At 69.0% G+C, this 113085-nt stretch carries 99 protein-coding genes, 1 tRNA gene and 1 pseudogene (2 of these 101 cut by a window edge); 58 read left to right on the top strand and 43 right to left on the bottom strand.

All coding sequences use genetic code 11. The features are described 5' to 3' along the window. The 4 genes in view from lpxA to KAK07_RS03725 are tightly spaced (at most 18 nt apart) and all read left to right on the top strand, a layout consistent with a single transcriptional unit that may run on beyond the window. On the top strand, positions 1 to 164 hold the 3' portion of the coding sequence (gene lpxA / locus KAK07_RS03740) for an acyl-ACP--UDP-N-acetylglucosamine O-acyltransferase (RefSeq protein ID WP_210859137.1). It extends 613 nt beyond the left edge of the window; only the last 164 of its 777 coding nucleotides appear in the window; the start codon falls outside the window, past its left edge; the stop codon is at positions 162 to 164. 18 nt (positions 165 to 182) lie between these two features. After that, positions 183 to 1334, top strand: coding sequence for a lipid-A-disaccharide synthase (lpxB, locus tag KAK07_RS03735; protein ID WP_210859136.1), 1152 nt, complete (start codon positions 183 to 185; stop codon positions 1332 to 1334). Then, on the top strand, positions 1303 to 1938 hold the full coding sequence (rnhB, locus tag KAK07_RS03730) for a ribonuclease HII (RefSeq protein WP_210859135.1): 636 nt from the start codon (positions 1303 to 1305) through the stop codon (positions 1936 to 1938). Before lpxB ends, rnhB begins: the two co-directional genes overlap by 32 nt. Further along, on the top strand, positions 1935 to 2708 hold the full coding sequence (locus KAK07_RS03725) for a TrmH family RNA methyltransferase (protein WP_210859134.1): 774 nt from the start codon (positions 1935 to 1937) through the stop codon (positions 2706 to 2708). Before rnhB ends, KAK07_RS03725 begins: the two co-directional genes overlap by 4 nt. 39 nt (positions 2709 to 2747) lie before the next feature. On the opposite strand, the gene ppsR is transcribed toward KAK07_RS03725, so the two are convergent. Next, positions 2748 to 3572: a posphoenolpyruvate synthetase regulatory kinase/phosphorylase PpsR gene (ppsR, locus tag KAK07_RS03720; protein WP_210859133.1), complete on the bottom strand. Its 825-nt coding sequence runs from the start codon at positions 3570 to 3572 to the stop codon at positions 2748 to 2750. A 218-nt stretch (positions 3573 to 3790) separates the two neighbouring features. Here ppsR and ppsA point away from each other — a divergent pair, with 218 nt between their 5' ends. From ppsA to KAK07_RS03685, 7 genes are all read left to right on the top strand, one after another. Beyond that, positions 3791 to 6190, top strand: a complete 2400-nt coding sequence (ppsA, locus tag KAK07_RS03715) for a phosphoenolpyruvate synthase (protein ID WP_210859131.1) — start codon at positions 3791 to 3793, stop codon at positions 6188 to 6190. 145 nt (positions 6191 to 6335) lie between these two features. Next, positions 6336 to 6698, top strand: a complete 363-nt coding sequence (gene rpsF, locus KAK07_RS03710) for a 30S ribosomal protein S6 (RefSeq protein ID WP_210853891.1) — start codon at positions 6336 to 6338, stop codon at positions 6696 to 6698. Between the two features lie 34 nt (positions 6699 to 6732). After that, positions 6733 to 7023 (top strand): primosomal replication protein N, encoded by a 291-nt coding sequence (gene priB, locus KAK07_RS03705; RefSeq protein ID WP_210859129.1) that lies wholly within the window; start codon positions 6733 to 6735, stop codon positions 7021 to 7023. Positions 7024 to 7062: 39 nt separating this feature from the next. After that, positions 7063 to 7347, top strand: coding sequence for a 30S ribosomal protein S18 (rpsR, locus tag KAK07_RS03700; protein ID WP_210802163.1), 285 nt, complete (start codon positions 7063 to 7065; stop codon positions 7345 to 7347). 12 nt (positions 7348 to 7359) lie between these two features. Then, positions 7360 to 7812, top strand: a complete 453-nt coding sequence (rplI, locus tag KAK07_RS03695) for a 50S ribosomal protein L9 (RefSeq protein WP_210853893.1) — start codon at positions 7360 to 7362, stop codon at positions 7810 to 7812. 185 nt (positions 7813 to 7997) lie between these two features. Next, positions 7998 to 9416, top strand: coding sequence for a replicative DNA helicase (gene dnaB, locus KAK07_RS03690; RefSeq protein ID WP_210859127.1), 1419 nt, complete (start codon positions 7998 to 8000; stop codon positions 9414 to 9416). A 59-nt stretch (positions 9417 to 9475) separates the two neighbouring features. Beyond that, positions 9476 to 10639: a PA0069 family radical SAM protein gene (locus KAK07_RS03685; RefSeq protein WP_210859120.1), complete on the top strand. Its 1164-nt coding sequence runs from the start codon at positions 9476 to 9478 to the stop codon at positions 10637 to 10639. Between the two features lie 15 nt (positions 10640 to 10654). On the opposite strand, the gene KAK07_RS03680 is transcribed toward KAK07_RS03685, so the two are convergent. The 8 genes and pseudogenes from KAK07_RS03680 to KAK07_RS03645 form a co-directional block, all read right to left on the bottom strand. Then, entirely contained in the window at positions 10655 to 11287 is a 633-nt protein-coding gene (locus KAK07_RS03680) for a sensor histidine kinase (RefSeq protein ID WP_210859118.1), read from the bottom strand. A 5-nt stretch (positions 11288 to 11292) separates the two neighbouring features. Beyond that, complete coding sequence (locus tag KAK07_RS03675) at positions 11293 to 12939, bottom strand: tetratricopeptide repeat-containing response regulator (protein ID WP_210859116.1); 1647 nt, start codon at positions 12937 to 12939, stop codon at positions 11293 to 11295. A 189-nt stretch (positions 12940 to 13128) separates the two neighbouring features. Then, positions 13129 to 14277, bottom strand: a complete 1149-nt coding sequence (gene dnaJ / locus KAK07_RS03670) for a molecular chaperone DnaJ (RefSeq protein ID WP_210853897.1) — start codon at positions 14275 to 14277, stop codon at positions 13129 to 13131. A 127-nt stretch (positions 14278 to 14404) separates the two neighbouring features. Next, positions 14405 to 16348 (bottom strand): annotated as a pseudogene (dnaK, locus tag KAK07_RS03665) (molecular chaperone DnaK); the annotation flags it as partial. Between the two features lie 102 nt (positions 16349 to 16450). After that, positions 16451 to 16987 carry a nucleotide exchange factor GrpE gene (gene grpE / locus KAK07_RS03660; protein ID WP_210853899.1) on the bottom strand — a complete coding sequence of 179 codons (537 nt, stop codon included), beginning with the start codon at positions 16985 to 16987 and terminating at the stop codon, positions 16451 to 16453. A gap of 101 nt (positions 16988 to 17088) precedes the next feature. Next, a complete protein-coding gene (locus KAK07_RS03655; RefSeq protein ID WP_310740695.1) occupies positions 17089 to 17508 on the bottom strand; it encodes an Hsp15 family ribosome-associated heat shock protein in 420 nt (139 codons plus the stop codon). Beyond that, entirely contained in the window at positions 17505 to 18935 is a 1431-nt protein-coding gene (locus tag KAK07_RS03650) for a sensor histidine kinase (RefSeq protein WP_210853900.1), read from the bottom strand. Before KAK07_RS03650 ends, KAK07_RS03655 begins: the two co-directional genes overlap by 4 nt. Beyond that, positions 18935 to 19633, bottom strand: coding sequence for a response regulator transcription factor (locus KAK07_RS03645; RefSeq protein ID WP_210859114.1), 699 nt, complete (start codon positions 19631 to 19633; stop codon positions 18935 to 18937). Before KAK07_RS03645 ends, KAK07_RS03650 begins: the two co-directional genes overlap by 1 nt. A gap of 102 nt (positions 19634 to 19735) precedes the next feature. Between KAK07_RS03645 and KAK07_RS03640 the strand changes: the two genes are divergently transcribed. The 3 genes from KAK07_RS03640 (at position 19736) to KAK07_RS03630 (ending at position 22868) form a co-directional block, all read left to right on the top strand. Beyond that, entirely contained in the window at positions 19736 to 20707 is a 972-nt protein-coding gene (locus KAK07_RS03640; RefSeq protein WP_210859112.1) for a Bug family tripartite tricarboxylate transporter substrate binding protein, read from the top strand. A 111-nt stretch (positions 20708 to 20818) separates the two neighbouring features. Continuing rightward, positions 20819 to 21370, top strand: coding sequence for a tripartite tricarboxylate transporter TctB family protein (locus tag KAK07_RS03635; RefSeq protein ID WP_210853903.1), 552 nt, complete (start codon positions 20819 to 20821; stop codon positions 21368 to 21370). Between the two features lie 13 nt (positions 21371 to 21383). Next, positions 21384 to 22868: a tripartite tricarboxylate transporter permease gene (locus KAK07_RS03630; protein WP_210859111.1), complete on the top strand. Its 1485-nt coding sequence runs from the start codon at positions 21384 to 21386 to the stop codon at positions 22866 to 22868. 53 nt (positions 22869 to 22921) lie between these two features. Here the strand turns inward: KAK07_RS03630 and hemH are convergent, their stop codons facing one another. The 7 genes from hemH to argA form a co-directional block, all read right to left on the bottom strand. Beyond that, positions 22922 to 23926 (bottom strand): ferrochelatase, encoded by a 1005-nt coding sequence (hemH, locus tag KAK07_RS03625; protein ID WP_210859110.1) that lies wholly within the window; start codon positions 23924 to 23926, stop codon positions 22922 to 22924. Positions 23927 to 23951: 25 nt separating this feature from the next. Next, a complete protein-coding gene (locus tag KAK07_RS03620; RefSeq protein WP_210853906.1) occupies positions 23952 to 24884 on the bottom strand; it encodes an adenylate/guanylate cyclase domain-containing protein in 933 nt (310 codons plus the stop codon). A gap of 37 nt (positions 24885 to 24921) precedes the next feature. Beyond that, positions 24922 to 27177 carry an RNA polymerase sigma factor RpoD gene (gene rpoD / locus KAK07_RS03615; RefSeq protein WP_210853907.1) on the bottom strand — a complete coding sequence of 752 codons (2256 nt, stop codon included), beginning with the start codon at positions 27175 to 27177 and terminating at the stop codon, positions 24922 to 24924. Positions 27178 to 27461: 284 nt separating this feature from the next. Next, positions 27462 to 29348 carry a DNA primase gene (gene dnaG / locus KAK07_RS03610; protein ID WP_210859109.1) on the bottom strand — a complete coding sequence of 629 codons (1887 nt, stop codon included), beginning with the start codon at positions 29346 to 29348 and terminating at the stop codon, positions 27462 to 27464. Positions 29349 to 29436: 88 nt separating this feature from the next. Continuing rightward, on the bottom strand, positions 29437 to 29748 hold the full coding sequence (locus KAK07_RS03605; RefSeq protein ID WP_210802145.1) for an H-NS histone family protein: 312 nt from the start codon (positions 29746 to 29748) through the stop codon (positions 29437 to 29439). 108 nt (positions 29749 to 29856) lie between these two features. Next, positions 29857 to 30129, bottom strand: coding sequence for an oxidative damage protection protein (locus KAK07_RS03600; protein WP_210853910.1), 273 nt, complete (start codon positions 30127 to 30129; stop codon positions 29857 to 29859). 18 nt (positions 30130 to 30147) lie between these two features. Beyond that, complete coding sequence (gene argA / locus KAK07_RS03595; RefSeq protein WP_210854030.1) at positions 30148 to 31488, bottom strand: amino-acid N-acetyltransferase; 1341 nt, start codon at positions 31486 to 31488, stop codon at positions 30148 to 30150. A 166-nt stretch (positions 31489 to 31654) separates the two neighbouring features. Between argA and hrpA the strand changes: the two genes are divergently transcribed. Then, positions 31655 to 35506 (top strand): ATP-dependent RNA helicase HrpA, encoded by a 3852-nt coding sequence (hrpA, locus tag KAK07_RS03590; RefSeq protein ID WP_310740694.1) that lies wholly within the window; start codon positions 31655 to 31657, stop codon positions 35504 to 35506. A 45-nt stretch (positions 35507 to 35551) separates the two neighbouring features. Here hrpA and KAK07_RS03585 read toward each other — a convergent pair whose 3' ends face one another. The 3 genes from KAK07_RS03585 to KAK07_RS03575 form a co-directional block, all read right to left on the bottom strand. Next, positions 35552 to 36655, bottom strand: coding sequence for a hypothetical protein (locus KAK07_RS03585; protein ID WP_210859107.1), 1104 nt, complete (start codon positions 36653 to 36655; stop codon positions 35552 to 35554). A gap of 71 nt (positions 36656 to 36726) precedes the next feature. Next, the gene (gene serB, locus KAK07_RS03580; RefSeq protein WP_210853913.1) at positions 36727 to 37431 is read right to left on the bottom strand and encodes a phosphoserine phosphatase SerB; all 705 of its coding nucleotides are present in this window, start codon (positions 37429 to 37431) and stop codon (positions 36727 to 36729) included. A 70-nt stretch (positions 37432 to 37501) separates the two neighbouring features. Continuing rightward, complete coding sequence (locus tag KAK07_RS03575) at positions 37502 to 38605, bottom strand: methyl-accepting chemotaxis protein (RefSeq protein ID WP_210853914.1); 1104 nt, start codon at positions 38603 to 38605, stop codon at positions 37502 to 37504. A gap of 232 nt (positions 38606 to 38837) precedes the next feature. Between KAK07_RS03575 and KAK07_RS03570 the strand changes: the two genes are divergently transcribed. Then, the gene (locus tag KAK07_RS03570; RefSeq protein WP_210853915.1) at positions 38838 to 40226 is read left to right on the top strand and encodes a hypothetical protein; all 1389 of its coding nucleotides are present in this window, start codon (positions 38838 to 38840) and stop codon (positions 40224 to 40226) included. 29 nt (positions 40227 to 40255) lie between these two features. Here the strand turns inward: KAK07_RS03570 and mfd are convergent, their stop codons facing one another. Continuing rightward, the gene (gene mfd, locus KAK07_RS03565; RefSeq protein ID WP_210853916.1) at positions 40256 to 43699 is read right to left on the bottom strand and encodes a transcription-repair coupling factor; all 3444 of its coding nucleotides are present in this window, start codon (positions 43697 to 43699) and stop codon (positions 40256 to 40258) included. Positions 43700 to 43779: 80 nt separating this feature from the next. Between mfd and ispD the strand changes: the two genes are divergently transcribed. Next, positions 43780 to 44853 (top strand): 2-C-methyl-D-erythritol 4-phosphate cytidylyltransferase, encoded by a 1074-nt coding sequence (ispD, locus tag KAK07_RS03560; protein WP_210853917.1) that lies wholly within the window; start codon positions 43780 to 43782, stop codon positions 44851 to 44853. Beyond that, a complete protein-coding gene (gene ispF, locus KAK07_RS03555; protein WP_210853918.1) occupies positions 44850 to 45344 on the top strand; it encodes a 2-C-methyl-D-erythritol 2,4-cyclodiphosphate synthase in 495 nt (164 codons plus the stop codon). Before ispD ends, ispF begins: the two co-directional genes overlap by 4 nt. Before the next feature lie 36 nt (positions 45345 to 45380). Here ispF and KAK07_RS03550 read toward each other — a convergent pair whose 3' ends face one another. Both KAK07_RS03550 and ompR read right to left on the bottom strand, forming a co-directional pair. Next, positions 45381 to 46706 (bottom strand): sensor histidine kinase family protein, encoded by a 1326-nt coding sequence (locus KAK07_RS03550; protein ID WP_247661079.1) that lies wholly within the window; start codon positions 46704 to 46706, stop codon positions 45381 to 45383. Further along, positions 46703 to 47440, bottom strand: coding sequence for an osmolarity response regulator transcription factor OmpR (gene ompR, locus KAK07_RS03545; RefSeq protein WP_210802136.1), 738 nt, complete (start codon positions 47438 to 47440; stop codon positions 46703 to 46705). The genes KAK07_RS03550 and ompR overlap by 4 nt, the downstream gene beginning before the upstream one ends. A 137-nt stretch (positions 47441 to 47577) precedes the next feature. On the opposite strand from ompR, the gene KAK07_RS03540 reads away from it, so the two are divergent. Then, positions 47578 to 48318 carry an SIMPL domain-containing protein gene (locus tag KAK07_RS03540; protein ID WP_210853919.1) on the top strand — a complete coding sequence of 247 codons (741 nt, stop codon included), beginning with the start codon at positions 47578 to 47580 and terminating at the stop codon, positions 48316 to 48318. Between the two features lie 19 nt (positions 48319 to 48337). On the opposite strand, the gene KAK07_RS03535 is transcribed toward KAK07_RS03540, so the two are convergent. Next, a complete protein-coding gene (locus KAK07_RS03535; protein WP_210853920.1) occupies positions 48338 to 49117 on the bottom strand; it encodes a 3-hydroxybutyrate dehydrogenase in 780 nt (259 codons plus the stop codon). Between the two features lie 70 nt (positions 49118 to 49187). Here KAK07_RS03535 and KAK07_RS03530 point away from each other — a divergent pair, with 70 nt between their 5' ends. The 4 genes from KAK07_RS03530 to KAK07_RS03515 all read left to right on the top strand — a co-directional run bounded on the left by KAK07_RS03530 (position 49188) and on the right by KAK07_RS03515 (position 53414). Further along, positions 49188 to 50060 carry an alpha/beta fold hydrolase gene (locus KAK07_RS03530; protein ID WP_210853921.1) on the top strand — a complete coding sequence of 291 codons (873 nt, stop codon included), beginning with the start codon at positions 49188 to 49190 and terminating at the stop codon, positions 50058 to 50060. Next, positions 50057 to 52306: a RelA/SpoT family protein gene (locus KAK07_RS03525; protein ID WP_210853922.1), complete on the top strand. Its 2250-nt coding sequence runs from the start codon at positions 50057 to 50059 to the stop codon at positions 52304 to 52306. Before KAK07_RS03530 ends, KAK07_RS03525 begins: the two co-directional genes overlap by 4 nt. 51 nt (positions 52307 to 52357) lie before the next feature. Continuing rightward, positions 52358 to 52434: transfer RNA gene (locus KAK07_RS03520), tRNA-Val, on the top strand. A gap of 338 nt (positions 52435 to 52772) precedes the next feature. Further along, a complete protein-coding gene (locus tag KAK07_RS03515) occupies positions 52773 to 53414 on the top strand; it encodes a hypothetical protein (protein ID WP_210853923.1) in 642 nt (213 codons plus the stop codon). On the opposite strand, the gene KAK07_RS03510 is transcribed toward KAK07_RS03515, so the two are convergent. Genes KAK07_RS03510 through KAK07_RS03500 form a run of 3 tightly spaced genes read right to left on the bottom strand, consistent with a single transcriptional unit; the run spans position 53401 to position 59125 of the window. Next, complete coding sequence (locus KAK07_RS03510) at positions 53401 to 57330, bottom strand: response regulator (protein WP_210853924.1); 3930 nt, start codon at positions 57328 to 57330, stop codon at positions 53401 to 53403. The genes KAK07_RS03515 and KAK07_RS03510 overlap by 14 nt on opposite strands. Next, the gene (locus KAK07_RS03505; RefSeq protein ID WP_210853925.1) at positions 57327 to 57947 is read right to left on the bottom strand and encodes a histidine phosphatase family protein; all 621 of its coding nucleotides are present in this window, start codon (positions 57945 to 57947) and stop codon (positions 57327 to 57329) included. Before KAK07_RS03505 ends, KAK07_RS03510 begins: the two co-directional genes overlap by 4 nt. A gap of 8 nt (positions 57948 to 57955) precedes the next feature. Continuing rightward, entirely contained in the window at positions 57956 to 59125 is a 1170-nt protein-coding gene (locus KAK07_RS03500; protein WP_210853926.1) for an HD-GYP domain-containing protein, read from the bottom strand. 211 nt (positions 59126 to 59336) lie between these two features. On the opposite strand from KAK07_RS03500, the gene phaR reads away from it, so the two are divergent. Genes phaR through KAK07_RS03485 form a run of 3 tightly spaced genes read left to right on the top strand, consistent with a single transcriptional unit; the run spans position 59337 to position 62550 of the window. Next, a complete protein-coding gene (gene phaR / locus KAK07_RS03495) occupies positions 59337 to 59924 on the top strand; it encodes a polyhydroxyalkanoate synthesis repressor PhaR (RefSeq protein ID WP_210853927.1) in 588 nt (195 codons plus the stop codon). Positions 59925 to 59970: 46 nt separating this feature from the next. Next, on the top strand, positions 59971 to 61353 hold the full coding sequence (gene rimO / locus KAK07_RS03490; RefSeq protein WP_210853928.1) for a 30S ribosomal protein S12 methylthiotransferase RimO: 1383 nt from the start codon (positions 59971 to 59973) through the stop codon (positions 61351 to 61353). Between the two features lie 9 nt (positions 61354 to 61362). Beyond that, complete coding sequence (locus KAK07_RS03485; protein WP_210853929.1) at positions 61363 to 62550, top strand: PLP-dependent transferase; 1188 nt, start codon at positions 61363 to 61365, stop codon at positions 62548 to 62550. On the opposite strand, the gene pip is transcribed toward KAK07_RS03485, so the two are convergent. Together pip and smpB are read right to left on the bottom strand one after the other, a co-directional pair. Further along, complete coding sequence (gene pip / locus KAK07_RS03480; protein WP_210853930.1) at positions 62551 to 63513, bottom strand: prolyl aminopeptidase; 963 nt, start codon at positions 63511 to 63513, stop codon at positions 62551 to 62553. 76 nt (positions 63514 to 63589) lie between these two features. Then, positions 63590 to 64060, bottom strand: coding sequence for an SsrA-binding protein SmpB (gene smpB, locus KAK07_RS03475; protein ID WP_210853931.1), 471 nt, complete (start codon positions 64058 to 64060; stop codon positions 63590 to 63592). A gap of 48 nt (positions 64061 to 64108) precedes the next feature. Here smpB and KAK07_RS03470 point away from each other — a divergent pair, with 48 nt between their 5' ends. Both KAK07_RS03470 and KAK07_RS03465 read left to right on the top strand, forming a co-directional pair. Further along, entirely contained in the window at positions 64109 to 64555 is a 447-nt protein-coding gene (locus tag KAK07_RS03470) for a type II toxin-antitoxin system RatA family toxin (RefSeq protein ID WP_210853932.1), read from the top strand. Continuing rightward, the gene (locus KAK07_RS03465) at positions 64542 to 64838 is read left to right on the top strand and encodes an RnfH family protein (protein WP_210853933.1); all 297 of its coding nucleotides are present in this window, start codon (positions 64542 to 64544) and stop codon (positions 64836 to 64838) included. Before KAK07_RS03470 ends, KAK07_RS03465 begins: the two co-directional genes overlap by 14 nt. A gap of 50 nt (positions 64839 to 64888) precedes the next feature. Here the strand turns inward: KAK07_RS03465 and KAK07_RS03460 are convergent, their stop codons facing one another. Continuing rightward, positions 64889 to 65386 carry a DUF4124 domain-containing protein gene (locus tag KAK07_RS03460; protein WP_210853934.1) on the bottom strand — a complete coding sequence of 166 codons (498 nt, stop codon included), beginning with the start codon at positions 65384 to 65386 and terminating at the stop codon, positions 64889 to 64891. Positions 65387 to 65488: 102 nt separating this feature from the next. On the opposite strand from KAK07_RS03460, the gene guaB reads away from it, so the two are divergent. The 14 genes from guaB to KAK07_RS03390 all read left to right on the top strand — a co-directional run bounded on the left by guaB (position 65489) and on the right by KAK07_RS03390 (position 87168). After that, entirely contained in the window at positions 65489 to 66961 is a 1473-nt protein-coding gene (gene guaB / locus KAK07_RS03455) for an IMP dehydrogenase (protein ID WP_210853935.1), read from the top strand. Positions 66962 to 67022: 61 nt separating this feature from the next. Continuing rightward, the gene (locus KAK07_RS03450) at positions 67023 to 68318 is read left to right on the top strand and encodes an MFS transporter (RefSeq protein WP_210853936.1); all 1296 of its coding nucleotides are present in this window, start codon (positions 67023 to 67025) and stop codon (positions 68316 to 68318) included. Positions 68319 to 68340: 22 nt separating this feature from the next. Next, a complete protein-coding gene (gene guaA / locus KAK07_RS03445) occupies positions 68341 to 69945 on the top strand; it encodes a glutamine-hydrolyzing GMP synthase (RefSeq protein ID WP_210853937.1) in 1605 nt (534 codons plus the stop codon). 264 nt (positions 69946 to 70209) lie between these two features. After that, positions 70210 to 70785, top strand: a complete 576-nt coding sequence (gene tadA, locus KAK07_RS03440) for a tRNA adenosine(34) deaminase TadA (protein ID WP_210853938.1) — start codon at positions 70210 to 70212, stop codon at positions 70783 to 70785. Further along, positions 70782 to 71672, top strand: a complete 891-nt coding sequence (locus KAK07_RS03435; protein WP_210853939.1) for an LD-carboxypeptidase — start codon at positions 70782 to 70784, stop codon at positions 71670 to 71672. Before tadA ends, KAK07_RS03435 begins: the two co-directional genes overlap by 4 nt. Positions 71673 to 71981: 309 nt before the next feature. Beyond that, on the top strand, positions 71982 to 74168 hold the full coding sequence (locus KAK07_RS03430; RefSeq protein ID WP_375140977.1) for an ABC transporter substrate-binding protein: 2187 nt from the start codon (positions 71982 to 71984) through the stop codon (positions 74166 to 74168). Between the two features lie 16 nt (positions 74169 to 74184). Next, positions 74185 to 75168, top strand: a complete 984-nt coding sequence (locus tag KAK07_RS03425; protein ID WP_210853941.1) for an ABC transporter permease — start codon at positions 74185 to 74187, stop codon at positions 75166 to 75168. 25 nt (positions 75169 to 75193) lie between these two features. Further along, positions 75194 to 76639, top strand: coding sequence for an ABC transporter permease (locus tag KAK07_RS03420; RefSeq protein WP_210853942.1), 1446 nt, complete (start codon positions 75194 to 75196; stop codon positions 76637 to 76639). A gap of 12 nt (positions 76640 to 76651) precedes the next feature. Then, on the top strand, positions 76652 to 78493 hold the full coding sequence (locus KAK07_RS03415) for an ABC transporter ATP-binding protein (protein WP_210853943.1): 1842 nt from the start codon (positions 76652 to 76654) through the stop codon (positions 78491 to 78493). 289 nt (positions 78494 to 78782) lie between these two features. After that, on the top strand, positions 78783 to 81596 hold the full coding sequence (locus KAK07_RS03410) for a TonB-dependent receptor domain-containing protein (RefSeq protein WP_210853944.1): 2814 nt from the start codon (positions 78783 to 78785) through the stop codon (positions 81594 to 81596). Positions 81597 to 81715: 119 nt separating this feature from the next. Further along, positions 81716 to 83533: a tetratricopeptide repeat-containing sulfotransferase family protein gene (locus KAK07_RS03405; protein ID WP_210853945.1), complete on the top strand. Its 1818-nt coding sequence runs from the start codon at positions 81716 to 81718 to the stop codon at positions 83531 to 83533. A 51-nt stretch (positions 83534 to 83584) separates the two neighbouring features. Beyond that, a complete protein-coding gene (locus KAK07_RS03400) occupies positions 83585 to 84883 on the top strand; it encodes an aspartyl/asparaginyl beta-hydroxylase domain-containing protein (RefSeq protein WP_210853946.1) in 1299 nt (432 codons plus the stop codon). Continuing rightward, positions 84883 to 86772 carry a sulfotransferase gene (locus tag KAK07_RS03395; RefSeq protein WP_210859106.1) on the top strand — a complete coding sequence of 630 codons (1890 nt, stop codon included), beginning with the start codon at positions 84883 to 84885 and terminating at the stop codon, positions 86770 to 86772. The genes KAK07_RS03400 and KAK07_RS03395 overlap by 1 nt, the downstream gene beginning before the upstream one ends. Before the next feature lie 135 nt (positions 86773 to 86907). Continuing rightward, positions 86908 to 87168 (top strand): hypothetical protein, encoded by a 261-nt coding sequence (locus KAK07_RS03390; protein WP_210859105.1) that lies wholly within the window; start codon positions 86908 to 86910, stop codon positions 87166 to 87168. A 72-nt stretch (positions 87169 to 87240) separates the two neighbouring features. Here KAK07_RS03390 and KAK07_RS03385 read toward each other — a convergent pair whose 3' ends face one another. From KAK07_RS03385 to KAK07_RS03355, 7 genes are all read right to left on the bottom strand, one after another. Continuing rightward, positions 87241 to 87999, bottom strand: coding sequence for a 3-hydroxyacyl-CoA dehydrogenase (locus tag KAK07_RS03385; protein ID WP_210859103.1), 759 nt, complete (start codon positions 87997 to 87999; stop codon positions 87241 to 87243). Positions 88000 to 88137: 138 nt separating this feature from the next. Further along, positions 88138 to 88791 carry an adenylate kinase gene (gene adk, locus KAK07_RS03380; protein ID WP_210853950.1) on the bottom strand — a complete coding sequence of 218 codons (654 nt, stop codon included), beginning with the start codon at positions 88789 to 88791 and terminating at the stop codon, positions 88138 to 88140. Positions 88792 to 88951: 160 nt separating this feature from the next. Beyond that, on the bottom strand, positions 88952 to 89707 hold the full coding sequence (kdsB, locus tag KAK07_RS03375; RefSeq protein ID WP_210859102.1) for a 3-deoxy-manno-octulosonate cytidylyltransferase: 756 nt from the start codon (positions 89705 to 89707) through the stop codon (positions 88952 to 88954). Next, positions 89704 to 89901, bottom strand: coding sequence for a Trm112 family protein (locus KAK07_RS03370; protein ID WP_210853952.1), 198 nt, complete (start codon positions 89899 to 89901; stop codon positions 89704 to 89706). Before KAK07_RS03370 ends, kdsB begins: the two co-directional genes overlap by 4 nt. Then, positions 89898 to 90935: a tetraacyldisaccharide 4'-kinase gene (gene lpxK, locus KAK07_RS03365; RefSeq protein ID WP_310740693.1), complete on the bottom strand. Its 1038-nt coding sequence runs from the start codon at positions 90933 to 90935 to the stop codon at positions 89898 to 89900. The genes KAK07_RS03370 and lpxK overlap by 4 nt, the downstream gene beginning before the upstream one ends. Then, complete coding sequence (locus tag KAK07_RS03360) at positions 90932 to 91360, bottom strand: ExbD/TolR family protein (protein ID WP_210853953.1); 429 nt, start codon at positions 91358 to 91360, stop codon at positions 90932 to 90934. The genes lpxK and KAK07_RS03360 overlap by 4 nt, the downstream gene beginning before the upstream one ends. 8 nt (positions 91361 to 91368) lie before the next feature. Then, on the bottom strand, positions 91369 to 91995 hold the full coding sequence (locus KAK07_RS03355) for a MotA/TolQ/ExbB proton channel family protein (RefSeq protein ID WP_210853954.1): 627 nt from the start codon (positions 91993 to 91995) through the stop codon (positions 91369 to 91371). 75 nt (positions 91996 to 92070) lie between these two features. Between KAK07_RS03355 and xseA the strand changes: the two genes are divergently transcribed. Next, the gene (xseA, locus tag KAK07_RS03350; protein WP_210859101.1) at positions 92071 to 93360 is read left to right on the top strand and encodes an exodeoxyribonuclease VII large subunit; all 1290 of its coding nucleotides are present in this window, start codon (positions 92071 to 92073) and stop codon (positions 93358 to 93360) included. A 116-nt stretch (positions 93361 to 93476) separates the two neighbouring features. Then, the gene (locus tag KAK07_RS03345; protein ID WP_210859100.1) at positions 93477 to 94061 is read left to right on the top strand and encodes a superoxide dismutase; all 585 of its coding nucleotides are present in this window, start codon (positions 93477 to 93479) and stop codon (positions 94059 to 94061) included. 64 nt (positions 94062 to 94125) lie between these two features. Here KAK07_RS03345 and KAK07_RS03340 read toward each other — a convergent pair whose 3' ends face one another. Further along, positions 94126 to 94593, bottom strand: a complete 468-nt coding sequence (locus KAK07_RS03340; RefSeq protein ID WP_210859099.1) for a DUF192 domain-containing protein — start codon at positions 94591 to 94593, stop codon at positions 94126 to 94128. Positions 94594 to 94689: 96 nt separating this feature from the next. Here KAK07_RS03340 and KAK07_RS03335 point away from each other — a divergent pair, with 96 nt between their 5' ends. From KAK07_RS03335 to KAK07_RS03300, 8 genes are read left to right on the top strand one after another with little or no spacing between them, the layout of a single operon-like run. Further along, positions 94690 to 96960 carry a heavy metal translocating P-type ATPase gene (locus tag KAK07_RS03335; RefSeq protein ID WP_310740692.1) on the top strand — a complete coding sequence of 757 codons (2271 nt, stop codon included), beginning with the start codon at positions 94690 to 94692 and terminating at the stop codon, positions 96958 to 96960. Positions 96961 to 96971: 11 nt separating this feature from the next. Continuing rightward, positions 96972 to 97163, top strand: a complete 192-nt coding sequence (gene ccoS, locus KAK07_RS03330; RefSeq protein WP_210802097.1) for a cbb3-type cytochrome oxidase assembly protein CcoS — start codon at positions 96972 to 96974, stop codon at positions 97161 to 97163. 50 nt (positions 97164 to 97213) lie between these two features. Then, a complete protein-coding gene (gene ccoN, locus KAK07_RS03325) occupies positions 97214 to 98653 on the top strand; it encodes a cytochrome-c oxidase, cbb3-type subunit I (RefSeq protein WP_210853958.1) in 1440 nt (479 codons plus the stop codon). Between the two features lie 22 nt (positions 98654 to 98675). After that, entirely contained in the window at positions 98676 to 99293 is a 618-nt protein-coding gene (ccoO, locus tag KAK07_RS03320; protein ID WP_210853959.1) for a cytochrome-c oxidase, cbb3-type subunit II, read from the top strand. A gap of 15 nt (positions 99294 to 99308) precedes the next feature. Then, a complete protein-coding gene (locus KAK07_RS03315; RefSeq protein ID WP_210853960.1) occupies positions 99309 to 99482 on the top strand; it encodes a cbb3-type cytochrome oxidase subunit 3 in 174 nt (57 codons plus the stop codon). A 45-nt stretch (positions 99483 to 99527) separates the two neighbouring features. Continuing rightward, a complete protein-coding gene (gene ccoP / locus KAK07_RS03310) occupies positions 99528 to 100445 on the top strand; it encodes a cytochrome-c oxidase, cbb3-type subunit III (RefSeq protein WP_210853961.1) in 918 nt (305 codons plus the stop codon). Between the two features lie 14 nt (positions 100446 to 100459). Next, positions 100460 to 101935 (top strand): cytochrome c oxidase accessory protein CcoG, encoded by a 1476-nt coding sequence (ccoG, locus tag KAK07_RS03305; RefSeq protein WP_210853962.1) that lies wholly within the window; start codon positions 100460 to 100462, stop codon positions 101933 to 101935. Between the two features lie 11 nt (positions 101936 to 101946). After that, positions 101947 to 102210 (top strand): nitrogen fixation protein FixH, encoded by a 264-nt coding sequence (locus KAK07_RS03300; protein WP_210853963.1) that lies wholly within the window; start codon positions 101947 to 101949, stop codon positions 102208 to 102210. Between the two features lie 67 nt (positions 102211 to 102277). Here the strand turns inward: KAK07_RS03300 and fnr are convergent, their stop codons facing one another. Next, on the bottom strand, positions 102278 to 103015 hold the full coding sequence (fnr, locus tag KAK07_RS03295; protein WP_210853964.1) for a fumarate/nitrate reduction transcriptional regulator Fnr: 738 nt from the start codon (positions 103013 to 103015) through the stop codon (positions 102278 to 102280). Between the two features lie 170 nt (positions 103016 to 103185). On the opposite strand from fnr, the gene hemN reads away from it, so the two are divergent. Both hemN and KAK07_RS03285 read left to right on the top strand, forming a co-directional pair. Continuing rightward, positions 103186 to 104595: an oxygen-independent coproporphyrinogen III oxidase gene (hemN, locus tag KAK07_RS03290; RefSeq protein WP_210853965.1), complete on the top strand. Its 1410-nt coding sequence runs from the start codon at positions 103186 to 103188 to the stop codon at positions 104593 to 104595. A 2-nt stretch (positions 104596 to 104597) separates the two neighbouring features. Then, positions 104598 to 105305 (top strand): sulfite exporter TauE/SafE family protein, encoded by a 708-nt coding sequence (locus tag KAK07_RS03285; RefSeq protein ID WP_210853966.1) that lies wholly within the window; start codon positions 104598 to 104600, stop codon positions 105303 to 105305. 16 nt (positions 105306 to 105321) lie between these two features. Here KAK07_RS03285 and KAK07_RS03280 read toward each other — a convergent pair whose 3' ends face one another. Further along, positions 105322 to 105591, bottom strand: coding sequence for a cold-shock protein (locus KAK07_RS03280; RefSeq protein ID WP_210853967.1), 270 nt, complete (start codon positions 105589 to 105591; stop codon positions 105322 to 105324). 214 nt (positions 105592 to 105805) lie between these two features. Here KAK07_RS03280 and clpS point away from each other — a divergent pair, with 214 nt between their 5' ends. Both clpS and clpA read left to right on the top strand, forming a co-directional pair. Then, positions 105806 to 106159 carry an ATP-dependent Clp protease adapter ClpS gene (gene clpS / locus KAK07_RS03275; RefSeq protein ID WP_210853968.1) on the top strand — a complete coding sequence of 118 codons (354 nt, stop codon included), beginning with the start codon at positions 105806 to 105808 and terminating at the stop codon, positions 106157 to 106159. Then, a complete protein-coding gene (gene clpA / locus KAK07_RS03270) occupies positions 106156 to 108477 on the top strand; it encodes an ATP-dependent Clp protease ATP-binding subunit ClpA (RefSeq protein WP_210853969.1) in 2322 nt (773 codons plus the stop codon). The genes clpS and clpA overlap by 4 nt, the downstream gene beginning before the upstream one ends. Before the next feature lie 52 nt (positions 108478 to 108529). Here clpA and KAK07_RS03265 read toward each other — a convergent pair whose 3' ends face one another. From KAK07_RS03265 to KAK07_RS03250, 4 genes are read right to left on the bottom strand one after another with little or no spacing between them, the layout of a single operon-like run. After that, positions 108530 to 109303 carry a M90 family metallopeptidase gene (locus tag KAK07_RS03265; protein ID WP_210859098.1) on the bottom strand — a complete coding sequence of 258 codons (774 nt, stop codon included), beginning with the start codon at positions 109301 to 109303 and terminating at the stop codon, positions 108530 to 108532. Continuing rightward, positions 109291 to 110076 carry a UDP-2,3-diacylglucosamine diphosphatase gene (locus KAK07_RS03260; protein ID WP_210859097.1) on the bottom strand — a complete coding sequence of 262 codons (786 nt, stop codon included), beginning with the start codon at positions 110074 to 110076 and terminating at the stop codon, positions 109291 to 109293. Before KAK07_RS03260 ends, KAK07_RS03265 begins: the two co-directional genes overlap by 13 nt. After that, positions 110069 to 110572 carry a peptidylprolyl isomerase gene (locus KAK07_RS03255; RefSeq protein WP_210853972.1) on the bottom strand — a complete coding sequence of 168 codons (504 nt, stop codon included), beginning with the start codon at positions 110570 to 110572 and terminating at the stop codon, positions 110069 to 110071. The genes KAK07_RS03260 and KAK07_RS03255 overlap by 8 nt, the downstream gene beginning before the upstream one ends. A gap of 6 nt (positions 110573 to 110578) precedes the next feature. Then, positions 110579 to 111094: a peptidylprolyl isomerase gene (locus KAK07_RS03250; protein WP_375141214.1), complete on the bottom strand. Its 516-nt coding sequence runs from the start codon at positions 111092 to 111094 to the stop codon at positions 110579 to 110581. 158 nt (positions 111095 to 111252) lie between these two features. On the opposite strand from KAK07_RS03250, the gene cysS reads away from it, so the two are divergent. Both cysS and KAK07_RS03240 read left to right on the top strand, forming a co-directional pair. After that, positions 111253 to 112629 (top strand): cysteine--tRNA ligase, encoded by a 1377-nt coding sequence (cysS, locus tag KAK07_RS03245; protein WP_210859093.1) that lies wholly within the window; start codon positions 111253 to 111255, stop codon positions 112627 to 112629. Next, a protein-coding gene (locus KAK07_RS03240; protein WP_375141211.1) for a DNA-3-methyladenine glycosylase family protein crosses the window boundary here: on the top strand, positions 112526 to 113085 show its 5' portion. 205 nt of this gene lie beyond the right edge of the window; the window shows 560 of its 765 coding nt (coding positions 1-560); the start codon lies at positions 112526 to 112528; its stop codon lies off the right edge, out of view. Before cysS ends, KAK07_RS03240 begins: the two co-directional genes overlap by 104 nt.

Here is a 113085-nt window from a genome sequence, read left to right as displayed (position 1 = left end):
ATGATCGCCAGCGCCAGATCCGCCAGATGCACAAGCTGCTGTTCCGCGGCAGCCTGACGCTGGAGCAGGCCCGCAGCGAGATCGAGGCGCTGGGCACCGACGACCCCGACGTGCGCACCATGCTCGACTTCCTGGCCGCGTCCACGCGCGGTCTGGTGCGCTGACCACCCACCGACGCAAGCATGGACACATCGACGGCCCCTCGCCTGGCGATGGTGGCCGGCGAGGCCTCCGGCGACCTTCTGGCCAGCCTGCTGCTGCAAGGCCTGCGCTCGCGCTGGCCCGGGCTGTCGGCCGGTGGCATCGGCGGCCCGAAGATGCAGGCCCAGGGTTTCGACGCCTGGTGGCCCAGCCACAAGCTGTCGGTCTTCGGCTACGTGGACGCACTGCGCCATCTGCCTGAACTGCTGGCCATCCGCCGCGCGCTGCGCCAGCGCGTGCTGGCCGAGCGCCCGGCGGTCTTCGTCGGCATCGACGCACCCGACTTCAATTTCGCGCTGGAGCGCGCGCTGCGCGCGCAAGGCGTGAAGACGGTGCATTTCGTCTGCCCGTCGATCTGGGCCTGGCGTGGTGAGCGCGTGAAGACGCTGGCTGCCGCCGCCGACCATGTGCTGTGCCTGTTCCCTTTCGAGCCGGCGCTGCTGGCCGAACACGGCGTGCCGGCCAGCTTCGTCGGCCATCCGCTGGCCGACCTGATCCCGCTGCAGCCGCCCCGCGCTGCGGCCCGGGCGGCGCTGGGTCTGGACGACGAGGCCACGGTGGTGGCGCTGCTGCCCGGCAGCCGGCGCAGCGAGATCACCCACATCGCGCCGCCGCTGCTGCAGGCCGCCCAGAGCCTGCTGCGTGAGCGTCCCGGGCTGCGCCTGGTGCTGCCGGTGGCGCCGGGCCTGCGGCCGCTGATCGACGAGGCCATCGCCCGCCACGCGCCCGGTCTGCCGGTGCAGTTGCTGGACGGCCGCTCGCACGAGGCCCTGGCCGCCTGCGACCTGACCCTGATCGCCAGCGGCACCGCCACGCTGGAGGCGGCACTCTTCAAGCGGCCGATGGTGGTGGTCTACCGGCTCAACGCCTTCAACCACTGGCTGATGAAGGACAAGGCCTACCTGCCGTGGTTCAGCCTGCCCAACATCCTGCTGCGCGACTTCGCCGTGCCCGAGCTGATCCAGGACGCCGCCACGCCGCAGGCGATCGCCGACGCCGGCCGGGCCTGGCTGGACGACCCGGCCCGGCGCGACGCGCTGCACGCCCGCTTCACCGAACTCCACCTCTCGCTGCGCCAGGACACCGCGCAGTGCGCCAGTCATGCCATCGCGCAAGTTCTCGGCCAAGCCTGAGCAGATCACCCTGAGCTTCGACACACCGGGCCTGTTGGCCGGCGTCGACGAGGCCGGCCGCGGCCCACTGGCCGGGCCGGTGGTGGCGGCGGCCGTCATCCTGGACGACCTGCACCCGATCGAGGGCCTGGCCGACTCCAAGGTGCTGAGCGCCAAGCGCCGCGAGCGCCTGTTCGACGAGATCCGCGCCAAGGCCCTGTGCTTCAAGATCGCCGAAGCCAGCGTCGAGGAGATCGACAGCCTGAACATCCTGCACGCCACGATGCTGGCGATGAAGCGCGCGGTCGAGGGACTGCGCCTGCTGCCCCACCGCGTGCTGGTCGACGGCAACCGCCTGCCGGCGATCCGCGTGCCGGCCGAGGCCATCGTCAAGGGCGATGCCAAGGTCCCGGCGATCTCGGCCGCCTCGATCCTGGCCAAGGTGCACCGCGACCACCTCTGCGCCGAGATGCACCGCGCCTACCCCGCCTATGGCTTCGCCGGCCACAAGGGCTACCCCACGCCTGAACACCTGGCCGCGCTACGCGCCCACGGCGCCACGCCGCTGCACCGCCAGAGCTTCGGTCCGGTGCGCGAGGCCCTGGCCACCGGAGGCCATCTGTGACCGAACCGCTGATCCTCACCGCCCGCGACAACCCGCTGCTGCAGCGCATCCGCAAGCTGGGCCAGGACCCGGGCGCCTACCGCAAGCTGGGCCAGGTCTGGCTGGAGGGCGACCACCTGGTCGGGGCGGCGCTGCAGCGTGGCCGCCCGCTGGAAGAACTGGTGTTCACCGAATCCGCCTGGCATGAGCGCGCCGACTGGCGCGGCTGGGTGGACCGGGCGCGGCGCGTGGTGGTGGTGCCCGACGCGCTGATGAAGACGCTCAGCACGCTGGAGTCACCGCCGCGCATCGGCGCCTTGCTGGCCGTGCCGGCCGACACCGCGCTGGCGCCGCGGGCCTTCAGCGTGGTGCTCGACCGCCTGCAGGACGCGGGCAACGTGGGCAGCATCCTGCGCAGCGCAGCCGCCTTTGGCGTGCGCCAGGTGCTGGCGATCAAGGGCACGGCGGCGCTGTGGTCACCCAAGGTGCTGCGCGCCGGCATGGGGGCGCATTTCGCGCTGCAGCTGGTCGAAGGTCTGGCGCCAGAGGATCTGGCCGGTCTGGCCGTGCCGCTGCTGGCCACCAGCTCGCACGCCGGGCTGGTGCTGGGCCAGGCCGAGCTGCCGCACCCCTGCGCCTGGGTGCTGGGCCACGAGGGCCGGGGCGTGGACGAGGCCCTGATGGCGCGTTGCGCCCACACCGTCAGCATCCCGCAGCCGGGCGGCGAGGAATCGCTGAACGTGGCGGCGGCGGCGGCGATCTGCCTGTTCGCCAGTCGCCCGCCGGGCTGATGCAGGCTGGCGCCCCCTGCACGGGGTGCGCTGCGGGCGTCAGTAGATGAGCCGGTCCGGGCGGATGTCGCGCAGGATGGTGGTGGCGATCTCCTCGATCGACTTGTGGGTCGACGACAGCCAGGAGATGCCGGCGCGCTTCATCATCGTCTCGGCCTCGCGCACCTCGGCGCGGCAGTTCTCGATCGCGGCGTACTTGCTGCCGGGGCGGCGCTCGTTGCGGATCTGGCTCAGGCGGTCCGGGTCGATCGTCAGGCCGAAGCACTTGCGCTTGTGCGGGGCCAGCGAGGCGGGCAGGGCGCCGCGATCGAAATCTTCCGGAATGAGCGGGTAATTGGCGGCCTTGATGCCGTGCTGCATCGCCAGGTAGAGCGAGGTGGGTGTCTTGCCGCTGCGGCTCACGCCCACCAGGATCACATCGGCCGCTTCCAGGTTCTTGGCCGACTGGCCGTCGTCGTGGGCCAGCGAGAAGTTGATCGCCTCGATGCGGTCGTTGTATTCCTGGCTCTTGGCGGCGTCGGAGAAGCGGCCGATGCGGTGGTTGGACTTCAGTCCGAACTCGGCCTCCAGCGGTTCGACGAAGGCCTTGAACATGTCCATCACGAAGCCCTTGCAGCGCGGGCTGGTCAGCACCTGGTGGGCGTCGTCCAGGGCCAGGGTGATGAAGACAATGGGCCGCACGCCCTCGGCCTCGAAGGTGGCGTTGATCTCGGACACCACCTTCTCGGCCTTGTCGATCGAGTCGATGAAGGGCCGGCGGATGTGGCGCGGCTTGATCGCGAACTGGGCCAGGATCGAGTTGCCGAATGTTTCGGCGGTGATCCCGGTGCCATCCGAGACAAAGAACACGGATCGATTGGGCATGAAAAGTTCTCAAGCGCGGGGAAACACACCCCATGATAGGCAGTCCCTCCTTAGAATCCCAGCATTCGCGTCTGACGCCCGCCACGCCACCCCCGACTCCGCGCCCTGATGAGCCCCCGCAGCCTCCAACTCGAATCCCAACGCGCTGCGGCGTGGGCCCTGGTGCGCGCCGGCGCAGGGAAGACGCCCCCGGTTTTTCACCATCAAGGAGTTTTCCCATGTCTTCCACCGCACTGGCGACCGCCCTGGTTGTCCCGTTCGAACACCTGAGAATGACCGACGTCGAGGTGGTTGGCGGCAAGAACGCCAGCCTCGGCGAAATGATCAGCCAGCTCGCCGAGACTGGCGTACGGGTGCCGGGCGGCTTTGCCACCACGGCCCACGCCTTTCGCGAGTTCCTGGCCTTCGGCGGTCTGACCGAGAAGATCAACGCCCGCCTGGCGGCGCTGGACACCGACGACGTGCGTGCGCTGGCCGAGGCCGGCGCCGAGATCCGCGGCTGGGTGGAAAACGCCCCGTTCCCGCCCGACTTCGAGGCGGCGGTGCGCGCCGAGTACGCCCGCGTTGCTGGCGATTCTCCTGACGCCAGCTGGGCCGTGCGCTCCTCGGCCACCGCCGAAGACCTGCCCGACGCCTCGTTTGCCGGCCAGCAGGAGACCTTCCTGAACGTGCACGGCATCGACGAGGTGCTGCACAAGATGAAGGAGGTCTTCGCCTCCCTCTACAACGACCGGGCGATCAGCTACCGCGTCCACAAGGGCTTCAGCCACTCGGAAGTCGCCCTGTCGGCCGGCGTGCAGCGCATGGTGCGCTCGGATGTGGGCGCCGCCGGCGTGATGTTCACCATCGACACCGAGTCGGGCTTCAAGGACGTGGTCTTCATCACCTCCAGCTACGGTCTGGGCGAGACCGTGGTGCAGGGCGCGGTCAACCCCGACGAGTTCTACGTCCACAAGCCGGCGCTTCAGGCTGGCAAGTTCCCGGTGATCCGCCGCTCGCTGGGCTCCAAGCTGATCCGCATGGAGTTCGCCACGCCCGACGAGAAGAAGGCCAGCGGCAAGCTGGTCAAGACGGTGGACAACCCGCCCGAGCAGCGCAACCGCTACTCGCTGGCCGATGCCGATGTAGTCGAGCTGGCGAAGTACGCGCTGATCATCGAGAAGCACTACGGCCGCCCGATGGACATCGAGTGGGGCAAGGACGGTGTGGATGGCCGCATCTACATCCTGCAGGCCCGCCCCGAGACCGTGCGCAGCCAGGCCGAGGGCCAGGTCGAGCACCGCTACAAGCTCAAGGGCCACTCCACCGTGCTGGCCGAGGGCCGCGCGATCGGCCAGAAGATCGGCACCGGCCCGGTGCGCCTGGTCAGCAGCATTGCCGAGATGGAGCGCGTGCAGCCCGGCGACGTGCTGGTCACCGACATGACCGACCCGAACTGGGAGCCGGTGATGAAGCGCGCCAGCGCCATCGTCACCAACCGCGGCGGCCGCACCTGCCACGCGGCCATCATCGCCCGCGAACTGGGCATCCCGGCGGTGGTGGGTTGCGGCGACGCCACCGAGAAGCTGTCGGACGGCGCCCTGGTCACCGTGGTCTGCTCCGAGGGCGACACCGGCTACGTCTACGACGGCCTGCTCGAGACCGAGGTCTCCGAGGTGCAGCGCGGCGAACTGCCGTACTGCCCGGTGAAGATCATGATGAACGTCGGCAACCCGCAGCTGGCCTTCAACTTCGCCCAGATCCCCAACTCCGGTGTCGGCCTGGCGCGGCTGGAGTTCATCATCAACAACAACATCGGCGTCCATCCGAAGGCGATCATGGACTACCCGAACGTCGACCCCGACCTGAAGAAGGCGGTCGAGTCGGTGGCCCGGGGCCATGCCTCGCCGCGCGCCTTCTACGTCGACAAGCTGACCGAGGGCGTGGCCACGATCGCCGCCGCCTTCTGGCCCAAGCCGGTGATCGTGCGCCTGTCGGACTTCAAGTCCAACGAGTACAAGAAGCTGATCGGCGGCAGCCGCTACGAGCCCGACGAAGAGAACCCGATGCTGGGCTTCCGCGGCGCCTCGCGCTACATCAGCGAGGAGTTCGCCGACGCCTTCGGCATGGAGTGCGAGGCCCTGAAGCGGGTGCGCAACGACATGGGCCTGACCAACGTCGAGATCATGGTGCCCTTCGTGCGCACCGTGCGCCAGGCCGAGCGCGTGGTGGGCCTGCTGGCCGACCGCGGCCTCAAGCGCGGCGAGGGCGGGCTGCGCATCATCATGATGTGCGAGATCCCCTCCAACGCCATCCTGGCTGACCAGTTCCTGCAGCACTTCGACGGCATGTCGATCGGCTCCAACGACCTGACCCAGCTGACCCTGGGCCTGGACCGGGATTCCGGCCTGGAGCTGCTGGCCGCTGATTTCGACGAGCGCGACCCGGCGGTGCGCTCGCTGATTTCCCGCGCGATCAACGCCTGCCGCGCCACCGGCAAGTACATCGGCATCTGCGGCCAGGGCCCCAGCGACCACGCCGACTTTGCCCAGTGGCTGGCGGACGAGGGCATCGTGTCGATCTCGCTGAACCCCGACACCGTGGTCCAGACCTGGACCCAGCTGGCCCAGCGCCGCTGACGGCCCCGCGCCGCGAGGCGCCATCGCTGTCCCCAGCGCCCGCGATTCCTGCTAGAATCGCGGGCTTTCCCTTGCCGCACCTGCATTTGACGCGCAGGGCGGCTCTCCCGCCGGCCGGGCCGGTGGATATCCACAAGGAGTGTTCATGCGTCACTATGAGATCGTTCTGCTGATCCACCCGGATCAAAGCGAACAGGTTCCGGCCATGCTGGAGCGCTACAAGGGCCTGGTCACCGCGGGCGGTGGCAAGGTGCACCGTGTCGAGGACTGGGGTCGTCGCCAGCTGGCGTACATGATCCAGAAGCTCGCCAAGGCGCACTACCTGTGCCTGAACATCGAGTGCTCGAAGGACGTGCTGGCCGAGCTGGAAACGGGCTTCCGCTTCAACGACGCCGTGCTGCGTCACCTGACCGTCAAGCTGGAGAAGGCTGAGACGGCCGCTTCGGTGATGATGCGTTCGGTCGAGAAGGAAGAGGCCCGCAAGGCCGCCCAGGAGACCACCGCCTGAGAACCGCCGGTGTCGCCCGACCGGGCCTGAGCCGATGAACCGCCTGGTTCTGACTGCTCAACTGGTCGAACGCGGCGCGACGCGCTACACCCCCGCCGGACTCCCGGCCCTGGACCTGAAGCTTGCGCACCAGTCCACGGTCACGGAAGACGGCCAAGCCCGCCAGGTCTCGTTCGAGATGAAGGCGGTGGCGATCGGGGCGATCACGCGACGCATCGCGGCGCTGGGGCTGGGAGAGCCGGTGACTGTCGCCGGGTTCCTCACCGCCACGCGCCAAGGCAAGGGCCTGATCTTCCACATCACCGAAGTCGAGCCCGGCACCTGACAACGCTTTGATCCAGATTCAGTTTCGAAAGAGGTCATCATGCCCCCGCCCAAGAGCCGTTTTTCCAAGGACCGCCGTCCGAAGCGCAACCAGCAATCGCTGCTGTTCCGCCGCAAGAAGTTCTGCCGTTTCACCGTCGCCGGCGTCGAGTCGATCGACTACAAGGACGTCGACCTGCTGCGTGACTTCATCGGCGAGAACGGCAAGATCACGCCGGCCCGCCTGACCGGCACCCGCGCCTTCTTCCAGCGTCAGCTGACCACCGCCATCAAGCGCGCGCGCTTCCTGGCGATGCTGCCGTACAGCGACCAGCACCGCGTCTAAGGAGCCCACACCATGCAAATCATTCTGCTGGACAAGGTCGCCAACCTGGGCAACCTGGGCGACATCGTCAAGGTCAAGGACGGCTACGCCCGCAACTACCTGATCCCGACCAAGCGCGCCCGCCGCGCCACCGAGGCCGCGATCAAGGAATTCGAAGCCCGCCGCGCCGAACTCGAGAAGGTCGCCGCCGAGAAGCTGGCCGCCGCACAAGCCCTGGGCGAGAAGCTCGGCGGCCTGGTGGTCGCCATCACCCAGAAGGCCGGCGTTGACGGCCGCCTGTTCGGTTCGGTCACCAACCACGACATCGCCGAAGCCCTGGTCAAGCAAGGCTTCCAGGTCGCCAAGGCCCAGGTGCGCATGCCCAATGGCCCGCTGAAGGCCGTGGGCGAGTTCCCGGTGCAGGTGGCTCCGCACACCGACGTGGTGGTCGAGATCACCGTCAAGGTCGTCGGCGAGACCGACTGATCTTCGCGGCGGGCCCTGCGCCCGCCTGCAGCCAAAGGGCCGGACTTGTTCCGGCCCTTTTTCCTCTGGGTCGGACCTGTTCCGGCCCTTTTTAGTTTCCGCTCGGCACTGTCCACCGCGCACCCACGCGCTGTCCCCAGCCTTGTCCACAGGCGCCGGGGTCTGGCGCCCGTATGATCCCTGCGATGTCCACGATCTTCGACGCCCACGACCCCCGCACCCCGCCGCGCGACGAGGAGGTGGCCCGCCTGCGGGTGCCGCCGCACTCGATCGAGGCCGAGCAGAGCGTGCTGGGCGGCCTGCTGCTGGACAACGGCGCCTGGGACCGCGCCGGCGACGTGCTGCAGGACGACGACTTCTACCGCCACGAGCACAAGCTGATCTTCGGCGCCATTGGTGCGCTGATCAGCCAGTCCAAGCCGGCGGACGTGATCACCGTGTTCGAACAGCTGCAGAACCTGGGCAAGGCCGAGGACGTGGGCGGCCTGAAGTACCTGAACGCGCTGGCGCAGAGCGTGCCCAGCGCGGCCAACATGCGCCGCTACGCCGAGATCGTGCGCGAGCGCGCGATCCTGCGCAAGCTGATCGCCGCCAGCGACGAGATCGCCACCCAGGCCTTCAACCCGCAGGGGCGGCAGGTCTCGCAGATCCTGGACGAGGCCGAGGGCAAGATCTTCAAGATCGGCGAGGAGGGCCAGCGCAGCAAGGCCGGCTTCCAGAGCATGGACCAGCTGGTGATGCAGCTGATCGACCGCGTCACCGAGCTGGCCGAGAACGGCGCCGAGGATGTCACCGGCGTGCGCACCGGCTTCTACGAGCTCGACAAGATGACTGCCGGCCTGCAGGGCGGCGACCTGATCATCCTGGCCGCACGGCCGTCGATGGGCAAGACGGCGTTCGCGCTGAACATCGCCGAGAACGTGGCGGTGCAGGAAGGCCTGCCGGTGGTGGTCTTCTCGATGGAAATGGGCGCCTCGCAGCTGGCGCTGCGGATGGTGGGCTCGCTGGGCCGCATCGACCAGTCGGGCCTGCGCACCGGCCGGCTGCGCGACGACGACTGGGGCCGCCTGACCGAGGCGGTCGACAAGCTGGCCAAGGCCTCGATCTTCATCGACGAGACCCCGGGCCTGAACCCGGCCGAGCTGCGCGCCCGGGCGCGGCGCCAGGCGCGCCAGTGCGGCAAGCTGGGCCTGATCGTCATCGACTACCTGCAGCTGATGGTGGGCACCAATTCCAGCAGCGGCGAGAACCGCGCCACCGAGCTGTCCGAGATCTCGCGCAGCCTGAAGGCCCTGGCCAAGGAACTGCACTGCCCGGTGATCGCGCTGTCGCAGCTCAACCGCTCGGTCGAGACCCGCACCGACAAGCGGCCGATGATGTCCGACCTGCGTGAATCGGGCGCCATCGAGCAGGACGCGGACGTGATCATGTTCATCTACCGCGACGACTACTACACCAAGGAAGAGTCCAAGGTGCCGGGCACGGCCGAGATCATCATCGGCAAGCAGCGTAACGGCCCGGTGGGCTCGCTGCACCTGGCCTTCCTGAAGCCGCTGACCAAGTTCGACAACCTGGCACCGGGCACCGAGTTCGGCGAGTACTGACGTCCAGTACTGAACACCCCGGGCTTGCGCCCGTCGACAATACTGTATAGATTTACAGTATGTCGTCCGCCGTACCTGCCTGCGCCCCCACCGCGCACCTCGCCGCCCAGCCCATCCAGTGGCTGCGCTCGCCCCGCCAAGCACCCATCAAGGGGCGCGGCACCGAGTGGGCGCTGCCGCACCGCTTCAGCAGCGAGCAGCGCGAGCTCGTCGACGACGGCTGGGGCACGCTGGACGATCTGGCACAGGCGCCGCCCGCCGCGGTCACCCAGGTCACGCTGCAGACGGTGCGCTCCATCCTCACCGGCAACAACTCGCCCGACATCGGCTTTGACGTCTCGATCAACCCCTACCGCGGCTGCGAGCACGGCTGCATCTACTGCTACGCCCGGCCCACCCACAGCTACCTGAACCTGTCGCCGGGGCTGGACTTTGAAACCCGCATCATCGCCAAGAGCAACGCTGCCGAACGCCTGCGCGACACCCTGGCCAGCCGCAGCTACACGCCGCTGGACCTGTGCATCGGCGCCGCCACCGACGCCTACCAGCCCGCCGAGCGTGAGCTGCGCATCACCCGCTCGGTGATCGAGGTCCTCTCGGACTGCCACCACCCGTTCGCGCTGATCACCAAGTCCGCCGGCGTGCTGCGTGACCTGGACCTGATCGGGCCGATGGGCCGCCAGGGCCTGGCGGCGGTCTATGTGTCGGTGACCAGCCTGGACCCGGCGCTCTCACGCGTGATGGAGCCGCGTGCCGCCTCGCCCCAACGTCGCCTGCAGGTGATCCGGCAGCTGGCCGAGGCCGGTGTGCCGGTGGGCGTCAGCGTGTCGCCGGTGATCCCTTTCCTCAACGAGCCCGAACTGGAATCCATCCTGGCGGCCGCGGCCGAGGCCGGCGCCACGCGGGCCTTCTCCATCCCGCTGCGCCTGCCCTGGGAGGTGTCGCCCCTGTTCCAGCACTGGCTGCAGCAGCATTTTCCCGAGCGCGCGGCGCGCGTCATGGCCCGGGTGCGCGATCAGCGAGGCGGCAAGGACAACGACGCCCGCTTCGGCACTCGCATGCAGGGCGAAGGCCTGTGGGCCGAGTTGCGTCGCCAGCGCTTCCACAAGGCCTGCGCCCGCCTGGGCCTGAACCGCGAACGGGTCGCGCTGGACCGCAGCCAGTTCCGCCGCCCGGTGCCCCCGGCGCGGCCCGGCGAGATGGTGCAGTCCTCGCTGTTCTGACCGGCGGCCAGGCGCTCAGGCCGGCAGGCAGAGCTCGAAGCGCGCACCGCCGCCCGGCCGGGGCGCCAGGCTGACCTGCGCGCCCGGGCCGCCATGGGCGCGGGCCACGGCCTCGCACAGCGCGGTGCCCAGGCCGGTGGCGTGGGCGGCGCCCGGGTCGGGGGCGCCCGGGCCGGGGCCATCGTCTTCGATCCGGAACACCAGGGTCGCGCCGCGCCGGAACGCCTGCAGGCCGATCCAGCCCCGGGCAAAGCGCACCGCGTTGTGCAGCGCGGCCTCCAGCGCCAGACGCACCAGCCGCACGTCGTAGAACGCAAAGGGTGGGGCGGCGTGGGGCAGAAGCACCTCGGTCTGCAGGCCCGGGTGCCGGCGGGCGGTGGAACGCGCCAGATGATCCAGCAGCTCGGCCGGGTCCTCGTCGCTGGGGTGGGCCCGCAGTCCCTGGTCGTGGCCATAGACCAGCAGGTACTGCACGAAGCGCTCGCGCAGCGCGCGGCAGTCGTCGCGGGCCTGGGCAGCGCCAGGGTCGTCCAGGCGCTCGGCCAGGGCTTGCAGGCGAGCCTCGAGCGCGCCCAGTTCGTTCTTCAGGTCGTGCACCACCAGCGCCGCCAGGCGCGCGGGGGGGGCGGGCGCGGTCTGCGCGCTCATCACGGTCAGGCGGCCAGCTTCTGCGGCGCCATCAGCTGCTCCAGCGTCTCGCGGAAGTAGCGCTGCATCTGGGTCACCCGGTCGTTGCCCGGCAGCAGCTTGTCGAGCCGGGCCAGGTACTGCTGCACACGCTCCAGCACCACCGGGTCGAGCAGCTTCTGCAGGCGCAGCGACAGGCAGTTCATCTGCGCGGCCTGCAGCAGCACCGCGGTGTTCTCGGGGTAGTCGTGGACGGCGGCCTCGATCTCGGCCAGCGCCTCGGTGAGGCGGCTATCGCGGAACAGGGCCTTGGCGGCCTTGACGCGGCCGTCCAGCCCGGCGGCCGCTGCCTCGATCACCTGGGCCAGCTTGTCCTCGTGACCGGTGTCGGCCAGGGCCTTGCCGATCAGCTGCTTGACGCGCGGGTTCTCGTGGTCGGCGCTGACAGCCTGCTGCAGCAGCGCCAGGCCGGCCTGCTCGTCGCCCGTGACCAGCTCGGCCCGTGCCAGCGCCACCGTGGCCAGGTCGGCCTTGGGCTTGCGCAAGGACTGGCGAGCCAGCTGCAGCGCGGCGGCCGCGCCGCTGGCGTCGCCCTTGCGCGCCAGCGCCTGGGCGCGGATGGCCTGCGAGGCCGGGCCGAAGACGGCACAGTGCGTGGCCGCGCCGGGCGTGTCGGCCAGCACGCCCAGCGCCTCGGCCACCTCGCCGCGGTCGACCAGGGTCTGGGCCAGCATCAGCACGTCCGAGGACTGCGCCACCACCGAATTGCGGGTGGCCTTGGCCACCTGGCCGAGGCTGGCCTTGGCGGTGTCCAGGTCGCCATTGCGGTAGGCGCTCTCGCCCAGCAGGCGGTGCCGCTTGCTGGAGGGCACCACCCGGGCGGCATCCTTCAGCACCCACATCGCGCCCTGGGCATCGCCCAGCGCTTCGAGCGATTCGGCCAGCACGTCGTAGGCGGCCATGTGCTTCTCGCCATGGTGGCTGCCGACGATGTCCTGGGCAATCATGCGGGCCTGCTCGAACTGGCCGGCGGCCTTGTGGGCGCGCGCCAGCCCCAACTGGGCCCAGACCAGGTCGGCGCGCAGGTCCAGGGCCTGGCGGTAGACGGTCTTGGCGTCCTCGGGTCGGCCCATCTGCAGCAGGGTCTGGCCCTTGAGCTGCAGGGCCTGCACGAACCAGCGGTTCTTCTGGGCCAGCACCTCGTCGCAGGCCTGCACCGCGCCTCCCAGATCTTGCTTGCGCAGGCACTGGCTGATCGGCAGCAGGGCGTGGCGGCGGTCGAGCAGCGCGCGCAGGCGGTCACCGATGTCGGCGGCGGTGATCGGCTTGAGCAGGTAGGCGTCGGGCTTGTGCTCGGTGGCCGAGGCCACCGAGGCATAGCCGCCCTCGGCGGTGATCATGAAGAACAGGCAGTCCGGCGGCAACAGGTCCTGCTCGCGCAGGTGCTCGAAGAGCTGCTGGCCATCGGTGCGGCTGTTCAGGTTGTAGTCGCACAGGATCAGGTGGAAGTGCTTGGCACGCACCTGCCGCAGCGCGTCCTCCGCGTTGCCAGCCACGTCGACCTTGCCGATGCCCAGCGACGCCAGCTGGCCGCGCAGCGTGGTCTGCTGCACCGCCATGTCGTCGATGATCAGCGCGTGAAGCTGGCTGTAGGGGGTCAGGGATGTGGCCATGCAAGGTCTCCGCCGGAGCCGTCTCCGCAGGCGTACCCACGCGGCGGCGCTGCCAGCGCCGGCCGATGCAGCCGGTGCTGGGTCCTGTTCGGCTGTTTCGGCCGCCAGACAAGGAACTTGAGTCCCACCTGGATGAAAGAAGGCCCGCGGGCAGGGCGCCGGCGGGCCTGGAGGCGGGAGGGCGGGGCCTTACTTGAACAGGTCCTTGACCCGGTCGGTCCAGCTCTTGGTGTTGGGCGAATGCTTGTCGCCGCCCTTCTTGAAGGACTCGTCGAGTTCCTTCAGCAGCTTGCGCTGGTGTTCGGTGAGCTTGACCGGCGTCTCGATGGACACGTGCGTGAACAGGTCGCCCGGGTAGGCCGAGCGGATGCCCTTGATGCCCTTGCCGCGCAGGCGGAAGGTCTTGCCGTGCTGGGTGCCCTCGGGCAGTTCGATCTCGACCTTGCCCGACAGCGTGGGCACCTCCACCGTGCCGCCCAGGGCCGCCGTGGTCAGGCCAATGGGCACGGTGCAGTGCAGGTCGTCACCGTCACGCTCGAAGATCTCGTGCGGCTTGATGCGGATCTCGATGTAGAGATCGCCCGGCGGGCCGCCATTCTGGCCCGGCTCGCCGTTGCCGGCGGAGCGGATGCGCATGCCCTCGTTGATGCCGGCCGGGATCTTGACCTCCAGCGTCTTCTGGCGCTTGATCTTGCCGGCGCCATTGCAGGCGGTGCAGGGCTCGGGGATGATCTTGCCGGTGCCGTGGCAGTGCGGGCAGCTCTGCTGGATGCTGAAGAAGCCCTGGCGCATGTGCACCGTGCCCGAGCCATTGCAGGTGGTGCAGGTCTTGGCCTTGGTGCCGGGCTTGGCGCCGGTGCCGCCGCAGGTGTCGCAGTTGTCCCAGGACGGGATGCGGATCTGGCTGTCCTTGCCGTTGGCGGCCTCTTCCAGCGTGATCTCCATCGCGTAGCTGAGGTCGGCGCCGCGGTAGACCTGCTGGCCCCCGCCACGCCGACCGCCGCCCTGGCCGCCGCCGAAGATGTCGCCGAAGATGTCGCCAAAGGCCTCGGCAAAGCCACCGAAGCCCTCCGCCCCGGGACCACCCCGACCCATGCCGGCGTTCGGATCAACGCCCGCATGGCCGTACTGGTCGTAGGCCGCGCGCTTCTGGGCGTCGGAGAGCATCTCGTAGGCCTCCTTGGCCTCCTTGAACTTCTCCTCGGCGGCCTTGGCGTCGTCCCCCTGGTTGCGGTCAGGGTGGTACTTCATGGCCAACTTGCGGTAGGCCTTCTTGATGTCGTCCTCGCTGGCGTTCTTCGCCACGCCCAGGATCTCGTAGTAATCGCGCTTTGCCATGGTGTGACCCGGCTCGTCTAAACGGGATCGCCGCGCCTGACGGTCCGCCTCGCGGGCGGTCCGCCTCTCGGCACGGCGACGCTGGCGTTCCTCCGGTGAGCGCTCGACGCGCTCACCGGCCAAGCCATCACTTCTTGACTTCCTTGAACTCGGCATCGACCACGTTGTCATCGGCCGGCTTGGCCTGGGGCTGCTCGGCCGCACCGGCGGCGCCCGCGCCAGCGGCGGCCTGCGCGGCCTGCTGCTCGGCGTAGATCTTCTCGCCCAGCTTCTGGCTGGCGGTCATCAGCGCCTCGGTCTTGGCGTCAATGGCGGCCTTGTCGTCGCCCTTGATGGCTTCCTCGGCGTCCTTCAGCGCGGCCTCGATCTTCTCCTTCTCGGCGGCGTCAAGCGTGGCGCCGTGCTCGGCCAGGCTCTTCTTGACCGAGTGGATCATGCCGTCGGCCTGGTTGCGGGCCTGCACCAGCTCCAGCTTCTTGGCGTCCTCGGCGGCGTTGGCCTCGGCGTCCTTGACCATCTTCTCGATCTCGGCCTCGGACAGGCCCGAGTTGGCCTTGATGGTGATCTTGTTTTCCTTGCCGGTGCCCTTGTCCTTGGCGCCGACGTGCAGGATGCCGTTGGCGTCGATGTCGAAGCTCACCTCGATCTGCGGCAGGCCGCGCGGCGCCGGCGGGATACCTTCCAGGTTGAACTCGCCCAGGCTCTTGTTGCCCGCGGCCATCTCGCGCTCGCCCTGGTAGACCTTGATCGTCACCGCCGGCTGGTTGTCGTCGGCGGTGGAGAACACCTGGCTGAACTTGGTCGGGATGGTGGTGTTCTTCTTGATCATCTTGGTCATCACGCCGCCCAGGGTCTCGATGCCCAGGCTCAGCGGGGTGACGTCCAGCAGCAGCACGTCCTTGCGCTCGCCGCCCAGGACCTGGCCCTGGATGGCTGCGCCGACGGCCACGGCCTCATCGGGGTTGACGTCCTTGCGCGGCTCCTTGCCGAAGAACTCCTTGACCTTCTCCTGCACCTTGGGCATGCGCGACTGGCCGCCCACCAGGATCACGTCGTCGATGTCGGCCACCTTCACGCCGGCGTCCTTGATGGCGATGCGGCAGGGCTCGATCGTGCGCTCGATCAGGTCATCGACCAGGCTCTCCAGCTTGGCGCGGGTGAGCTTGATGTTCAGGTGCTTCGGACCGCTGGCATCCGCCGTGATGTAGGGCAGGTTGACGTCGGTCTGCGAGCTGTTCGACAGCTCGATCTTGGCCTTCTCGGCGGCTTCCTTCAGGCGCTGCAGGGCCAGCACGTCCTTGGTCAGGTCGACGCCCTGTTCCTTCTTGAACTCGGTGACGATGAAGTCGATGATGCGCTGGTCGAAGTCCTCGCCGCCCAGGAAGGTGTCGCCGTTGGTGGACAGCACCTCGAACTGCTTTTCACCGTCGACATCGGCGATCTCGATGATCGAGATGTCGAAGGTGCCGCCGCCCAGGTCGAACACCGCGATCTTGCGGTCGCCCTTGCCGTGCTTGTCCAGGCCGAAGGCCAGGGCCGCGGCGGTGGGCTCGTTGATGATGCGCTTGACTTCCAGGCCGGCGATGCGGCCGGCGTCCTTGGTGGCCTGGCGCTGGCTGTCGTTGAAGTAGGCCGGCACCGTGATCACGGCCTCGGTGACTTCCTCGCCCAGGTAGTCCTCGGCGGTCTTCTTCATCTTGCGCAGCACCTCGGCCGACACCTGCGGCGGCGCCAGCTTCTTGCCGCGCACCTCCACCCAGGCGTCGCCGTTGTCGGCGGCGGCGATGGTGTAGGGCATCAGGTCGATGTCCTTCTGCACTTCCTTCTCGGTGAACTTGCGGCCGATCAGGCGCTTCACCGCGTACAGCGTGTTCTTCGGGTTGGTGACCGCCTGGCGCTTGGCCGAGGCGCCGACCAGCACCTCACCGTCTTCCTGGTAGGCGATGATCGACGGCGTGGTGCGCGCACCTTCCGAGTTCTCGATCACCTTGGTCGAGTTGCCTTCCATGATGGCCACGCACGAGTTGGTGGTGCCCAGGTCGATGCCGATGATCTTGCCCATGTTCTGATGCTCCTGTGAGGAATGTCTGGATGCTGTGGAGTTGTGGTTGGCTCGTCCGACTTCAAGGGCCGTGGGGCCCGCGTCATGCGCCGGATGTGCGCTGGATCGTGTTTACTTGGGCGCGGCCACTGTGACCAGGGCCGGCCGCAGCACGCGGTCGGCGATGAGGTAGCCCTTCTGCAGCACCGAGACCACGGTGTTGGCGTCCTGCTCGGCCGGCACCATGCTGATGGCCTGGTGCTGGTGCGGATCGAACTTCGTGCCGGCGGGCGGGTTGACCTCGAGCACCTTGTTGCGCTCGAGCGCCTGGGCCAGCTGGCGCAGCGTGATGTGCACGCCTTCAAGCACCTTCTCGACCGGGGCGTCCGGGGCGGCGATGGCCGCTTCCAGGCTGTCGCGCACCGGCAGCATGGCCTCGGCGAAGGATTCCACCGCGAACTTGCGCGCCTTGCTGACCTCTTCGTCGCTGCGGCGGCGGATGTTCTCGACCTCGGCCTTGGCGCGCAGGTAGGCGTCGGCCATCTCGGTGTGCTTGGCCTGCAGTTCGGCCAGCTGGGTCTCCAGCGACGGCGGCGTGGCGGCCTGGGCGCCGGACTCGGGCGGGGTCTGCTCGGCGGTGGACTCGGGGGTGGCGTCGTTCGAAGTCATGGTCTAAAGGCTTGATGTGCCTGGGGTTTTTTCAGGCATGCGGCGGCATCTTGGGGCGGCAGGCCGGTTTTCAAGAGCCCGCCGCTCGAAAAAGTGCTGGTTCAGTCGAGCGAGGCGCTCCAGCGCTGCCAATCGGCCAGCTGGCGCCGGTCGCGCTTGGTGGGGCGGCCCTGCTCGATGGCCAGCGCCGGCTCCACGCCCTGGCGTCGCTGCTCGCGGGCGGCTTCGCGCTGCTGCTGGCTCTCGGGCGTTTCGGCGTACAGGGTCTGGGCCAGCGGCGCGGGGCCGCGGATGTCACTCAAGCCCAGAACCTCGACCTCGCGCGGGGGCAGGCCGGGGTCGCGCAGCGTCAGGCGGTCACCCACGCGCAGCTCGCGGCCGGCCTTGACGGGCTGGCCGTTGACCTCGACGCGGTGCTTGCCGATGGCCTCCACCGCCAGCGCGCGGGTCTTGAAAAAGCGCGCGGCCCAGAGCCACTTGTCCAGGCGCACGGGTTCCTGACGCAGGGGCAGTTCTTTCACGGCGTCGATTCTCGCTCAGCGGCGGCCGCCAGCGGCAGGCGCACGATGGCGTCCAGCCCCTGGACCGCACCCGCCCGCCCGCGGTTCTCCAGCGCGATCTGGCCGCCCAGGGCCAGCACCACGTCGTGGCAGATCGACAGGCCCAGGCCCGAGCCGGAGCGGGTGTCGCCGGCCGAGAAGGGCTGGAACAGGCGCTGGCGCTGGGCCTCGGAGATGCCCGGTCCGCCATCGGCGATGGTCAGGGCGGCATGGCGGCCGTCGCTGAGCAGCGTGATCGTCAGCGCCGAGTGTGGCGGGCCATGCTTGACGGCGTTGTGGATCAGGTTGCGGCTGAGCTCGCGCAGCGCCCATTCATGCGCCCGCACCGGGGCGGCCTGCAGGTCCACGGCCACGTCCAGCTCGCGCTCGGCCATCAGCGGCGCCATGTCCAGGGCCAGCTGGCGCACCACCTCGGCCCAGTCGGTCACCGGCGCATCGTCCTGGCGGCGCAGCTGGGCCACCTTGGCCAGGGCCAGCATCTGGTTGGCCAGTTCGGTGGCGCGCTCCACCGTCTGGCCGATCTCTGCCAGCGCTGCCTCGGCCGGCAGGTCGCCGCGGCGCGCCGACTGCACCTGGGCCTTGAGCACCGCCAGGGGCGTGCGCAGCTGGTGCGAGCTGTCGCGCACGAAGCGCTTCTGCTGCTCGAGCAGGTCGCGCAGCCGGCCCATCAGCTGGTTGGTGGCCTCGACCAGCGGACGCAGCTCGCGCGGCGCGTCGTTGGCCTCGATCGGTGAGAGCTCGCCCTGGGCGCGCTGGCGCAGCGACTGGCTGATGCGCTGCACCGGCCGCATCGCCCGGTGCACGACGAAGGCCACCACCGCGGCGATCACGCCCAGCAGCGCGGTTTCCCGCCACAGCGTGCCGATCAGCAGCTGGCGCGCCAGGCTTTCGCGCAGCTCCAGCGTTTCGGCCACCTGCACCGTGGCCATGCCCTGGCCGCCGTCCCAGGTCACCGGTTGCAGCAGCACGGCCATGCGCACCGGCACGGCACCGTAGTGGCTGTCGTAGAAGTCCACCAGCGCCGCGTAGGGGCCTTTCTGTGGCAGCCGGCCGTGCCAGGCGGGCAGGGCCTCGAAGCCGGAGACGGTCTCGCCGTCGAAGCCGATGACCTTGTAGTACAGCCGGCTGCGGTTGTCGGCCTCGAAGGCTTCGAGCGCCGAGTAGAGCAGGGTGGACTTGAGCCGGGTGCGGCCGTCCACGCGTTCGACCTCGAGCAGGTCGCCGATCGACTTCGCGGTGGCCAGCAGCGTGCGGTCATAGGCGGTGTCGGCCGCCTTCAAGGCCTGGCGGTACAGCACCACGCCATTCAGGGCGATCACCGCCAGCATCGGCAGCAGAATGCCCAGCAGCAAGCGGTTGCGCAGCGACAGGCGGCGCAGGGCGTCCATCATGCGGTGGGGGCGCGCAGCAGATAGCCCAGGCCGCGCAGCGTCACCAGGGTCACGCCGGTCGGGGCCAGGCGTTTGCGCAGCCGGTAGGCCACCACCTCCACGGCCTCCAGCTGCACCTCCAGCTCGCCAGGGAACACCGCTTCGAACAGGCGCTCCTTGGCCACCGCCTGGCCGGGGCGCTGCAGCAGGGTGCGCAGCATCGCCGCCTCTCGCGGGGCCAGCTCCAGCGGCGCATCGTTGAACCAGACGGCGCCTGAATCGGCATCCACCTGCAGTCCGGCGAAGCGGGGACCGGCCACCATGGTGGCTGTCGTCGCCTCGGGGCGGCGGCGCACCAAAGCGCGCATCCGCGCTTCCAGCTCATCCAGGTCGAAGGGTTTGGGCAGGTAGTCGTCGGCGCCGGTGTTGAGACCGATGATGCGGTCGCCCACCGTGCCACGCGCCGTGAGGATCAGCACCGGCGTGGCCAGCCCCGCCTGGCGGGCCTGGGCCAGCACCTCCAGGCCGTCCTGGCCGGGCAGGCTGAGGTCCAGCAGGACCAGGTCGGGCCGCAGCGCCTGCCAGCGCGCCAGCGCCTGGCCACCGTCGCCGCAGGTCGCGACCTGGTAGCCGCGGCGCTCCAGCGTGCGCTGCAGCGTGGCACGCATCGCCTCGTCGTCTTCGATCAGCAGCACCTGGCTCACGGCCCGCACCATACCGCAGGCGCGGACTGGTGTTTTCCCGGGTGTCCTGGACAGCCAACTGACAGCGCCTGTCGCGACCATCACGGCCACGCTCAACCAGACTGGAGACAAGCCATGCGTCGCGATACCTTCCTCAAGTCCCTGGCCGCCCTGGCCGCCGGCTCGGGCCTGCCGCTGGCCGCCCTGGCCAACGGTCCGGCCGTCAAGATGATGGTGCCGGCCAACCCGGGCGGCGGCTGGGACACCACCGGCCGCGCGCTGGGCAAGGCCATGCAGGACGCCGGCCTGGTCGCGTCGGTGGCCTACGAGAACAAGGGTGGCGCCGCGGGTGCACTGGGCCTGGCGCAGTTTGTCAACGCCAGCAAGGGCGACCCGAACGCGCTGATGGTGATGGGGGCGGTGATGCTGGGCGGCATCATCACCGGCAAGCCGCCGGTCACCCTGTCGCAGGCCACGCCGATCGCCCGCCTGACCAGCGAGTACAACGTCTTCGTGCTGCCGGCCAACTCGCCCTTCAAGACCATGAAGGACGTGGTCGAGGCCATGAAGAAGGACCCGGGCAGCGTCAAGTGGGGCGGTGGCTCGCGGGGCTCCACCGAGCACATCGCGGCGGCGATGATCGCCCGCGAGGCCGGCATCGACGCGTCCAAGATCAACTACGTGCCCTTCCGTGGGGGTGGCGAGGCCACCGCCGCCATCCTGGGCGGCAACGTCAGCATCGGCGGCAGCGGCTTCTCGGAGTTCGCCCAGTACATCGAGGCGGGCAAGATGCGGCCGATCGCCGTCACCTCGGCCACGCGCCTGACCGGCAAGCAGAGCAAGGACATCCCCACGCTCAAGGAGATGGGCATCAACGTCGAGATCGGCAACTGGCGCGGTGTCTACGCCGCCCCGGGCATCACGCCGGCGCAGCGCAAGGCGCTGACCGACCTGGTGCTGGCCACCGTCAAGTCCAAGTCCTGGGCCGAAGCCCTCGAGAAGAACGACTGGACGCCGGCCGTGCTCACCGGCCCGGCCTTTGATGAGTTCGTCGACCGCGAATTCGCCTCGCTGCGCGCGATCATGGTGAAGTCGGGCATGGTCTGACGCCCGAGCGCGCCCGGCGCCGCTGACGGCGGCCGGGCGCTGCACCCACCTCCCCAACCCACCCACACCACCACACAGCCGCGCCCGCCCGGGACAGCGGCGGGGGATGTCATGTCCTATCAGCAGATTCTTCCCGAGGCGCCCGAGGCCGAGCACCACCCGCTGCCCCCCACCGGTCACCAGACCTGGATCGGCGTGGGCGTGCTGGCCGTGGGGCTGGCCATGGCCTATGGCGCCACACAGATCTCCTCCGACGCCGGCTACGCAGGCGTGGGGCCCAACTTCCTGCCCTGGGTGGTGTCGGTGGTGCTGATCCTGTGCGGCATCCTGCTGGTGCGCGAGGCGCGCACCGGTGGCTACCGCAGCGCCGAGGCACCCTCTGGCGCCGCGCAAGGCGACTGGAAGGCCATGGCCTGGGTGTCGGCCGGCGTGCTGCTCAATGCCAGCCTGATCACCACCGTCGGCTTCGTGCTCAGCTGCGCGCTGTGCTTTGCGCTGGCGGTGCGCGGTCTGCGCCTGTCCGAGGGCAAACCGGCGGGCAACCTGCGCGACAGTGGCATGGACCTGGCGGTGGGCCTGGCGATTTCGGCGCCGGTGTTCTGGCTGTTCACCAAGCTGCTGGCGATCAACCTGCCGGGCCTGACGGCCTCGGGCTGGCTCTGAGGAGGCGGGCACCATGGACATCTGGCAACAACTGCTCAACGGCTTCGTCACGGCCGGCACGCCCATCAACCTGATGTGGGCCTTCGTGGGCTGCGTGCTGGGCACCGCGATCGGCGTGCTGCCCGGCCTGGGCCCGGCGGTGACGGTGGCGATGCTTCTGCCGATCACCTCGCAGGTGGAACCCACCGCGTCGATGATCTTCTTCGCCGGCATCTACTACGGCGCGATGTACGGCGGCTCGACCACCTCGATCCTGCTCAACACCCCGGGCGAGACCGGCACCATGGTCACCGCGCTCGAGGGCTTCAAGATGGCCAAGAGCGGGCGCGCCGGCGCGGCCCTGGCCACCTCGGCGATCGGCTCCTTCGTGGCGGGCACCATCGCCACGGTGCTGGTCACGCTGTTCGCCCCCATCGTGGCCGACTACGCGGTGCAGCTGGGCCCGCCGGAGTACTTCTGCCTGATGCTGCTGGCCTTCACCACCGTCAGCGCGGTGCTGGGCGCCAGCACGCTGCGCGGCATCACGGCCTTGTTCATCGGTCTGGCCATCGGACTGGTGGGCATTGACCAGATCACCGCCAGCGTGCGCTACACCGGCGGCATCCCCGAGTTCATGGACGGCATCGAGGTGGTGCTGATCGCCGTGGGCCTGTTCGCGATCGGCGAGGCGCTCTACACCACGCTGTACGAGGGCCGCAGTGAAGTCTCGCTGAACAAGTCGGGCCGCGTGCACATGGACCGCAACGACTGGAAGCGCTCCTGGCCCGCCTGGCTGCGCGGCACGGCGCTGGGCTTCCCGTTTGGCACCATTCCGGCGGGCGGCACCGAGATCCCGACTTTCCTGAGCTACGCGGTCGAGCGCAAGCTGTCCAAGCACAAGGAAGAGTTTGGCACCACCGGCGCCATTGAAGGCGTGGCCGGCCCCGAGGCTGCCAACAACGCCGCGGTGACCGGCACCATGGTGCCGCTGCTGACGCTGGGCATTCCCACCTCGGTGACCACCGCGATTCTGCTGTCGGCCTTCCAGAACTACGGCCTGCAGCCGGGACCGCAGCTGTTCCAGACCTCCAGCACCCTGGTCTGGGGCCTGATTGCTTCGCTCTACATCGGCAACGTGATGCTGCTGGTGCTGAACCTGCCGCTGGTGGGCCTGTGGGTGAAGCTGCTGAAGATTCCCAAGCCCCAGCTCTACGCCGGCATCCTGATCTTCGCCACCGTGGGCGTGTACGGCATGCGCCAGAGCGCCTTCGACCTGTACGTGATGTTCGCGGTGGGTGTGCTGGGCGTGCTGCTGCGCCGCTTCGACTTCCCCACGGCGCCGGTGATCGTGGGCATGATCCTGGGCCCGCTGGCCGAGGCCCAGCTGCGCAATGCGCTGTCGATCGGCGAAGGCCACTGGAGTGTGTTCTTCCAGCGGCCGGTGTCGCTGAGCATCCTGGCCGTGGTGGCGGCGGTGCTGGTGCTGCCGCAGCTGATGAAGCTGCGCAACAAGCGCTGATCAAGCGCGCCTGACTCCCCGGAAGCGGCCGCCTGCGGGCGGCCGTTGCCGTTTCAGCGCGGCCAGCCGGCCAGCGCGTCCTGGGCGATCTGGCCGAGCGCCGCGATGTGCAGCGGATCGTCGTTCAGGCAGGGGATGTAGTGGAACTGCTGGCCGCCCGCGGCCAGGAACGCGTCGCGGCCCTCCTGGGCGATCTCCTCCAGCGTCTCCAGGCAGTCGGCCGAGAACCCGGGGCAGACCACATCCACCCGCGTGTGGCCGTCGCGGGCCAGGGCCTCCAGCGTGGGCTCGGTGGCCGGCTCCAGCCACTTGGCCTTGCCGAAGCGGCTCTGGAAGGTGACGCGCAACTGCTCGGGCGGCAGCTCCAGCGCCTGCGCCAGCAGCCGGGCCGTGGCCTGGCACTGGTCGTGGTAGGGGTCGCCCAGCGTGCGGGTGCGCTCGGGCATGCCGTGGAAGCTGGTCACCAGCATCGGGCTGCGGCCCTCGCGCTGCCAGTGGCGGCGCACGCTCTCGGCCAGCGCATGGATGTAGCCGGGGTCGTCGTGGTAGCCGGCGACAAACCGGCTGTCGGGCAGCACGCGCTGTGCGCGGCCCCAGGCGGCAAAGGCGTCGAAGGTGCTGGCGGTGGTGGCGCCGCAGTACTGCGGATAGGCCGGCAGCAGCAGCACCCGCTGCACGCCTTCGGCACGCAGCGCATCGAGCTGCGAGGCCATCGACGGCTGGCCGTAACGCATCGCCGGGCGCACCCGCACGGGCACGCCGCGCTCGCCCAGCCAGCCTTGCAGCAGGGCTGCCTGGCGCTGGGTCCAGACCAGCAGCGGCGAGCCGTCGGGGGTCCAGACGGTGGCGTACTTGGCCGCCGACTTGGCCGGGCGCACGTTCAGGATGACCCCGCGCAGGATGGGCTGCCAGAGCCAGGCGGGCAGCTCCACCACCCGGGGGTCGGAGAGGAACTCGCCCAGGTAGCGGCGCAGCGCCGGTGCGTCCGGCGCATCGGGGGTGCCGAGATTGCACAGCAGGATGGCCGTGCCGGGGGTATTCGAGCGGGGCTCGGTCATGGCGGGACGGGAACGTTGACAGTGCTCAGACGGCGTCGCCGACCAGCACCGTGAAGCCGAGGCGGGCAGCCTTGGGGTTCAGGGGCGAGGCGCCCAGGCCGATCTCGCCGCTGCCGTGCAGCGTGCAGGCCGAGCGGCGCAGGCTGATGACCTCGTCGTCACCGGCGAAGCGCACGAAGCTGCCATTGATGCTCAGGTCGGTCAGCTGCAGCGCGCCGCCCATCAGGTCGACGCGGGCATGGGCGCGCGAGACGCGGGCGTCGTCAACCTTCAGCGAGCAGGTGGTGCTGCGCCCCAGGATGACCGGGAACTGGTCGAGCTTGAAGTCGTGGGTCTGGCCGGCCAGGTCCAGGCGCAGGCCGCGCGGCTCGCTGACGCCCACGCGCGATTCCAGCTGGGTGGCGGCGGTGTCGGCGCCACGGCCAGCCAGCAGGTAGACGTCCACCGGTTCGGCGCGGCCACGCAGGTGCACCTTGTCCAGGTGGCGAAAGCGGGTGCGGGCCTCCCAGGGCAGCTCGTCGAAGACCTCGCGGGTGATCAGGGTCTCGTTGTCGCCGGCATGGTCGATCAGCCGGGCGGCCACGTTGACCGCGTCGCCAAAGCAGTCACCGCCGACCTCGACCACCTCGCCCGCCGCCACGGCCACCTGCAGCTGCAGGCGGGCGGTGGCGTCCAGGTCGCGGCCTTGCGAGGTGGGTGCCCAGGCGGACACCTCGCCCAGCGCCTCGTGCATCTCGACCGCCGCCATCACCGCGGCGCGCACATTGGGAAAGACGGCCATCAGGCCGTCACCCAGCGTCTTGACGAGCTGTCCGCCGACCGCCGGAACCCGGCGGGCGAGGGTGGTGATGGTGCGCGTGACCAGCGTGGTCGCCTGGGCATTGCCCAGGGTCTCGTACAGCGCGGTACTGCCACGCAGGTCAGCGAACAGGACGATGCGACGCTTGATCGTGGCCATTGGCTTTGAGTGTAGCGCGCGCGGCGATGGGCCCTGATCAGTTGTTGTCGAGGTAGGTGCGCAGCTTGTCCGAGCGGCTCGGGTGCTTGAGCTTGCGGATCGCCTTGGCCTCGATCTGGCGGATGCGTTCGCGGGTGACGTCGAACTGCTTGCCCACTTCCTCCAGCGTGTGGTCGGTGGACATCTCGATGCCGAAGCGCATGCGCAGCACCTTGGCCTCGCGCGGGGTCAGGCTGTCGAGGATGTCCTTGACCACGTCGCGCAGGCCGGCCTGCATGGCCGCTTCCACCGGGGCCACGTTGTTGGTGTCCTCGATGAAGTCGCCCAGGTGGCTGTCGTCGTCGTCGCCGATCGGCGTTTCCATGGAGATCGGCTCCTTGGCGATCTTCATGATCTTGCGGATCTTGTCCTCGGGCATCTCCATCTTCTCGGCCAGCGTCGGGGCGTCGGGCTCGTAGCCGAACTCCTGCAGGTGCTGGCGCGAGATGCGGTTCATCTTGTTGATCGTCTCGATCATGTGCACCGGGATACGAATGGTGCGGGCCTGGTCGGCGATCGAGCGGGTGATGGCCTGACGGATCCACCAGGTGGCGTAGGTCGAGAACTTGTAGCCGCGGCGGTATTCGAACTTGTCCACCGCCTTCATCAGGCCGATGTTGCCTTCCTGGATCAGGTCGAGGAACTGCAGGCCGCGGTTGGTGTACTTCTTGGCGATCGAGATGACCAGGCGCAGGTTGGCCTCGATCATCTCCTTCTTGGCGTCACGCGAGGCCTTCTCGCCCTCGTTCATGCGCTTGTTGATCTCCTTGAGGTCCTCCACCGGCACGACGGCGCGGGCCTGCAGGTCGATCAGCTTCTGCTGCAGTTCCTGGATGGCCGGCAGGTTGCGGCCCAGGATCGCGGCATAGGGCTTGCCCGAGGCCATTTCCTTCTCGGCCCACTTCAGGTTCAGGGCGTTGGGCGGGAAGGCCTTGATGAAGTGCTCCTGCGGCATGCCGCACTTGTCGACGACGATCTTGCGGATCTCGCGCTCGTAGCGGCGCACGTCGTCGACCTGCGAGCGCAGGATGTCGCACAGCTTCTCGATCGTCTTGACCGTGAAGCGGATCGTCATCAGGTCTTCGCTGATCGCGTGCTGGGCCTTGTTGTAGGCCACCGACTTGTAGCCTTCCTTCTCGTAGGCCTTGCGCATCTTGTCGAAGTGCGCCCGCAGCGTGCCGAACTTCTCCAGCGCCGCGGCCTTGAGCTCTTCGAGCTTCTTGGTCAGGGCCTTGGAGCCGCCGTTGCCGTCGTCGTCGTCCTCTTCGTCGAACTCGTCGAAGTCTTCCTCGGCCACATAGTCGTCGGCCTCGTCCTCGGCGACGAAGCCGTCGACCACCTCGGAGATCTGCATGTCGCCGGCGGCGATGCGGTCGGCCATGGCCAGGATCTCGGCGATCGTGGTGGGCGAGGCGCTGATGGCCAGCATCATCGCCTGCAGGCCGCCTTCGATGCGCTTGGCGATCTCGATTTCGCCCTCGCGCGTGAGCAGTTCGACCGAGCCCATCTCGCGCATGTACATGCGCACCGGGTCGGTGGTGCGGCCGAATTCGCTGTCGACGGTGGACAGGGCCGCTTCGGCGGCTTCCTCGGCTTCTTCGTCCGTGGCGGTGGCGGTGTTGCTGCCGCTGATCAGCAGCGTGGCGGCGTCGGGGGCCTGCTCGTAGACCGCGATGCCCATGTCATTGAGCATCGAGATGATCGCCTCGAGGATTTCCTCGTTGATCAGCTTCTCGGGCAGGTGGTCGTTGATTTCCTGGTGCGTGAGGTAGCCACGCGTCTTGCCCATCTTGATGAGGGTCTTGAGCTCCTGGCGGCGCTTGGCGACTTCCTCTTCGGTCAGGGCGGTCTCGTCGAGACCGAATTCACGCATCAGCGCGCGCTCCTTGGCGCGGCTGACCTTCATGCGCAGCGGCTTGGCCTTGGCCTTGTCCTCGGACTCGTCGGCCTCGACCTCGGCTACCTCGGCATCCACCTCGCCTTCGAGCTCGGCCTCGATGTCGCCCAGGTCCTCCTCGGCTTCCTCGGCCTTCTTCTTGCCCTTGGCGGCCGTGGTTTCGGCCTTGGGCTTGCGGCCAGGCTTGCCCTTGGGCTCTTCCGCCGGCTTGGCCGCTGCCTTGGCGGTGGCCTTGGCCTTCTTGGGCTCGTCGGCCTCCAGGGCCTTGGCGGGCTTGGCTGCCTTGGCGTCGGCCTTGGCGTCAGGTTTGGCGGCGGGCTTGGCAGCAGGCTTGGCAGCGGTCTTCTTGGCGGTCATGCGTGGTCTCGAGGCGGTGCAGGGGGCCGGTGGATGCCATCGCGATCGCAATGATCCATCCGGCGACGCGTCAGCGTCACCGAACCATCGCGGTACGGGAGGAATCCGCCGGCAAGCTCGCGTGAACGGGGGTTTGTGCAGCCCTTGCGGGAGAGGTGGCCTGTGTGCTTGCCCTTGTCGAGGGTGGCCGGGACCGGAGGTGCTGCTGTCACTCTTGCGGCGTGAAGCTTTGGATTATACCCAAGACTGGGCGCCTGAGCAGGCGCCCGCGCCAGCCGCGCAGCTCACTCGGCGGGCGCGCGCTGGCTCAGTTCACGCTGGCGCTCGCGCAGGACCCGGCGCTCTTCGGACAGCGCGCGATAGCGGGCAATCTGTTCCGGGCTGCTGATGTCGCTGGCGGCCAGGCGGTCGAGCGCAGCGTCCAGCTCGCGCAGGCGCAGCAGGCCCAGGGCGGCGGCCAGGTCCTCGAAGCAGGCGTCGGGCAAGGCGTCGCCGTCGGCCAGGCTGCGTGAGTCGGCGGGCAGGCTGTCGTCGGCGGCCAGCGCCTGGCGCAGCACCGCCCAGGGCCGCGGGCCATGCTCGGCCAGGTCCCGCTCCAGCCAGGCGATGGCCGGGCCGTGCGGTGCGGGCAACTCGTGCAGCAGGTGGTGCTCCGGCGGGTCCAGCCGGTCCCACCAGGCCGGCTCGCCGAACAGCATCTGCACCGCCCGATCCTCTGGGCTGCGTGGTGCCACGCGGCGGCCGGGCGCGGCACGGGCCGCGGCCTCGCGGCGCCAGCGCGGGCGGCCGGGGGCGTCGTCCGATGGCGAACGGCCGTCGCCCTCGTCGTCACGGCGCGGCGGCCGCTCGCGCGTGGACTGCGATTGCCACAGACCGGTCAGCTCCGGCACCGGCACGCCGCCGGCGCGGGCCAGTTCGGACAGCAACTGCAGACGCAGGCTGCCTTCAGGCAGGGCGTTCCACAGCGGCCGGGCCTGGGCCAGCATGCGCGCGCGTCCCTCGGCGGTGGCCAGGTCGCAGTCGATCGCGGCGTGCTCGAGCAACTGGCGCGACAGCGGCACGGCAGAGCGCACCTGGGCCTCGAAGGCCTCGGCGCCGTGGGCGCGGATGTAGCTGTCCGGGTCATGCTCGGGCGGCAGGAACAGGAAACGGAAGCTGCGCGTGTCGCTGGCGTAGGGCAGGGCGGCCTCCAGCGCGCGGCCGGCCGCACGGCGCCCGGCCGCGTCGCCATCGAAGCTGAACACCACCTGCTCGGTGAAGCGCAGCAGCTTGCTGACGTGGTCATCGGTACAGGCGGTGCCCAGCGTGGCCACGGCATTGGGAAAGCCCAGCTGGGCCAGCGCCACCACGTCCATGTAGCCCTCGGTCACCAGCGCATAGCCTTTTTGCCGCAGGCCGGTGCGGGCCTCGAACAGGCCGTACAGCTCCCGGCCCTTGTGGAAGACCGGTGTCTCGGGCGAATTCAGGTACTTGGGCTCGCCCTGATCCAGCACCCGGCCGCCGAAGCCGATCACGTCGCCCTTGACGTTGCGGATCGGGAACATGATGCGGTCGCGGAAGCGGTCGTAGCGCTTCTGCTCGGCCTCGGGCCTGCCTTCGTCTGCACCCTGGACGATGACCAGGCCCGATTCGGCCAGCAATGGATCGTCGTAGCGCGGAAAGACGCTGGCCAGGCCGCGCCAGCCTTCCGGTGCGTAGCCCAGGCCGTAGCGCAGTGCGATCTCACCGGTCAGGCCACGCCGCTTCAGGTAGTCGATCGCCCGCGGGCTGCCCTTGAGCTGGCGGCGGTAGTGGTCGCAGGCCCGGCTCAGCACCTCGCTGAGGCTGGACTCGCGCTCGCGCTGCTGGGCGGCCATGGCGCGCTCAGCCGGACTCGCGTCGTCCTCGGGAACGACCATGCCGGCGGACTGCGCCAGGTCCTTGACGGCTTCGATGAAGCTGAGCCCGTGGTGCTCGGTCAGGAAGCGCAGCGCGTCCCCATGCGCGCCGCAGCCGAAGCAGTGGTAGGTCTGGCGCGACGGGCTGACGATGAAGCTGGGCGTCTTCTCGCCATGGAAGGGACACAGGCCCTTGAAGTTGATGCCGGCCTTCTTCAGCTCGACATGGCGGCCAACGACCTCGACCACGTCGGTGCGGCTCAGCAGATCCTGGATAAAGCCGTGGGGAATCACCGGTGCAAGTCTAGACGAGGTGCAGACAAGACAAAGGGCAGCCCGCGGGCTGCCCTTGTGCGAGGCCGGGGCGGTTGCCCCGGCGGGTTCAGATGGCGAAGTCGCTCAGTTGCTTGCCGGTGGCCAGCGCGGCGGTCAGCCACTTGGGCTTCAGGCCGCGGCCGGTCCAGGTCTGGCCGGTGGCGGGATCACGGTACTTGGCGGCGACCTTCTTGCCGCCTTCGGGCTTCGGGGCCGCCGGGGCACGGCCGGCCAGGTCCGCCGCCGTCAGGCCGTACTCGGCCATCAGGGCCTTGACCTTGGCGATGGCGTCCGCGCGCGCCGAACGCTGGGCGTCAGCGATCTGCTTTTCGAGGGCGGCCTTTTGGGCCAGCAATTCTTGAATGGAAGGGGAGGGCATTCGATACTCCATGAATCCCGTTACTGGGAAACCGCAGTATATACCTGATTTTCTGGTTGCTTCAGGCCGGGCTGTTTCAGTTTGAAAATACCCCGGGACGGCGTGACATCAGGCCGCCGGCGGCACAAAACCCGTGGGCTGGTCGGCGTTGCCGCCAAACAGGAACTGCTCCATCTGCCGGGCCAGGTATTGGCGGGCGCGCAGATCGGCCAGGTTCAGTCGGTTCTCGTTGACCAGCATCGTCTGGTGGCGCTTCCACTGCTCGAAAGCCTCCTTGCTGATCTGGTCGTAGATGCGCTTGCCCAGGTCGCCCGGGTATGGCGGGAAATCCAGCCCCTCGGCTTCCTTCTTGAGAAAGATGCATTGAACGGTGCGTGCCATGGTGAGTCCTCTTGAATGTCAGCTGAGCTTCTTGACCAGCACCTGCGAGCGCCGGTCCCAGTTGTACTTGCGCTTGCGCGCCTCGGGCAGCCAGTCCGGGTCGACCGGACTGAAGCCGCGCTTGATGAACCAGTGCATGGTCCGGGTGGTCAACACGAAAATCGAGGCCAAACCAGCCGCACGGGCGCGCTGCTCCACGCGCTTCAATATCTTGTCGCCGTCGCCCTGGCCTTGCACCTGCGGGGACACGGTCAGCGCTGCCATCTCGCCCGTCATGGCCTCGGGATATGGGTAGAGCGCCGCACAGCCAAATATCACGCCGTCGTGCTCAATCACCGTGTAATTGGCGATGTCGCGCTCGATCTCGGTGCGGTCGCGCTTGACCAGGGTGCCGTCGCGCTCGAAGGGCTCGATCAGCTGCAGGATGCCGCCAACGTCATCGGCACCGGCTTCACGCAGGCTTTCCAGCTTCTCGTCGACCACCATGGTGCCGATGCCATCGTGGGTGAAGATCTCCATCAGCAGCGCACCATCCGAGGCGAAGGGCAGGATGTGCGAGCGCTCGACACCTCCGCGGCAGGCCTCGATGCAGTGGCGCAGGTAGAAGCCGGGGTCGGTGGGGCGCGTGCTCTCGGGCAGGCGGGCCAGCAGTCGCTCGGCGTCGGCCAGGGCCAGCTCGGTGTCGATCGGGCTGTCGGGGTCGTCCAGCGATTCGCGCACGCCGGGCACCTCGGTCAGGAACAGCAGCTTGTCGGCCTGCAGCGCCACCGCGGTGGCGGTGGCCACGTCTTCCATCGTCAGGTTGAAGGCCTCGCCGGTGGGCGAGAAACCAAAGGGCGACAGCAGCACCAGCGCACCGATGTCGATGGCGCGGCGGATCATCACCGCGTCCACCTTGCGCACGAAGCCGCTGGAGACGAAATCCACGCCGTCGACGATGCCCACCGGGCGCGCCGTCAGGAAATTGCCCGACACCACCCGCACCGTGGAATTGGCCATCGGCGTATTGGGCAGGCCTTGCGAGAACGCCGCTTCGATTTCGAAGCGCAGCTGACCGGCGGCCTCCTGGGCGCAGTCCAGCGCCACGCTGTCGGTGATGCGTCGGCCCTGGGAAAACTTCGAGGTCAGGCCCTTGGCGCGCAGCTGTTCGTCGACCTGCGGACGGAAACCATGCACCAGCACCAGGCGCACCCCCATGGCATGCAGGATCGCCAGGTCCTGCACCAGCGCATTGAGCTTGCCCGCAGCAATCGCCTCGCCGGTGATGCCGACAACGAAGGTCTTGCCCCGATAGGCATGGATATGCGGTGCCACCGATCGAAACCAGGGCACGAAGGTGTGGGGAAATACCAGATCCATCATCGCGCCGGGGATTGTGCCCCAGTGTGCTGGCGTTGCCGGGCGTGAAGGGCATGCCCGTCGACGGCGGCCCGATAATCGCGCCCCTGTGACTGTTCCGACTCCCGCTTCTTCTCGGCCGCCGCGCCCGCCCCGGGCCCCCCGCGCGCCGGTCCCGGCCACGCCGGTGCCGCCGATCCACTTTCCCGACAGCCTGCCGGTCAGTGCCCGGCGCGAGGAGATCGCGCAGGCGCTGCGCGAGCACCAGGTGGTCATCGTCTGCGGCGAGACCGGCTCGGGCAAGACCACCCAGCTGCCCAAGATCGCGCTGGCGCTGGGCCGTGGCCGCGGTGCCGGCGGCGCGGGTCTGATCGGCCACACCCAGCCGCGGCGGATTGCCGCCAGCTCGGTGGCCAAGCGCATCGCCGAGGAGCTGAACTCGCCGCTGGGCGAGGTGGTGGGCTACAAGGTGCGCTTCAATGACCGGCTGCAGCCCGGCGCCAGCGTGAAGCTGATGACCGACGGTATCCTGCTGGCCGAAACCCAGACCGACCCGCTGCTGCGTGCCTACGACACGCTGATCATCGACGAGGCGCACGAGCGCAGCCTCAACATCGACTTCCTGCTGGGCTACCTGCGCCAGATCCTGCCGCGCCGGCCGGACCTGAAGATCATCGTCACCTCGGCCACGATCGACGCTGATCGCTTTGCCGAGCATTTCGCCAGCGCCCGGGGAAAAGCCCCGGTGCTGATGGTCAGCGGGCGGACTTTTCCGGTCGAGCAGCGCTACCGGGCGTTTGAAGAGCGCAAGGATTTCGACCAGAACGACGCCATCGCCGAGGCGGTGGATGAACTCTGGCGCGAGGGCCCGGGCGACATCCTGGTCTTCCTGCCCGGCGAGCGCGAGATCCGCGAGGCCGCCGACCACCTGCGCAAGCATGCCGCCCAGCACCACCGCCACGGCCCGCAGCCCGAGATCCTGCCGCTGTTCGCCCGCCTGAGCCAGGCCGAGCAGGACCGTGTCTTCACGGCCGGCAACGGCCGGCGCATCGTGCTGGCGACCAACGTGGCCGAGACCTCGCTGACCGTGCCGGGCATCCGCTACGTGGTGGATACCGGGGACGCCCGCGTCAAGCGCTACAGCTACCGCAACAAGGTCGAGCAACTGCAGGTCGAGGCGATCAGCCAGGCCGCGGCCAACCAGCGCGCCGGCCGCTGCGGCCGCGTGGCCAACGGCATCTGCATCCGCCTGTACGACGAAAAGGACTTCAACAGCCGGCCGCGATTCACCGACCCCGAGATCCTGCGCTCCTCACTGGCCGGGGTGATCCTGCGCATGAAGGCGCTGGGCCTGGGCCTGGTCGAGGAGTTCCCGTTCCTGGAGGCGCCGCCGCGCAAGGCCATCGCCGACGGCTATGCGCTGCTGGCCGAGCTGGGCGCGGTGGACGAGGCCAACGAGCTGACCCCCATCGGCCGCGAGCTGTCGAAGCTGCCGCTGGACCCGCGCGTGGGCCGCATGATCCTGGAGGCGCGCGACCGCCAGGCGCTGGCCGAGGTGCTGGTGATCGCCTCGGCACTCAGCGGCCAGGACGTGCGCGACCGCCCGCTGGAGCAGCAGCAGGCCGCCGACGAGAAGCACAAGCTCTTCGACGACGAGAAGTCCGAGTTCATGGGCTACCTCAAGCTGTGGACCTGGATCGAGGCCGGCCGCGGCAACCACGGCCATGCCGGCCAGGCCGGCCAGCAGGTCGACACCCACAAGCTCAGCAACCGCCAGCAGGAGCAGCGGCTGCGCGACCAGTTCGTCAGCCCGCGCCGGGTGCGCGAGTGGCGTGATATCCACAGTCAGCTGATGACCGTGGTCACCGAGCACGGCTGGCGCCTGAACCAGAGCCCGGCCACCTACGAGCAGATCCACCTGTCGATGCTGGCCGGCCTGCTGGGCAATGTGGGCTGCAAGGCCGATGACGACGAGTGGTACCTGGGCGCGCGCGGCATCAAGTTCTGGCGCCATCCCGGCGCGCACCTGAGCAAGAAGCCGGGCCGCTGGCTGGTGGCGGCCGAACTGGTCGACACCACGCGCCTGTTCGGCCGTGGCCTCGCGGCGATTGAGCCGCAGTGGATCCCGCCGATCGCCGGCCACCTGCTCAAGACCCAGCTGCTGGAGCCGCACTGGGAGAAGAAGGCCGCCGAGGTGATCGCCTTGGAGCGCGCCACGCTCTACGGCATCGTCATCTACAGCGGCCGGCGGGTGAACTTCGGCCGCGTGGACGCCAAGGCGGCACGCGAGATCTTCATCCGCGAGGCCCTGGTGAACGGCGAGTGGGACAGCAAGCTGCCCTTCCTGGCCCACAACCGCAAGCTGATCGCCCAGGTCGAGGAGCTGGAGCACAAGTCACGCCGGCAGGACGTGCTGGTCGACGATGAGCTGATCTTTGCCTACTACGACGAGCATGTCGGCATGGACGTGGTCAGCGGCGCGACGATGGAGCGCTGGTACCGCGAGGCCAGCAAGGCCCACCCGCGCCTGCTGCACCTCAGCCGCGACGAGCTGATGCGCCACGAGGCCGCCGGCGTCACCACCGCCGCCTTCCCGCGCACGCTGCGCCTGGGGGGCGTGGACTGCGCGGTCAGCTACCTGCACCAGCCCGGCGACGCCAAGGACGGCGTCACCGTCACCGTGCCGATCTATGCGCTCAACCAGGTCAGCGAGGAACGCTGCGACTGGCTGGTGCCCGGCATGCTGGAGGCCAAGGTGGCCGCACTGATCAAGAGCCTGCACCAGAAGCCGCGCGCCCGCCTGCAGCCGGTGGGCGAATTCGTTGCCGAGTTCTGCGCCACCGCTGAGCCGGGTCAGGGCGCGCTGGTGGATGTGCTGCTGAAGGCGGTGCGCGAGCGCACCCAGCTGGCGGTGCAGCGCAACGACTTCAAGCTGGAGCAGCTGGGGCCGCACCTGTTCATGAACCTGCGGGTGGTCGACGAGCATGGCCGCCAGCTGGGCATGGGCCGCCAGCTGGCCGCGCTGAAGGCCGAACTGGGCGGCCAGGCGCGTTCGGCCTTCCAGGCCCTGGCGGCGCTGAAGCTGGCCGCACCGGCCCCGGCACCGCAGCCCCGGGTCGTCCGCACCGAGAGCGGTGGACGGGCGATCCAGGCCGCCGTGAAGCCGCCGGCGCCACCGGCTGACACTGCGCCCGCCCAGCACACGGCCTGGACCTTCGGCGAGCTGCCCGAGCTGATGGAGATCCGCAAGGGCGGTCAGACCCTGGTGGGCTTCCCGGCGCTGATCGACAAGGGCGCGCATGTCGAGATCGAGGTCTTCGACGAGCCCGAGGTGGCGGCGCACAAGCACCGCGCCGGCCTGCGCCGCCTGGTGTCGTTGCAGATCAAGGAGCCGCTGAAATACCTCGAGAAGAACATCCCCGACCTGACGAAGATGGCGGTGGCCTACATGCCGCTGGGCACGGCCGATGAGCTGAAGGCGCAGATCATCGACATCGCGGTCGACCGTGCCTTCCTGGCCGACCCGCTGCCCCAGGACCGGCTGGCCTTCGAGCGGCGGATTGACGAGGGCCGCAGCCGCTTGAACCTGATTGCCCAGGAGGTGGCCCGCCTGGCCGGCACGGTGCTGACCGAATACGCCGGCGCCACGCGCAAGCTCAAGGACGCCAAGCCACCGAAGGAGGTGGCCGAGGACATCAGCGCCCAGCTGGCCCGCCTGATGCCCAAGCGCTTTGTGCTGCAGACCCCCTGGACGCAGCTGCAGCATTTCCCGCGCTACCTGAAGGGGGTGGTGATGCGCCTGGACAAGCTGCGCGCCGATCCCGCCCGCGACAGCCAGCGCCTGGCCGAACTGCGGCCGCTGGAGCAGCGCTACCAGCGCCGCCTGGCCGAGCGCAAAGGCCAGGCGGATGCGCGCCTGGACGATTTCCGCTGGCAGCTCGAGGAGCTGCGCATCAGCCTGTTTGCCCAGGAGCTGCGCACGCCGCAACCGGTGTCGGTCAAGCGGCTCGAGAAGGTCTGGGCGCAACTGGCGGGCTGACGGGCCTGCGGGTACCCCGGGAGGGGCGCAGGTTGCCCGGCGTGCTCAGCGCGGACTGACCGGCGTGCTCAGCGCGGCCAACTGCAGCCACAGCTGCCGGCCATCGAGCACCAGCACCGGCTCGCCGTCGCGGTCGATCGCCAGCGCCTGGCAGCCACTGGCCAGCGCGGTGGCGGGCGGGCAGGGGTCCAGCGCCAGCGGCTCGATGCCCAGCACCTCGTCGACCCTCAGGCCCTGCTCGTGCACCTGGGCTGCCTCCTGTCGACGCAGCACGATGGTCGCGCGGTCGGTGCACAGCAGGCGTCGAAAGCCCGAGCTGCCAAACAGGCGCACCAGCGGCAGGGCGGCCACCGGCTCCTGCATCGGTGGCAGCGGATGACCGTCTGACCACCAGCAACCCGGCGCCACCTCGGCGTCCAGCGGCAGGGCGAAGCGCTGGCCGCCGGCGTCGAAGAGCAGGCACAGTGGCTGCACCCGTTGGCGGCGGCGCGAGAGCTCAGTTTCTCCGGCCACGGTTTCATGGGCCGGGTGGTACCAGCCCCCCCAGCGCCCCAGCGGCACCGGCCCGCCCGCCAGCCCGGTCAGGGCGAGCGCGGCTTCGCCGCCGCGTTCATCCTCGCGCAGGCTCAGCAGCGACTCGAACACCCGGCGCGCCGAGACCACCGTGGGGGCGGCGGTATCGGGCAGCGCGACCAGCTCCAGCTGCTGCTGCCAGGCGTCGATCAGGCGCTGCTGGCCGTGGGCGGCGCCCGCCAGAGGGCGCATCGGCAGGCCCAGCAGCATGGCTGCGGATTCGGTCAGCTCGGCGAGGCTGGCCTGGCTGGGCAGCAGCAGGTTGGCACCGGCGGTGCGGGCCGCCTGTGCGGCCAGCTCGGGCATCTGGCTCTGAGGCGGCAGGCAGACCAGCACCGGCAGCGGGCTGGTGACCTGGCGGCGCAGCGCACGGATCAGGGCGGTGCCGGGCACTGCCCAGTCGCTGAGATCGATCACCACCAGGTCGCCGCGGCGCTGGCCGTCGGGGCCGGCCAGGCGTTGCAGGCTGTCGCCACGGCTGAAGGCCTCGACGATGCGGCCGCCCAGCGGCTGGAGGGCCTGCGCCAGACGTTCGCGGCGCTCACCCGAGGGATGGATGACGATGATGCGGTTCATGCTCCGGCTATCGGCCGGCCGGAGCGGGAGCTAAAGACGGAAAAAGCGGGGGGCTTGTCGCGGCGCCGGGATCAGCGCAACACGTCCAGCGCGCGGTCCATGCCGCCGGTCTCGATCGACAGCATCGCCTGGTCGCGCACCGCCGGCTTGCCGTGGAACGCGATCGACAGGCCCGCCACGCTCATCATCGGCAGGTCGTTGGCGCCGTCGCCCACGGCGATCGCCTGGGTGGGCGCGATGCCCATCAGTTCACACACCTCCAGCACCACGCGGCGTTTCTCGGCGCCATCGACGATGTCGCCCCAGGGGCGATCGACCAGGCGGCCGGTGAGCACGCCGTTGTCCATCTCCAGCACGTTGGCGCGGGCGAAATCCAGGCCCAGGCGGTGCTTGATGCGGTCGGAGAAGAAGGTGAAGCCGCCCGAGACCAGCAGTGTCTTCAGACCCGCGGCCTGGCAGGCGCCGACGAAGGTTTCAACGCCCGGGTTGAGGTGCAGGTGGCGGTTGTATACCTCGTCCAGCGCGGTCACCGGCACGCCCTTGAGCAGGGCCACGCGGCGGCGCAGGCTGTCCTTGTAGTCGGTGATCTCGCCGCGCATCGCGGCTTCGGTGATCGCGGCCACCTCGGCCTTGCGGCCGGCGGCGGCGGCGATCTCGTCCACGCACTCGATGTTGATCAGCGTGGAGTCCATGTCGAACGCGACCAGGCGGAAATCGCGCAGGCGCAGCGGCGGCTCGAAACCGCGGATGAACAGACCGGGGGACAGGGAAGACATGCTCGAACGGGAAAAGGCCTGCCGACGGTGGGTCGGCAGGCCCGATTGTCGCCGAGCGGGCGCCCGGCCGTCAGGGCTTGACGCGGAAGACCTGCGAAGCCTGGGCCAGCGATTCCGACTGCTGGCGCAGCGATCCGGCGGCCGCAGCCACCTGCTCGACCAGCGCAGCGTTCTGCTGCGTGGCGTTGTCGATCTGGGCGATGGCGGCGTGCACCTGGTCGATGCTCTCGCTTTGCGAGCCGCTGGCGCTGGCCATCTCGCCGATCAGCGAGGACACCCGGCTGACCCGCTCCTGCAGCGCGCGCATCGTCTCACCAGCGGTGGAGACCAGCGAACTGCCGGCATCGACCTTGGCGCCGGAATCCAGGATCAGGTCCTTGATCTCGCGGGCGGCGGCGGCGCTGCGCTGGGCCAGCGTGCGGACCTCGCCCGCCACGACCGCGAAGCCGCGGCCCTGTTCGCCGGCGCGTGCAGCTTCCACCGCGGCGTTCAGCGCCAGGATATTGGTCTGGAAGGCGATGCCGTCGATCACGCCGATGATCTCGCCAATGCGCTGGGCACTCTGGTGGATGTCGCGCATGCGCTGCTCGACGTCCTGCATCAGCTGGTCGCCCTGCTGGGCCACCTCGCGCGCCTGCTCCATCGCGTGGCTGGCCTCACGGGCATGCTGGGCGTTGCCGCGCACGGTGTGCGCCAGCTGGTCCATGGTGCTGGCGGTTTGCTGCAGGGCCGCCGCCTGCTGTTCGGTGCGCGCCGACAGGTCCTGGTTGCCCTTGGCGATCTCCTCGGAGGCCGCAGCCACGCCATGGATGCCCTGGCGCATGTCCAGCAGCATCGAGCGCAGTTTCTTGCGCATGCTGTTGAGTTCATGGCGCAGCCAGGACAGCTCGTCCCGGCCAGGGGATTCGATGCGGATCTCCAGGTCACCCTGGGCGATCTGCTGCACGGCGCTGGCGGTGTCCTCCACCGGTGCCTTGATGCTCTGCCGCACCGCCCAGCCGCTGAGCAGGCCCAGGCAGGCCAGCAGGCCGGAGCCGCCGGCAAACCACAACCCGGTGTCCGAGGGCAACAGGGTGGCGGCCCACAGGCCCTGACCCAGCAAGGTCAGCGACAGGGTCGAAAAGCCCAGCATCACGCGCTGGGCCTGACTGATGCGACGCAACCAGTCGGTCATGTGTGTCTCCTAAATCGGACGGCCTGTTGGACAGCTCAGGCCTGCCCGCATCTTCGGCGCACATGTCCCACGGCTGGAGTGGGATGAACAGGGCGTTTCGCGGCTTTTTTCGCGCCAGCCCTCGGTTGGGGGACAGCACCACACCAATGTGGGATGGGAGCATCGCTCGGGTGACGTTATGCTCGTTACCAGTTTAAGAAACCGTCCCACACCCTTCCACGGAGCCCTGCTCGTGCCCAAGCTGATCCTGCATGTCGGTACCGGAAAGACCGGAACGACCAGCATTCAACTCGCCCTCAAGCGCAACGAAGAGGCCCTGGCCCAGCTGGGCTACCACGTGGTCGAGAGCCGGCGCACCATGCCGCGTTCCGCCAAGCACAAACTGGCCTGGGACAATCCCGACCACCCCGGATGGGCCGAGTGGGCGGCCGAGGCCGCGCGGGTGTTGCCCACCGGGCGCCACATGATCCTCTCCAACGAGGGGCTGTGGCGGCTCGACCCCGACCACCTCAGCCACTTCGCCGAGGTCTTCAAGGGCTTCGAGCCGATGGTGGTGATGTACGTGCGCGAGCAGGTCGAGTGGATCCAGTCCTCGCTGCTGCAGAAGCAGAAGCAGGTCTACAAGCGCTTCGACCTGGACAGCGATGACCGGGTCAACCGCTGGATCCGCCGCCGCCCGCTGGATTACCTCAAGGTCTGCCAGGGCATGGAGCTGGCGCTGGGCGAGGGCTGTGTGCACGCGCGCGTGTTCCAGCGCAGTTCGTTCTACGACAAGGACCTGCTGGCCGACTTCTTCCATGCCATCGGCATCGCCGAGCCGCAGAAGCTGAACCTCGAGCAGGAGGAGACCAACCCCAGCCTGGCCGCTCAGTTCGCTGCGCTGCTGATGAAGGTGAAGCGCGACGAGGGCGCCAGTTCGCTGCGCAACAAGCAGGTGCAGGACCTGGCCTGCCGCCTGACGGCCAATGGCGTGGGCTCGCGCTTCTTCATGAGCCGCGAGCGCGTGGCGGAGTTGCGCGAGCGCTTCCGTGTCAGCAACGAGCTGTTTGCCAAGCGCTACCTGAAGAACGGCGACGCGCTGCCCATGAAGGACGCCTGGCTGCCCGACAACATCGACAGCGTCGAGGTCATCGAGGCCAAGGTGATGGAGGTGCTCGACCGGCTGCACATGATCACCCAGCGCGGCTGGCAGGGCCAGGCGCGCGTGTTCTACAGCCTGTTTCCGGAAGGGTGGACGCTGGAGGCCGTGCCCGGCACCGATCTGGCCACGGCCCGCCCGAAGGGCCCGGTGGGCGTGGTCAACTTCCGGCTGCCCTTTCGGCGGCGCTACCGCCACAAGGGCACGATCCGTGTGGACATGCGCACCACGGATGGCCGCTCGCTGCTGGCCAACGTCTCGGTCAACGGCCACCCCGCGCAGACGCTGGACGTCGGCCGCGAGGAGATCTGCTTCCCGGTGGAATGGACCGACCCGATCGACGAGGTCCGCATGGAGCTGGCCTTCGTGGGTGACATCGCCGCGATGCCGGCCGTGGTCGGCATCGACGTCCCCTCGGTGAAGAGCACCGACGGCGACAGCGACGACGACGACGACCTGGACGACGAGGACGACGACGACTGACCCGCGGGCGACCCGCGCGCAGGCCGGTGTCAGCTGGTCAGGGAGCGCAGCAGGTCGCGCACCATGTCGGCGCGCAGCCGGGGTTCGGCGATCTCGCGCTCGACCCGCAGCTTGTCGTTGCCGGCCAGGCGGATGTGGCGGTGTTTCTGCACCAGCGCCACGATGCGCTGGCCGTCGACCGGCGCATTCGGGCGGAAGCTGATGGTGATCGCGCGCGGTCCGGCGTCCACCTTCTGCACACCGCAGCGCTGGGCCTGGATGCGCAGCCGGTGGCTGTCGAACAGGTTCTGGCCCTGGGCGGGCAGCTTGCCGAAGCGGTCGGTGATCTCCTCCAGCAGGGTGTCCAGCTGCTCAGGCCGCTCGGCGCTGGCCAGGCGCTTGTAGAAGTTCAGGCGCACGTGCACGTCGCCGCAATAGGCATCAGGAAGCAGGGCGGGGGCGTGCAGGTTGACCTCGGTGGTGCCGCCGCCAAACACCGCGCTGTTCGGGCTCAGCAGGTCGGGTTCCTGGCCGTTCTTCAGCGCGCGCACGGCCTCGGCCAGCATCTCGTTGTAGAGCTGGAAGCCCACCTCCATCATGTTGCCGCTCTGGCTGTCGCCCAGCACCTCGCCGGCGCCGCGGATCTCCAGGTCGTGCATCGCCAGGTAGAAGCCTGAGCCCAGCTCCTCCATTTCCTGGATCGCGGTCAGGCGCTGCGCGGCCTGCTTGGTCAGGCCTTCGACATCGGGCACCAGCAGGTAGGCGTAGGCCTGGTGGTGGCTGCGGCCCACCCGGCCGCGCAGCTGGTGCAGCTGCGCCAGGCCGAACTTGTCGGCGCGGCTGATGACGATGGTGTTGGCGGTGGGCACGTCAATGCCGGTCTCGATGATGGTCGAGCACAGCAGCAGGTTGAAGCGCTGGGCGGTGAACTCGCGCATCACCCGCTCGAGTTCGCGCTCGGGCATCTGGCCGTGGGCCACGGCGATGCGCGCCTCGGGCAGCAGCTCTTCGAGCTTCTGGCGCCGGTTCTCGATCGTCTCGACCTCGTTGTGCAGGAAGTAGACCTGGCCGCCGCGCTTCAACTCGCGCAGCACGGCCTCGCGGATCGTGCCGCTGCCCTCGTTGCGCACGAAGGTCTTGATCGCCAGCCGGCGCTGTGGCGCGGTGGCGATCACGCTGAGGTCGCGCAGGCCCTCGAGCGCCATGCCCAGCGTGCGCGGGATGGGCGTGGCGGTGAGGGTGAGTACATCGACCTCGGCGCGCATCGCCTTGATCGCCTCCTTGTGGCGCACGCCGAAGCGGTGTTCCTCGTCGATGATCAGCAGGCCCAGGCGCTTGAACTTCACGTCCTTGCTGAGCAGCTTGTGGGTGCCGACGACGATGTCGATCGTGCCCGCCTCGATGCCCTCCAGCGCGGCCTTGACTTCCTTGGGGGTGCGAAAGCGGCTGAGCTCGGCCACCTTGACGGGCCATTTGCCGAAGCGGTCGACGATGGTCTGGTAGTGCTGTTCGGCCAGCAGCGTGGTGGGTGCCAGCAGCGCCACCTGCTTGCCGCCGATCACCGAGACGAAGGCGGCGCGCAGGGCCACCTCGGTCTTGCCGAAGCCCACGTCGCCACAGACCAGCCGGTCCATCGGCCGCGGGCTGACCATGTCCTGGATCACCGCATGGATGGCGGCGCGCTGGTCAGCGGTCTCCTCGAAACCGAAGCTGGCCGCGAAGGCCTCGTAGTCATGCGCCGAGTAGCGGTGGCTCATGCCCTGGCGGGCGGCTCGCACCGCGTACAGGTTGAGCAGCTCGGCCGCGGTGTCGCGCACCTGCTCGGCGGCCTTGCGGCGGGCCTTGTCCCACTGCTGCGAGCCCAGCTTGTGCAGCGGCGCCTCCTCGGCGCTGACGCCGGTGTAGCGGCTGATCAGGTGCAGCTGGCTGACGGGCACATAGAGCGTGGCCTTGTCGGCGTACTCCAGGTGCAGGAACTCGCTCGGTCCTTCGCCCAGGTCGATGTGCAGCAGGCCCTGGTAGCGGCCGATGCCATGCGCCGAGTGCACCACCGGGTCGCCGATCTTCAGCTCCGAGAGGTCCTTGATCAGCGCATCGACGCTGCTGGTCTGCTCCTGCTTGCGGTGGCGCCGCCGGGAGCTGGGCGCGGCGGCGAAGAGCTCGGTTTCGGTGAGGAACTGGGTGGCGATGCCCTGGGCCGGCTCATGCCAGAAGAAGCCGGCGGCCAGCGGGGCGGCGGTGATCGCCACCTTCTCGGTGCCGGCGTGGAATTCGGCCAGCGACGCCACGGCCGGCACCTCGATGCGGTGGTCGCGCAGCAGCTCCAGCAGGCTCTCGCGCCGGCCTTCGCTCTCGGCCACCAGCAGCACGCGGTGGGGCGTGCTGTCCAGGTGCTTTTCCAGCGCCGACAGCGGCTCGGTGCTGCCGCGGTCCGTGGCCACGCCGGGCAGCGGGCGCGCCCAGTCCACCTCGGCGGCGCCGCGCAGCGACAGCACCGCATGCGCCGCCGCGCGGGCGAAGAACTCGTCGGTCTTCAGGAAGATGGCGTCCGGCGGCAGGATCGGCCGGTCGGGGTCGTGCTGCAGGAATCGGTGACGCTCGCGGGTGTCGGCGGCAAAGCGCTGCAGCGCCTCGTCGACCTCGCCGTGCAGCACCAGCGCCGCCTGTTCGCCCAGGTAGTCGAAGATGCTGGCGGTGTCCTCGAAGAACAGCGGCAGGTAGTACTCGATGCCGGCGGTGGCGATGCCCTGGGCGATGTCCTTGTAGATGCGGCTCTTGGTGGGGTCGCCCTCCAGCAGTTCGCGCCAGCGCTCGCGAAAGCGCTGACGGGCGGCGTCGTCCATCGGGAACTCGCGGCCGGGCAGCAACTGCACCTCGGGCACCGGGTAGAGGCTGCGCTGGCTGTCGGGGTCGAAGGTGCGGATCGAGTCGATCTCGTCGTCGAACAGGTCCACCCGGTAGGGCACGTTCGAGCCCATGGGGAAGAGGTCGATCAGGCCACCGCGCACCGCGTATTCGCCGGGCGACACCACCTGGCTGACGTGGGTGTAGCCCGCCAGGGTCAGCTGGCGCTTGAGCGCCGCTTCGTCCAGCCGGGCCTTCTGCTTGAACGCGAAGGTGGTGCCGGCCAGGAAGGACGGCGGCGCCAGCCGGGTGAGGGCGGTGGTGGCCGGCAGCAGCACCACGTCCACCTCCTGCTGGTGGATGCGCCACAGCGTGGCCAGCCGCTCCGAGATCAGGTCCTGGTGCGGACTGAAGCTGTCGTAGGGCAGGGTTTCCCAGTCCGGGAACACGGCCACCCGCAGGCCGGGGACGAAGAACGGGATCTCGTCGGCCAGGCGCTGGGCGTCGGCCGGGTCGGCGGTGACCACGGCCAGGCGCTGGCCGTCGGCCACCCGTGCCTGGGCGTGGTGGGCCAGCAGCAAGGCGTCGGCGGAGCCGATCGGGCGCGGCAGGGTGAATCGTTTGCCGGGGGCGATGACGGGCAGTTGCATGGGGCAGGGGGCAGCAATGACGACACGCCCCCGTGCGCGGCGCAGGGGGGCGTGAGGGCATCGATTCTAGAATTCAGTCGATGACAACGTACGCCGTCGGGGCCGAACCCCGCTTCTTCGCCCTGGTGCCCTGTGCCGGCACCGGCACCCGGGCCGGCACGCTGGGCCCCAAGCAGTACCAGCCGCTGGCGGGCCGGCCACTGGTGGCCCACACCCTCACGGCCTTGGCGCGCGTGCCGCGCCTGGCGGGCACGCTGGTGGTGCTGGCGCCCGACGACGAGCAGTTCGAGGACGACCTGCCCGGCCTGGCCGGTGAGCGCCTGTGGCTGGCCAAGGCCGGCGGCGCCAGCCGCGCCGAGACCGTGGCCAACGGCCTGAACGAGCTGCGTGCGCGCGGCGCCCAGCCGCAGGACTGGGTGCTGGTGCATGACGCCGCGCGCTGCCTGCTGCAGCCCGAGTGGGTGGACCGCCTGATCGACGCCTGCCAGGACGACGAGATCGGCGGCCTGCTGGCGCTGCCGCTGGCCGATACCCTCAAGAGCGAGCAGGATGGCCGCGTGGCCGCCACCGTGGACCGCGCCGGCAAATGGGCGGCCCAGACGCCGCAGATGTTCCGCCTGGGCCTGCTGGCGCCCGCACTGGCCTTTGCCGGCGAGCAGGTGACCGATGAGGCCAGCGCTGTCGAGGCGCTGGGCCACCGCCCGCGTCTGGTGCGCGGCGACTGGGAGAACCTGAAGATCACCTTCCCGCCCGACTTCGCGCTGGCCGAGCGCCTGCTGGCCAGCCGCGGCGGCCCCGAGATCCGCGCCACCGTGCCGGCGCGCGACTTCGCCACCGCACAGCAGTTCTACCAGGACCTGGGTTTCACCCGCGAATTCGCCATGGGCGACCTGGCCGGCTTCAGGATGGGCCGCGCCGGTTTCCTGCTGCAGCGCCACGAGGCCCCGCAGGCCGCCCATGCGCAGCACCTGCACCTGACGGTGGACGATCTGGACGCCCTGTGGGCGCGCATCCAGCAGGCTGGCCTGGCGGCGCGCTACGGCGTGGCGGTGCAGCCGCCACAGCAGCGCGCCTGGGGCCGTCGCGATCTGGACCTGGTGGACCCCAGCGGCGTGCGCTGGACGCTTTCCGAGCGCATGGAGGTGGCTGAATGACTCCCGGCATTCCCGAGATCCGCGTGGGCGAGGGTTGGGACACCCACGCCCTGGTCGCTGGCCGGCCACTGGTGCTGGGCGGCGTGACGATCCCGCATGCGCTGGGCCTGCTGGGCCATTCGGACGCCGACGCGCTGCTGCACGCGATCACCGACGCCGTGCTGGGCGCTGCCGGCCTGGGCGACATCGGCCGCCATTTCCCGGACACCGCCTCCGAGTTCGCCGGCGCCGACTCGCACCGCCTGCTGAGCGAGGCGGTGCGCCGCGTGCAGGCCGCCGGCTGGCAGGTGGTGAACGTCGACAGCACCATCGTCGCGCAGGCGCCGAAGATGGCGCCGCACATCCAGGCCATGGTGGCCCGCATCGCCCAAGCGCTGGGCATTGCGCCCGAGCGGGTCAACGTCAAGGCCAAGACGGCCGAGAAGATGGGCCCGGTGGGCGAGGGCCGCGCGATCGAGACGCGGGCGGTGTGCCTGCTGATGCGCCACTGATGCGCCACTGATGCGCGGCCCTGCGGCGCGACGCGCTCAGGCCTTCTTCAGCCGGATGTGGGCGATCAGCCCGCTGTCGCGCGCATTGGCCAGGTCCAGCGTGCCGCCCATGCGCTGCAGCGTCTTCTTGACGATGGCCAGGCCCAGGCCGGCCCCACTGGCGGCGGTGCGGGCGGCGTCGCCGCGGAAGAAGGGCGTTGTCAGGTGGCCCAGCTTCTCCGGCGGCACGCCCGGGCCGTGGTCGCGCACGGTGACGATCACGTCCACGCCGGTCTGCACATGGCTGACGATGACCTTGGCCACGCCCGTGTCCAGGGTGCGGCCGTAGCGGCGCGCGTTCTCGAAGAGGTTGGCGAAGACCCGGCCCAGCTCCACCTCGTCGCCCTGCACCACCAGGCTCTGCGGCAGCTTCAGCAGGATGCGGATCTGGCTGGTGTCGCGGAAGGCCATGGCCTCGCGTTCGATGATCTGCGCCAGGTCCACCGGTCGCACCTTGGCGTCCTCCGGGCGGGCGTAGTCCATGAACTTGTCGATGATGTTGTCGAACTGGTCGATGTCCATCGCCATGTTGCGGCGGGCCTCCTCGTCGGACACCGAGATCTCGGCCTCCAGGCGCAGGCGCGCCAGCGGCGTGCGCAGGTCATGGCTGATGCCCGCCAGCATCACCGCCCGCTCTTCCTCGACCTTGGCCAGCTCGCGCGCCATGCGGTTGAAGCCGATGTTGACCGCGCGGATCTCGCTGGTCATGGTGGTCTCGTCCAGGCGGGAGTCGAACTCGCCCTCGCGGATGCGGCTGGCGGCAAACGACAGGTCCTTCAGCGGCCGGTTGATCAGGCGGGCCACGGCCACCGAACCCAGGACCGTGGCGATGACCGCGGTGATGACCCACAGGAACCAGGTGCTGGGCGTCAGGGGTTCCAGTCGGGCGTATTCGGCCTGCATCCAGTAGGGGTCGTGCTCGATCTGGAAGCCCACCCACAGCGCGGTCTGGTTGTTCACCGTGCGGGCGATGATGGTGTCCTCGCCCAGCCGGGCGCGCAGGTCGGCGGCCACCAGGCGGGTGAAGCGGTCGGTCTCGAAGGGCTCCCACTGGTCCTTGGGCTCGCGGGGCAGCACCCGCACGGCCTCTTGCTCGCTCATGGTCTTGACCACGGCGATGCGGTTGATGCCGTCCGAGTAGCGCAGCGCCGCCCGTGACAGGTTGACCAGGCTGGCGATCTGCTGCGCCGCCTGCACCGCCCGCGGCTCGAACTCCAGCTGGCGCAGCGTGATGACCCATGCGAACACGCCACCGGCCAGCAGCACCCCCAGCAGGAAGAAGGTGCGCCAGAACAGGTTCAGCGTGAACGCGGGACGCTTCAAGCCGGTCCTTCAGCAGGCACGAAGACGTAGCCCACGCCCCAGACCGTCTGGATGTAGCGCGGGTTGGACGGGTCCGGCTCGAGCATCTTGCGCAGGCGCGAGATCTGCACGTCCAGGCTGCGGTCGAAGGGCTCGAACTCGCGGCCGCGCGCCAGCTGCGCCAGCTTGTCGCGCGACAGCGGCTGGCGCGGGTGACGCACCAGCGCCTTGAGCATCGAGAACTCGCCGGTGGTCAGCGTGATCGGCTCGCCGTCCTTGGTCAGGCGGCGCAGCGAGAGGTCGAACTCGAAGGGGCCGAACTTGACGATCTCGGCCTCGCTGGAGGGCGCGCCAGGGGCCTCCAGCCGCGGGCGGCGGCGCAGCACGGCGTGGATGCGGGCCAGCAGCTCGCGCGGGTTGAAGGGTTTGGGCAGGTAGTCGTCGGCGCCCACCTCCAGGCCGACGATGCGGTCGACGTCCTCGACCTTGGCCGTCAGCATGATGATCGGCGTGGGGTCGTTGGCGGCGCGCAGGCGGCGGCAGATCGACAGGCCGTCCTCGCCTGGCAGCATCAGGTCGAGGATGATCATGTCGATCGTCTCGCGCGTCAGCAGGCGGTTGAGCGCCTTGGCGTCCTCGGCCAGCAGCACCTCGAAGCCTTCCTGGGTGAGGTAGCGACGCAGCAGGTCACGGATGCGGGCGTCGTCGTCAACGACGACGACCCGGTCCTGCTTGGGCGTGGCGGTGGCATTCATGGCGTGTCCCCAATTTGTAACAGAGCCGATTGTGCTTGGCAAAGCCGGATTGCCCAGGGTTACTTGACCCGTTGTTACAACTGTTGCCCCCGGTCAGGCCGGGTCATCGGCTGCGGCCTGCCGTGCGTTGTGGAGCCATGACGCACACCACCTCCCTCAAGCGACTCGGCCGCCACACGCTGCTGATCCCCCTGGCCTCGCTGGCCGCTGTGCCCGCCCTGGCGCAGACCGCTGCGGCGGCACCTGGCCCGGTGCCGCAGGGCGTGTTGACGCTCAGCGCCAGCGCCAGCGTCGACGTGCCCCACGACTGGATGTCACTGAGCTTCCAGGCCAGCCGCGAGGGCAGCGATGCCGGCGTCGTGCAGTCGCAGCTCAAGACCGCGCTGGAGGCCGCACTGGCCGAGGCCCGCCGCGTGGCGCGGCCGGGTCAGGTCGAGGTGCAGACGGGCGGCTTCTCGATCTACCCGCGCTATGGCAGCAAGGGCCAGATCAGCGGCTGGCAGGGTAGCACCCGGCTGCTGGTCGAAGGCCGCGATATGGCGGCGATCAGCCAGCTGGGCGGCCGCATCAGCAGCATGAGCATCGCCGGCGTGGGCTTCAGCCTGTCGCGCGAGGCGCGTGAACAGGTCGAGTCGCAGGTGACGGCCCAGGCGATCGCCCGCTTTCGCGCCCGTGCGGCGGAGCAGGCCAAGGCCTTCGGTTACGGCGGCTTCTCGGTGCGTGAGGTCAACGTGGGTCTGGACCAGGACGGCGGCGGCGTGCCGGTGCCGCGCGTGGCCATGGCCTCGGCCCGCATGGCCGAGGACGCGCCGCTGCCCACCGAGGCGGGCAAGGGCACGGTGACGGCCACCGTCAACGGCAGCGTGCAGATGCGCTGAATCCAGCGCTGGGCAGGCCTTACTGGGCGACCCAGCCGCCGTCCATGTTGACGGCGGTGCCGCGCAGGTTGCCGGCGGCGGGCGAGCACATGAACACCGCCATCGCGGCCAGTTCCTCCGGCGTGGTGAACTGCTGCGACGGCTCCTTCTCGGAGAGCAGGCGGCGGGTGGCCTCGGCGTTGTCCACGCCGTCGGCGGCGGCGCGGGCATCCACCTGCTTCTGCACCAGCGGCGTCAGCACCCAGCCCGGGCAGATCGCATTGCAGGTGACGGGCGTGGTGGCGGTTTCCAGGGCCACCGCCTTGGTCAGGCCGATCACGCCGTGCTTGGCAGCCACATAGGCCGACTTGTTGGCCGAAGCCACCAGACCGTGCACCGAGGCCACGTTGATGATGCGGCCCCAGCCGCGCGCCTTCATGCCCGGCAGCGCCACCCGGGTGGCATGGAAGACCGAGCTGAGGTTGATGGCGATGATTGCGTCCCAGCGCTCGACCGGAAACTCATCCACCGGCGCCACGAACTGGATGCCGGCGTTGTTGACCAGGATGTCAACGGCGCCGAATTCGGCCGTGCAGGCCTGGACCATGGCCTCGATCTCGGCCGGCTTGCTCATGTCGGCGCCGTGGTAGCCGACGCGGGCGCCGCCGGTGGCGACAGCGGCGACCTCGGCCTGGGCGGCGGCGGTGTCGCCGAAGCCGTTGAGCATCACATGGGCGCCCTGGGCGGCCAGGGCCTTGGCGATCCCGAGGCCGATGCCGCTGGTCGATCCGGTGACCAGCGCGGTTTTTCCGTTGAGCATGCGAAAAATCTCCTTGGCGGTTGCTACAGTGGATTATCCGGCCCCCAGGCTTTCACGAAGACTACACGCCATGACCGCCAGCGAACCCCGCCTGAGAGACGTCAGCTGCCTGGGCGCCTGCGGACTGCACCGGATGGCCTACTGGGAGTGGGGCGACCCGGCCAATGACCAGGTGCTGGTCTGCGTGCACGGGCTGTCGCGCCAGGGCCGTGATTTCGACACCCTGGCCCGCGCCATGGCCGCCGACTACCGCGTGGTCTGCCCCGACGTGGTGGGCCGCGGCCGCTCAGCCTGGCTGAAGAACCCGGCTGGCTACGCCATCACGGCCTATGTGGCCGACATGGTGACGCTGCTGGCGCGCCTGGATGCCCGCACCCTGCACTGGGTGGGCACGTCGATGGGCGGCTTGATCGGCATGGGCCTGGCGGCGCTGCCGGACTCGCCGATCCAGCGCCTGGTGCTCAACGACGTGGGTCCGAAGATCGAATTCGCCTCGCTGCAGCGCATTGGCCAGTACCTGGGTCAGCCGGTGCACTGGGCCAGCCTGGACGAGGCGGCCGACGCGCTGTGGGCCATCTCGCAGGGGTTTGGTCCGCACACCCGCGAACAGTGGCTGGACCTGACCCGGCCGCAGCTGGCGCCCGAGGGCGACGGCTTCAAGCCCCACTACGACCCGGCGATCGCCGTGCCCTTCCGCCAGGTGACGGCCGACGTGGCCGCTGCGGGCGAGGCCGCGCTGTGGGCCAGCTATGACGCGATCCGCTGCCCGACGCTGCTGCTGCGCGGCGCGCAGTCCGATCTGCTGTCGGCCCTCACGGCGGATGAGATGACCCGCCGTGGTCCGCGGGCCCGGCTGCGGGTGTTTGAGGGCGTCGGCCACGCGCCGATGCTGGTGCAGCCGGACCAGGTGGCCGCGGTGCGGGAGTTCCTGCTGGGCGCATGAAGAGCGGAAGCACGCTGCACGAAGGCGCGGCGCCGATCGTCACGCTGGCTGGCGAGTCGCCCGCGGTGCGCCACGCCGCCGCCCAGGCGCTGGAAGACAGCCTGGCGGCGCTGGAGCGCGCGCGCGCCTTTGCCGAGCCGCTGCTCGCCGGCCGCGAACTGGACACCGGCGAGGACGCCTACGCCCATGCCCAGGGCGTGGCCGGCATCCTGCGGGACATTGGCGGTGCGCCCAGTCTGCAGGCAGCGGCCTACCTGGTCTACGCCGGCGACTACCTGCAGCGCCCCGAGGAGGTGATCGAGAAGGCCTTCGGGCCGTCCTTCGCCAGCCTGGTCACGCTGACTCGCAAGCTGGTGCAGATCCAGCGCGCCGCGCGCGAGGCGCAGATCGACGACGACCAGCAGGCCCAGCAGACCGAACGGGTGCGCAAGATGCTGCTGGCCTTCTCGCGCGACCTGCGGGTGGTGCTGCTGCGCCTGGCCTCGCGGCTGCAGACGCTGCGCTGGTATGCGGCCAGCAAGACCGCCTGTCCGCAAGCGCTGGCGGCCGAGTCGGCGCAGGTCTTCGCACCGCTGGCCAACCGGCTGGGCATCTGGCAGATCAAGTGGGAGCTGGAGGACCTGGCCTTCCGCTTCCTGCAACCTGAGGAATACCGCCGCATCGCCCGCCTGCTGGCCGAGAAGCGCATCGAGCGCGAGGAGGGCGTGGATGCCCTGCGCCGGCTGGTGGCGGCCGACCTGCAGGCGCACGGCGTGGCGGCCGTGGTGCACGGCCGCCCCAAGCACCTCTACAGCATCTGGAAGAAGATGCAGGGCAAGCAGCTGGGCTTCGAGCGGGTGATGGACAAGGCCGCGCTGCGGGTCATCGTGGCCGATGTGCCGGCCTGCTACGCCGCGCTGTCGCGCGTGCACGAGCGCTTCCGCCCGGTGCCGGGCGAGTTCGACGACTACATCGCCCGCCCCAAACCCAACGGCTACCGCTCGCTGCACACCGTGGTGCTGGCCGACGACGACCGGCCGATCGAGGTGCAGATCCGCACCCAGGCCATGCACGAGCATGCCGAGCATGGCGTGGCCGCGCACTGGGCCTACAAGGAGGCCGGCAGCAAGGGCTACGCGGGGGTGCGCGCCGCCGGCGAGTTCGAGGAGAAGGTGGCCGAGGCCCGCAAGGCGGTGCTGCGCCAGCTGCTGGCCTGGGAACGCGATTTCGCCCAGCAGGGCGAGCACAGCGGCCCGGACTTCGAGGACCGGATCTACGTCTTCACGCCGCAGGCTGCGGTGGTCGAGCTGACCGCCGGCGCCACGCCGGTGGATTTCGCCTATGCGCTGCACACCGACGTGGGACACCGCTGCCGCGGCGCCAAGGTCGACGGGCAACTGGTGCCCCTGTCCACGCCACTGGCCAACGGACAGACGGTGGAGATCACCGTGGCCAAGGAGGGCGGGCCGTCGCTGGACTGGCTGAACCCGGAGCTGGGTTTCCTGCGCAGCCCGCGGGCACGCGCCAAGGTGCGCGCCTGGTTCAACGCCCAGGCCCAGGCGGTCACCGTGGCGCGCGGGCGCGAACTGGTGGAGAAGCTGCTGCAGCGCGAGGGCCGCACCGCCCTCAAGCTCGATGAACTGGCTGAGCGACTGGGCTTCAAGGACGCCGAGGCGCTGTTCGAGGTGGTGGGCAAGGACGAGTATTCGCTGCGCCACATCGAGCAGTTGCTGCGCCCGGCCGAGCCGGTCGCGGACGAGGAGGTGCCGGCCCTCAAGCGCTCTCGCGCCGACACCGGCGGCGCCCGTGGCGGCGTGCTGGTGGTGGGCGTCGAGAGCCTGCTGACCAGCCTGGCCCGCTGCTGCCGCCCGGCGCCGCCGGACGCGATCGGCGGCTTCGTCACCCGCGGCAAGGGCGTGGCCGTGCACCGTCGCGACTGCGCCAATTTCCGCCACATGGCCGAGCGCTTCGGCGACCGGGTGATTGCCGTGGCGTGGGGCCAACCGTCCCGGCCTGGCGAGGCGGTGTACCCGGTGGACGTGCAGATCGAGGCCGCCGACCGCCAGGGCCTGCTGCGCGACATCACCGAGGTCTTCGCCAAGGAGCGCATGAACGTCACCGGTGTGCACACGCAGTCGGTGCAGGACCTGCATGGCCGCAGCGCGCGCATGACCTTCACGGTCGAGGTGGCCGATGCCTCTCGGCTGCGCCAGGTGATGCAGGTGGTGGCACGCGTCACCGGCGTGCGGCAGGTGCGCCGACGCTGAGCGGATTTGCCGGATGCGCGAAATCCGGTATATACTGCTAGCTTCAACGACAGGCGCGTAGCTCAGTTGGTTAGAGCACCACCTTGACATGGTGGGGGTCGTTGGTTCGAATCCAATCGCGCCTACCAGAATTCAAGCCCCAGGTTCCGCAAGGACCTGGGGCTTTTGCGTTGTTGGGGCCGCTTGACGAGCCATCAGAGGTGCCACGCTGGACGGGCCATGTTGGTGGGCCGACCTGGCTTGGACGCCATGCTGGGGCCGCGCCTGTCCGGTGCACGCGGGAATCAGCGTCAACGGGATGGGCGGTCAGGACAGGACAACCCTGGTGGCCGGCGTCTAGGGATGGGACAGGGGGGCTGCCAGGCGCACGCTGCGCTTCGTGGGCTGCCATGCAGGCGGTCCGCAGCGGTGGCACCCGAGGCGCAGGGCAGCCATCGGCTCAGTCACAGCGCCGCAGGAGACACTGATGAAGCACCGTTTCACCTGGCACGGTCTGGCCCTGGCCGCCGCGGCCGCGCTGGCCCTTCCCGCGTCAGCCCAGCAGATGCTGATGAGCAAGGTCAACGCCGATGACCAGTTCAAGATCTTCCTCAGCGACAACCCCAGCGTGCCGGGCATCCAGTTCTCGCAGGGCCTGGGCTGGGGCGCCACCTACACCGGCACCGCCCTGCCGCCGACGAGTTCGGCCGGGCAGAACTTCTATCTCAACATCTGGGTGGGCGACATCGCCTCCAGCCTGATGGGGCTGCTGGGTGAGTTCAAGCTGACCGGCGTGGGCACCTGCGTGTTCGCCAACAACAGCACCAACCTGCGCACGCTGCCCAACAAGCTGTGGCGCGTGACCAAGCCGCTGCCGCCGTCGGTGTTCAGCCCCACGCCACCGGGCTACCCGGCGCTGCCGGGCTGGAACAATGACCTCCCGTTCTACGTGCAGCCGTCGCTGATCCCGATCAGCTGGCAGATGAACAGCGCCGGCACGTTCTGGCCGCCGATGCCTGGCGTCGCCGGTACGGCGCACTGGATCAACTCGCCGGTGCTGCTGCCGCCGCCGGCGCCGGCGGTGCCGGCAGGCACCGAGGTCTGGTTCCAGACCGTCATCCGCTGCTGAGCGAGGCCTGCAGGCGGCCGAGCAGGGCTTCGGCCGCCTGGGCGGCGCCGCCCAGGTCAAAGCGCTCGATCCGGTGGCGCAGCTCGGCGGTCAGCGCGGGCGCGGTGAGCTGCAGCTCGGGCTGCAGCAGCGCGAAGGTGTCGGTGGCCTCCAGGGCGTCGGCACGCAGCTGCTCCAGCAACTGCTGCAGGCCCTGCACCAGCGCCGCCTGGTCCTGCCCGGGCGCGGGCGCCAGGCGCTCGACCGGCAGCGCCTGCTGCAGGGCCTGGACGGTGGCCATGACCTGGTCGTCCAGCGTGCGGCTCAGCGACGCCACGGCGTCGGTGTCATGGCGGTTCAGCGCCGCCTCCAGGGCCGCAGCGGCCTGCTGCACCGACGGCAGCCCCAGGTTGGCAGCCGCGCCCTTGAGCGAGTGGGCGTGAAGCAGGGCGGCCCGGGTGTCGCCGGCGCTCAGATGGCGCTGAACCGGGTCCTGGCGATGCAGGTCGGCAAAGCGGGCCAGCAGGCGCAGGTAGTGGTCGACCTGGCCGCGCATCAGGCGCAGTGCGCCGCGCGTGTCGACCAGGCCGGTGGCTTCCAGCCGCTCCAACGCCTGGTCCCACTCGCGGGGACCGCCGCTGACGGTGGTGGGCTGCCCGGCTTGTTCGGTCGCAGCCTCGGCCGCTGGTGGCAGCCAGCGCACCAGCGTGGCGTAGAGCAGGTCCGGATCGACCGGCTTGGCGATGTGGTCGTCCATGCCGGCATCCAGGCATTCGCGACGGTCTTCTCCGAAGGCGCTGGCGGTCATCGCGATGATCGGCAGCCGGGTCAGCTCGGGCTGCGAGCGCAGGCGGCGTGTGGCCTCCAGTCCACCCATGCCGGGCATGTGGAGGTCCATCAGCACCAGGTCGCAGGGCTCGTTGCGCAGCGCGTCGATGGCGGCTTCGCCGTTGCCCGCCAGCACCACCTGGACGCCCACGCGCTCGAGCAGGCCGGTGGCGACGATCTGGTTGAGCGGGTCGTCCTCGGCCAGCAGCACCCGCACGCCACGGCGCTGCCTGAGCAGATCCTCGGCCTCGTCGGCGCCCAGCGTCGGCGCCTCGCCCCCACGCGCGCCACCGGTCAGCTGCGGACCGAGCCGGGCCAGTGCGGACAACAGGGCCGAGCGGGTGAAGGGCTTGACCAGGTGGCCCGCGAAGCCGCCCTGGGCCAGCAGACCCGGGGGCAGGTCGAGCGCCGCACTGATCAGCAGCTTCACCGGCGGTCGCAGCAGGCCGGCGGCGTCGACCCGCTGGGCGGTCTGCAGGCCGTCCACCAGCGGCATCTTCCAGTCCACCAGCATCAACTCGTAGGGGTGGCCCTGGCGTTCGGCCTCGCCCAGCATGGCCAGCGCCTCCAGGCCGCCAGCCGCCTCGTCCACGGCCAGACCGATCGATCCCAGCAGCACACCCATCGGTGCCCGGGCCTCGGCCATGTCATCGACCAGCAGGGTGCGCAATCCCGGCAGCGGCCACTCGCCGCTGGACGGGCGCTGACGCGCCGGGCGCAGCGGCACCTCGATCCAGAAACACGCCCCCTGGCCCGGGCTGCTGTGCACGCCGACGCGGCCACCCATGGCTTCGGCCAGGCGCCGGGAAATGGCCAGGCCCAGTCCGGTGCCCCCGTAGCGGCGGGTGGTGCCGCCATCGGCCTGCTCGAAGGCCTGGAACAGGCGCTCCTGCTGTTCCTCGGTCAGGCCGATGCCGGAATCGCTGACTTCGAAGCGGTAGCAACCGGGTTCGTCGGGCTGCTCCGCCTCGCGCAGCACGCTGGCGCGCAGCACGATCCGGCCCTGGTCGGTGAACTTCACCGCATTGGTCACGTAATTCAGCAGCACCTGGGCCAGGCGCAGGCCGTCGCCATGCAGCACCGGTGGGAGGTGGTCGAGGTCGACGATGAACTCCAGGCCCTTGGCCTCGACCCGGTCGATGACCATGTCGCGGATCTGGTCGACCAGGCGGTCGAGCTCGAAATCGGTGGGTTCCAGCGTCAGCTTGCCGGCCTCGATCTTCGAGAAGTCGAGGATGTCGTTGATGATCGACAGCAGGTGTTCGCTGGCGGTCTGGATCTTGCCGAGGAACTCGCGCTGCGGGTCGCTCAGCCGCGTGCGCAGGGCCAGGTGGGCCATGCCGATGATGGCGTTCATCGGCGTGCGGATCTCATGGCTCATCGCCGCCAGGAAGGCGCTCTTGGCGCGGTTGGCGGCTTCGGCGTCCTCCTTGGCCGCGGCCAGTTCGGCGGTGCGCTGGGCGACCAGCTTCTCCAGGCTCTCCTGGTACTGCTGCAGCGCCACGGCGGCGGCTTCGCGCTCGGTCACATCGCGCCACATCACCAGCAGGCAACGGCGGTCGCGCAACTGCAGCCGCTGCACGCTGGCGTCGATCGACACCGCGTGGCCATCGGCATGCTGCAGGTGGCTCTGGTAGCGGTGCACTTCCAGGCCATGCAGGCCATCGGCCAGCTGTTCGATGGCCGGGCGGTCTGCCGGCAGGTGCAGCTCGGGCAGGCGCCGCTCGGTCAGGTGGTCGCGTTGGTGGCCCAGCATCTGGCACGCGGCGTCATTGAATTCCAGCAGGGCCAGGCTGCGCTCGTCGAGCACAACGATGGCGTCGGCCGCCTGGCTCACCACCGCGCGCAGCTGCTCCTCGCGGGCGCGCAGCGCCTCCTCCGACTGCCGCAGCTGGCTGATGTCGCGCGCCACGCCCAGCACGCCGATCAGGCGGCCGTCGGAGGCTCGCAGCGGCGTCTTCAGCGTGTGGCAGACCTCCTCGTGCCCGTCGGCGAAGCGCAGCTGCAGCTCGCTGGCCATCGGGCCCTGGCTGGCCAGGGCCGCCAGGTCGGCTTCGCGCAGCTGCGCGGCCCGGTCGGCACCGACGAAGTCCACGTCGCGGCGGCCGATGATGTCGGACGGGGCAGCGCCCACCAGCGCAGCGAAACGGGCATTGCAGGAGAGGTACACGCCCTCGGGGTCCTTGAGCCAGACCAGGTCCGGGCTGTCCTGGACGATCGCGCCGAGCAGGGCGCCCTGGCGCTCCAGCAGGCTGCGGCCCTGGCGTTCCTCCTCGCGCAGTTCACCGAAGCTGCGCACCGCGCGGGCCAGCTCGGCCAGCACGCCATCGGACTGGCCGGCCCATTCATCGACCCGGCGCAAGGTGGCCGGGTCGGGCGTGCGCGAGCGGGCCAGTTCGGTCAAGGCGCCGCCCAGCACCAGCGTGCGCGCACCCAGCCAGCGGGCGGCGAACCACCACAGCGCCGACAGTCCCAGTCCGCACAGGGCGGCAGCCAGCGCGGCGCGGGTGGCTGCGCCGTCGAAAGCACGCGAGCGCGCCAGCACGCTGTCACGGGCCTTCTCGCTGGTCAGCAGCGACAGCCGCGCCGATTGCGCAGAGAACTCCTCGAGCCGGCTCGCCGCCTGATCGCCCAGGCTGACCGCGCGGATCGGCTCGATCACCGCCATGTCCAGCGCCGAGGCCAGGGCCGTGCGGAACACCTGCAGGCGCACCAGAGAGCCCGCCTGCGCGCCTGCCTGCCCGCCACCAGGGCCTTCGATGCGCTCGACCTGGGGCGCCAGGCGCTTGAACTGCGCCTCGATGCTCTCCAGCTCGTCCAGGTGCATCACCCGGGCGCGGTGCACCGAGGCCGTGTCCAGCTTGCCGCCGCCGGCCTCGTCGATCAGCGTCTCGGAGGAGCGCTGCAGCGCCACCAGGCGGGCATTGATCGACTGCAGCTCGGCCAGGGTGGCCATGTCGGCATCGACGGTCCGCTGGTCCTCGAGCAGTTCGCGTCGGGTCAGCTCCAGCGGCAGGATCCCCACCAGCAGCTGCAGCCCGCCAACCAGCAGCGCCGGCAGCAGGGCCCACCACAGCAGGCGACGCCGACTCAGGGGCGCACGGGTCATCGCGGCAGGCTTTCCCACTGCTCGATGCGCAGCGTACCCAGGTACTCGAACTGGCCGTTGGCCAGGGGGCGCAGCAGCACGGTGGCGGCCTCCGGCGGGAAGTAGTCGGTCAGGTCGGACAGGTTGGGTCCATGGGCCACGACCACCCGCAGCTCACCCGCCGGGACGGCCTGGCTCAGCCAGTCCCGGGTGCGTGCCAGTGCGGCCTGGCGCTGGGCGGCGCTCAGGTGGGCGGTATAGGCCAGCAGCGGATCGGTCTCGACCTGTGCGCCGAAGGCCAGCCGCGCGGTATCCAGGGACCGGCACATCGGGCTGCTGATCACGCGCCGCACCGGCCAGCCCGCGCGGCGGATGGCGGCACCCAGCTGCTCGGCCTGGCGCCGTCCCTCCGGGCTCAGCGTGCGCTGCGTCGAGCAGTCGGCGAAATCGGTGATGCCGGGCTGGTCGATCCGGCTGTTGTCGGTCAGCCCGTGCCGCACGTACAGCACCAGTCCGCCACCGCGGACGCGGGCCAGGTCGGCCGGGCTGGGCAGGCGCTCACGGATGGCCGATGACGGCTGGGCCCGTCCGGGCAAGGCCAGCGCACAGCCGGCAGCGATCAGGGTGCGGCGCTGCATCGGGCGGCTCATGCGGGGCCTTGCATGGGGGGGGCAGGGGCAGGATCGTCATCGGCGAAGCGCTGGGCGATGGCGCGGAACACGTCGCGCTGCGCCACGAACGCATCGACCACCGCGGGGTCGAACTGCCGACCCCGGCCGGCCACGATGACCTGCTCGACCTCGTCGAGCGGCATCGGCGGCTTGTAGACGCGCCGGCAGCCCAGCGCGTCATAGACGTCCGCCAGCGCCATCAGCCGCGCCGGCAGCGGGATCTGCAGGCCGGCCAGGCCGGCCGGGTAGCCGCTGCCGTCCCAGTGCTCGTGGTGGCCGCCGGCGATCTGGCGGGCGATCTCCAGGAAGCGCAGGGCCCCCGAGCTCAGCGCCTCGGTCTGGCGCCCGGCGGGTTCCGGCGTGGCGCGCGACATCGCGGTGGCGATGGCCTCGGCGCCGATCTCGGCGTGGCGCTTCATCTGCTCGAATTCCGAGGCGGTCAGCCGGCCGGGCTTGCGCAGGATGGCGTCCGGAATCCCGACCTTGCCGATGTCGTGCAGCGGCGCGGCACGGGCCACCATCAGGCAGTAGTCGTCGTCGATGTCGGCGTGCTGGGGCGACTGGCGCAGGCGCTCCAGCAGGGCCTGCACATAGGCTTCGGTGCGGTGCAGGTGGTTGCCGGTCTCGTTGTCGCGGGCCTCGGCCAGCATGGCCAGCGCGTGCAGGCTGGCCGACTTGATCTGCTCGTTCTCGCGCATGCGTCGGGCGATCTCGTGTTCCAGGCTGGCATTGCGGTCGCTGAGCTGGTCGCGGGCGCTTTTCAGCTCCAGCTGGGTGCGCACCCGCGCCAGCAGGATCGCCGGTCGCACGGGCTTGGGAATGTAGTCCACGGCGCCCAGCTCCAGCCCGGCGAGTTCGTCGCGGTCATCGTCCATGGCGGTGACGAAGATGACCGGCGTCTCACGCAGTCCGGGCAGTCGCCGCAGGCGACGCAGCACCTCGAAGCCATCCATGTCCGGCATCATCACGTCGAGCAGGATCAGGTCGGGGTGCGGCGTGCGGGCGGCCACCTGCAGCGCCCGCAGGCCTGAATTGGCCACCCGCACGTGGAAGCTGCCGCGCAGCAGTCCGCCCAGCAGGGCCAGGTTTTCCGGCGTGTCATCGACGACGAGCAGGGTGGGTCGCGACGGAGCGGGGTCGGACATGGCAGGTCGGGCGAAGGACGTGTGACTGGATGCTAGTGCAGAGTCGAGGCCCATGGCGCGCCCGGCTGGGACGGCGGGTGCGAAAAACACGCAGTCCCGACCGGGCCGACCGCAAGGGGCCATCCCTGACAGTGCAATCCCGTGGGCGGCTGCGCTGCGGCCAGGCCTAGAATCGTTGTGCACTTGCACAATGCCAGCCGGAGCCTTGCCGATGCCCTCAGCCCGTCGCGCCCCCCCAGTGTCCGAAGCGTCGGAGCCCGCCGGCCATGACGGCATCCGGGTGCTCAAGAAATACCCCAACCGCCGTCTCTACGACACGCGCGCCAGCAGCTACATCACCCTGGCCGACGTCAAGAAGATGGTGCTGGACGGGCAGGAGTTCGAGGTGCGCGACGCCAAGACCAGCGAGGACCTGACCCGCAGCATCCTGCTGCAGATCATCCTGGAGGAAGAGACCGGCGGCATGCCGATGTTCACCTCGCGCATGCTGGCCCAGATCATCCGCTTCTACGGCCACGCGATGCAGGGGATGATGGGCGCTTACCTGGAAAAGAACCTGCAGACCTTCGTCGAGCTGCAGTCACGCCTGGGCGAGCAGGCCCGCGGCCTCTACGACCCCAAGGCCTTCACCCCCGAGATGTGGGCCCAGTTCATGAGCGGCCAGGCACCGCTGATGCAGGGCCTGATGGGCAATTACCTGGAGCAATCCAAGAACCTGTTCATGCAGATGCAGGAGCAGATCGGCAAGCCGGGCACAACGCTGTTCCCGGGCTTCACGCCGCCGTCCAGCCGCAAATAGGCGCTGGCGCGGGCGGGCGAGGGCGGGTTTGCGACAATCCCGGCCCATGAGTGCACTTCCTGACGCGGCGGCTGCCGCGCCCACCATCGGCTTCGTCAGCCTGGGCTGCCCCAAGGCGCTGACCGACAGCGAACTGATCCTGACCCAGCTCTCGGCCGAGGGCTACCAGACCAGCAAGACCTACCAGGGTGCCGACCTGGTGATCGTCAACACTTGTGGCTTCATCGACGACGCGGTCAAGGAAAGCCTGGACGCGATCGGCGAGGCCCTGGCCGAGAACGGCAAGGTCATCGTCACCGGCTGCCTGGGTGCGCGCACCGGCACCGACGGCGGCAACATGGTGCGTGAGGTGCACCCCAAGGTGCTGGCGGTCACCGGGCCCCATGCCACGCAGGAGGTGATGGACGCGGTGCACCAGCATGTGCCCAAGCCGCACGACCCCTTCGTGGACCTGGTCCCGGCGGCCGGCATCAAGCTCACGCCCAAGCACTACGCCTACCTGAAGATCAGCGAGGGCTGCAACCACCGCTGCACCTTCTGCATCATCCCCAGCATGCGCGGCGACCTGGTCTCGCGGCCGGTGGGCGACGTGCTGAACGAGGCCAGGGCCTTGTTCGAAGGCGGCGTGAAGGAGCTGCTGGTGGTCAGCCAGGACACCTCGGCCTATGGCGTGGACGTGAAGTACCGCACCGGCTTCTGGAACGGCGCCCCGGTCAAGACGCGCATGCTGGACCTGGTGGCCCAGTTGGGCGAGCTGGCCCGCGCGCATGGCGCCTGGGTGCGCCTGCACTACGTCTACCCCTATCCGCACGTCGACGAGGTCATCCCGCTGATGGCCGAGGGCCTGGTGCTGCCCTACCTGGACGTGCCCTTCCAGCACGCCCACCCGGACGTTCTGCGGCGCATGAAGCGCCCGGCCAGCGGCGAGCGCAACCTGGAGCGCATCCAGCGCTGGCGCGAGCTGTGCCCCGAGATCGTGATCCGCTCCACCTTCATCGCCGGCTTCCCGGGCGAGACCGAGGACGAATTCGCCCACCTGCTGGACTTCCTGCAGGAGGCACAGATCGACCGCGCCGGCTGCTTTGCCTATTCGCCGGTCGAAGGCGCCACGGCGAACGACCTGCCCGGGGCCTTGCCCGATGCGGTGCGCGAGGAACGCCGCGCCCGCTTCATGGCGGTGGCCGAGCAGGTCTCGGTGGCTCGGCTGCAGCGCCGCGTGGGCCAGGTGATGCAGGTGCTGGTCGACCACGCGCCGGCAATGGGCCGCAAGGGCGGCGTGGGCCGCAGCTATGCCGATGCGCCGGAGATCGACGGCACGGTGCGCCTGCTGCCGCCCGCCAAGGCCTCGACCCGGCTGGCGGTGGGCGGATTCGCCCGGGCGCGCATCGTGGCTGTCGACGGCCACGACCTGGTCGGCGAGCCGATCTGAGGGGCCCGCATGAGCCAGGACATCCGCACCCGCCTGATCCACCACGACTACGTGGCGCCGGCCGAGTTCGAGTCGCCGGTGGTGCCCGTGCACAAGGCCTCGACCGTGTTCTTTCCCGACGTGGCCGCGCTGCGCAGCCGTCGCTGGGTGGACAAGAGCGGCTACACCTACGGCCTGCACGGCACGCCCACCACCTTCACGCTGGAGGCGCGCCTGGCCACGCTGGAGCACGCCCGCCATGTGCTGCTGGCGCCCAGCGGCCTGTCGGCGCTGAACGTGGTCAACCAGGCGCTGCTGTCCAGCGGCGATGCGCTGCTGCTGCCGGACAACGTCTACTTTCCCAGCCGGGACATGGCGCGCCATGAGCTGGCGCGCTGGGGCATCGCTCACCGGGTCTACGACGCCCTGGACCCGACCACGCTGGACGCCGCGCTGGGGCCGGACGTCAAGCTGGTCTGGCTGGAGGCGCCCGGCTCGGTGACGCTGGAATTCCCCGACCTGCGCGCCCTGGTGCGCCGCTGCCGCGAGCGTGCGCCGCAGGCCGTGCTGGCGCTGGACAACACCTGGGGCGCCGGCCTGGCCTTCAACCCCTTCGCGCTGGGCGAGGAGGGCCTGGGCGTTGACCTGACGATCCATGCGCTGACCAAGTACCCCTCGGGCGGTGGCGATGTGCTGATGGGCTCGATCGCCTGCCTGGATGACGCGCTGCACGAGCGCCTGGCCTGGACGCACAGCCGCCTGGGCCTGGGGGTGGGCGCCAATGATGCCGAGGCGCTGCTGCGCTCGTTGCCCAGCCTGGCGCTGCGCTACCACGCGCAGGACCAGGCGGCGCGGCGCATCGCCGAGTGGGCGCAGGGCCAGTCCGCGGTGCGCCGCGTGCTGCACCCGGCGCTGCCGGGCTCGCCCGGCCACGCGCACTGGGCTGGGCTGTGCACCGCGGCCGCCGGCCTGCTGACACTGGAGATCGATCCGCGCCACAGCGTGGAGCAGGTCAACGCCCTGGTCGACGGCCTGCAGTGCTTCCGCATCGGCTGGAGCTGGGGCGGCCCGGTCAGCCTGGCCGTGCCCTACCAGGCCCGCTTCATGCGCGAGCTGCCCACCCCCTACGAGGGCGTGCTGGTGCGCCTGTGCATCGGCCTGGAGTCGGTGGACGACCTGATCGTCGACCTGGCCGCCGGCCTGGCCCGGCTGGGCTGATCAGGCGAAGCCACCGGTCTGCGCGAAGCGGTCGGTGGCCGCCACCAGTTCAGCGGCGATGCCCGGCTCGGTCGAGCTGTGCCCGGCCTGGGTGACCATGCGCAGCTTCACGCCAGGCCAGGCATCGACGAGGGCGTGGGCATAGCGCGGCGGGCAGATCACGTCGTAGCGGCCGTGCACGATGACCCCCGGCAGGTGGGCGATGCGCGGCATGCCCTGCAGCAGCTGGTTCGGTGCCAGGAAGGCCTGGTGGGCGAAGTAGTGCGCCTCCAGGCGTCCCACGCCCAGGGCCATGGCGTCGGCACCGAAGGCGTCCGCCTGCGCGGGCTGCGGCACCAGGTGCAGGCAGCTGCCCTCATAGCGTGCCCAGGCCCGGGCCGCCGGGGCGTGCACCGCCGGGTCGGGGTGGGTCAGGCGGCGCTGGTAGGCGCCCAGCAGGTCATGGCGTTCGGACGCGTCCACATGGCCGGCAAAGGCTTCCCATTCGCGCGGGTAGAACTGGCGGATGCCGTACAGCCACCAGTCGATCTCTTCCTGGCTGCCCAGCCAGATGCCGCGCAGCACCAGGCCCAGGCAGCGCTGCGGGTGCGCCTGGGCGTAGGCCAGGGCCAGCGTCGAGCCCCAGGACCCGCCAAAGACCAGCCAGCGCTCGATGCCCAGCAGCGTGCGCAGGCGCTCGATGTCGTCGATCAGCAGCCGCGTGGTGTTGGCGTGGGTGGCGCCCAGTGGTGTGGAGCGGCCGGCGCCGCGCTGGTCGAACAGCACGACGTGGTAGCGGCGGGCATCGAAGAAGCGACGGCTGGTGGGCGAGGTGCCGGCGCCGGGCCCTCCATGCAGAAACAGCGCCGGAATGCCATCGACCGTGCCGCAGGTTTCCCAGTGCAGCTCGTGTCCGTCGCCCACCGCCAGGCGGCCCTGGCGCAGCGGTTCGACGGCTGGGTGCAGAACCTCGTCGAGCGTCATGAGGCCGACGGTCCGCTGACCTTGTGTCGCATCAGGCGCCCCTTGTGCAGAAAGGGCCGATGAATCGCTGCGCGCTTCATGCCTTCGGCCCTGATGAGACTTTGTGTCTCATCAGCCGCCCCTTTTCCCGCTCCCAGTCGCGCTTCTTCTCGGTCTCGCGCTTGTCGTGCTGCGCCTTGCCCTTGGCCAGCGCGATCTGCGCCTTCACCCGGCCGCCCTTGTAGTGCAGGTTCAGCGGCACCAGGGTGAAGCCGCGCTGCTCGACCTTGCCGATCAGGCGGCGGATATCGGCCTTGCTCATCAGCAGCTTCTTGGTGCGGTCGGCCTCGGGGTGCACATGGGTGCTGGCCGAGCGCAGCGCATTGATGCGGCAGCCGATCAGGAAGAGCTCGCCCTGCCTGATCACCACATAGCCATCGGTCAGCTGCACCTGGCCGGCGCGGATGGCCTTGACCTCCCAGCCTTCCAGCACCATGCCGGCTTCGAATTGCTCTTCGATGTGGTATTCGAATCGGGCGCGGCGGTTTTCAGCGATCAGGGCGGACATGCAGGGGTCGGGACAGGGCAGGGCGGCGCCCTAGAATCCCGGCATTGTATGAAGCATGTGAAGAAGTCTGTCCTGCTGTGGTACTCGCCGGCCGAGATGTTCGCGCTGGTGACCGATGTGGCCCGCTATCCCGAGTTCCTGCCCTGGTGCGAGCGTGGCGAGGTGCTCGAGACCCATGACGGCGGCAACACGGCGCGCATCCACCTGGCCTACGCCGGGGTGCGACATGCCTTCACCACCCGCAACGATCACACCGCCGACCGCCAGTTGCTGATGCGCCTGGTCGACGGCCCGTTCTCGCTGCTGGACGGCACCTGGGACTTCCTGCCGCTGGGCAATGGACAGCCGCCGGCCTGCAAGGTCGAGTTCGACCTGCAGTACGCCTTCGCCAGCCGGCCGCTGGAGGTGGTGCTGAGTCCGGTGTTCGACAAGGTGGCCAACACCTTCGTCGACGCCTTCGTCAAACGTGCGGAGCAGGTCTATGGCGAACGCTGAGACGATCCAGGTGCTGGTGAGCTGGAGCCCGCAGCCGCGTGAGGTGTGCAGCTGGTCCCTGAGCCTGCCGGTGGGCAGCACGCTGGACGATGCGCTGCGCGCGGCGGGTCTGCTGGAGATGGTCGACAGCGACGCCGGCGCATCACTCCAGGTGGGCATCTGGGCCAAGGCCCGTGCGCGCGACACCGTGCTGCGCGAGCACGACCGGGTGGAAGTCTGGCGAGCGCTGAAGGTCGACCCGAAGGAAGCGCGCCGGCAACGCTACCGCAAGGCCAAGGCCTGATCGGCCGCCAACCTGGCAGCGCCAAAGCCCGGTGTGGGCGGCGCCGACGCTCAGTTGCAGGCCTGCTGGATGCGCTGGCGCACCCGCTCGGCCTCGGCCGCACGGGCGGCGTCATCGAGGAATTCGCGTTCGCCCTTGTCGTTCAGCCGCGCCATGCGCATGCCGCTGTCCAGGTTCGCCTGCTGCTGGCGCGCCTGGCGGCAGTTCTCTTCGCGCCGGGCCTGATCGCGCTCCTTGGCGGCCGCGGCGCGGGCGGCATCAGCGGATTTCTGGCCGCTTTGCTGTTCGCGCTTGCGGGCTTCGAGCGCGCTGTCGCTGCGCGAGGGCGTGGAGGCCGGCGCGTCTGCCGTGCCGCCAACGACGATCTCGGCCGAGCGGCCACCCGGCCGGCTGAGGATGGCCGAGTCGGGCACGCTGGTGGGCGGCGGCGTGTCACTGACCTGCAGCGTGCCGTTGGCGTCCTTCCATTTCCAGATCGCCTGGGCGGAGCCGACCACCGGCAGCAGGGCCAGACAGGCGAGGGCGAGCAGGGCAGTGGAGCGACGCATGGCGGTGCTGGAAAAGGGGCTGTTGTGGTCGCAGTGTAAGGCGGCCGGGCGCACAGCATGCAACGGTCCGTATAATCCGCTTTTGCGTCTGGAGCCCGACCCATGCGCCTTCTTGGCAAAGCGCTCACCTTCGACGATGTGTTGTTGGTGCCTGCGTTCTCCCAGGTGTTGCCCCGCGACACCTCGCTTGCGACCCGTCTGTCGCGCAATATCCAGCTGAACCTGCCGCTCGTGTCCGCCGCGATGGACACTGTGACAGAAGCCCGCCTGGCGATCGCCATCGCCCAGGAAGGTGGCATCGGCATCGTCCACAAGAACCTCACGCCCAAGCAGCAGGCGGCCGAGGTTGCGCGCGTCAAGCGCTATGAATCGGGCCTGCTGAAGGACCCGATCACCATCGCCCCCGGCGCCCGGGTGCGGGATGTGATCGAGCTGTCGCGCCAGCACGGCATCTCGGGCTTTCCGGTGGTGGAAGAAGGCCAGGTGGTGGGCATCGTCACCGGCCGCGACCTGCGCTTCGAGACGCGCCTGGACGCCCCGGTGCGCGACATCATGACCCCGCGCGAGCGCCTGATCACGGTGCGCGAAGGCGCTGCGCTGTCCGAGGCCAAGGCACTGATGCACCAGCACAAGCTCGAGCGCGTGCTGGTGGTCAATGACGCCTTCGAGCTGCGCGGTCTGTTCACGGTGAAGGACATCACCAAGCAGACCAGCTTCCCCAACGCCGCCCGTGACGCCCACGGCAAGCTGCGCGTCGGCGCCGCGGTGGGCGTGGGCGAGGGCACCGAGGAGCGGGTCGAACTGCTGGTCAAGGCCGGCGTCGATGCGCTGATCGTCGACACCGCCCATGGCCACTCGGCCGGCGTGATCGAGCGCGTGCGTTGGGTCAAGAAGAACTTCCCGCAGGTCGATGTGATCGGCGGCAACATCGCCACCGGCGCCGCTGCGCTGGCGCTGGTCGAGGCGGGCGCCGACGGCGTCAAGGTCGGCATCGGCCCGGGCTCGATCTGCACCACCCGCATCGTCGCCGGCGTCGGCGTGCCGCAGATCACCGCGATCGACAACGTCGCCACCGCGCTGCGCGGCACCGGTGTGCCGCTGATCGCCGATGGCGGCATCCGCTACTCGGGCGACATCGCCAAGGCCATCGCCGCCGGCGCCAGCTCGGTGATGATGGGCGGCATGTTTGCCGGTACCGAGGAATCGCCGGGTGAGGTCTTCCTCTACCAGGGCCGCAGCTACAAGGGCTACCGCGGCATGGGCTCGATCGGGGCGATGAAGGCCGGCTCGGCCGACCGCTACTTCCAGGAAAACGACGAGTCCGCCAACCCGAACGCCGACAAGCTGGTGCCCGAGGGCATCGAGGGTCGGGTGCCGTACAAGGGTTCGATGATCTCGATCGTCTACCAGATGGCCGGCGGCCTGCGGGCCTCGATGGGCTACTGCGGCTGCGCAACGATCGACGAGATGCGCGAGCGCGCCGAGTTCGTCGAGATCACCGCCGCGGGCATCCGCGAGAGCCACGTGCACGACGTGCAGATCACCAAGGAAGCCCCGAACTACCGGATGGAGTGACCCCCTCCACCGCACCGCACAGCGCCCGGCACCGTCCGGGCGCCGTCTTTCAGAGCCCTCGATGACCGATTCCAGCGCCCCAGCCGACGCCAGCACCCGCCGCCGCGAGCCGGCGATGCCCTTCATCATGCTGACGGTGCTGATCGACATGGTGGCGATCGGTCTGATCATTCCAGTGCTGCCGCCGCTGGTGGGCAGCTTCACCGCCGACCAGACCCAGCATGCGTTCTGGTACGGCGTGGTGACCTTCGCCTTCGGTATCGCCAACTTCTTCGGCTCGCCGGTGCTGGGCGCGCTGTCTGACCATTACGGTCGTCGGCCGGTGCTGCTGCTGGGCTTCTCGGGCCTGGCGCTGAGCTTTTTCGTCACCGGGCTGGCCACCGCGCTGTGGATGCTGGTGGCGGTGCGTCTGGTCAGCGGTGCGCTGCAGGCCAACGCGGCGGTGGCCAATGCCTATGTGGCCGACATCTCCACGCCCGAGCAGCGCGCCAAGCGCTTCGGCCTGCTGGGTGCGATGTTCGGCATGGGCTTCGTGCTGGGTCCGGTGATGGGCGGCCTGCTGGGCTCGATCGACCTGCACCTGCCCTTCTTCGTGGCGGGCGGCCTGGCCATCGTCAATGCGCTGTACGGCATCCTGGTGCTGCCGGAATCGCTGCCGCCGCATCGGCGCACGCCGATCGACTGGCGCAAGGCCAACCCGGTGTCGTCGCTCAGGCGCCTGTCCGACCTGCAGGGCGTGGGCATGCTGGTGGCGGTGATCGGCCTGGCCAGCCTGGCGCAGTTCGTGATGCACACCACCTGGGTGCTCTACACCAGCTTCAAGTTCGGCTGGGGCCCGAAGGAGAACGGCTGGTCGCTGTTCGCGGTGGGCGTGATGTCGGTGCTGGTGCAAGGCGGCCTGATCCGGGTGGCGCTGCAGCGGATGTCGGCACAGCGCATCGCCATCCTCGGTCTGGTGTCCTCGGCAGGCTGCTACCTGCTGTGGGGCGCCGCCACCGAGGGCTGGATGATGTACGCCGTGATCGGCCTGAACGTCTTCGGCTTCATGGCAGCCACCGCCATCCAGACCCTGGTGTCCAACGCCGCCGGTGACCACGAACAGGGCCGGGTGATGGGTGCCGTGGCGTCGCTCAACAGCCTGACCGCGGTGTTCGCGCCGGTGCTGGGTGCCTCGCTGCTGGGCTTTGCCTCGCACCTGCCGCGTGGTGACTGGCGCATCGGCGCGCCGTTCTACCTGTGTTCCGCGCTGCAGGCCGTGGCCACCGTGCTGGCGTTGCGGCACTTCCGCCGCCATCCGGCGCCGCTGGCCCCGTCTTCTGAACCTGCTGCTGCGCCGGCCTCTGGCGCAGCCACCTGATCCACTCCGTCCGGACCTGCCCATGCACGACAAGATCCTGATCCTCGATTTCGGCTCGCAAGTCACCCAGCTGATCGCGCGCCGGGTGCGCGAGGCGCATGTCTATTGCGAGATCCATCCCAACGACGTCAGCGACGCCTTCATCCGCGAGTTCTCGCCCAAGGGCATCATCCTCAGCGGCAGCCACGCCAGCACCTATGAGGACCATCAGCTGCGCGCCCCGCAGGCGGTGTGGGACCTGGGCGTGCCGGTGCTGGGCATCTGCTACGGCATGCAGACCATGGCGGTGCAACTGGGGGGCGAGGTCAGCTGGTCCGACACCCGCGAGTTCGGCTACGCCGAGGTGCGCGCCCATGGCCACACCGAGCTGCTTCGGGGCATCCAGGACTTCGCCACGCCTGAGGGCCACGGCATGCTCAAGGTCTGGATGAGCCATGGCGACAAGGTCACCGCGCTGCCGCCGGGCTTCAAGCTGATGGCCAGCACGCCCAGTTGCCCGATCGCCGGCATGGCCAACGAGGACAAGCGCTACTACGCGGTGCAGTTCCACCCCGAGGTGACCCACACGCTGCAGGGCGCCGAGATGCTGGGCCGCTTCGTGCGGGGCATCTGCGGCTGCGCCGGCGACTGGATCATGGGCAACTACATCGAGGAAGCGGTGGCCCGCATCCGCGAGCAGGTGGGCGACGAGGAGGTGATCCTGGGCCTGTCCGGCGGCGTCGACAGCTCGGTGGCTGCGGCGCTGATCCACCGCGCGATCGGCGACCAGCTGACCTGCGTCTTCGTCGACCATGGCCTGCTGCGCCTGAACGAGGGCGACATGGTGATGGAGATGTTCGCCGGCCGCTTGCATGCCAAGGTGATCCGCGTGGATGCGGCCGATCTGTTCCTGGGGCAGCTCGCCGGCGTCACCGACCCCGAGAAGAAGCGCAAGATCATCGGCGGCCTGTTCGTCGACGTCTTCAAGGCCGAGGCCGCCAAGCTCAAGGCGGGTGACGGCGGCCACAAAGGCGCCACCTTCCTGGCCCAGGGCACGATCTACCCCGATGTGGTGGAGAGCGGCGGCACCAAGACCAAGAAGGCCACCACCATCAAGAGCCACCACAACGTCGGTGGCTTGCCCGAGCAGCTGGGCCTGAAGCTGCTGGAGCCGCTGCGCGAATTGTTCAAGGACGAGGTGCGCGAGCTGGGCGTGGCGCTGGGCCTGCCGCACGACATGGTCTACCGCCATCCCTTCCCCGGCCCCGGCCTGGGCGTGCGCATCCTGGGCGAGGTGAAGAAGGACTATGCCGACCTGCTGCGCCGTGCCGACGCCATCTTCATCGAGGAGCTGCGCGCCGCCATCGATCCGCACAGCGGCAAGAGCTGGTACGACCTGACCAGCCAGGCCTTCACCGTCTTCCTGCCGGTCAAGAGCGTGGGCGTGATGGGCGACGGCCGCACCTATGACTACGTGGTGGCGCTGCGCGCCGTGCAGACCAGCGACTTCATGACCGCCGACTGGGCCGAGCTGCCCTACAGCCTGCTGAAGAAGGTCTCCAGCCGCATCATCAACGAGGTGCGCGGCATCAACCGCGTGACCTACGACGTCTCCAGCAAACCCCCAGCAACGATCGAATGGGAGTGATGTGGACGAGGAAGAGTCCCTGCGGACTCTTCCTCGCCTCATCACTCCGAGCCGCTTGTAAGCGGCGAGGTGGGCCGATGCGGACGAAAGACAGTCCCTGCGGACTCTCTCTCGCCTCATCACTCCGAGCCGCATGCAGGCGGCGAGGTGGGCCGATGCGGACGAGAGAGAGTCCCTGCGGACTCTCTCTCGCCTCATCACTCCGAGCCGCATGCAGGCGGCGAGGTGGGCCGGTGCAGTGCGCCAGCCGATAATCGAACCACGATGAGCGACGCGCCCCCCGTCTTCACCCCCGCCGACGAGCACGCGATGCGCATTGCGCTCGACCAGGCGCAGAACGCCTGGCTGGTCGGTGAGGTGCCGGTGGGCGCGGTGATCCTGCGCGACGGCCAGGTCATCGCCACCGGCTACAACCGGCCGATCACCACCCACGATCCCACCGCGCACGCCGAGCTGGTGGCGCTGCGCCACGCCGCGCAGCTGCTGGAGAACTACCGACTGCCCGAGTGCGAGCTGTTCGTCACGCTGGAGCCCTGCGCGATGTGCGCGATGGCGCTGATGCACGCGCGCTTCAAGCGCGTGGTGTTCGGTGCCCCCGACCCCAAGACTGGCGCGGCCGGCGGCGTGGTGGACCTGTTCGCCCAGCGCCAGCTCAACCACCACACGGTCGTGCAGGGCGGTTTGCTGGCCGATGCCTGCGGCCAGCTGCTGCGCGATTTCTTCGCCGAACGGCGTGCCCAGCAGCGCCAACAGCGCGCGGCGGCATCGACCGAGGCCATCCCCACGGGCGACGCTGCCGAGCTGCCCGCCTTGCCACCCCACCTCACCGGTCCGACATGAGCGACTCGCTGATCCTGTACAGCCCCTCCGGCCTGCTGCCCCGCGCGGCCACGATGAGCCTGGCCGTCAAGCGGCTCAAGGCGCTGGGCTTCAACGTGTCGCGCGATGAGTCGCTGCTGGCCCGGCGTCAGCGCTTTGCGGGCGACGACGAGACGCGGCTGGCTGCGATCCACCGCGTGGCGGCCGCGGCGCCGTCGATCGCCATGCCCGGTCGTGGTGGCTACGGCATCACCCGGCTGCTGGACTGCATCGACTGGGCGCTGCTGGCCCGCAGCGTGGAGCAGGGCACCCGCTGGGTGGGCTACAGCGACCTGACCGCACTGCAGATGGGCCTGCTGGCGCACACCGGTGCGGCCAGCTGGTGCGGGCCGATGGCCGCCGATGACTTCGGCCGCGACACCTTGGACGAGATCACGCCCGACTGCTTCTGCGAGGCGATGTCGGGTGAGCTGGAGGCGGTGGGCTTTCGCACCGAGGCCGGCTTCGACGGTCTGCAGGCCAAGGGCCTGCTGTGGGGTGGCAACCTGACGGTGCTGTGCAGCCTGCTGGGCACGCCGCACTGGCCCCGGGTCAAGGGCGGCATCCTGTTCCTCGAGGACGTGGCCGAGCACCCCTACCGGGTGGAGCGCATGCTGCTGCAATTGCACCAGGCCGGCTTGCTGGCGGCGCAGAAGGCGGTGCTGCTGGGCGCCTTCTCCGATTGGCGGCCCTCACCGATGGACCATGGCTATTCGCTCAAGAGTGCCATCGCCTGCGTGCGCAGCCACTGCGACACGCCGATCCTGACCGGTGTGCCCTTCGGCCATGTGCCCACCAAGATCTGCATGCCCTTCGGTCAGCGGGCCCAGTTGCTGGTCGAAGGACGCAATGTCCTGCTTGGCTGGTGAGACTCTGACACCTGCCAGGCACCATAAGGCGTCATTTCGACGCTCCGTGGTGCATTGAGTGGTGCGTTTTGGGGTTAACCCCCTATGACGGCTGAGTAAACCCTTAGTTTCGCCTCCTGCCGGCCGCATAGAATCTGCCGCTATCGCCTGGCCCGGCCTTCGCTACAAGCAGGGGTTGTGGAAGGCGCTTTTCTTTTGTTCCGCCGTCGATGGCCTTATCCGTGGCCGCAACGGTGCCGTATGGGGGTACTCCGCATGGTCGGTGTGTTCACGGCGTTGCGCCGTGTCCGGGCGCTTTGGGCACCCGCGATGGGGCTGGCTGCGCTGCTGGGTCTGGCGGGCTGCGACAACAGCCCGTGGGTGCGTGGCGAAGCCAGCCGCAACGTCATCCACTCGGCGATGATCGAGAACACCCCGCGGCACCTGGACCCCACCGCCTCGTACTGGTCGAACGACACCCTGGTCACCTACCAGGTCTACGAGCCGCCCTACGGCTACCACTACCTGAAGCGCCCGTTCGAGCTGGTGCCCAAGTCGGCCGAGCAGGTCGTCAAGCCGCGCTATTACGACAAGAGCGGCAAGGAACTGGACGAAGACGCCCCGGGCGAGCAGGTCGCCGAGAGCGTCTACGAGGTGCCGATCCGCAAGGGCATCCTGTTCCAGCCGCACCCGGCCTTTGCCAAGGACGAGCGTGGCAACTACCGCTACCACGCGATGAAGCCGGGCGACATCGGGGAGCGGCGCTCGGTGATGGACTTCGAGCACACCGGCACCCGCGAACTGGTGGCCGAAGACTTCGTCTATGCGCTCAAGCGCCACGCCACGACCCGCATCACCACGCCCATCTTCGGCATCTTCTCGGAGTACGTGGTCGGCCTGAAGGAATACGGTGACCTGGTCAAGGCCGAGGACAAGAAGCTGCGCGCCGGCACTGACCCGGCCAGCCTCGACAAGCCCTTCCTGGACTTCCGCCGCTGGCCGCTGGCCGGCGCCACCGCGCCCGAGAAGCACCTGCTGCGCATCCGCCTGCATGGCAAGTACCCGCAGTGGAAGTACTGGATGCAGATGACCTTCACGGCTCCCATCCCCTGGGAGGCCGATGCGTTCTACGCCCAGCCGGGCATGGCCGCGCGCGGCCTGACGCTGGACATGTGGCCGGTGGGCACCGGCCCCTACATGGTCACCGAGTACGTCAAGGACCGCCGCATCACGATGCAGCGCAATCCGAACTACCGCGGCGTGCCCTACCCGTGCGAGGGCACCGACGAGGACAAGGCCAAGGGCCTGCTGGCCGACTGCGGCAAGCCCACGCCCTTCATCGACACCATCGTCGCCACCGTGGAGCGCGAGGCCACGCCCCAGAAGAACAAGTTCCGCGACGGCTACTACGACCTCGAGGTCTTCGAGCGCACCGACACCGGCAAGGCCTACCTGGTCGAGATGGACGACTCCGACGAGGTCCGTGCCGACTACACCGCCAAGGGTTTCGACTTCGGCCAGTACAGCGACGTCAACAGCTACATCATCGGCTTCAACATGATCGACCCGGTGATCGGCTATGGCGACACGCCGCAGCTGCGCGAGCGCAACCGCAAGCTGCGCCAGGCGATCTCCATCGCGATCGACTGGGAGGAGTACTCGAAGATCTTCCCGAAGAAGGCCGGCCTGACCGCGATGAGCCCGCTGCCCCAGGGCATCCCCGGCTCGCGCGAGGGCCAGCCCGAGGGCGTCAATCCGGTGACCCACAAGCTGGTCGACGGCCAGTACGTGCGCCGCACGATCGAGGACGCGAAGAAGCTGATGGTCGAGGCCGGCTACCCCGACGGCCGCGAGGCCAGCAGCGGCAAGCCACTGGTCATCAACTACGACTACTACGCGCCGGCCACGCCGGAGCGCAAGCCCGAGATCGATTGGGTGGTCAAGCAGTTCGCCAAGCTGGGCATCCAGCTGGAGGTGCGCGCCACCGACAACAACCAGTTCCAGGACAAGGTCCGCAAGGGCAAGCACCAGGTCTTCTGGCTGGGCTGGAACGCCGATTACCCGGACGCCGAGAACTTCCTGTTCCTGCTCTACGGCCCGAACTCGAAGAGCGTGTCCGACGGCGAGAACACCTCGAACTACCAGAACCCAGAGTACGACAAGCTGTTCGCCCAGCTCAAGACCATGGACGACGGCCCCGCCAAGCAGGCCCTGATCGACCGCATGGTGCGCATCCTGCAGGACGACGCGCCCTGGAGCTTCGGCTTCTACCCCTACGCGTCGGCGGCGGTGCACGGCTGGATCAAGAACTCCAAGCCGGCCATCCTGATCCGCGACCACGGCCGCTACCTGCGCCTGGATGCCCAGCAGCGTGCCGAGGCCGTGGCGCGCTGGAACCGTCCGGTCTGGTGGCCGCTGCTGGCGCTGCTGGCCGTCGTCGTGGCGGGCGTGGTGGTGGCGCGGCGCGCGCTGCGCAAGCGCGAGCGCACCAACGCCCGCGGCGAAGTCCTGGCCTGATCGACGAGAGCACACGATGATTGCGTACACCATCCGCCGCCTGCTCTACGGCGTCGTGATCCTGCTGGGCGTGAACCTGGCCACCTTCTTCCTGTTCTTCACGGTCAACACGCCGGACGACATGGCCCGCCTGAACATCGGCGGCAAGCGTGTCACCCAGGAGCTGATCGAGAAGTGGAAGGTCGAGCGCGGCTATGACAAGCCGCTGTACCTCAACGACCAGCGCGTGGGCCTGGAGCGCTTCACCGACACGATCTTCTACGACCGCTCGGTCTCGCTGTTCCAGCTGAAGTTCGGGCGTGCCGACGGCGAAAGCGCCGGTGACATCGGCCACGAGGTGGCCAGCCGCATGTGGGTCAGCATCCAGCTGGCGCTGCCGATCTTCATCCTGCAGGTCATTGCCAGCACGGCTTTCGCGCTGCTGCTGGTGATGTTCCGCCATACCCGGCTGGACCTGTGGGGCGTGGTGCTGTGCGTGCTGATGCTGTCGATCTCCAGCCTCTTCTACATCATCGTCGGCCAGTACCTGTTCTCGCGGGTGCTGAAGCTGGTGCCGATCTCGGGCTATGCGGCGGGGCTGGATGCGGTGCGCTTCCTGATCCTGCCGGTGCTGCTGTCGGCGCTGGCCCGACTGGGTGCCGAGGCGCGCCTGTACCGGGCGATGTTTCTGGAGGAGATCGGCAAGGACTACGTGCGCACCGCGCGCGCCAAGGGCCTGTCCGAAACGGTGGTGATGTTCCGCCATGTGCTGCGCAACGCGCTGATCCCGATCATCACCAGCGCCGGCGGCTACCTGCCGTATGTGTTCATGGGCAGCCTGGTGTTCGAGAGCTTCTTCGGCATCCCGGGCCTGGGCGCCTACGTGATCGAGGCGATCAGCAAGCAGGACTTCGCGATCGTGCGCACCATGGTGTTCGTGGGCTCGCTGCTCTACATCGCCACCTACATCCTGATCGACCTGGCCTACACCTGGGTCGATCCGCGCGTCCGCCTGGGCTGACGCCACCGCTGCAAGGAACACGGTGATGCCGAAATTCGTTCTTCTCTGGACCGACGTGGCGATCTGGCTGCTGATCGCCGCCGCGGTGGGCTACGGCCTGATGGTGCGCCGCCGCGCCAACCTGCGCGCCAACTGGGCCAAAGTCTTCCAGAACGGCCCGGCGCTGGCCTCCAGCGTCGTGCTCGTGCTGTGCCTGCTGCTGACCCTGGCCGACAGCCTGCACTTCCGTCCGCAATTGCCGCCAACGCCAGGTGCGCCGGCCGGCACGGTGGCCTACGACACCCGCGTGAAGTCGGTGCTGGATGCGCTGATGGCCTCGGCGGCCGAAGCCCGCGAGGCCACCTACTCGGTGCCGCTGGCCTATGTGCGCTTCACCAAGGAGTCGGAAACCATCGATGGCAAGGTGCAGCGCGTCGCGCCGCGGCTGACCTATGGCGGTGCCCACCTGAGCAACCCGGCGGCTGAATGGGCGGGTGATGTCACGGCGCGGGTGCTCAAGGGGCTGGTCGCCGGGGCCCTGGGCGCCGCGATGCTGTGCCTGCTGGGCCTGCTGCTGATCGGCCGGGCCCGCGGCACGCCGCTGGCGCAGACCTGGCAGGACGTGCGCCAGCAGCGCTTGCCAGTGCCCTGGCATGTCGCCGGTCTGACCGTGCTGATCCTGGGCCTGCTGCTCGGCCCGGTGGTCACGCTCAACGGGGCCTACCACGTGTTCGGCACCGACATCACCGGCAACGACGTGCTCTACCAGTCGGTCAAGAGCATCCGCACCGCCTTCGTCATCGGCACGCTGGCCACGCTGGCCACGCTGCCGCTGGCGGTGACGCTGGGCATCATGGCCGGCTACTTCAAGGGCTGGGTGGACGAACTGATCCAGTACCTCTACACCGTGCTGTCCTCGATCCCCAACATCCTGCTGATCGCCGCCTGCGTGCTGATGGTGCAGGTGTTCCTGGACAAGCACCCCGAACTGTTCGAGACCGGCGTCGAGCGCGCCGACCTGAAGCTCTTCCTGCTGTGCGTGGTGCTGGGCGTGACCGGCTGGGCCGGCCTGTGCCGCCTGCTGCGTGGCGAGACCCTGAAGCTGCGTGAGCTGGAGTACGTGCAGGCCGCCAGCGCCTTCGGCGTGGGCCACTGGCGCATCATGGCGCGCCACATCTTCCCGAACGTGGCGCACCTGATGCTGATCGTCACGGTGCTCGAATTCTCCGCGCTGATCCTGTATGAGGCCGTGCTGTCGTATGTGGGCGTCGGCGTCGACCCGTCGATGAACAGCTTCGGCGGCATGATCAATTTCGCCCGCAACGAGATGAGCCGCGACCCGGTGGTCTGGTGGCCCTTCGCCGCCGCCTTCGTGTTCATGGTGTCGCTGGTGTTGGCCGCCAACCTGTTCGCCGACGGCGTGCGCGACGCCTTCGACCCGCGCGCCCGGGCCTTCCGCCCGCGCGTGGCCGCCGTTCCCAAGAAAGCCTGACGCGAGCGCCCCATGCTGGACATCAAGAACCTGAAAGTCGAGCTCGATGGCGAGGTGGGCATCGTGCGCGCCATCGACGACATGCGCCTGACCCTGCAGCGCGGTGAGACCTTCGCGCTGGTGGGCGAATCGGGCTGTGGCAAGAGCATGACCGCGCTGGCGCTGATGCGCCTGCTGCCCGAGAACGGCCGCGTGGTCGGCGGCGACATCCTGATCGACGGCGACGACGTGCTGGCCCTGCCCGAGTCGGACATGCGCAGCGTGCGCGGCGGCCGCATCGGCATGATCTTCCAGGAGCCGTCGACCAGCCTGAACCCGGTGATGCGGGTGGGCGACCAGCTGGTCGAAGCCATCGAGACGCACACCAGCCTGCGCGGTGTCGCCGCCCGTGAAAAGGCGATCGACTGGCTGCGCCGGGTCGGCATCCCCGAGCCTGAGCGGCGAATCGACGACTACCCGTTCCGCATGAGCGGCGGCCAGAAGCAGCGCGTGATGATCGCGATGACGCTGGCGGCCGAGCCCGACTACATCGTCGCCGACGAGCCCACCACCGCGCTGGACGTGACCATCCAGGCCCAGGTGCTGGACCTGCTGAAGGACCTGCAGCGCGAACATGGTCTGGGGCTGCTGCTGATCACCCACGATCTGGCGGTGGTGTCGGGCATGGCCCATCGCGTGGCCCTGATGTATGCCGGCCAGATCATCGAGCTGGCGCCCGCCGACGAGTTCTTCCGCGCGCCGCGGCATCCCTATGCCCAGGCGCTGCTGCGCGCGCTGCCCGATGCCTCGCGTCGCGGCACGCAGCTGTCCGCCATTGCTGGCACCGTGCCGCCGCTGACGATGAGCTTCAGCGGTTGCCGCTTCGCACCCCGCTGCGACCGTGCACTGCCGCAGTGCACCAGCACCGTGCCGGCGCTGCTGTCCCAGGGTGGGGCGCGCGAGGTGCGTTGCCTGCTGTACGAGCCTGGCATGGCGGGTCAGGGCAGCGTGGCCGCGCCGCAGCCTGCGCCGGCACCCTCGCCGCGGTCCACCGCGTCGGCCCAGGACCAGCCGCTGCTGGACGTCCAGGGCCTGCGCGTGCGCTTCCCGATCCGCAAGGGCCTGCTGCAGCGCACGCACGGCTGGTTTGATGCGGTCGATGGTGTCAGCTACCAGGTGCGCGCTGGCCAGACGCTGGCCCTGGTGGGGGAATCCGGCTGCGGCAAGACCACCAGCGGCAAGGCCATCGTGCAGTTGCTGCGCGGCCAGGCGACGATCGAGGGGCAGGCGCTGCTGGGCGGCAAGAACCTGTTCGCGCTGGAGGGCGACGCCCTGCGCGCCGCGCGGCGCGACATCCAGATCATCTTCCAGGACCCGTTCGCCTCGCTGAACCCGCGCATGCGGGTCTTCGACATCCTCGAGGAAGGGCTGCTGTCGCTGCAGCCCGACCTGGATGCAGCAGCGCGCCGGGCCCGGCTGGAGGCCCTGGCCGACCAGGTCGGCCTGCGGCGCGAGGCGCTGGAGCGCTACCCGCACGAGTTCTCGGGCGGCCAGCGCCAGCGCATCGCCATCGCGCGCGCGCTGGCGGTGCGGCCCAAGCTGATCGTCTGCGACGAGCCCACCTCGGCGCTGGACGTGTCGGTACAGGCCCAGATCCTGAACCTGCTGAAGGACCTGCAGGCCGAGCTGGGCATCGCCTACCTGTTCATCACCCACAACATCGGCGTCGTCGAGTACATCGCGGACCGGGTGGCGGTGATGCGCGGCGGGCGCATCGTGGAGCAGGGCGATTGCGCCGACGTGCTGGAGCGTCCCCAGGACGCCTACACGCGCCGGCTGATCGACGCCGTGCCGCGCCTGAACACCCCGGCCTGACCCCGCGAGCGGCCGCGTCCGCCGGCCTGTCTTGATGCGTGTCGCCCCACCGGGCGACGCGCGTTTGGCGCTCGTCCGTGACCCCCATGAACGTTGAAGTTTTTTTGCAACACAGCGGACCGGAATGAGATGCAAAAAGGGTTAACCGCATGACTGGACAAGAGGGCACTCGCCACAATCCGTTCACGGTCCGTTGAAGCAAGGACACGAAACTTCACAAGACGGCATGGCCCTTGCTTCATGACTGGGTCTATCGATCAATTCTTTTCAGATCAAAGGAGTGGCATCCATGTTCAATCGCACGAAACTATGCTCCAGCCTGCTGGTGGCGTTCGGCGGCGGCGTCACGGCGTTCAGCCCGATGGCGCAGGCGCAGACCGCCCCCACCGACACCCCGACCGCCGAGCGCGTGGAGGTGACCGGTTCGCGTGTCCGCCGTATCGACGCCGAAGCCGCGGCGCCGGTGCAGGTGGTCAACCGTGAGCAGATCCAGCAGTCGGGCGTGGTCTCGATCGGTGCGCTGCTCCAGCAACTGCCGTCGATCGCCGGTGCGGCGACCAACCCGCAGGTCAACAACGGCGGTGGTGATGGCGCGTCCACCATCTCGCTGCGCGGCCTGGGCTCCGAGCGCACCCTGGTGCTGCTGGACGGCCGCCGCCTGGGCGCCGGCTTCGACGTCAACTCCATCCCGCTGAACCTGATCGAGCGCGTTGACATCCTGAAGCAGGGTGCCGGTGCCACCTATGGTTCGGATGCCATCGGTGGTGTGGTCAACATCATCACCCAGAAGAACTTCACCGGCTTCAATGCCGCCGCCCAGTACGGCGTGTCGGGCAAGGGCGACGCCGAGACCAAGAACCTCGAGCTGACCTTCGGTACCTCCACCGACAAGGGCCACGTGATGGCCGGCCTGAACTTCAACAAGCAGGGCCTGGTCCGCTCCGGCGACCGCAAGTTCTCGGCGCATGCCCTGTACTGGTACACGTATGACGGCGTGGTCAACACCCTGAAGCTGGGTTCGAGCTCCACCCCGCAAGGCCGCATCTCGCTGCCGGCCAGCACCGTGCTGCCCAACGGCAAGACCGCTGCCGAGCAGTTCGGCTGCGCCGGCTCGACCATCCGCCTGACCCGCAAGACCGGCGCCGCCGGCACCTCGCTGGACGACTTCCGCTGCTACTCCAGCGCCACCGACTCCTACGACTACCAGCCGCAGAACCTGGCCCTGACCCCGCAGGAGCGTGCCAGCCTGTTCGTCGACGCCTCCTACCAGGCGTCTGACGCGGTCGAGCTGTTCGCCACCGTGCTGCACAACCGCACCACGTCCGGCTTCCAGATCGCCCCGCTGCCCATGGTGGCGGCCAACGACGGCTGGGCCACCAGCGCCAACAACCCGTTCGGCATCCGTTTCGGCTCCACCTCGGCTGGCGGTGCCGCTGGCACGAACATGCAGGTGCGCCCGGTCGACCTGGGCAAGCGCCAGTCGAACAACGCCACCACCCTGAGCCAGATGACCCTGGGTGCGCGCGGTGCCGTCGCCGACAGCTCCTGGACCTGGGACCTGGCCTACACCTACCAGGGCTACCGCCAGAACACCGGCGTCAGCGGCTACATCAACGGCGGCCTGCTGCAGAACGCGCTGACCAACGACGCGTTCAACATCTTCAACGTCACGGCCGACAACGCCACGGGCCAGGCCTCGCTGGTCGGCCTGACGCCGTTCTCGGTGGGCTACACCAACTTCACCTCCACCAACGAACGCACGTTGGACCTGGTGATGACCGGTGACGTCTACAAGTGGACCCCGGGCACGATCCAGGCCGCCGTGGGCGCTACCTACAGCAAGTCGGACCTGAGCGTGAAGGTCGATGAACTGACGCGCTATGTGCCGCCGACCTACAACTCCTGCCTGCTGGCGGCCGAGACCTGCGGTGGCGACACCTCTGGCACGCAGAACGTCAAGGAAGTGTTCGGTGAGCTGTTCATTCCGCTGCTGAAGGACATGCCGGGCGCCAAGGCCCTGAACCTGACGCTGGGCAGCCGCCTGTCGAGCTACGACAGCTTCGGCAGCACGACCAACAGCTCCGCCAAGCTGGAGTACCGTCCGGTCGCCGACCTGATGGTGCGTGGTACGGCGTCGCAGGTCTTCCGCGCCCCGACCATCAATGACCGCTTCGGCGCCACGCAGGGCACCTTCCCCACCTTCATCGATCCCTGCCAGACGGCCACCGGCAACGAGCCCGGCTACAGCCGCGCTTGCCAGTACATCCCGCCGAACAGCGGCTACGATCAGGACAACTCGCAGATCCTGGGCTTCCTGGGTGGCAACAAGAACCTCAAGCCTGAACAGGGCAAGGTGTTCACCCTGGGCTTCGTCTATGACTCGAGCCTGATCAAGGGCTTCTCTGTCACGGCCGACTACTGGAACTACCGCCTCGACGACGCGATCACCTCCGGCGACCCGACCACGATCGCCAAGGCCTGCCTGAACACGCCGTCCGACGCCTTCTGCAACCGCATCAAGCGTGACCCGGGCACTGGCCAGATCGACAACATGGATCTGTCCAACCTGAACGCCGGCTACATCAAGACCAACGGTATTGATGTGTCGCTGCGCTACATGCTGCCGCCCACCGCCTACGGCCGCTTCCGCGTGGGTCTGGACACCAGCTACACCAAGAGCTTCAAGTACGACCTGGGTGACGGTGTCGAACAGGAAGCCGCTGGCACGCTGGATCCGAGCTACGGCAACTTCGCCAAGTGGCGCATTTCCGGCAACGTGCAGTGGGGCATGGGCCCGTTCGGCGTGCTGTGGACCTCGCGCTACATCAGCAGCACCAACATCAGCAACAGCAAGGACGCCAACTTCTGCTCGACGGCGACCTGCCCGACCGTTCTGGTTCGCCAGGGTGGCGTGACCTACCACGACGTGGCCGTCTCCTACAGCATGGAGAAGACCAAGACCAAGGTCATCGTCGGTGTGAACAACGTGGGCGACAAGCAGCCGCCGCTGGCCTACCAGTTCCAGCTGAACGGCAACGTCGACGTGCAGACCTACGACACGATCGGCCGCCGCTGGTTCGTGCGCCTGGAGCAGGCGTTCTGAGTGAGATGAACTGGTCCTTGTGACCAGTCGATCCATGAGCCGCGCGGCTGTGCCGCGCGGCTCATTTCATTTCTGGACTTTCATTGACATCGCGGGCTCCCTGAACGATGCAAGAGAACATGGCGATTCAGCGCGCCTACGCCGCCTACGAGGCGGGTGACCTGCACGCGGCCTCCCAGTGGGCCGACATGGCCCTGATCGGCGCGCCCAAGGATCCGCAGGTGCTGCTGGTCTACGGCATCATCAAGCAGGCCAAGGCCGACTTTGGCGCCGCCGCCACGGCCTTCCGGACCCTGACCCGCCTGCAGCCCACCGAGCCCACGCACTGGATGAACCTGGCGACCGCCCTGCGGGCCTCGGGCCAGTTGAATGACGCGGCCGAGGGCTACCAGGCGGCCGCACGCATTGCGGGCTGGAACCCCGTGCTGCGCTACAACATGGCGCTGCTCGAGATCGAGCGCGGCCAGTTGCCCGAAGCCCGACAGCAGCTGGCGCTGGCCATGGTGCAGCGCCCGGTGGAGGCCGAGATTGGCTGCCTTTACGCCCAGACCCTGATGCAAAGCGGCGAGCCCGCGGCGTTGCGCAGCGCGCTGCAGGACTGGCAGAGCTGGCAGGGCTGGACGCCTGAACTGCTGGCCGAGGTGGCGATGATGCTGCTCACCGCTGGCGACCAGGCCTCGGCCCTGGGCATCGTCGAGCAGTTGTCACTGTCCCGCCAGAATGGCCACGCGGTGGAGATGACCCTGGTGTCGCTGCTGGAGCGCACCAACCGCCTGGACGAGGCCAACCAGCGCTTTGCGCGGCTGCAGGCGGTGCGCGTGTCGATTCCGCCGGAACTGCAGGAGCGGTGGCTGGGCCTGTGTGCACAGATGGCCACGCGCAATGGCCAGACGGAGGAGGCCGTGGGCCTGTACCAGCAGCTGCTGGCGAAGGACGTTCCCGAGCCCGCACGCCACGAGCTGCTGTTCCCGCTGGCCAAGGCCCTGGACACGCTGGGGCGCAGCGCCGAGGCGTTCGAGGCAGCCACGGCGGCGCACCGCTCTCAGATGGCTTTCTTCGGCATGGCGGCGCCGGGATCGCAGGGGCAGGAGATCGCCTTCGGCGACCCCGGCCGCACCGGCTGTGACCCGCAGGATGTGGCGCGCTGGCACGACCCGGCGGCCCCGTCCGCGGCCCAGAGCCCGGTGTTCATCGTGGCCTTCCCGCGCTCCGGCACCACCTTGCTCGAACAGATGATGGACGCCCATCCCGGGCTTCAGACCATGGACGAGCAGCGCTTCCTGCTCGACGCGCAGGAATGCCTGCAGGAACAGGGCCTGGACTATCCACGCGCGCTGGCGCAGGCCAGCGCCGAGCAGCTGCAGGCCGCCCGCCAGCGCTACTGGAGCCAGGTGGCCACCAAGGTGGACCTGGCACCCGGTCAGCGCCTGCTGGACAAGAACCCCTTGAACATGCTGCGGCTGCCGGTGATCCGCCGTCTGTGGCCCGAAGCCCCGATCATCATGGCGGTGCGTCATCCGCTGGACGTCATCACCAGCAACTACTTCCAGCACTACCGGGCCCCCGATTTCGCACGGCTGTGCCAGGACCTGCCGACCCTGGGCGCCGGCTATGCCGCGATGTTTGCGCAGTGGTACGCCGCCGTTGAACTGCTGCAACCGCGGGTGATGGAGGTGCGCTACGAGTCGCTGGTGGCCGACCTGGAAGGCTATGCCCGGCAGATCGCCCAGTTCTGTGATCTGGCATGGGACCCGGCCATGCTCGAGCCCGCGCAGAATGCGCGGCGCCGGGGCTATATTGGCACCCCCAGCTACCATCAGGTGGTCAAGCCGGTGACCGCCAAGGCAGTGGGCCGCTGGCGCGCCTATGAGCCGCAGCTGCGCGTTCTGGTGCCCGGCCTGTCCAGTCTGATGTCGCGCTGGGGTTACGAGGCCTGAGCGCTGCGTGGGGAACGAAGCGACCGGCCTGGGATCGGATGGAAGATGGCGATGGATGCAGTCGAGTTCACGGAGTCCTTCAACACGGCGCGGGCCTGCATGGGCGCCGGACGCCTGCCGGAGGCCTTGTCGATCCTGAATCGACTGGTCGATGCGGCCCCCGAGCACGTCGAGGTGCGCAATGCCCTGGCCGTGCTGGCCCTCAGCGCGAACGACCTGCGCACCGCCCGGCAGCATGTGCAGGCCGCCTTGAACAGCGCACCGCAGGACCCGCTGACCCTGAATCAGTTGGCCAACATCCAGGAAGCCGAGGGCGATGGCGCCGCCGCGTTGGCCTCCTACCGGCGGCTGCTGACCGCACAGCCCGCGCTGTTCGCTGCGCGGCTGTCCTGTGCGCGGCTGCTGGAGCAGGGGGGCGACCTCAACGCGGCGGTGCTGCACTACGCGCGCGCCATCGACGACGCACAGCGCCAGGGCCGCTGGATCAGCGAGAGCTCCACGCCACCCGCGATGCGTGCCGCCGTGGTTCATGCGCTGTCCATGGTCCGCGAGCACAAGCGCAGCCTGTGCGACCAGATCCTGTCGGGCATCGTCGCCCGCCACGGCCAGGCCGACATGGACCGCGTCATCGGCTTCGCGCTGATCCAGCTGGGCGAGGCGGTCTACGACGCGCCGGACAAGCGCCAGCACCCGACGCGCTTTCCGGTGCCCGGCCTGGCGCAGTCGCCCTACATCGACAAGACCCGCATCCGCGGCGTCGACCAGCTGGAAGCCCAGGCGGCCCAGATCCGCGCTGAGCTGCTGGCGGTGATGTCGGACCCCACCGGCCGCGAGCCGGTGTTCGGCGACCCGGCGCTGGCCCAGGCCTTCCTGGCCAACCAGACCGGTCCGTCGCGCTGGGACGGCTACTACTTCTACCGCCACGGACAGCGCAACGAGAACAACGCCGCCGCCTGTCCCGTGACCGCTGCCGCGATCGATCAGCTGCCGCTGTCACGGGTCACCGGCCACGGCCCGGAGGTGCTGTTCAGCATCCTGGGGCCTGGCACGCACCTGCTGCCGCACTACGGCGTGACCAACGCCCGCCTGGTGGGCCACCTGCCGCTGATCGTGCCGGCGAACTGCGCGCTCAACGTGGCCGGCATCGAGCACGCCTGGAAGGAGGGCGAGGTCGTCGTCTTCGACGACACCTACTCGCACGAGGCCTGGAACCGCAGCGACCAGATCCGGGTGGTGATGATCTTCGACCTGTGGCATCCCGATCTCAGCGAGGTCGAGATTCAGGCGCTGCGCGAACTGCAGGAGGTGCTGGGTGGCTTCAGCACCCGGTCCTCGTCGCTGGAGTTCTGATGAAACTGGCCCAACCCTTCTTCAAGCTGCCCCTGCAGTTCGACGCCGATCGCCTGGCGCAGGAAGTGCGCGCGCTGCCGCCCGAGGCCTGGGTGAGTCATCCCAACGCCTTCGAAGGCAACACCGCCTGCCGGCTGATCACGGTGGACGGTGCCGAGAACGACGATGTCACCGGCCGCATGGCCATGACGCCCCACCTGCAGGCCACGCCCTACATCCGCCAGGTGCTGGCGCACTTCGGCGTGGTCTGGGGTCGCTCGCGGCTGATGCGGCTGGCGCCGGGCGCCAAGGTGCCCGAGCACGCCGACATGAACTACCACTGGTTCACCCGCGTGCGGGTGCACATTCCCGTGCTGACCCGCCCGGGCGTGAAGTTCTGGTGCGAGGACGAGTGCGTCTACATGGCGCCCGGCGAGGCCTGGATCTTCGACAACTGGCGGCTGCACCGGGTCGAGAACGACACCGACGAGGAACGCATCCACCTGGTCGCCGACACCTCGGGCAGCGCGGCCTTCTGGAACATGGCCATGGGCACGCCACCGGGCCAGCTCCCGCAGCGTGTGGGCTACCAACCCGGGCGCGAGGTCAGCCTGGCGCTGGAGCGCTACAACACCTTCCGGGTGATGCCGCCGTCCGAACTGGAGTCCTTGCTGGGCGATCTGGCGGCCGATCTGGAGCCCACGCCCGGGGCAGGCGGCTCGGTGCACGATGTGCTGCGCTTCCAGAGCCTGCTGCGCAGCTTCTGCAACGACTGGCGCCAGCTGTGGTCGCTGTATGCCGACTCGGATGAGGGCCTGGAGCAGTTCCGCTACATGGCCCAGGCGCTGCGCGAGGTGACCCAGGCCCACGGCGAACGCCTGTCGATGCGCAGCAACAAGGCCCCGACCATGCGCGTGCTGATGGCACGGGTGGGGCGCTACCTGGTCAGCGAAGGGCAGACCAGCCTGACCCAAACGGCTCCGTCGCCCGTTGTGGCGAGCGCGGCAGCGACCATGAGCACGTCACCGGCGCCGTCGGCGATCCGGCGCGATGCCCCCGCGCCAGCCATCGCCCCCCAGGGCATCGCCCCGGTGTTCATCATCGCGGCACCGCGCTCGGGCAGCACCCTGCTGTTCGAAACACTGGCCAGCACACCCCAGTGGTGGACCGTGGGCGGCGAGGCCCATTGGCTGGTCGAGGGCTACGAGCAATTCGCCCCGGGCACCGACGGTCTGGAAGACAACCGTCTGGACGCGTCGCATGCCAACCCCGAACTGGCCGCCGACATGGCCGCGCGCTTGCGTGCGCGGCTGCGAAACCCCCAGGGCGAACCCCTGCCGGCCGATGCCGGGCCGGTGAGGGTGCTGGAGAAAACCCCGAAGAACGCCTTGCGCGTGCCATTTTTCGCAAGCCTGTTTCCCCAGGCCAAATTCGTGTTCCTGTGGCGCGACCCCTGGGAGAATATCAGCAGCATCCTCGATGCCTGGGAAAGCGGCGGCTGGGTCACTTATTCGAATATGCCGGGCTGGGACGGCGATTGGTCCTTGCTGCTGCCGCCGGGCTGGCGTCAATTACGCGGTCGCCCATTGGCCGACGTGGCCACATTCCAATGGAATACCACGAATACCATTGCACTGGATGACCTCAGTGCGCTGCCGCCCGAGCGCTGGATGGCGGTGAACTACACCGATCTCACCCGTCAGCCCGATCAGGTGGTGCGCAGGATCTGTGATTTTGCAGGTATCGCTGTCGATTCTGCCTTGCAGGCACGGCTCAGCGCTCCGTTACCACCATCCCGGCATACGCTCACCAAACCGCACCCTGAGAAATGGCGGAAAAATGAGGACATCATTCGAAAATGTTTGAATGACTTCTCAGATACCTGGGAAAGGTTAAAGTCTCTTCGATAGTTCGTCGTTGATTCTCTCAACTATACTCGTCCAACGAGTCGACCCGAAGAGGTCGGTTGAAATCGGTTGTATTTTCTTGATTATCGCCCCGTTGGTGTCAGCCGGGCGTCTGGAGGTTTGAAGATGTTGTCCCGAATGATCCTGGTTGCCGCCTGCAGCATGGCCCTTCCTGCCTGGGCGCAGACGCCGCCCACCAGTCATGTGGCCGCGGCCACCGCCGATTCGGCGTCCCAGCCGGGCAACGACCCGGACCGCATGGTCTGCCGCTACGAGCGCCCCACCGGCTCCAAGATCCCCACCAAGACCTGCAAGACGGCCGGCATGTGGGAGTACGAGAGCCAGCAGTCGCGCAAGATGGTGCAGGACGCCCAGCAGCGCACCGGTCAGACCCGCTGACCCCCTTCGGTCCACCACCCCTCGCAGGACGCGCACCACCGCCGCCGTCCTGCGGCGGTGGTGCGGCAGCGTTCAGCGCGGCGCCAGGCGAATCGCGCCATCCAGACGGATCACCTCACCATTGAGCATGTCGTTGGTGACGATCTGGTGCACCAGCTTGGCGTAGTCCTCGGGCCGACCCAGCCGGCTGGGGAAGGGCACGCCGGCGGCCAGTGAATCCTGCACCTCCTGCGGCATGCCGAACAGCATCGGGGTGCCGAAGATGCCCGGGGCGATCGTCATGTTGCGGATGCCGTTGCGCGCCAGATCGCGGGCAATCGGCAACGTCATGCCGACCACGCCGCCCTTGCTGGCCGAGTAGGCCGCCTGGCCGATCTGGCCGTCGAATGCCGCCACGCTGGCGGTGCTGATCAGCACACCGCGCTCGCCGGTGGCTTCGGGTTCGTTGCGGCACATGGCCTCGGCCGCGAGGCGGATCATGTTGAAGCTGCCCACCAGGTTGACCTGGATGACCTTGGCGAACAGCGCCAGCGCATGCGCACCATCCTTGCCCACGGTCTTGGCCGCCGGTGCAATGCCGGCGCAATTGACCAGGCCCATCAGCTTGCCCATCGCGGTGGCGGCCGCGACTGCGGCGCGGCCATCGTCCTCGTTGCTGACATCGCAGCGCACGAAGGCGCCGCCCAGTTCGCGTGCCAGGGCCTCGCCCTTGTCCTGCTGCAGGTCGGCGATGACCACCTTCCCGCCGTTCGCGGCCAGCATGCGCGCCGTGCCTTCGCCCAGCCCGGAGGCGCCTCCGGTGACGATGAAGACCTTGCCGGCGATATCCATGGGTTGCTCCTGTTCGAGTGGTTGACGTTGACGTAAACGTCAATTGTGCACCGAGCCGGGCTGTCGGGGGCCTCCGCCATGCAAAAGGGCCGCCCGAAGGCGGCCCTGCTGTGCGTGGAAGACCCGGCCGACGCGGGATCAGCCCAGCGCCTTCAGCGCGCTGGCGGTGATGTCTTCCACCGAGCCGACGCCCGAGATGCGGGCATAGCGCGGGGCCTGGGCGTCGCCGGTGGCGGCCCAGGCGCTGTAGTAGTCGACCAGCGGACGGGTCTGCGAGTGGTACACGTCCAGGCGCTTGCGCACCGTCTCTTCAGCGTCATCAGCGCGCTGGATCAGCTCTTCGCCGGTGACGTCATCCTTGCCTTCGACCTTGGGCGGGTTGTACTTGACGTGGTAGGTGCGGCCCGAGGCCACGTGGACACGGCGGCCGCTCATGCGCTCGATGATGGCCGAGTCGGGGACGTCGATCTCAAGCACCAGGTCCAGCTTGACGCCGGCCGCCTTCATTGCGTCGGCCTGGGGAATCGTGCGGGGGAAGCCGTCAAACAGGAAGCCCTTGGCGCAGTCGGGCTGCTGGATGCGTTCCTTGACCAGACCGATGATGATGTCGTCGCTGACCAGACCGCCGGCATCCATGACCTTCTTCGCAGCCAGACCCAGCTCGGTGCCGGCCTTGACGGCGGCGCGCAGCATGTCGCCGGTGGAAATCTGGGGAATGCCGAACTTCTGGCAGATGAAGCTGGCCTGGGTGCCTTTGCCGGCGCCGGGAGCGCCCAAAAGGATCAGTCGCATGGGTGAATTGCCTCGGAGTGATGTGATTCTGTGGACGGCCTGATGGGCCGTTGGTCGCGACCTGACCCGGTGGTCCGGGCCGCGCGGCGTGGGGATGGGGTCCAGAATAGCATGGGCACCCCTGCGTCAGACTGACAGCCGGGGTGCGTCCGGAGCGGGCTTACCCTGGGAACAGGCGGCGCACGCGCGCCAGATCCTCGGGGGTGTCGACACCGGCCGCCGGGGCCTCCAGCGCCTCGTGGACGATGATCGCTTCGCCATGCCACATCAGCCGCAGTTGCTCAAGCGACTCGACCTGTTCCAGCGGCGCCGGGCTCAGCGTGGGAAAGCGGCGCAGCGTGGCGGCGCGGTAGGCGTACAGGCCGATGTGGCGCCAGGCGGGCACTGGCGGCAGCGCAGCGGCACCCGGGCGCGAGCCGTCGCGCCACCAGGGAATCGGCGCGCGGCTGAAGTACAGGGCACGGCGGCGCTGGTCGCAGACCACCTTGACGACGTTCGGGTTGGCGAAATCCTCGACGCTGTGGATCGGGTGCGCCGCGGTGGCCACCGCGCAGTCCGGGTGGGCGGCCAGCAGGTCGGCGCAGGCGCGCACCAGGGCCGGATCAATCAGCGGCTCGTCGCCCTGGACATTGACCACCACATCATCACCGGACAGGCCCAGCGCCTCGCAGGCCTCGGCCAGGCGGTCGCTGCCACTGGGATGGTCTACCCGGGTCATCAGTGCCGACACGCCGTGCAGCCGGCAGGCGTCGACGATGCGGGCATCGTCGGCCGCCACCATCACCTGGCGGGCACCGATGCCGCTGACCCGCTGGGCCACCCGGACCACCATCGGCAGGCCACCGATGTCGGCCAGCGGCTTGTCCGGCAGCCGGCTCGACGCCATGCGCGCCGGGATCAGCACCGAAAAGCTCACGCCTCTTCCTCGGCCGGCAGCGCACGCGCCTCGTTGGCCAGCATCACCGGGATGCCATCACGGATCGGGAAGGCCAGGCGATCGGCCACACAGACCAGTTCGGTGGGGCGATTCTGCTCATCGCGGCGCAGGCGCAGCGAACTCTTGCACAGGGGGCAGACCAGCAGGTCCAGCAATCGGTGGTCGACACTCATCGGGCAGGCTTGTGGGGGTGGCAGGCGTGAAGGGCCTGGTCGATCTCGTCGACCAGCGCCCGCGGTAGCTGGAAGTCTAGCGCCACCACCCAGATGGACTGGCCCGGCGGCAACCGGCCGGGCGACAGCTTGACCGCGTCCTTCTCGGTCAGCAGCACCACCGGCTCGTTGGCCGGCCAGGGCAGGGGATCGAGCGGCGCGTGGTCGGGCAGCGGCAGGCAGCGGCAGTCCAGGCCCTGGGCGCGCAGCATGGTGAAGAAGCGCTCGGGCTCGGCCAGCCCCGCCGCGGCCAGCGGCACCGGCCCGCTGCCCAGGGTCTGCCAGGCGTCCGCAGCTGGCGGCTGGCCCGCCCACCAGTCGGCCAGCGGCACGGCGCCTGCCAGGCGGCGCTGGGCCAGGTGGCCCGGCCAGGGCGTGCTGGGCTGCTCGGCGTTGTACAGCACGCTGCTGTGCGCCGGCACGCGGGTCGTCCACGGCTCGCGCAGCGGGCCAGCGGGCAGGGTCAGGCCGTTGCCGATGCCGCGCGCATCGAAGACGATCAGCTGCCAGTCGCGCGCCAGCCGGGCGTGCTGCAGGCCGTCGTCAGCCAGCAGCAGGTTCACCTCGGGGTGGGCGCCCAACAGGCTGCGTGCGGCCTCGGTGCGATCGGCGCCCACCATGCCGGGCACGCCGGTGCGGCGGTGGATCAGCAAGGGCTCGTCGCCCACCTCGGCGGCGCTGACCTGGGGACCCAGCAGGCGCAGCCCACTGTCGCGTCGGCCGTGGCCGCGCGAAATCAGCCCGGGCCGCCAGCCGCGCTCCCGCAGCGCCTGGATCAGGGCGATCGTGGTGGGCGTCTTGCCGGCACCGCCGACGATCAGGTTGCCCACCACCAGGACCGGCACCGGCAGTTGCCGTGCGCGCTGGCGATCACGCCCGCGCAGCCACAGCGCAGCGCGCTGCAGGCCCCAGGACAGCGGCCACAGCAGCCAGGCCAGCACCCCCGGTTCGGGCCGCCACCACTGGGCCTGCAGGGCGTCGCCGAAACGGCTCACTGTTCGTTGGCGTGGCTGCCGTTCTGCGCCGCGAAGGTGATGCGCGACAGGCCGGCGCGCCGGGCAGCGTCCAGCACGTTGATCACCGACTGGTGGGCCGCGGCGGCATCGGCGGAGATGATCAGGAAGGGGTCCTTGCGCTGGCTCGCGCTCTCGCGCAGCGCAGCGCCCAGCACATCGACGCTGCGGCCTTCGACGAGCTGGCCGTCCAGCGCGTAGCGGCCATCGGCCGTGACGCTGACGATGATCTCGGCCGGGCGCTCGCGGGTGGCGTCGGCGTCGGCCACGGGCAAGGTCACCTGCAACTCGGTGAACTTCGAGTAGGTGGTCGACAGCATCAGGAAGATCAGGATCACCAGCAGCACGTCGATGAACGGGATCAGGTTGATCTCCGGTTCCTCGCTGGTGGGGCGGCGGAAGTTCATGGCCGGCCTCAGAACTGCCGCAGCGGCAGGCGGCGCAGGTGGTGCAGCAGCCGCTCGGCGCCTTGCTCCATCTCGTGCAGCGACTCGTTCACCCGCCCGCGGAAGAAGCGATGCGCGATCAGCGAGGGGATGGCCACCATCAGGCCGAAGGCGGTGTTGTACAGCGCCACCGAGATGCCGTGCGCCAGCTGCGCCGGATTGGTGCCGCTGCCGCCCTGCGAGCCGAAGATCTCGATCATGCCGATCACCGTGCCCAGCAGGCCCAGCAGCGGGGCGGCGGAGGCGATCGTGGCCAGCGCGTTCAGGTAGCGCTCCAGTTGGTGGGCCGCGGCGCGGCCGGCGCTCTCGAAGGCTTCCCGGATCTGTTCCTCGGGGCAGCGCGGATCCAGGGCCACCACCTTGACGCCGGCGGCCAAGACCGAGCCCAGCAGCGAGTTGTCGGCCAGCTTCGACAGCATGTCGGCGGTGGGCATGGCCTGGCGGGTGACGCCGATCACCTCGTCCACCAGGCCGTCGGGCGCGATGCGGGCGCGGCGCAGCGCCGACAGGCGCTCGAACACCAGCGCCAACGCAGCCACGGAACACAGGATCAATGGCCAGATCGGCCAGCCGGCGGCTTGTATGATCGACAGCATGCGGTCCCTGACACGGTCCTTTTCAATGAACGCGCGATTATGGACCGAAGGCCGCGGGCCTCGGCGCGGCACGGCATGACGACGCTGGAACCGGCATCGCGGGCCTGGAGCGTCGGGGCGCTGTTGCTGGCGGTGGGCGATGCCCTGTCGGCGCGCTTCGCGTCGGTCAGCGTGCGCGGCGAGCTCAGCGGCTTCACCCGCGCGGCCAGCGGCCATTGCTACTTCACGCTGAAGGACGGCAGCGGCGCCGGTGCTGCGCTGCGCTGCGCGATGTTCCGCCGTGCGGCCTCGCTGCTGGCGTTCGCGCCGCGCGACGGCCAGCAGGTCGAGCTGCGTGGCCGTCTGGCGGTCTACGAGGCGCGCGGTGAGCTGCAGATGGTGGTCGAGGCGATGTCGCTGGTCGGGGCCGGCTCGCTGTACGAGGAATTCCTGCGTCTGAAAGCCCGGCTCGAAGCGCTGGGCCTGTTCGACGCCGCGCGCAAGCGCTCCTTGCCGGCGCTGCCGCGCTGCGTGGCGCTGGTGACCTCGGCGTCGGGCGCGGCCCTGCATGATGTCGTCACCACACTGGCCCGGCGCGCACCCTATGTGGCGCTGCACCTGGTGCCCAGCCTGGTGCAGGGCGCGGAGGCGCCGGCGTCGCTGGTCCGAGCCCTGGCCGCGGCGGCGGCCGATCCCCACGCTGAAGCGATCCTGCTGTGCCGCGGCGGAGGCTCGCTCGAGGACCTGTGGGCCTTCAACGACGAGCGCGTGGTGCGGGCGATCGCGGCCTCGCCGCTGCCGGTGATCTGCGGCGTGGGCCACGAGAGCGACATCACGCTGGCCGATCTGGCGGCCGACCGGCGGGCGGCCACGCCCACCGCAGCGGCCGAGCAGGTGGCCCCGGCGCTGGACGAGTTGCTGAGCGCGCTGGACACGCGCGCCCACCTGCTGCGGCGGCAGTGGCAGCGCGAACTGGACCGCCACGGCCAGCGCCTGGACCTGCTGGGCCTGCGTCTGCGGCGACCGGCGCAGGCCATCGGGCTGCAGCGCCTGGCGCTGGATCGCCAGGGCGAGCGCCTGCTGGCCGCGCTGCGCGCCGCCACCCGCCAGAGCACCGAGGCACTGGCCTTGCGCGGCCAACGTGTGCACCGCGCGGCCGAGCAGGCCACGGCCGAGCGGCGTGCCCGCCTGGGCGCACTGGCCGCGCAGCTGGGCGCGCTGGACCCCCGCCGGGTGCTGGAGCGCGGCTACGCCTGGGTGACCGATGCCGACGGCCAGCCGGTGCTGCGCGCCCAGGGTCTGCAGCAGGGCCAGGCGCTCACCGCGGTCTGGGCCGATGGCGAAGTGGGCATGGCGGTGACGCATCCTCCTGGTGCACCAGGCTGAGCGCTTGACCCCATGGCGGCCCAGGCCTCAGTGCCTGCCTACAATCACAACGTTAGCCCCCTGAGCGCGCCAGGATCCCCGGCCGCCAGGATGCCCACCCCCATCAAGGAGATTCCATGACGACCCACACGCTGCCCGCGCTGCCCTTCGGCCTCGACGACCTGGCTCCGCACATGAGCCGCGAGACGCTGGAGTACCACCATGGCAAGCACCACAACGCCTACGTCACCAACCTGAACAACCTGATCCCGGGCACCGAGTTCGAGAACGCCAGCCTGGAAGACATCGTCAAGAAGTCGACGGCCGGCATCTACAACAACGCGGCCCAGATCTGGAACCACACCTTCTTCTGGAACTGCCTGAAGAAGGACGGTGGCGGCGAGCCCTCGGGCGCGCTGGCCGCGGCGATCAACGCCAAGTGGGGCTCGTACGCCGCCTTCAAGGAAGCCTTCACCAAGAGCGCCGTGGGCAACTTCGGCTCGGGCTGGACCTGGCTGGTCAAGAAGGCTGACGGCTCGGTGGACATCGTCAACATGGGCGCCGCGGGCACCCCGCTGACCACCGGCGACAAGGCGCTGCTGACGATCGACGTGTGGGAGCACGCCTACTACGTGGACTTCCGCAACCTGCGCCCGAAGTTCGTCGAGACCTTCCTGAACTCGCTGGTCAACTGGTCGTTCGCCGAGGCGAACTTCGCCTGACCAGTCAGACAGTCTCTCAGCACCGCAGGCCGGCTCACCGCCGGCCTGTGTCGTTTCTGGCCGCTCAGGAGGCCTTGAACAGGGGCCCGCGCAGCTTGCTGCCGGCCTTGAAGCCGCGCTTGGCGAACCAGCCCTGGTTCATCTCCAGCACGAATCGCACCGGCTTCTTCGAGCAGTGCGAGTTCTCGGTCATCGGGGCCATGTCCTCGATGTTGACGATCGTGCCGTCTTCATCGACGAAGGCGGTCGACAGCGGGATCAGCGTGTTGCGCATCCAGAAGCACTGGGTGGCGGGCTGCTCGAAGACGAAGATCATGCCTTCGTGGGCCGGCATCTCGCGCCGGTACATCAGGCCAGTGGCGCGCTGATCCTCGGTGCGGGCGACCTGGGCAACGATGTTGTACATGCCCGCGCCCAGGTTGACGGTCGGCAACTGCTGCGCCTGTTGCGCCGATGCCGCAATCGACAGGCTGCCCAGGGCCAGGCAGGCCAGATGAGCGAGGGTGGCGGGCGTTGGCTTGATCTTTGTCATGTCCAATACAGGTCGTGGCGCTAGATTATCGTGCGCCCGCGGTCCGTCCGATGGCGCGCCTGTCTCTGAATCGCTTCTCCTTGTTCCTCCGCCGTCGTGACGTCGTCTGCTGCCATCGCCGAACCTGATCCGGGATCCAACGCCGAACTGGACGTGCTGGATGACCCCGTCGAGCAGCGGGCCTTCACGCGGATGGTGGAGCAGGGCGGTGGGGCGCGGGTGGCCGAATCGGCCTTCCTGGTCTCGGGCATGTACTGCGCCGCCTGCGCGGGCACGATCGAAGCCGCGCTGCTGCGGGTTGACGGCGTGCTGGACGCCCAGGTCAACGCCGCCGGCCACCGCGCCCAGGTGCGTTGGGATCCTTCGCGCACCCGTCCCTCGGCGCTGGTGCGCGCGGTGCGCGGTGCCGGCTATGACGCCGTGCCCGATGCCGCCGCTCCGGCGCGCGAGTTGCGCCGGCGCGAGCGTCGCCAGGCGCTGTGGCGTCTGTTCGTGGCCAGTTTCTGCGCCATGCAGGTGATGATGTTCGCCACGCCCAGTTACGTGGCCAGCGGCAACCAGATCGAGCCCGACCTGCGCCAGTTGCTGAACTGGGGCTGCTGGCTGGTGTCGCTGCCGGTGCTGCTGTTCTCGGCCGGGCCGATGATGCGCAACGCCTGGCATGCGGTTCGCGCCCGGCGCATCAGCATGGACGTGCCGGTGGCGCTGGGTCTGCTGGTGACCTTCGTGGCCAGTTCCGGCGCCACCTTCGACCCCCACGGCGTGTTCGGACACGAGGTCTACTTCGATTCGTTCACGATGTTCATCAGCTTCCTGCTGGGCGGGCGCTATCTGGAGATGAGCGCGCGCCACCGCGCCGCCGAGGCGCTGGAGCAGTCGCTGGCCGGCATGCCGGAAACCGCGCTGCGCCTGCGCGCCGATGGCGAGGTCGAGCGCATCAGCGTGCAGCGACTGCAGCCGGGCGACCGCGTGCGCGTACCGCTGGGCGCGGCCTTCCCGGCCGATGGCCGGCTGGAAGTGGGCACGACGCAGGCCGACGAGTCGCTGCTGAGCGGCGAGTCGGTGCCCGTGCTGCATCAGCCCGGCGACGAACTGGTGGGTGGCAGCCTGAACCTGGGCGGGCCGGTGGTGATGCGGGTCGAGCGCGTCGGCGCCGACACCCGCTACCAGGCCATCGTCACAATGATGCGCGACGCCCTCAGCCAGCGCCCGGCGCTGGCGCGCTGGGCCGACGCCTGGGCCGGTCCTTTCCTGTGGGCGGTGCTGCTGCTGGCCTTCGGCGCCGCGGCGGTCTGGAGCCTGATCGACCCCGACCGTGCGCTGTGGGTGATGGTGTCGGTGCTGATCGTCACCTGCCCGTGCGCGCTGTCGCTGGCCGCGCCGTCGGCGCTGGTGGCGGCCACCGGGGCGCTGGCCCGGCGCGGCGTGATGGTGCAGCGCCTGGATGCGCTGGAAGCCCTGGCCCGCATCGACCGCCTGTTCATGGACAAGACGGGCACGCTGACCGAGGACCGGCCGCACTGGTCCTCCACCGAGCGCGAGGCCGGTGACGAGCCCCAGGCGCAGGCCGAGCAGGCCGCACTGGCCCTGGCCCGCTGGTCGTCGCACCCGCTGGCGCAGGCCCTGGCCAGCGATCCGCGCGCCGTGGGCCGCGCGCAGGCGGTGGACTGGGCCGATGTCCAGGAGGAAGCCGGGCAGGGGATGCAGGCCACCGATCCCACCGGACGGCGCTGGCGCCTGGGTTCGCGGGCCTGGGTGCAGGCCGAGCCCGGTTTGCCGGCGCGCGGCCAGGAGGTCTGTTTCGGACCGGTGGGCCAGGTGCAGTGGCGCTTCGGCTTCGAGGAGCGCCTGCGGCCCGATGCCCGCCAGGCCGTGCAGGCCTTGCAGGCGGGCGGCGTCCAGGTGGCGCTGCTGTCCGGCGATGACCCGCTGCGCGTGCAGGCGGTCGGTTCGGCGCTGGGGCTGGATCTGGCGCAGGGTGGTGCCACGCCCGAGGACAAGCTGGCCGTCGTCGCCCAGGCCCAGGCCGCCGGGCAGGTCTGCGGCATGGTGGGCGACGGGGTCAACGACGCCCCGGTACTGGCGCGTGCCGATGTGTCTTTCGCGATGGGGCATGGCGCGCTGGTCTCGCGCGTGCACGCCGACGCCGTGGTCAGCTCGAACCGCCTGGCCGATCTGGTGATGGCGCGCCAGCTGGCCCGGCGCGCCATCGGCATCGTGCGGCAGAACCTGATCTGGGCCGCGGTCTACAACGCGGCCTGCATTCCGCTGGCGCTGGCAGGCTACCTGCCGCCCTGGGCCGCGGGTCTGGGCATGGCGCTCAGCTCGCTGCTGGTGGTGGGCAATTCGCTGCGGCTGGCCCGCTGAAGAGAGTCGCGATGGAAGTGATGTGGTTGCTGATCCCGCTGTCTGCGGTGCTGGTGCTGGGGATCATCGGCGTGTTCGCCTGGGCCCTGCACCGTGGTCAGTTCGACGATCTGGAACGCGAGGGTGAGCGGATCCTGCAACAGGAGGTCACCCCGGTTGATGCCGATCAAGCGGCCGCAAGACCGCTTACAAAACAATCCTGATCCTAGGGTTACCTGAGTCCCTTTGAGTCTCAAGAAGAAGGAGGCCTTCAATGGCAAATAGTTCCGCACCGGGGCAACCGGTCTATGAAGACGGAGTCGTCCGATGGTTTGCTGTCCTGTCCGTCGTGTACGGCATCGTCGGCATGCTGGTGGGCGTCATCGTCGCTTCCCAGCTCGCCTGGCCTGAGTTGATCAACGGCATTCCGTGGCTCAGCTACGGTCGCCTGCGACCGCTGCACACCAATGCAGTGATCTTCGCGTTCGGTGGCTCGGTGCTCTTCGCCACCAGCTACCACGTGGTCCAGCGCACCTGCCAGACCCGGCTGTTCGCGCCTGGCCTGGCCTGGTTCACCTTCCTGGGCTGGAACCTGACCATCGTGCTGGCGGTGATCACGCTGCCGCTGGGCATCACCACCGGCAAGGAATACGCCGAACTGGAGTGGCCGATCGACATCCTGATCACGGTCACCTGGGTCGCGTACGCCGTGGTGTTCTTCGGCACGGTGGGCATCCGCAAGGTGCGCCACATCTATGTGGCGAACTGGTTCTTCGGCGCCTTCATCATCGCCGTGGCCCTGCTGCACATCGTCAACAGCGCTGAAATCCCGGTCACGCTCACCAAGAGCTACTCGGCCTACGCCGGTGTCCAGGACGCGATGGTGCAATGGTGGTACGGCCACAATGCCGTGGGCTTCTTCCTGACCGCCGCCTTCCTGGGCATGATGTACTACTACATCCCCAAGCAGGCCGAGCGTCCGGTGTACTCGTACCGCCTGTCGATCGTGCACTTCTGGGCGCTGATCTTCACGTACATGTGGGCGGGCCCCCACCACCTGCACTACACCGCGCTGCCGGACTGGACGCAGTCGATCGGCATGATCTTCTCGCTGATCCTGCTGGCACCGTCGTGGGGCGGCATGATCAACGGCATCATGACCCTGTCGGGCGCCTGGCACAAGCTGCGTGACGACCCGATCCTGAAGTTCCTGATCGTCTCGCTGTCGTTCTACGGCATGTCGACCTTCGAAGGTCCGATGATGTCGATCAAGACCGTCAATGCGCTGTCGCACTACACGGACTGGACCGTCGGCCACGTGCACTCCGGTGCCCTGGGCTGGGTGGGTCTGGTGTCGATCGGCTGCCTGTACCACCTGATCCCGCGCATGTTCGGCCGCAAGGCGATGTTCAGCACCAAGGCGATCGAGCTGCACTTCTGGATCGCCACCATCGGCATCGTGCTCTACATCGCCGCGATGTGGATCGCCGGTGTGATGCAGGGTCTGATGTGGCGCGCGGTCAACCCCGACGGCACGCTGGTCTACAGCTTCGTCGAGAGCGTCAAGGCGACCTATCCGTTCTACGTGATGCGCGTGCTGGGCGGCCTGCTGTACCTGAGCGGCATGTTCATCATGCTCTGGAACGTCGTGATGACGATCGCCAACGGCAAGGCCGTGTCGGTGCCGGTGCCCGCCGTCGCTGCCCACGCCTGAGCCCGAGAGAAGGAGAAACAACATGGCTAGTCACAAGCCGACGGGTCACGAGAAGATCGAGACCAGCAACTTCCTGATGATCGTGCTGATCCTGGTCACCGTCGCATTCGGTGGCCTGGTGGAGATCGTGCCGCTGTTCTTCCAGCGCTCGACGACCCAGCCGGTCGAGGGCCTCAAGCCCTACACCGCGCTGCAACTGGCCGGTCGGGACGTCTACATCCGCGAGGGCTGCTACAACTGCCACTCGCAGATGGTGCGCCCCTTCCGCGCCGAGACGCTGCGCTACGGCCCCTACTCGGTGGCCGGCGAGTTCGTCTACGACCACCCGTTCCAGTGGGGCTCCAAGCGCACCGGTCCGGACCTTCACCGCGTGGGCGGCCGCTACTCCGACGAGTGGCACCGTGTTCACCTGAACAACCCGCGTGACGTGGTGCCCGAGTCGAACATGCCGTCCTACCCGTGGCTCGCCAAGACGACGCTGAACCCGGCCGAGCTGGCGCCCAAGATGAAGGCCCTGCGCGTGGTCGGCGTCCCCTACACGGACGACGAGATCGCCAAGGCCGCCGACGAGGTCAAGGACAAGACCGAGATCGACGCCGTCATTGCCTACCTGCAGGTGCTGGGCACCGCTCGCAAGTAATCACCGGAGCGACTGATGGAATTCGACATCAATGTCTACCGCAGCGCGATCACGGTGCTGGCCATGGTGCTGTTCCTGGCGCTGATGGTCTGGACTTGGCAGCGCAAGCGTCAGTCTGCGTTCGACGAGGCGGCCCAGCTGCCTTTCCTCGAGCCCGATGTCGCAGACCCGTCCTCTGAACGGCAATGACGTGCGCGGCGGCTGCTTGCGGCCGCCGACACCAAGGAGAAAGTAATGAGTGATTTTGTGAGTTCGTTTTGGTCGCTCTATGTGGTGGCCATCGTCGCGGGCGGTCTGGTGTTCTGCCTGGCCGTCCTGATCGGCGCGAGCAAGCACCGCCCGATGGCCGATGACAACACCACCGGCCACACCTGGGACGTTGACCTGCGTGAGCTGAACAACCCGCTGCCGCGCTGGTGGATGGGCCTGTTCCTGATCACGGTGGTGTTTTCGATCGCCTACCTGGCCCTGTACCCGGGCTTCGGCGCGGCCGAAGGTGGCCTGAAGTGGTCGTCGGCCGGGCAGCTGCAGGCCGAGCAGGCCAAGGCCGCCGAGGCGATGAAGGCGGTCTATGCCGAGTTCAACGGCCAGGCCCCTGAAGCGCTGGCCAAGAACCCGAAGGCCATGGCCATCGGCGAGCGCCTGTTCGTCAACAACTGCGCGCAGTGCCACGGCTCCGACGCCCGCGGCAGCAAGTCCTTCCCCAACCTGACCGACAACGACTGGCTGGGTGGCGACGGCAGCCCCGCGTACATCGAGAAGACCATCGTCGAAGGCCGCCAGGGCGTGATGCCCCCGATGGCCGCAGCGGTGGGCACCGCCGAGGACGTCAAGGCGGTGGCCAACTACGTGCTGAGCCTGTCGGGCAGCGCCCACAACTCGGTGGCGGCCCAGGTCGGCAAGCCGAAGTTCGCGGCCTGCGCCGCCTGCCACGGCCCGGAAGGCAAGGGCACCCAGGCCCTGGGCGCACCGAACCTGACCGACAAGATCTGGCTGCATGGCTGGGGCGAAGCCCAGGTCGTCTCCATGATCAACAACGGCAAGACCAACGTGATGCCCGCCCAGGGCGCGCGTTTCACGCCGGATCAGCTGAAGGTCCTGACCGCCTACGTCTGGAATTTGTCCCAGAGCACGAAGGTCGCCGCGCAGTGAGTTAAATTGGCGGCATGAGCGATACCCCCACCCCTATCCAAGCCAGCAACGTCAACCCCCCCGCAGCGTCGGCGCCCGATGGCGACACGGTCGAGGCGGTGGTATCGCTCTACCAGAAGACCCGGAAAATCTATCCGCGGGCCGTCAGCGGCCAGTTCATCAAATGGCGCTGGGCGCTCGTGTGGGCGACCCAGCTCCTTTTTTATCTGCTGCCCTGGGCGCAGTGGAACAACCGCCAGGCCGTGCTCTTCGACCTGGTGTCCCGCCGCTTCTACATCGGTGGACTGGTTCTCTATCCGCAGGACCTGATCTACCTGTCGGCGCTGCTGATGATCTCGGCCTACGCGCTGTTCCTGTTCACTGCGGTGGCAGGCCGGCTGTGGTGCGGCTACGCCTGTCCACAGACGGTGTACACCGAGATCTATCTGTGGTTCGAGCGCGTGATCGAAGGCGATCGCGCGCAGCGCATGAAGCTCGACGATGCCGCCTGGAGCCGTGACAAGCTCTGGCGCAAGACGTCCAAGCAGGTGGTCTGGATCCTGTTCGGCCTGTGGACCGGCTTCACCTTCGTCGGCTATTTCACCCCGATCCGCACGCTGGCCGCCGAGGCCATGACCCTGGGCTTCGGCCCCTGGGAATGGTTCTGGGTGCTGTTCTATGGTTTTGCCACCTACGGCAATGCCGGCTACATGCGCGAGCAGGTCTGCAAGTACATGTGCCCGTACGCGCGCTTCCAGAGCGCGATGTTCGACAAGGACACGCTGATCATCAGCTACGACACCGAACGCGGCGAGCCGCGCGGTGCCCGCTCCAAGAAGGTCGACCCGAAGCAGGCGGGCCTGGGTGCCTGTGTCGACTGCGGTCTGTGCGTGCAGGTCTGTCCGACCGGCATCGACATCCGCAAGGGCCTGCAGTACGAGTGCATCGGCTGTGCCGCCTGCATCGACGTCTGCGACGGCATCATGGACAAGTTCGGCTACCCGCGTGGCCTGGTGCGCTATGTCACCCAGAACGGCCTGCGCGAACACCTGAACTTCAGCCAGATGCTGCGCCGCATCTTCCGCCCGCGGGTGCTGGTCTACACCGGCATCATGCTGGCGATCCTGGTGGCCTTCGGCATCAGCCTGGCGCTGCGCGAGCCCTTCCGTGTCGACGTGGTGCGCGACCGTGCCTCGCTGGCGCGCATTGTCGAGGACGGCAAGGTCGAGAACGTCTACCGCCTGCAGGTGATGAACGCGGCCGAGAAGCCGCAGTCCTACCGCATCGGCGTGTCCGGCATGGACCAGATCGTGGTCACCGGCCAGACCGAGGTGGACGTCGGGCCGGCCGAGGCGCGCTGGATCACCCTCAGCGCCCAGATCCCGTTCGAGTCGGCGCAGCAGGCGGGCGCCGGTGCGCATACCATCCAGTTCTCGATCGAGCGCGTGGCCCATGACGATGTCGCGGCCACCACGCTGCACGAAAAGTCCACCTTCCTGGTGCCGCGATGACGGCTGCAAGCATGAGCAACACGAACCCGCCCGCCGAGGGCAGTCCCGAGCCCAAGCTGCCCTGGTGGCGCTACCGCATGCTCTGGCTGGTCATCGGGGGACCGTTGCTGGTGGTGGTGGCCAGCGTGAGCACCGCCTACGTGGCCATCAAGGGTCAGGACCCGGTGCTGATCAAGGACGAAACGGCGGAGTCGCAGCGTGGCAAGACCGAGCCCGATGCCCAGACGCCGGCGATGCAGGCCCGCAACCACGCGGCCACGCCCGAGCAGCGCTGAGCGCCCACCCGTCACCAAGGACAACGGCGCCCGCGGGCGCCGTTGTGCTGGATGGGGCAGGGCGGGCTCAGCTGGGCGTGCCGTTGACCAGTTGCTGCAGCCCGGCCTGGTCAATGATGCGGATCTGGCGCTGCTTCACCTCCAGCAGGCCTTCGTCCTGGAACTTCGAGAAGGTGCGGCTGACCGTTTCCAGCTTCAGGCCCAGGTAGCTGCCGATCTCCTCGCGCGTCATGCGCAGGATCAGCGACGAGGCCGAGAAGCCACGCGCCTGCAAACGCTGCGTCAGGTTCAGCAGGAAGGCCGCCAGCCGCTCTTCCGCACGCATGCTGCCCAGCAGCAGCATCACGCCGTGGTCACGGACGATCTCGCGGCTCATGATCTTGTGGAACTGGTGCTGCAGGTCGGTGAACTCGCGTGAGAGGTCTTCCAGCTGCGAGTAGGGGATCACGCAGACCTGCGAGTCTTCCAGGGCCACGGCGTCGCAGGTATGGCGGTCGGCGCTGATGCCGTCCAGGCCCAGCAGTTCGCCCGCCATCTGGAAACCGGTGACCTGGTCGCGGCCGTCCTCGGACGAGACGCAGGTCTTGAAGAAGCCGGTACGCACCGCGTAGAGCGACTGGAAGGGATCGCCCGAGCGGAACAGCGTGTCGCCACGGCCCACGGTGCGGCGGGTGGCGACCAGCGCGTCCAGGCGCTCCAGGTCAGGCCGGCCGAGTCCGACGGGCAGACACAACTCTCGCAGATTGCAGCTGGAGCAGGCGACCTTGAAGGTATCGCACCGCACCCGGGAGGTGGATTCGCTCATTGCGCGCATTATCACCCGTGGCCCGGCCACATCCTGAGCAACGTCATCCGATGAATCGCATGTCCTGAACATGATGCCTCTCGTTGAGTGCGGGTATTCTTGTGGTCCCGACCGCGGTCCGACTTGAGGCAGGTCAAGCCTGTGGCGTGCCAGTTTGGCACCATGCCGGCATGTCACAAGCCATCCATGCTCCCGACACCCTGCTGCCGGTGGAGCTGCTCCAGCGCTTCGATGTGCCGGGCCCGCGATACACCTCGTACCCAACCGCCGACCGGTTCGTCGAGGCCTTCAACGGCGAGGATTACCGCCGCGCACTGCAGCAGCGGGCCGAGGGCGCCCAGGTCGGTGGCAAGAAGCCGCTGTCGGTCTACGTGCACATCCCGTTCTGCGAGTCGGTGTGCTACTACTGCGCCTGCAACAAGATCATCACCAAGCACCACGAGCGCGGCGCCGAATACCTGGATGTGCTGGAAGCCGAGATCGCGCTGCACCGGCAGGTGCTGGGCGAGTCGGTGAACGTCTCGCAGATGCACTTCGGCGGGGGCTCGCCCACCTTCCTGAGCGACGCCGAACTGGCCCGCCTGATGGCGGCGCTGCAGCGCTGCTTCAAGCTGGCGTCGGATGCCGAGGTTTCGATCGAGGTGGATCCGCGCACCGCAGACCGCGGCCGTCTGGCCCACCTGCGTGCCATCGGCTTCAACCGCATCAGCTTTGGTGTACAGGACTTCGACCCCGATGTGCAGAAGGCGGTGCACCGCGTCCAGTCGCTCGAGATGGTGACTGAGCTGATGCGAGCCGCGCGCGAGCTGGGCTTCGAGTCGATCAACGCCGACCTGATCTACGGCCTGCCCAAGCAGACGCCCGAGTCCTTTGCCCGCACCATCCGCCAGATGAGCGAGCTGCGGCCCGACCGCATTGCGCTGTACTCGTACGCGCACCTGCCGGCGCGCTTCAAGCCGCAGCGGCGCATCGACGCCAGCCAGCTGCCGCCCGCGCAGCACCGCATCGACATGCTGTCCTCGGCGATTGCCGGCTTCATGGGCCATGGTTACAGCTACATCGGCATGGACCACTTCGCGCTGCACGACGACGCGCTGGCCCAGGCCAAGCGGCAGGGCCGGCTGCATCGCAATTTCCAGGGCTACAGCACGCAGCCCGATTGCGACCTGGTGGCGCTGGGCGTGTCCTCGATCGGTCGCATGGGCGCCACCTACAGCCAGAACGCCAAGACCATCCCCGAGTACTACGACGCCATTCGTCAGGGACAGTTCGCGATCCAGCGTGGCCTGGCGCTGACCCGCGACGACCTGCTGCGCCGTGCCGTCATCATGGCGCTGATGTGCCAGGGTCGGCTGGAGTTCGAATCGGTGGAACTGGCGCACCTGGTCAAGGTGCCCGAGTACTTCCGCCAGGAACTTGAGTCGCTGCGTCCCTATGAAGAGATGGGCCTGGTGACGATGGAGCCCGGTGCGATCCAGATCACCGCGCGCGGCTGGTTCTTCGTGCGGGCCATCGCCATGTCCTTCGACAAGTATCTGCAGGCCGACCGGACCCGCGAGCGTTTTTCGCGCATCATCTGAGGGTGGATCAGGCCCTGGTGCTGTCGGCCCTGCTGATGGGCCTGGCAGGCTCTCTGCATTGCATTGGCATGTGCGGCGCCGCCAGCGCGGCCGCCGTGCGCGGCTGTGCCCCGACGCGGCCGCGCCTGGGGCTGGGCTTCTTTCACCTCGGACGGCTGCTCGGCTATGCCGCCGCGGGCGCAGTGGCCGCCACCAGCGTGAGCTGGCTGGCCCAGCTGGGCCAGTGGAGCCCGGCGCTGCGCCCCTTGTGGGCGCTGGCCCACATGGCCGCGCTGGCCCTGGGCCTGTGGCTGCTGATCCAGGGCCGCCAGCCCCAGTGGCTGGATCAGCTGGGACGCAGCGGTGATCGGTCCCAGGTGCAACCCGTGCGCTGGCACGGCCGCAGCGGCAGTGCGCTGCGCGCCTCCAGCGCCGGGCTGGCCTGGGTGGCCTGGCCCTGCGGTCTGCTGCAATCGGCGCTGATGGTCGCGGCGCTGGCCAACTCGGCGGTGTCCGGGGCCGCGGTGATGGGCGCCTTTGCCTTGGCCTCGGCCTTGCCCCTCGGGCTGGCACCTGCGCTGTGGCAGCGCCTTGCCCAGGGCGACCCCTCGCGCGAAGGGCGCATCACCCGCTGGGCGGCGCGGCTGTCGGGGGCGGCATTGGCCGGGGCCTCAGCCTGGGCCCTGGGTCACGACCTGTTTGTCCGCTTTGCTGCCTGGTGCATGAGCTGAGCGCCGCGACGGGCGCTCAATCGGTGTTCTCGGCTGCATCGCGCAGCGGTGCGGTGGCGCTGCTGCGCGGGCGCACTGGATCCACGGAGCGGATGTTCTGCGCCTGGTTGCCCTTGGGGCCGATGAACGGCTCATAGATCACGCGGGCGCCCTGCTTGAGGGTGCGGTAGCCCTCCATCTGGATGGCTGTGTGGTGTGCAAAGACGTCACCACCACCGTCATCGGGCTCGATGAATCCGTAGCCCTTCGTGTCGTTGAACCACTTGACGGTTCCGAACGCGTCCATACCTGTCCTCCTGATGCCTTTTTCAGGCTTATGCGTGGAATTGTTGGCGCGCCCTGGGATGGTGTCAATCAAAACGCCCCGACGACACCGCTTTGGTGCGTTCAAGCTTGAAAAACGCGCCGCTGGATGCCCTTTTTTGCAACATGCGCCGATGACCGTCAGGGTGACCATTGACCCCGACGCAGCCATCTGTCCAACTGGCTATACTGATTTCATGCCCTCTCGTCCCAAACCTCCCGCACAGACACCGCAGGTTGGCAAACCTGATGACGGTCAGGGATCGGTGGTGGCCGAGCGCAAGGCGGCCAAGACCCGGCCGCCGCGCATGTTCCAGGTGGTCATGCTGAACGATGACTTCACGCCGATGGAGTTCGTCGTGATGGTGCTGCAAGAGTATTTCCGCCTCGACCGCGAGGCTGCGACCCAGGTGATGTTGAAGATCCATCACGAGGGGCGCGCGGTGTGTGGCGTCTTCACCAAGGACGTCGCCGCCACCAAGGTTGAACTCGTGCTGGCTGCTGCACGCCGCTCGGGGCACCCGCTTCAATGCATTATGGAGGCCGCATGATCGCCCAGGAACTTGAAGTCAGCCTGCACATGGCGTTCGTCGAGGCACGCCAGCAGCGCCACGAGTTCATCACCGTGGAGCATCTGCTGCTGGCGCTGCTCGACAACCCGTCCGCCGCCGAGGTGCTGCGCGCCTGCGCCGCCAACATCGAAGATCTGCGCAAGAGCCTGACCGGCTTCATCCGCGAGAACACGCCCACGGTGGGTGGCACCGAAGAGGTCGACACGCAGCCGACGCTGGGCTTCCAGCGCGTGATCCAGCGCGCGATCATGCATGTGCAGTCCACTGGCGGCGGCAAGAAGGAAGTCACCGGCGCCAACGTGCTGGTGGCCATCTTCGGCGAGAAGGACTCTCACGCCGTCTACTACCTGCACCAGCAGGGCGTGACGCGGCTGGACGTGGTCAACTTCATCGCCCACGGCATCAAGAAGAGCGATCCGCCGGAGCCCGCCAAGGGCAGTGGCAGCGAAGGCAGCAGTGGCGGTGGCAACGAGTCCGAGAAGGACGATGGCGGCGAAGGCAAGGGCTCACCGCTGGACCAGTTCACCACCAACCTCAACCAGAATGCCCGCGACGGCAAGATCGACCCGCTGATCGGCCGCGAGCACGAGGTCGAGCGCGTCATCCAGGTGCTGTGCCGCCGGCGCAAGAACAACCCGCTGCTGGTGGGCGAGGCCGGCGTGGGCAAGACCGCCATCGCCGAGGGCCTGGCCTGGCGCATCACCGAAGGCGATGTGCCCGAGGTGCTGGCCGACGCCACCGTCTACGCGCTGGACATGGGCGCGCTGCTGGCGGGCACCAAGTACCGCGGCGACTTCGAGCAGCGCCTCAAGGGCGTGCTCAAGCAGTTGAAGGACAGCCCCAAGAGCATCCTGTTCATCGACGAGATCCACACGCTGATCGGCGCCGGCGCGGCCTCGGGCGGCACCCTGGATGCGTCCAACCTGCTCAAGCCGGCGCTGTCGTCGGGCGCGATGAAGTGCATCGGCGCGACCACCTTCACCGAGTACCGCGGCATCTTCGAGAAGGACGCGGCGCTGTCGCGGCGCTTCCAGAAGGTCGACGTGGTCGAGCCCACCGTCGAACAGACGGTGGAGATCCTCAAGGGCCTGAAGTCGCGCTTCGAGGAGCACCACAACGTCAAGTACGCGCTGGGCGCGCTGCAGGCCGCGGCCGAGCTGTCGGCCAAGTTCATCAACGACCGTCACCTGCCCGACAAGGCGATCGACGTGATCGACGAAGCCGGTGCCGCGCAGCGCATCCTGCCCAAGAGCAAGCAGAAGAAGACCATCACGCGCAACGAGGTCGAGGACATCGTCGCCAAGATCGCCCGCATCCCGCCGGCCTCGGTGTCCTCGGACGACCGCGGCAAGCTCAAGACGCTGGAGCGTGATCTGAAGAGCGTGGTCTTCGGCCAGGACCCGGCGGTCGATGCGCTGGCCGCGTCGATCAAGATGGCCCGCTCGGGCCTTGGCAAGTCGGACAAGCCGATCGGCGCCTTCCTGTTCAGCGGCCCCACCGGCGTCGGCAAGACCGAAGTCGCCAAGCAACTGGCCTACATCCTGGGCATCGAGCTGATCCGCTTCGACATGTCCGAGTACATGGAGCGCCATGCGGTCAGCCGCCTGATCGGTGCGCCCCCGGGCTATGTGGGCTTTGACCAGGGCGGTCTGCTGACCGAGGCGATCACCAAGAAGCCGCACGCCGTGCTGCTGCTCGATGAAATCGAGAAGGCCCACCCGGATGTCTTCAACGTGCTGCTGCAGGTCATGGACCACGGCACGCTGACCGACAACAACGGGCGCAAGGCCGACTTCCGCAACGTCATCATCATCATGACGACCAACGCGGGTGCCGAGACCATGCAGAAGGCCACGATCGGCTTCACCAGCAAGCGCGAGCAGGGCGACGAGATGGGCGACATCAAGCGCCTGTTCACGCCCGAGTTCCGCAACCGCCTGGACGGCATTGTCAACTTCCGGGCGCTGGACGAGGACATCATCCTGCGCGTGGTCGACAAGTTCCTGCTGCAACTGGAACAGCAACTGGCCGAGAAGAAGGTGGATGTCACCTTCACCGACCCGCTGCGCAAGCACCTGGCCAAGAAGGGTTTCGACCCGCTGATGGGCGCGCGCCCGATGCAGCGACTGATCCAGGACACGATCCGCCGCGCGCTGGCCGACGAACTGCTGTTCGGTCGCCTGGTCGATGGTGGCCGCCTTACGGTGGATCTGGATGCCGAAGGCCAGGTCAGCCTGGACATCCAGCCGGCCGGCAAGAGCGGCGACAAGCCGCGCGCCGAAGCCACGGCGGTCTGATCCGGCCACCTGCCATCGTCGCCAGGGGCGCCTTCGGGCGCCCCTTGTTCGTTCAGCCGACGGCCGGATCCTGGCGGTAGTAGCCGGCCAGCAGCCGGTACAGGCGAGGGTGTTCGTCGCGCAGGTCGGCCGCCGCGACGAAGAAGGCCTCGCTGGCCACGGCGAAGAATTCCTCGGGGGCCTCGGCGCCGTAGGGGTCGATCAATGTGTCCTCGCCGGCGTCGACGCGCCGGACGAAATCCTCGAACTCGGCCTCGAGCACCTCGACCCAGGCCTGGCGCTCGGCGGCGGTGGGCAGCAGCGGTACACCGTCGGCCACGCCGTCGCGCATGTCCAGCACATGGGCGAACTCGTGGATCACGACGTTGTAGACCAGGTCGGCCTGCGCGCCGGCGTGGGCCACGTCGTGCCAGGACAGCATCACCGGGCCGCCTTCCATGGCCTCGCCGGTCAATGCCTCGGCGTACTCGTGGACCACGCCGTCCTCATCGGTCACGGTGCGCGGCGCCAGCACCTCGTCAGGCTGGACCACGATGCCGACGAAGTCGTCGTAGTGGTCCAGCGACAGGCCCAGCACCGGCAGGCAGGCCTGGGCGGCGATGCACACGGCCATCAGGTCGTCGATCACCAGGCCCTGGGCACCATGGAACTGCTTGCGCGCCAGGAACAGGCTGCACAGGCGGCGCAACGCCGTCCGATCGGCCTCGGAGCGCTCGGCGATGAACGGATAGGCCTGCAGCACCGCCTGCCACAGCCGCTCGTCGATCGCGTGGCGGGCCAGCTGGCGCTGCTCGCGCCACTCGGCCAGGCGGCTCAGCCAGCCCATCGACCGTCGGTCGGGAGCGCCAGGCGCTGCCAACCCTGGGCGGTCCAGGCCAGCACCTCGGCGCGCTGCGCCTGATCCAGGTCCCAGTCGCTCAGCACGCGCCGCGTCCAGCCTTCGGTGCGTTGCTCATCGCCGGGGCGGTGGGTGTGTCCATGCACCAGTACCGTGGCCCGGGCCTGGCGCAGCCAGTCGGTGGCCAGCGCGGGATCGGGATCGGCATAGGTTTCCACGGCACGGCCGGCCTGGCTGGCCAGCGAGGCGGCCCGCAGACCGCTGGCGATGGCCTGCCGCTCGGCCCGTGGCCGCGCCAGGAACGCGGCCTGCCAGGCGCTCTGGCGCACCTCGGCACGGAAGCGCTGGTAGGCCGTGTCGGCCAGGCACAGCGCGTCGCCATGGCTGAGCAGCACCCGCTGGCCGAAAGCCTCGAGCACGCAGGGATCGGCCAGCGGCGTGCAGCCGCTGCGCTGGAAGAAGGCTTCGCCCAGCAGGAAGTCGCGGTTGCCGCGCATCACGGCCACCGGGCGACGGGCGCTGGCGTGCTGCAGCGCCGACAGGATCGCGGGCAGCGGCGCATCGTCGGCCGCGTCATCGCCGATCCAGGCCTCGAACAGGTCACCCAGGATGACCAGCAGGTCGGCCTGGCTGTTCGCCAGCCAGGACAGGAAGGCGGCCTGCGTGCGGGGCAGCTCGGCGCTGAGGTGCAGGTCCGAGACGAACTCGATGCGCCGGGCGCCCGCAGGCACCGCCAGCGCATCCAGGCCGAACTCAGGCAATCTCGGCGGCCTTGAGGATCGTCACCGCGTCGACCGGCACGTCGTCGTGGTAGCCGCGCCGACCGGTGCGGACCTTCTCGATCGCATCGACCACCTCGGTACCCGCCACGACCTTGCCGAACACCGCATAGCCCCAGCCGCTGGGCGACTCGGACTTGAAGTTCAGGAAGTCGTTGTCGGTGACGTTGATGAAGAACTGCGCGGTGGCCGAATGCGGCGCATTGGTGCGCGCCATGGCCACGGTGTACTTGTCGTTCTTCAGGCCGTTGTTGGCCTCGTTGGGAATGGCGGCGTCGGTGGGCTTCTGGTCCATCGACTCGGTCATGCCGCCGCCCTGGATCATGAAGCCCTTGATCACGCGGTGGAACACTGTGCCGTCGTAGTGGCCCTTGGCCACGTAGGCCAGGAAATTGGCCACCGTCTGGGGCGCCTTGGCGTCATCGAGTTCCAGGCGGATGGCGCCGGCGGAGGTGGTCAGTTCAACAGTCTTGGTCATGGTGCTTCAGTCCTCGATCGAGGCCTTCTTGATGGTGACGGGTTGCAGCGGAACGTTCTGGTGGCCGCCCTGGTTGCCCACCGGCACGGCCTTGATCTTGTCGACGACCTCCATGCCCTCGACCACCTTGCCGAACACGGCATAGCCGCCGCCGTAGGAATCGAGGCGGACGTTGTCGACCACGTTGATGAAGAACTGCGCGGTGGCGGAATCGGGAAAGCCGGTGCGCGCCATGGCGATCGTGCCGCGCAGGTTGGACAGGCCCTTGCCGGCCTCCAGCGGGATCGGCGCCCGGGTGGGCTTTTCACTCATGTCGGGCTTCATGCCGCCGCCCTGGATCATGAAGCCGTCGATCACGCGGTGGAAGATGGTGCCGTCGTAGTGACCGGCCTTGGCGTACTGCAGGAAGTTGGCCACGGTCTTGGGCGCCTTCTCGGCGTCAAGCTGCACGACGATGTCACCGGCGCTGGTGACCAGGCGCACCTTCTGGGCCCAGGCAGGGAGGGTGATCAGGGCGGACAGGGCGATCACGGCGCCGGCCAGCAGGGGGCGTGTCACGTTGGGAGGCTCCTTGGCTATACTGCCCCGATTCTACCGAGCGCCTGTTCTCCCTCCGGGCGCTCCGGCCTGTCGGCGCCGCCGGTCCACGGTGCGCGCACTGCCTCCCTCCTGTCCCGTCGATGACGCTGCGCATCCACAACACCTTGACCCGCCGGGTCGAAGACTTTTCGCCGATCGAGCCCGGACACGTGCGCATGTACGTGTGCGGCATCACCGTCTACGACCTCTGCCACATCGGCCATGCGCGCTCGAACATTGCCTTCGACATCGCCCGGCGCTGGCTGGAGGCCAGCGGCCTGCGCGTGACCCACGTGCGCAACATCACCGACATCGAGGACAAGATCATCCGCCGCGCGGTGGAGAACGGCGAGACCGTGCGGGCCCTGACCGACCGCATGATTGCCGAGATGTACGCCGACTTCGATGCCTTGGGCATCCTGCGCCCCACCCACGATCCACGCGCCACCGACTACGTGCCGCAGATGCTCGACATCGTGCGCACGCTGGAGGACAAGGGTCTGGCCTACCGCAGCAGCCAGGGCGACGTGAACTACGCAGTGCGGCGCTTCCCCGGCTACGGCAAGCTGTCGGGCAAGTCGCTGGACGAGTTGCAGGCGGGCGAGCGCGTGGCCGTGGCCGACGGCAAGGAAGACGCGCTGGACTTCGTGCTCTGGAAGTCCGCCAAGCCGACCGAACCGGCCGATGCCCAGTGGCCCAGCGACTACGGCCCCGGCCGGCCCGGTTGGCACATCGAGTGCTCGGCCATGGCCTGCGCGCTGCTGGGACAGACCTTCGACATCCATGGCGGCGGCGCCGACCTGGAGTTCCCGCACCACGAAAACGAGATCGCCCAGAGTGAAGGCGCCAACGGTGTGCCGCTGGCCCGCACCTGGATGCACAACGGCTTCGTCAACGTCGACAACGAGAAGATGTCCAAGAGCCTGGGCAACTTCTTCACCATTCGCGAGGTGCTCAAGGCCTATGACGCCGAGACCATCCGCTTCTTCGTCGTGCGGGCCCACTACCGCAGCCCGCTGAACTACTCGGACGTGCACCTGGACGATGCGCGTGCCTCGCTTCGCCGGCTGTACACAGCGCTGGCCAGCGTGCCGGCCGCGGCCGTTGACATCGACTGGACCGATGCGCATGCAGCCCGTTTCAAGGCCGCCATGGACGAGGACCTGGGCACGCCGGAGGCGGTCGCCGTGCTGTTCGAGCTGGCCACCGAGGTCAACCGCAGCCGCGACCCGCGCCAGGCCGGCCTGCTCAAGGCCCTGGCCGGCGTGCTGGGCCTGCTGCAGCAGGATCCGGCGATCTACCTGCAAGGCGGCGCCGGCGATGCCGATGCCGCCCGCATCGAAGCCCTGATCGCCGAACGCCAGGCGGCCAAGATTGCGCGCGATTTTTCCCGCGCCGATGGCATCCGCGCCCAGCTGGCCGCCGAGGGCGTGCAGCTCAAGGACGGCCCGCAGGGCACGACCTGGGTCAGGGCCTGAGGTGGGAACACGCGCTGCGACCGGCGTCACGCCGGACTATTGGGACGAGGCCTGCAAGCACCTGGTCAAGCGCGACCGGGTGATGAAGAAGCTGATCCCGCAATTCGGCGAGGCCCGGCTGCACAGCCACGGCGACGCCTTCACCACGCTGGCCCGCTCCATCGTCGGCCAGCAGATCTCGGTCAAGGCCGCGCAATCGGTGTGGGAGCGCTTTGTCGCGGCTGTCGGCGGCGCCGGCGCCAACAAGCGCCTGCAGCCAGCCGCCGTGCTGGCGCTGGATGGGCCAGCGCTGCGGGCGGCCGGGCTGTCGGCCCGAAAGGCCGAGTACCTGGGCGACCTGGCCCGGCATTTCGAGGATGGGCAGGTCCATGTGCGCCAGTGGCAGGGCATGGACGATGAGGCCATCATCGACGAGCTGGTGGCCATCCGCGGCATCGGCCGCTGGACCGCCGAGAT

The sequence above is a fragment of the Ideonella alba genome (assembly GCF_018069875.1).
Classification (GTDB): Bacteria; Pseudomonadota; Gammaproteobacteria; order Burkholderiales; family Burkholderiaceae_C; genus Ideonella; species Ideonella alba.
The sequence above is the reverse complement of the archived record's forward strand: the minus strand, read 5'-3'. Positions and strand labels throughout refer to the sequence as shown.

Coding starts and splice junctions, on each gene's coding strand:
- lpxB (WP_210859136.1), top strand. CDS start 183: ATGGACACATCGACGGCCCCTCGCCTGGCGATGGTGGCCGGCGAGGCC.
- rnhB (WP_210859135.1), top strand. CDS start 1,303: ATGCCATCGCGCAAGTTCTCGGCCAAGCCTGAGCAGATCACCCTGAGC.
- ppsR (WP_210859133.1), bottom strand. CDS start 3,572: ATGCCCAATCGATCCGTGTTCTTTGTCTCGGATGGCACCGGGATCACC.
- ppsA (WP_210859131.1), top strand. CDS start 3,791: ATGTCTTCCACCGCACTGGCGACCGCCCTGGTTGTCCCGTTCGAACAC.
- rpsF (WP_210853891.1), top strand. CDS start 6,336: ATGCGTCACTATGAGATCGTTCTGCTGATCCACCCGGATCAAAGCGAA.
- priB (WP_210859129.1), top strand. CDS start 6,733: ATGAACCGCCTGGTTCTGACTGCTCAACTGGTCGAACGCGGCGCGACG.
- rpsR (WP_210802163.1), top strand. CDS start 7,063: ATGCCCCCGCCCAAGAGCCGTTTTTCCAAGGACCGCCGTCCGAAGCGC.
- rplI (WP_210853893.1), top strand. CDS start 7,360: ATGCAAATCATTCTGCTGGACAAGGTCGCCAACCTGGGCAACCTGGGC.
- dnaB (WP_210859127.1), top strand. CDS start 7,998: ATGTCCACGATCTTCGACGCCCACGACCCCCGCACCCCGCCGCGCGAC.
- KAK07_RS03685 (WP_210859120.1), top strand. CDS start 9,476: ATGTCGTCCGCCGTACCTGCCTGCGCCCCCACCGCGCACCTCGCCGCC.
- KAK07_RS03680 (WP_210859118.1), bottom strand. CDS start 11,287: ATGAGCGCGCAGACCGCGCCCGCCCCCCCCGCGCGCCTGGCGGCGCTG.
- KAK07_RS03675 (WP_210859116.1), bottom strand. CDS start 12,939: ATGGCCACATCCCTGACCCCCTACAGCCAGCTTCACGCGCTGATCATC.
- dnaJ (WP_210853897.1), bottom strand. CDS start 14,277: ATGGCAAAGCGCGATTACTACGAGATCCTGGGCGTGGCGAAGAACGCC.
- grpE (WP_210853899.1), bottom strand. CDS start 16,987: ATGACTTCGAACGACGCCACCCCCGAGTCCACCGCCGAGCAGACCCCG.
- KAK07_RS03650 (WP_210853900.1), bottom strand. CDS start 18,935: ATGGACGCCCTGCGCCGCCTGTCGCTGCGCAACCGCTTGCTGCTGGGC.
- KAK07_RS03645 (WP_210859114.1), bottom strand. CDS start 19,633: ATGGTGCGGGCCGTGAGCCAGGTGCTGCTGATCGAAGACGACGAGGCG.
- KAK07_RS03640 (WP_210859112.1), top strand. CDS start 19,736: ATGCGTCGCGATACCTTCCTCAAGTCCCTGGCCGCCCTGGCCGCCGGC.
- KAK07_RS03635 (WP_210853903.1), top strand. CDS start 20,819: ATGTCCTATCAGCAGATTCTTCCCGAGGCGCCCGAGGCCGAGCACCAC.
- KAK07_RS03630 (WP_210859111.1), top strand. CDS start 21,384: ATGGACATCTGGCAACAACTGCTCAACGGCTTCGTCACGGCCGGCACG.
- hemH (WP_210859110.1), bottom strand. CDS start 23,926: ATGACCGAGCCCCGCTCGAATACCCCCGGCACGGCCATCCTGCTGTGC.
- KAK07_RS03620 (WP_210853906.1), bottom strand. CDS start 24,884: ATGGCCACGATCAAGCGTCGCATCGTCCTGTTCGCTGACCTGCGTGGC.
- rpoD (WP_210853907.1), bottom strand. CDS start 27,177: ATGACCGCCAAGAAGACCGCTGCCAAGCCTGCTGCCAAGCCCGCCGCC.
- KAK07_RS03605 (WP_210802145.1), bottom strand. CDS start 29,748: ATGCCCTCCCCTTCCATTCAAGAATTGCTGGCCCAAAAGGCCGCCCTC.
- KAK07_RS03600 (WP_210853910.1), bottom strand. CDS start 30,129: ATGGCACGCACCGTTCAATGCATCTTTCTCAAGAAGGAAGCCGAGGGG.
- argA (WP_210854030.1), bottom strand. CDS start 31,488: ATGGATCTGGTATTTCCCCACACCTTCGTGCCCTGGTTTCGATCGGTG.
- KAK07_RS03585 (WP_210859107.1), bottom strand. CDS start 36,655: ATGAACCGCATCATCGTCATCCATCCCTCGGGTGAGCGCCGCGAACGT.
- serB (WP_210853913.1), bottom strand. CDS start 37,431: ATGTCTTCCCTGTCCCCCGGTCTGTTCATCCGCGGTTTCGAGCCGCCG.
- KAK07_RS03575 (WP_210853914.1), bottom strand. CDS start 38,605: ATGACCGACTGGTTGCGTCGCATCAGTCAGGCCCAGCGCGTGATGCTG.
- mfd (WP_210853916.1), bottom strand. CDS start 43,699: ATGCAACTGCCCGTCATCGCCCCCGGCAAACGATTCACCCTGCCGCGC.
- ispD (WP_210853917.1), top strand. CDS start 43,780: ATGACAACGTACGCCGTCGGGGCCGAACCCCGCTTCTTCGCCCTGGTG.
- ispF (WP_210853918.1), top strand. CDS start 44,850: ATGACTCCCGGCATTCCCGAGATCCGCGTGGGCGAGGGTTGGGACACC.
- ompR (WP_210802136.1), bottom strand. CDS start 47,440: ATGAATGCCACCGCCACGCCCAAGCAGGACCGGGTCGTCGTCGTTGAC.
- KAK07_RS03540 (WP_210853919.1), top strand. CDS start 47,578: ATGACGCACACCACCTCCCTCAAGCGACTCGGCCGCCACACGCTGCTG.
- KAK07_RS03535 (WP_210853920.1), bottom strand. CDS start 49,117: ATGCTCAACGGAAAAACCGCGCTGGTCACCGGATCGACCAGCGGCATC.
- KAK07_RS03530 (WP_210853921.1), top strand. CDS start 49,188: ATGACCGCCAGCGAACCCCGCCTGAGAGACGTCAGCTGCCTGGGCGCC.
- KAK07_RS03525 (WP_210853922.1), top strand. CDS start 50,057: ATGAAGAGCGGAAGCACGCTGCACGAAGGCGCGGCGCCGATCGTCACG.
- KAK07_RS03515 (WP_210853923.1), top strand. CDS start 52,773: ATGAAGCACCGTTTCACCTGGCACGGTCTGGCCCTGGCCGCCGCGGCC.
- KAK07_RS03510 (WP_210853924.1), bottom strand. CDS start 57,330: ATGACCCGTGCGCCCCTGAGTCGGCGTCGCCTGCTGTGGTGGGCCCTG.
- KAK07_RS03505 (WP_210853925.1), bottom strand. CDS start 57,947: ATGCAGCGCCGCACCCTGATCGCTGCCGGCTGTGCGCTGGCCTTGCCC.
- KAK07_RS03500 (WP_210853926.1), bottom strand. CDS start 59,125: ATGTCCGACCCCGCTCCGTCGCGACCCACCCTGCTCGTCGTCGATGAC.
- phaR (WP_210853927.1), top strand. CDS start 59,337: ATGCCCTCAGCCCGTCGCGCCCCCCCAGTGTCCGAAGCGTCGGAGCCC.
- rimO (WP_210853928.1), top strand. CDS start 59,971: ATGAGTGCACTTCCTGACGCGGCGGCTGCCGCGCCCACCATCGGCTTC.
- KAK07_RS03485 (WP_210853929.1), top strand. CDS start 61,363: ATGAGCCAGGACATCCGCACCCGCCTGATCCACCACGACTACGTGGCG.
- pip (WP_210853930.1), bottom strand. CDS start 63,513: ATGACGCTCGACGAGGTTCTGCACCCAGCCGTCGAACCGCTGCGCCAG.
- smpB (WP_210853931.1), bottom strand. CDS start 64,060: ATGTCCGCCCTGATCGCTGAAAACCGCCGCGCCCGATTCGAATACCAC.
- KAK07_RS03470 (WP_210853932.1), top strand. CDS start 64,109: ATGAAGCATGTGAAGAAGTCTGTCCTGCTGTGGTACTCGCCGGCCGAG.
- KAK07_RS03465 (WP_210853933.1), top strand. CDS start 64,542: ATGGCGAACGCTGAGACGATCCAGGTGCTGGTGAGCTGGAGCCCGCAG.
- KAK07_RS03460 (WP_210853934.1), bottom strand. CDS start 65,386: ATGCGTCGCTCCACTGCCCTGCTCGCCCTCGCCTGTCTGGCCCTGCTG.
- guaB (WP_210853935.1), top strand. CDS start 65,489: ATGCGCCTTCTTGGCAAAGCGCTCACCTTCGACGATGTGTTGTTGGTG.
- KAK07_RS03450 (WP_210853936.1), top strand. CDS start 67,023: ATGACCGATTCCAGCGCCCCAGCCGACGCCAGCACCCGCCGCCGCGAG.
- guaA (WP_210853937.1), top strand. CDS start 68,341: ATGCACGACAAGATCCTGATCCTCGATTTCGGCTCGCAAGTCACCCAG.
- tadA (WP_210853938.1), top strand. CDS start 70,210: ATGAGCGACGCGCCCCCCGTCTTCACCCCCGCCGACGAGCACGCGATG.
- KAK07_RS03435 (WP_210853939.1), top strand. CDS start 70,782: ATGAGCGACTCGCTGATCCTGTACAGCCCCTCCGGCCTGCTGCCCCGC.
- KAK07_RS03430 (WP_375140977.1), top strand. CDS start 71,982: ATGGGGCTGGCTGCGCTGCTGGGTCTGGCGGGCTGCGACAACAGCCCG.
- KAK07_RS03425 (WP_210853941.1), top strand. CDS start 74,185: ATGATTGCGTACACCATCCGCCGCCTGCTCTACGGCGTCGTGATCCTG.
- KAK07_RS03420 (WP_210853942.1), top strand. CDS start 75,194: ATGCCGAAATTCGTTCTTCTCTGGACCGACGTGGCGATCTGGCTGCTG.
- KAK07_RS03415 (WP_210853943.1), top strand. CDS start 76,652: ATGCTGGACATCAAGAACCTGAAAGTCGAGCTCGATGGCGAGGTGGGC.
- KAK07_RS03410 (WP_210853944.1), top strand. CDS start 78,783: ATGTTCAATCGCACGAAACTATGCTCCAGCCTGCTGGTGGCGTTCGGC.
- KAK07_RS03405 (WP_210853945.1), top strand. CDS start 81,716: ATGGCGATTCAGCGCGCCTACGCCGCCTACGAGGCGGGTGACCTGCAC.
- KAK07_RS03400 (WP_210853946.1), top strand. CDS start 83,585: ATGGATGCAGTCGAGTTCACGGAGTCCTTCAACACGGCGCGGGCCTGC.
- KAK07_RS03395 (WP_210859106.1), top strand. CDS start 84,883: ATGAAACTGGCCCAACCCTTCTTCAAGCTGCCCCTGCAGTTCGACGCC.
- KAK07_RS03390 (WP_210859105.1), top strand. CDS start 86,908: ATGATCCTGGTTGCCGCCTGCAGCATGGCCCTTCCTGCCTGGGCGCAG.
- KAK07_RS03385 (WP_210859103.1), bottom strand. CDS start 87,999: ATGGATATCGCCGGCAAGGTCTTCATCGTCACCGGAGGCGCCTCCGGG.
- adk (WP_210853950.1), bottom strand. CDS start 88,791: ATGCGACTGATCCTTTTGGGCGCTCCCGGCGCCGGCAAAGGCACCCAG.
- KAK07_RS03370 (WP_210853952.1), bottom strand. CDS start 89,901: ATGAGTGTCGACCACCGATTGCTGGACCTGCTGGTCTGCCCCCTGTGC.
- KAK07_RS03360 (WP_210853953.1), bottom strand. CDS start 91,360: ATGAACTTCCGCCGCCCCACCAGCGAGGAACCGGAGATCAACCTGATC.
- KAK07_RS03355 (WP_210853954.1), bottom strand. CDS start 91,995: ATGCTGTCGATCATACAAGCCGCCGGCTGGCCGATCTGGCCATTGATC.
- xseA (WP_210859101.1), top strand. CDS start 92,071: ATGACGACGCTGGAACCGGCATCGCGGGCCTGGAGCGTCGGGGCGCTG.
- KAK07_RS03345 (WP_210859100.1), top strand. CDS start 93,477: ATGACGACCCACACGCTGCCCGCGCTGCCCTTCGGCCTCGACGACCTG.
- KAK07_RS03340 (WP_210859099.1), bottom strand. CDS start 94,593: ATGACAAAGATCAAGCCAACGCCCGCCACCCTCGCTCATCTGGCCTGC.
- ccoS (WP_210802097.1), top strand. CDS start 96,972: ATGGAAGTGATGTGGTTGCTGATCCCGCTGTCTGCGGTGCTGGTGCTG.
- ccoN (WP_210853958.1), top strand. CDS start 97,214: ATGGCAAATAGTTCCGCACCGGGGCAACCGGTCTATGAAGACGGAGTC.
- ccoO (WP_210853959.1), top strand. CDS start 98,676: ATGGCTAGTCACAAGCCGACGGGTCACGAGAAGATCGAGACCAGCAAC.
- KAK07_RS03315 (WP_210853960.1), top strand. CDS start 99,309: ATGGAATTCGACATCAATGTCTACCGCAGCGCGATCACGGTGCTGGCC.
- ccoP (WP_210853961.1), top strand. CDS start 99,528: ATGAGTGATTTTGTGAGTTCGTTTTGGTCGCTCTATGTGGTGGCCATC.
- ccoG (WP_210853962.1), top strand. CDS start 100,460: ATGAGCGATACCCCCACCCCTATCCAAGCCAGCAACGTCAACCCCCCC.
- KAK07_RS03300 (WP_210853963.1), top strand. CDS start 101,947: ATGAGCAACACGAACCCGCCCGCCGAGGGCAGTCCCGAGCCCAAGCTG.
- fnr (WP_210853964.1), bottom strand. CDS start 103,015: ATGAGCGAATCCACCTCCCGGGTGCGGTGCGATACCTTCAAGGTCGCC.
- hemN (WP_210853965.1), top strand. CDS start 103,186: ATGTCACAAGCCATCCATGCTCCCGACACCCTGCTGCCGGTGGAGCTG.
- KAK07_RS03280 (WP_210853967.1), bottom strand. CDS start 105,591: ATGGACGCGTTCGGAACCGTCAAGTGGTTCAACGACACGAAGGGCTAC.
- clpS (WP_210853968.1), top strand. CDS start 105,806: ATGCCCTCTCGTCCCAAACCTCCCGCACAGACACCGCAGGTTGGCAAA.
- clpA (WP_210853969.1), top strand. CDS start 106,156: ATGATCGCCCAGGAACTTGAAGTCAGCCTGCACATGGCGTTCGTCGAG.
- KAK07_RS03265 (WP_210859098.1), bottom strand. CDS start 109,303: ATGGGCTGGCTGAGCCGCCTGGCCGAGTGGCGCGAGCAGCGCCAGCTG.
- KAK07_RS03255 (WP_210853972.1), bottom strand. CDS start 110,572: ATGACCAAGACTGTTGAACTGACCACCTCCGCCGGCGCCATCCGCCTG.
- cysS (WP_210859093.1), top strand. CDS start 111,253: ATGACGCTGCGCATCCACAACACCTTGACCCGCCGGGTCGAAGACTTT.